98 protein-coding genes, 1 tRNA gene and 1 riboswitch (2 of these 100 cut by a window edge) are annotated in these 115007 nt (G+C 63.7%); of the genes, 77 read left to right on the top strand and 22 right to left on the bottom strand.

Going from position 1 to position 115007, the window contains the following annotated elements; translation table 11 throughout:
• From ruvB to HMPREF1155_RS02205, 3 genes are all read left to right on the top strand, one after another.
• Positions 1-267 carry the 3' portion of a Holliday junction branch migration DNA helicase RuvB gene (gene ruvB, locus HMPREF1155_RS02195; protein ID WP_009076899.1) on the top strand. The gene continues 834 nt to the left of window position 1, outside the view, so 267 of the gene's 1101 nt are visible here — the last part of the coding sequence; its start codon lies beyond the left edge, outside the window; it ends in the stop codon at positions 265-267.
• On the top strand, positions 267-707 hold the full coding sequence (locus HMPREF1155_RS02200) for a hypothetical protein (protein ID WP_006362066.1): 441 nt from the start codon (positions 267-269) through the stop codon (positions 705-707). Before ruvB ends, HMPREF1155_RS02200 begins: the two co-directional genes overlap by 1 nt.
• 324 nt (positions 708-1031) lie before the next feature.
• The gene (locus tag HMPREF1155_RS02205) at positions 1032-1235 is read left to right on the top strand and encodes a cold-shock protein (RefSeq protein ID WP_009077005.1); all 204 of its coding nucleotides are present in this window, start codon (positions 1032-1034) and stop codon (positions 1233-1235) included.
• A gap of 198 nt (positions 1236-1433) precedes the next feature.
• On the opposite strand, the gene HMPREF1155_RS02210 is transcribed toward HMPREF1155_RS02205, so the two are convergent.
• Positions 1434-2804 carry an ATP-binding protein gene (locus tag HMPREF1155_RS02210; protein WP_009076828.1) on the bottom strand — a complete coding sequence of 457 codons (1371 nt, stop codon included), beginning with the start codon at positions 2802-2804 and terminating at the stop codon, positions 1434-1436.
• 194 nt (positions 2805-2998) lie between these two features.
• Positions 2999-4333 carry an HAD family hydrolase gene (locus HMPREF1155_RS02215; RefSeq protein WP_369791714.1) on the bottom strand — a complete coding sequence of 445 codons (1335 nt, stop codon included), beginning with the start codon at positions 4331-4333 and terminating at the stop codon, positions 2999-3001.
• Here HMPREF1155_RS02215 and HMPREF1155_RS02220 point away from each other — a divergent pair.
• The 5 genes from HMPREF1155_RS02220 to HMPREF1155_RS02240 all read left to right on the top strand — a co-directional run bounded on the left by HMPREF1155_RS02220 (position 4227) and on the right by HMPREF1155_RS02240 (position 10430).
• Positions 4227-4952 carry an epoxyqueuosine reductase QueH gene (locus HMPREF1155_RS02220; RefSeq protein WP_009076991.1) on the top strand — a complete coding sequence of 242 codons (726 nt, stop codon included), beginning with the start codon at positions 4227-4229 and terminating at the stop codon, positions 4950-4952. The two genes, HMPREF1155_RS02215 and HMPREF1155_RS02220, sit on opposite strands and share 107 nt — an antisense overlap.
• Positions 4939-6018: a tRNA preQ1(34) S-adenosylmethionine ribosyltransferase-isomerase QueA gene (queA, locus tag HMPREF1155_RS02225; protein ID WP_009076983.1), complete on the top strand. Its 1080-nt coding sequence runs from the start codon at positions 4939-4941 to the stop codon at positions 6016-6018. The genes HMPREF1155_RS02220 and queA overlap by 14 nt, the downstream gene beginning before the upstream one ends.
• A gap of 99 nt (positions 6019-6117) precedes the next feature.
• A complete protein-coding gene (tgt, locus tag HMPREF1155_RS02230) occupies positions 6118-7266 on the top strand; it encodes a tRNA guanosine(34) transglycosylase Tgt (RefSeq protein WP_039993194.1) in 1149 nt (382 codons plus the stop codon).
• 181 nt (positions 7267-7447) lie between these two features.
• Positions 7448-10096 (top strand): protein translocase subunit SecDF, encoded by a 2649-nt coding sequence (locus tag HMPREF1155_RS02235; RefSeq protein WP_009076796.1) that lies wholly within the window; start codon positions 7448-7450, stop codon positions 10094-10096.
• Positions 10097-10100: 4 nt separating this feature from the next.
• Positions 10101-10430 (top strand): DUF1292 domain-containing protein, encoded by a 330-nt coding sequence (locus HMPREF1155_RS02240; RefSeq protein WP_009076878.1) that lies wholly within the window; start codon positions 10101-10103, stop codon positions 10428-10430.
• Between the two features lie 321 nt (positions 10431-10751).
• Here HMPREF1155_RS02240 and HMPREF1155_RS02245 read toward each other — a convergent pair whose 3' ends face one another.
• The 4 genes from HMPREF1155_RS02245 to HMPREF1155_RS02260 are packed head-to-tail and all read right to left on the bottom strand — an operon-like array spanning position 10752 to position 14581.
• Positions 10752-11183 (bottom strand): pyridoxamine 5'-phosphate oxidase family protein, encoded by a 432-nt coding sequence (locus HMPREF1155_RS02245; RefSeq protein ID WP_009076926.1) that lies wholly within the window; start codon positions 11181-11183, stop codon positions 10752-10754.
• 11 nt (positions 11184-11194) lie between these two features.
• A complete protein-coding gene (locus tag HMPREF1155_RS02250; RefSeq protein ID WP_009077040.1) occupies positions 11195-11995 on the bottom strand; it encodes an energy-coupling factor transporter transmembrane protein EcfT in 801 nt (266 codons plus the stop codon).
• The gene (locus tag HMPREF1155_RS02255; protein WP_009076930.1) at positions 11992-13938 is read right to left on the bottom strand and encodes an energy-coupling factor transporter ATPase; all 1947 of its coding nucleotides are present in this window, start codon (positions 13936-13938) and stop codon (positions 11992-11994) included. The genes HMPREF1155_RS02250 and HMPREF1155_RS02255 overlap by 4 nt, the downstream gene beginning before the upstream one ends.
• A 52-nt stretch (positions 13939-13990) precedes the next feature.
• Positions 13991-14581 (bottom strand): ECF transporter S component, encoded by a 591-nt coding sequence (locus tag HMPREF1155_RS02260; protein WP_009076833.1) that lies wholly within the window; start codon positions 14579-14581, stop codon positions 13991-13993.
• Between the two features lie 8 nt (positions 14582-14589).
• Positions 14590-14756, bottom strand: a riboswitch (FMN riboswitch).
• 448 nt (positions 14757-15204) lie between these two features.
• Here HMPREF1155_RS02260 and HMPREF1155_RS02265 point away from each other — a divergent pair.
• The 4 genes from HMPREF1155_RS02265 (at position 15205) to HMPREF1155_RS08965 (ending at position 22843) form a co-directional block, all read left to right on the top strand.
• Entirely contained in the window at positions 15205-16632 is a 1428-nt protein-coding gene (locus HMPREF1155_RS02265) for a sodium:alanine symporter family protein (protein WP_009076789.1), read from the top strand.
• A gap of 126 nt (positions 16633-16758) precedes the next feature.
• Positions 16759-17376: a TetR/AcrR family transcriptional regulator gene (locus HMPREF1155_RS02270; RefSeq protein WP_009076993.1), complete on the top strand. Its 618-nt coding sequence runs from the start codon at positions 16759-16761 to the stop codon at positions 17374-17376.
• 25 nt (positions 17377-17401) lie between these two features.
• A complete protein-coding gene (locus HMPREF1155_RS02275) occupies positions 17402-22366 on the top strand; it encodes a 2-hydroxyacyl-CoA dehydratase (protein ID WP_009077035.1) in 4965 nt (1654 codons plus the stop codon).
• 303 nt (positions 22367-22669) lie between these two features.
• A complete protein-coding gene (locus HMPREF1155_RS08965) occupies positions 22670-22843 on the top strand; it encodes a hypothetical protein (RefSeq protein WP_155999108.1) in 174 nt (57 codons plus the stop codon).
• 666 nt (positions 22844-23509) lie between these two features.
• On the opposite strand, the gene HMPREF1155_RS02280 is transcribed toward HMPREF1155_RS08965, so the two are convergent.
• On the bottom strand, positions 23510-24598 hold the full coding sequence (locus HMPREF1155_RS02280; protein WP_009076987.1) for an MBL fold metallo-hydrolase: 1089 nt from the start codon (positions 24596-24598) through the stop codon (positions 23510-23512).
• A gap of 131 nt (positions 24599-24729) precedes the next feature.
• Here HMPREF1155_RS02280 and rsmI point away from each other — a divergent pair, with 131 nt between their 5' ends.
• From rsmI to HMPREF1155_RS02320, 8 genes are all read left to right on the top strand, one after another.
• Entirely contained in the window at positions 24730-25581 is an 852-nt protein-coding gene (gene rsmI, locus HMPREF1155_RS02285) for a 16S rRNA (cytidine(1402)-2'-O)-methyltransferase (RefSeq protein WP_009076906.1), read from the top strand.
• Between the two features lie 609 nt (positions 25582-26190).
• Positions 26191-26502 carry a glutaredoxin gene (locus HMPREF1155_RS02290; RefSeq protein WP_050999253.1) on the top strand — a complete coding sequence of 104 codons (312 nt, stop codon included), beginning with the start codon at positions 26191-26193 and terminating at the stop codon, positions 26500-26502.
• A gap of 14 nt (positions 26503-26516) precedes the next feature.
• Positions 26517-27743, top strand: coding sequence for an iron-containing alcohol dehydrogenase (locus HMPREF1155_RS02295; protein ID WP_009077060.1), 1227 nt, complete (start codon positions 26517-26519; stop codon positions 27741-27743).
• A 290-nt stretch (positions 27744-28033) separates the two neighbouring features.
• Entirely contained in the window at positions 28034-29614 is a 1581-nt protein-coding gene (gene metG, locus HMPREF1155_RS02300) for a methionine--tRNA ligase (RefSeq protein WP_009076965.1), read from the top strand.
• A gap of 3 nt (positions 29615-29617) precedes the next feature.
• Complete coding sequence (locus HMPREF1155_RS08780) at positions 29618-30967, top strand: TatD family hydrolase (RefSeq protein WP_050999254.1); 1350 nt, start codon at positions 29618-29620, stop codon at positions 30965-30967.
• Entirely contained in the window at positions 30960-31577 is a 618-nt protein-coding gene (locus tag HMPREF1155_RS02310; RefSeq protein ID WP_009077008.1) for a flavodoxin family protein, read from the top strand. The genes HMPREF1155_RS08780 and HMPREF1155_RS02310 overlap by 8 nt, the downstream gene beginning before the upstream one ends.
• Positions 31574-32452 (top strand): 16S rRNA (adenine(1518)-N(6)/adenine(1519)-N(6))-dimethyltransferase RsmA, encoded by an 879-nt coding sequence (gene rsmA, locus HMPREF1155_RS02315; protein WP_009076830.1) that lies wholly within the window; start codon positions 31574-31576, stop codon positions 32450-32452. The genes HMPREF1155_RS02310 and rsmA overlap by 4 nt, the downstream gene beginning before the upstream one ends.
• Before the next feature lie 100 nt (positions 32453-32552).
• On the top strand, positions 32553-32888 hold the full coding sequence (locus HMPREF1155_RS02320) for a Veg family protein (protein ID WP_006362035.1): 336 nt from the start codon (positions 32553-32555) through the stop codon (positions 32886-32888).
• Between the two features lie 153 nt (positions 32889-33041).
• On the opposite strand, the gene HMPREF1155_RS02325 is transcribed toward HMPREF1155_RS02320, so the two are convergent.
• The 3 genes from HMPREF1155_RS02325 to HMPREF1155_RS02335 all read right to left on the bottom strand — a co-directional run bounded on the left by HMPREF1155_RS02325 (position 33042) and on the right by HMPREF1155_RS02335 (position 34185).
• Positions 33042-33335 carry a hypothetical protein gene (locus tag HMPREF1155_RS02325; RefSeq protein WP_006362034.1) on the bottom strand — a complete coding sequence of 98 codons (294 nt, stop codon included), beginning with the start codon at positions 33333-33335 and terminating at the stop codon, positions 33042-33044.
• Between the two features lie 125 nt (positions 33336-33460).
• Positions 33461-33922 (bottom strand): hypothetical protein, encoded by a 462-nt coding sequence (locus tag HMPREF1155_RS02330; protein WP_006362033.1) that lies wholly within the window; start codon positions 33920-33922, stop codon positions 33461-33463.
• A gap of 187 nt (positions 33923-34109) precedes the next feature.
• Positions 34110-34185 (bottom strand) — tRNA-Ala (locus HMPREF1155_RS02335).
• 579 nt (positions 34186-34764) lie between these two features.
• Between HMPREF1155_RS02335 and HMPREF1155_RS02340 the strand changes: the two genes are divergently transcribed.
• From HMPREF1155_RS02340 to efp, 27 genes are all read left to right on the top strand, one after another.
• Complete coding sequence (locus HMPREF1155_RS02340) at positions 34765-35499, top strand: cytochrome c3 family protein (RefSeq protein WP_039993197.1); 735 nt, start codon at positions 34765-34767, stop codon at positions 35497-35499.
• A 269-nt stretch (positions 35500-35768) separates the two neighbouring features.
• On the top strand, positions 35769-36449 hold the full coding sequence (locus HMPREF1155_RS02345; RefSeq protein WP_238319060.1) for a cytochrome c maturation protein CcmE: 681 nt from the start codon (positions 35769-35771) through the stop codon (positions 36447-36449).
• 6 nt (positions 36450-36455) lie between these two features.
• The gene (locus HMPREF1155_RS02350; protein ID WP_009076818.1) at positions 36456-38756 is read left to right on the top strand and encodes a heme lyase CcmF/NrfE family subunit; all 2301 of its coding nucleotides are present in this window, start codon (positions 36456-36458) and stop codon (positions 38754-38756) included.
• A 9-nt stretch (positions 38757-38765) separates the two neighbouring features.
• The gene (locus tag HMPREF1155_RS02355; protein WP_006362029.1) at positions 38766-39479 is read left to right on the top strand and encodes an ABC transporter ATP-binding protein; all 714 of its coding nucleotides are present in this window, start codon (positions 38766-38768) and stop codon (positions 39477-39479) included.
• Positions 39479-40201 (top strand): heme exporter protein CcmB, encoded by a 723-nt coding sequence (locus tag HMPREF1155_RS02360; RefSeq protein WP_006362028.1) that lies wholly within the window; start codon positions 39479-39481, stop codon positions 40199-40201. The genes HMPREF1155_RS02355 and HMPREF1155_RS02360 overlap by 1 nt, the downstream gene beginning before the upstream one ends.
• A 37-nt stretch (positions 40202-40238) precedes the next feature.
• The gene (ccsA, locus tag HMPREF1155_RS02365; protein ID WP_006362027.1) at positions 40239-41003 is read left to right on the top strand and encodes a cytochrome c biogenesis protein; all 765 of its coding nucleotides are present in this window, start codon (positions 40239-40241) and stop codon (positions 41001-41003) included.
• Between the two features lies 1 nt (position 41004).
• A complete protein-coding gene (gene ccmD, locus HMPREF1155_RS02370; protein ID WP_006362026.1) occupies positions 41005-41199 on the top strand; it encodes a heme exporter protein CcmD in 195 nt (64 codons plus the stop codon).
• A gap of 97 nt (positions 41200-41296) precedes the next feature.
• The gene (locus tag HMPREF1155_RS02375) at positions 41297-42115 is read left to right on the top strand and encodes a UTP--glucose-1-phosphate uridylyltransferase (RefSeq protein WP_009076814.1); all 819 of its coding nucleotides are present in this window, start codon (positions 41297-41299) and stop codon (positions 42113-42115) included.
• A 67-nt stretch (positions 42116-42182) separates the two neighbouring features.
• A complete protein-coding gene (gene alr / locus HMPREF1155_RS02380) occupies positions 42183-43490 on the top strand; it encodes an alanine racemase (RefSeq protein WP_081501515.1) in 1308 nt (435 codons plus the stop codon).
• Complete coding sequence (locus HMPREF1155_RS02385) at positions 43487-44122, top strand: uracil-DNA glycosylase (RefSeq protein ID WP_006362023.1); 636 nt, start codon at positions 43487-43489, stop codon at positions 44120-44122. Before alr ends, HMPREF1155_RS02385 begins: the two co-directional genes overlap by 4 nt.
• A gap of 1 nt (position 44123) precedes the next feature.
• The gene (locus HMPREF1155_RS02390) at positions 44124-45452 is read left to right on the top strand and encodes a folylpolyglutamate synthase/dihydrofolate synthase family protein (RefSeq protein ID WP_009077016.1); all 1329 of its coding nucleotides are present in this window, start codon (positions 44124-44126) and stop codon (positions 45450-45452) included.
• Positions 45453-45508: 56 nt separating this feature from the next.
• Positions 45509-46210 (top strand): response regulator transcription factor, encoded by a 702-nt coding sequence (locus HMPREF1155_RS02395; RefSeq protein WP_009076938.1) that lies wholly within the window; start codon positions 45509-45511, stop codon positions 46208-46210.
• Positions 46207-47181, top strand: coding sequence for a sensor histidine kinase (locus HMPREF1155_RS02400; protein ID WP_009077044.1), 975 nt, complete (start codon positions 46207-46209; stop codon positions 47179-47181). The genes HMPREF1155_RS02395 and HMPREF1155_RS02400 overlap by 4 nt, the downstream gene beginning before the upstream one ends.
• 125 nt (positions 47182-47306) lie before the next feature.
• Positions 47307-48050 (top strand): ABC transporter ATP-binding protein, encoded by a 744-nt coding sequence (locus HMPREF1155_RS02405; RefSeq protein ID WP_006362019.1) that lies wholly within the window; start codon positions 47307-47309, stop codon positions 48048-48050.
• 1 nt (position 48051) lies between these two features.
• Positions 48052-49956, top strand: coding sequence for an ABC transporter permease (locus HMPREF1155_RS02410; RefSeq protein WP_009077042.1), 1905 nt, complete (start codon positions 48052-48054; stop codon positions 49954-49956).
• A 417-nt stretch (positions 49957-50373) separates the two neighbouring features.
• Positions 50374-52092 (top strand): AarF/ABC1/UbiB kinase family protein, encoded by a 1719-nt coding sequence (locus tag HMPREF1155_RS02415; RefSeq protein WP_009077049.1) that lies wholly within the window; start codon positions 50374-50376, stop codon positions 52090-52092.
• A gap of 8 nt (positions 52093-52100) precedes the next feature.
• On the top strand, positions 52101-53432 hold the full coding sequence (locus tag HMPREF1155_RS02420) for a replication-associated recombination protein A (protein ID WP_009076811.1): 1332 nt from the start codon (positions 52101-52103) through the stop codon (positions 53430-53432).
• 33 nt (positions 53433-53465) lie between these two features.
• On the top strand, positions 53466-54032 hold the full coding sequence (locus HMPREF1155_RS02425) for a hypothetical protein (RefSeq protein WP_009076952.1): 567 nt from the start codon (positions 53466-53468) through the stop codon (positions 54030-54032).
• Between the two features lie 6 nt (positions 54033-54038).
• The gene (locus HMPREF1155_RS02430) at positions 54039-55505 is read left to right on the top strand and encodes an AI-2E family transporter (protein ID WP_009076824.1); all 1467 of its coding nucleotides are present in this window, start codon (positions 54039-54041) and stop codon (positions 55503-55505) included.
• Between the two features lie 259 nt (positions 55506-55764).
• Positions 55765-58416, top strand: coding sequence for an alanine--tRNA ligase (gene alaS, locus HMPREF1155_RS02435; RefSeq protein WP_009077024.1), 2652 nt, complete (start codon positions 55765-55767; stop codon positions 58414-58416).
• A gap of 13 nt (positions 58417-58429) precedes the next feature.
• Complete coding sequence (ruvX, locus tag HMPREF1155_RS02440) at positions 58430-58891, top strand: Holliday junction resolvase RuvX (protein WP_009076901.1); 462 nt, start codon at positions 58430-58432, stop codon at positions 58889-58891.
• Positions 58892-58899: 8 nt separating this feature from the next.
• Positions 58900-60087, top strand: a complete 1188-nt coding sequence (mltG, locus tag HMPREF1155_RS02445) for an endolytic transglycosylase MltG (RefSeq protein ID WP_009077053.1) — start codon at positions 58900-58902, stop codon at positions 60085-60087.
• 21 nt (positions 60088-60108) lie between these two features.
• Positions 60109-60606 (top strand): YqeG family HAD IIIA-type phosphatase, encoded by a 498-nt coding sequence (locus HMPREF1155_RS02450; RefSeq protein WP_009076955.1) that lies wholly within the window; start codon positions 60109-60111, stop codon positions 60604-60606.
• 107 nt (positions 60607-60713) lie between these two features.
• Positions 60714-61853 (top strand): chorismate synthase, encoded by a 1140-nt coding sequence (locus HMPREF1155_RS02455; protein ID WP_238319062.1) that lies wholly within the window; start codon positions 60714-60716, stop codon positions 61851-61853.
• A 5-nt stretch (positions 61854-61858) separates the two neighbouring features.
• Positions 61859-62386 carry a shikimate kinase gene (locus HMPREF1155_RS02460; RefSeq protein WP_009076882.1) on the top strand — a complete coding sequence of 176 codons (528 nt, stop codon included), beginning with the start codon at positions 61859-61861 and terminating at the stop codon, positions 62384-62386.
• A 184-nt stretch (positions 62387-62570) separates the two neighbouring features.
• Positions 62571-63695, top strand: a complete 1125-nt coding sequence (locus HMPREF1155_RS02465) for an aminopeptidase P family protein (RefSeq protein ID WP_009077002.1) — start codon at positions 62571-62573, stop codon at positions 63693-63695.
• Positions 63696-63779: 84 nt separating this feature from the next.
• A complete protein-coding gene (gene efp / locus HMPREF1155_RS02470; protein ID WP_009076919.1) occupies positions 63780-64343 on the top strand; it encodes an elongation factor P in 564 nt (187 codons plus the stop codon).
• An 857-nt stretch (positions 64344-65200) separates the two neighbouring features.
• Here efp and HMPREF1155_RS02480 read toward each other — a convergent pair.
• Complete coding sequence (locus HMPREF1155_RS02480) at positions 65201-65716, bottom strand: hypothetical protein (protein ID WP_009076995.1); 516 nt, start codon at positions 65714-65716, stop codon at positions 65201-65203.
• Positions 65713-65994, bottom strand: coding sequence for a hypothetical protein (locus HMPREF1155_RS02485; RefSeq protein WP_081501514.1), 282 nt, complete (start codon positions 65992-65994; stop codon positions 65713-65715). The genes HMPREF1155_RS02480 and HMPREF1155_RS02485 overlap by 4 nt, the downstream gene beginning before the upstream one ends.
• A gap of 268 nt (positions 65995-66262) precedes the next feature.
• Between HMPREF1155_RS02485 and HMPREF1155_RS02490 the strand changes: the two genes are divergently transcribed.
• The 8 genes from HMPREF1155_RS02490 (at position 66263) to HMPREF1155_RS02525 (ending at position 74067) form a co-directional block, all read left to right on the top strand.
• Positions 66263-66421, top strand: a complete 159-nt coding sequence (locus HMPREF1155_RS02490) for a DUF6290 family protein (RefSeq protein WP_238319063.1) — start codon at positions 66263-66265, stop codon at positions 66419-66421.
• Positions 66422-66615: 194 nt separating this feature from the next.
• Positions 66616-68505 carry an acetyl-CoA carboxylase biotin carboxyl carrier protein gene (accB, locus tag HMPREF1155_RS02495; protein ID WP_009077038.1) on the top strand — a complete coding sequence of 630 codons (1890 nt, stop codon included), beginning with the start codon at positions 66616-66618 and terminating at the stop codon, positions 68503-68505.
• Between the two features lie 5 nt (positions 68506-68510).
• Positions 68511-69851, top strand: coding sequence for an acetyl-CoA carboxylase biotin carboxylase subunit (gene accC / locus HMPREF1155_RS02500; RefSeq protein WP_006361997.1), 1341 nt, complete (start codon positions 68511-68513; stop codon positions 69849-69851).
• A gap of 200 nt (positions 69852-70051) precedes the next feature.
• Positions 70052-70408, top strand: a complete 357-nt coding sequence (locus HMPREF1155_RS02505; protein ID WP_006361996.1) for an Asp23/Gls24 family envelope stress response protein — start codon at positions 70052-70054, stop codon at positions 70406-70408.
• A 12-nt stretch (positions 70409-70420) separates the two neighbouring features.
• Complete coding sequence (gene nusB / locus HMPREF1155_RS02510; protein ID WP_009076803.1) at positions 70421-71077, top strand: transcription antitermination factor NusB; 657 nt, start codon at positions 70421-70423, stop codon at positions 71075-71077.
• An 11-nt stretch (positions 71078-71088) separates the two neighbouring features.
• Complete coding sequence (locus HMPREF1155_RS02515) at positions 71089-71361, top strand: exodeoxyribonuclease VII small subunit (RefSeq protein WP_006361994.1); 273 nt, start codon at positions 71089-71091, stop codon at positions 71359-71361.
• Positions 71362-71381: 20 nt separating this feature from the next.
• On the top strand, positions 71382-73283 hold the full coding sequence (gene dxs, locus HMPREF1155_RS02520) for a 1-deoxy-D-xylulose-5-phosphate synthase (RefSeq protein ID WP_009076889.1): 1902 nt from the start codon (positions 71382-71384) through the stop codon (positions 73281-73283).
• 10 nt (positions 73284-73293) lie between these two features.
• Positions 73294-74067 carry a TlyA family RNA methyltransferase gene (locus HMPREF1155_RS02525; RefSeq protein ID WP_009076978.1) on the top strand — a complete coding sequence of 258 codons (774 nt, stop codon included), beginning with the start codon at positions 73294-73296 and terminating at the stop codon, positions 74065-74067.
• Between the two features lie 199 nt (positions 74068-74266).
• Here HMPREF1155_RS02525 and epsC read toward each other — a convergent pair whose 3' ends face one another.
• Both epsC and HMPREF1155_RS02535 read right to left on the bottom strand, forming a co-directional pair.
• Positions 74267-75187 (bottom strand): serine O-acetyltransferase EpsC, encoded by a 921-nt coding sequence (gene epsC / locus HMPREF1155_RS02530; RefSeq protein WP_006361991.1) that lies wholly within the window; start codon positions 75185-75187, stop codon positions 74267-74269.
• Positions 75188-75302: 115 nt separating this feature from the next.
• Positions 75303-76046 (bottom strand): dioxygenase, encoded by a 744-nt coding sequence (locus tag HMPREF1155_RS02535; protein WP_009077067.1) that lies wholly within the window; start codon positions 76044-76046, stop codon positions 75303-75305.
• A gap of 392 nt (positions 76047-76438) precedes the next feature.
• Here HMPREF1155_RS02535 and cbiM point away from each other — a divergent pair, with 392 nt between their 5' ends.
• From cbiM to murB, 14 genes are all read left to right on the top strand, one after another.
• Positions 76439-77443: a cobalt transporter CbiM gene (cbiM, locus tag HMPREF1155_RS02540; protein ID WP_006361988.1), complete on the top strand. Its 1005-nt coding sequence runs from the start codon at positions 76439-76441 to the stop codon at positions 77441-77443.
• 126 nt (positions 77444-77569) lie between these two features.
• Positions 77570-78427, top strand: a complete 858-nt coding sequence (locus tag HMPREF1155_RS02545) for an energy-coupling factor transporter transmembrane protein EcfT (protein WP_009076916.1) — start codon at positions 77570-77572, stop codon at positions 78425-78427.
• Positions 78424-79263, top strand: coding sequence for an energy-coupling factor ABC transporter ATP-binding protein (locus HMPREF1155_RS02550; RefSeq protein ID WP_155999114.1), 840 nt, complete (start codon positions 78424-78426; stop codon positions 79261-79263). Before HMPREF1155_RS02545 ends, HMPREF1155_RS02550 begins: the two co-directional genes overlap by 4 nt.
• A 234-nt stretch (positions 79264-79497) precedes the next feature.
• Entirely contained in the window at positions 79498-81417 is a 1920-nt protein-coding gene (locus tag HMPREF1155_RS02555; RefSeq protein WP_009077069.1) for an MDR family MFS transporter, read from the top strand.
• Between the two features lie 295 nt (positions 81418-81712).
• A complete protein-coding gene (gene rpsB / locus HMPREF1155_RS02560) occupies positions 81713-82507 on the top strand; it encodes a 30S ribosomal protein S2 (protein WP_009076922.1) in 795 nt (264 codons plus the stop codon).
• Between the two features lie 79 nt (positions 82508-82586).
• The gene (gene tsf, locus HMPREF1155_RS02565) at positions 82587-83453 is read left to right on the top strand and encodes a translation elongation factor Ts (protein ID WP_039993200.1); all 867 of its coding nucleotides are present in this window, start codon (positions 82587-82589) and stop codon (positions 83451-83453) included.
• Positions 83454-83651: 198 nt separating this feature from the next.
• A complete protein-coding gene (gene murA, locus HMPREF1155_RS02570) occupies positions 83652-84935 on the top strand; it encodes a UDP-N-acetylglucosamine 1-carboxyvinyltransferase (RefSeq protein ID WP_009077032.1) in 1284 nt (427 codons plus the stop codon).
• An 18-nt stretch (positions 84936-84953) separates the two neighbouring features.
• On the top strand, positions 84954-86480 hold the full coding sequence (locus tag HMPREF1155_RS02575) for an LCP family protein (protein ID WP_009076888.1): 1527 nt from the start codon (positions 84954-84956) through the stop codon (positions 86478-86480).
• Positions 86481-86487: 7 nt separating this feature from the next.
• Positions 86488-87336 carry a prolipoprotein diacylglyceryl transferase gene (gene lgt / locus HMPREF1155_RS02580; protein ID WP_009077065.1) on the top strand — a complete coding sequence of 283 codons (849 nt, stop codon included), beginning with the start codon at positions 86488-86490 and terminating at the stop codon, positions 87334-87336.
• Between the two features lie 164 nt (positions 87337-87500).
• Entirely contained in the window at positions 87501-87731 is a 231-nt protein-coding gene (locus HMPREF1155_RS02585; protein WP_006361976.1) for a NifU family protein, read from the top strand.
• Positions 87732-87954: 223 nt separating this feature from the next.
• Positions 87955-88260 (top strand): hypothetical protein, encoded by a 306-nt coding sequence (locus tag HMPREF1155_RS02590; protein WP_238319064.1) that lies wholly within the window; start codon positions 87955-87957, stop codon positions 88258-88260.
• Positions 88261-88321: 61 nt separating this feature from the next.
• On the top strand, positions 88322-89560 hold the full coding sequence (locus HMPREF1155_RS02595) for an aminoacetone oxidase family FAD-binding enzyme (protein ID WP_009076876.1): 1239 nt from the start codon (positions 88322-88324) through the stop codon (positions 89558-89560).
• Positions 89561-89572: 12 nt separating this feature from the next.
• Positions 89573-91315, top strand: coding sequence for an NAD(P)/FAD-dependent oxidoreductase (locus tag HMPREF1155_RS02600; RefSeq protein ID WP_009076820.1), 1743 nt, complete (start codon positions 89573-89575; stop codon positions 91313-91315).
• 84 nt (positions 91316-91399) lie between these two features.
• Positions 91400-92329: a UDP-N-acetylmuramate dehydrogenase gene (gene murB, locus HMPREF1155_RS02605; protein WP_009076949.1), complete on the top strand. Its 930-nt coding sequence runs from the start codon at positions 91400-91402 to the stop codon at positions 92327-92329.
• Between the two features lie 135 nt (positions 92330-92464).
• Here the strand turns inward: murB and HMPREF1155_RS02610 are convergent, their stop codons facing one another.
• Positions 92465-93646, bottom strand: coding sequence for an ATP-binding protein (locus tag HMPREF1155_RS02610; protein WP_009076780.1), 1182 nt, complete (start codon positions 93644-93646; stop codon positions 92465-92467).
• Positions 93647-93846: 200 nt separating this feature from the next.
• On the opposite strand from HMPREF1155_RS02610, the gene HMPREF1155_RS02615 reads away from it, so the two are divergent.
• Positions 93847-94941 (top strand): ATP-binding protein, encoded by a 1095-nt coding sequence (locus HMPREF1155_RS02615; RefSeq protein ID WP_009076891.1) that lies wholly within the window; start codon positions 93847-93849, stop codon positions 94939-94941.
• A 74-nt stretch (positions 94942-95015) separates the two neighbouring features.
• Here HMPREF1155_RS02615 and HMPREF1155_RS02620 read toward each other — a convergent pair whose 3' ends face one another.
• A complete protein-coding gene (locus HMPREF1155_RS02620; protein ID WP_009077026.1) occupies positions 95016-95612 on the bottom strand; it encodes a phosphatase PAP2 family protein in 597 nt (198 codons plus the stop codon).
• An 8-nt stretch (positions 95613-95620) separates the two neighbouring features.
• Positions 95621-96901, bottom strand: a complete 1281-nt coding sequence (locus tag HMPREF1155_RS02625) for an O-acetylhomoserine aminocarboxypropyltransferase/cysteine synthase family protein (protein WP_006361962.1) — start codon at positions 96899-96901, stop codon at positions 95621-95623.
• A gap of 226 nt (positions 96902-97127) precedes the next feature.
• On the opposite strand from HMPREF1155_RS02625, the gene metA reads away from it, so the two are divergent.
• The 3 genes from metA (at position 97128) to HMPREF1155_RS02640 (ending at position 101306) form a co-directional block, all read left to right on the top strand.
• Positions 97128-98042, top strand: a complete 915-nt coding sequence (gene metA / locus HMPREF1155_RS02630; RefSeq protein ID WP_006361961.1) for a homoserine O-succinyltransferase — start codon at positions 97128-97130, stop codon at positions 98040-98042.
• Positions 98043-98060: 18 nt separating this feature from the next.
• On the top strand, positions 98061-100055 hold the full coding sequence (locus tag HMPREF1155_RS02635; protein ID WP_081501517.1) for an ABC-F family ATP-binding cassette domain-containing protein: 1995 nt from the start codon (positions 98061-98063) through the stop codon (positions 100053-100055).
• Positions 100056-100313: 258 nt separating this feature from the next.
• The gene (locus tag HMPREF1155_RS02640) at positions 100314-101306 is read left to right on the top strand and encodes a helix-turn-helix transcriptional regulator (RefSeq protein ID WP_009076869.1); all 993 of its coding nucleotides are present in this window, start codon (positions 100314-100316) and stop codon (positions 101304-101306) included.
• Between the two features lie 1080 nt (positions 101307-102386).
• On the opposite strand, the gene HMPREF1155_RS02645 is transcribed toward HMPREF1155_RS02640, so the two are convergent.
• Positions 102387-103019 (bottom strand): YigZ family protein, encoded by a 633-nt coding sequence (locus HMPREF1155_RS02645; protein ID WP_009076985.1) that lies wholly within the window; start codon positions 103017-103019, stop codon positions 102387-102389.
• Positions 103020-103230: 211 nt separating this feature from the next.
• Between HMPREF1155_RS02645 and trpS the strand changes: the two genes are divergently transcribed.
• Complete coding sequence (gene trpS / locus HMPREF1155_RS02650; protein WP_009077020.1) at positions 103231-104280, top strand: tryptophan--tRNA ligase; 1050 nt, start codon at positions 103231-103233, stop codon at positions 104278-104280.
• A gap of 13 nt (positions 104281-104293) precedes the next feature.
• Here the strand turns inward: trpS and HMPREF1155_RS02655 are convergent, their stop codons facing one another.
• A complete protein-coding gene (locus HMPREF1155_RS02655) occupies positions 104294-107530 on the bottom strand; it encodes a DEAD/DEAH box helicase (RefSeq protein WP_009076813.1) in 3237 nt (1078 codons plus the stop codon).
• Positions 107527-107988 (bottom strand): D-aminoacyl-tRNA deacylase, encoded by a 462-nt coding sequence (gene dtd / locus HMPREF1155_RS02660; protein ID WP_009076844.1) that lies wholly within the window; start codon positions 107986-107988, stop codon positions 107527-107529. Before dtd ends, HMPREF1155_RS02655 begins: the two co-directional genes overlap by 4 nt.
• Before the next feature lie 96 nt (positions 107989-108084).
• Here dtd and HMPREF1155_RS02665 point away from each other — a divergent pair, with 96 nt between their 5' ends.
• Both HMPREF1155_RS02665 and dltA read left to right on the top strand, forming a co-directional pair.
• Positions 108085-108765 carry an HAD family hydrolase gene (locus HMPREF1155_RS02665; RefSeq protein ID WP_009076840.1) on the top strand — a complete coding sequence of 227 codons (681 nt, stop codon included), beginning with the start codon at positions 108085-108087 and terminating at the stop codon, positions 108763-108765.
• 2 nt (positions 108766-108767) lie between these two features.
• Entirely contained in the window at positions 108768-110303 is a 1536-nt protein-coding gene (dltA, locus tag HMPREF1155_RS02670; RefSeq protein ID WP_039993203.1) for a D-alanine--poly(phosphoribitol) ligase subunit DltA, read from the top strand.
• Positions 110304-110456: 153 nt separating this feature from the next.
• On the opposite strand, the gene HMPREF1155_RS02675 is transcribed toward dltA, so the two are convergent.
• Positions 110457-112127, bottom strand: a complete 1671-nt coding sequence (locus HMPREF1155_RS02675; RefSeq protein ID WP_009076861.1) for a DNA-deoxyinosine glycosylase — start codon at positions 112125-112127, stop codon at positions 110457-110459.
• A 239-nt stretch (positions 112128-112366) separates the two neighbouring features.
• Here HMPREF1155_RS02675 and HMPREF1155_RS02680 point away from each other — a divergent pair, with 239 nt between their 5' ends.
• Positions 112367-114001, top strand: a complete 1635-nt coding sequence (locus HMPREF1155_RS02680; RefSeq protein ID WP_009076980.1) for a DNA repair protein RecN — start codon at positions 112367-112369, stop codon at positions 113999-114001.
• Positions 114002-114875: 874 nt separating this feature from the next.
• Here the strand turns inward: HMPREF1155_RS02680 and HMPREF1155_RS08970 are convergent.
• Positions 114876-115007: the 3' portion of an IS3 family transposase gene (locus HMPREF1155_RS08970; RefSeq protein WP_009076805.1), read on the bottom strand. Its footprint extends 42 nt past the window's final position; 132 of the gene's 174 nt are visible here — the last part of the coding sequence; its start codon lies beyond the right edge, outside the window; its stop codon occupies positions 114876-114878.

The following is a 115007-nucleotide window of genomic DNA, read 5'->3' on the forward strand; positions in this document are numbered from 1 at the left end:
GTGGCGGCGCAGGCCTTAAGCTTCTTCGAGGTCGACTCCCTCGGGCTCGATGCTCTGGACAACCGCATCCTCGAACTGCTCTGCGTTTCGTTCGGAGGCCGCGCCGTGGGGCTTTCCACGTTGGCGTCCGCCCTGTCCGAGGATCAGGATACGGTGGAAGACGTCTACGAGCCGTTCCTTATCCAGCAAGGTCTGATCATTCGTACGCCCAAAGGCCGTCTGGCCACCGATCGCGCGTACGAGCACATGGGAATCAAGAGGTCCTGATGCTTCAGCAAGACTACCTGATGCGCATGCTCATCCAGTTCTTCCAGGCCGTCACGCGCGCCATGGAAGAGGGCAACAAGCGCCGCCCCGACGAAGCCGCCGAGGCGCTCGAGAATGCGATGTCCGAAGCCATCGACATGGATGCCAACGTGATGCTGGGGCTTGAGCCGACGAGCTTCGCCTCGATCGCATCGGTATCCGGCACCGATCCGCGCGTCGTGGAATACCTTGTGCGGTCACTGTCTCTTGAAGCGACGTATCTGGACGAGGCCGGGAAGGGTTCAATCGCCGACCTTCGTCGCCGGCAATCCGACGCCTTGGCCGACGCCTTCGATATCGACCGCATCGATCACGAGGCCCTGCCCGTGGAAGATCTCGAATCTCAGATGCGCGACATGCTCCGCGCCGACGGCATCGAGGAAGCCGATCTCGAAAGATAGGCGCGTCTCGTTTCCGTAGGCCGCATCGTCCCGTATGCCCCATTCGATCGTCCGGAACGAAAAACTTTCCTGCAGACTCGATATCGCCCGTGTGCGCGGCGAAAACTGGGGTATAGTTCATAGTGCCGCTTACGAGCGCGGATGAGCCTTTCGTCATCCGCATCGCTGGATTGCGCGAGGTCTTCAAGGATAATCGAATCCGTATAGACGTCCGTTGCAGCATGTGGTCGCTTTGAGGCATCTCTTGTGTGGCGGCGTAGAGGTAAGAATGGCGTCAAGCCACATTGAATGCTTCTCGGAGACGGGAAGAGAAAGAGGCCGAAGATGGCAGAAGGTACCGTCAAATGGTTCAGCCCCGAGAAGGGCTACGGGTTCATCTCTCAGGCGGATGGCGAAGATCTCTTCGTTCATTTCTCTGAGATCAAGATGGACGGTTACAAGACCCTCGAAGAGGGCGCTCGCGTTCAGTTCGAGGTCACGACCGGCTCTAACGGCAAGCTCCAGGCGAGCAACGTCTCTCCTCTGTAAGTCTTCTTACGCGACCATCATAGATGTTGATCGACGGCACACGCCGCCGATCAGGAATGTCGTCCCGGACGTCTTGGGGCGGCATTCCCGTTTTTCGGGACTGAAATAGGGGCTGAAACGATCACGCAGCCATCGCTTGCGCCAGCATCGGAGCATGCATCAAGCATCAAGCAAGCGGTCCACTTCGGAAGCTGCACGCTATCGGGCGCCTTGCAACGCCCATTTCCAAGCGGGGACTACGTGAACGGTTCCTGCCTCCCTTGCGAAATCGCCCTCTTCATCCATGGTTATCACCCAGCCGCAGTCAAGCCCGAAACGCTGCATTGCCTCTTCGAGCGCGGCGAACTCACGTTTCCGCGTGGCGTCATCCCGCATCGAGTAGCACACCTGGTATAGCTCATACGCTTGGCCGAAGGCCTCGTCTCCGACGACGAAGTCGACTTCCCTGCCGCTTGCGAGCTTCAACATGGAAATCGATGAAAGCCGCCTGACGGCAAAGCGCCGTCTGAGCTCCAGGTACACTGCCGTTTCCAATGCACGCGTAAGGCCATCGGTCGTTGCCGGAGCCATCGCGATCATGGCTCCGGGATCCACTGCATACAGCTTGTACCCGCCTTTTCGAAGACGATGGACCGAATGGGTGAACTGGAAGACGCCGAATACCAGATGGGCATCCTCTAGGGCATCCACCATTTCCGCTATGGCGGCGCGACCAGGGGAGTATCCGAGCGATTTGCCCCATCCATCTATGCGCGAGATGGAGAAATCCCTGCCGCTCGAGGACACGGCTATACGAGCAAGGTTCGCCACGAACGATGGATTGGAGAATCGATGACGCTCTATGGCATCGCGGGCAACGGTCATCTGAACATAGGATTGAAGAAGGGATACTCTTTCGTCATCGGATCTTCCCATTGAGGCGGGAAAGCCGCCCTGCACAAGATAGGATCGCCATGCGGATTTAGCTTTCGACACCTCGACCTTGCCCAAGGGCGATTCGCCGCGGATCCCGATGTCGTCGCATCGCACCCGCTCTCGAAAACTGAACGGCAGCAGCTCATACGTCACGGAGCGCCCCCTGAACTCCGTCGCTACATCCGAAGAGAGCAGACGGGAAGACGACCCGGTTACGAACATCGTTGCTTTTTCCGTATCGACGATTCTTCGAGCGGTTATGTCCCAGCCAGGAACATCCTGCACCTCATCGAAAAAAAGATACGCGCCTTGCTCGCGCGCGATCGGATTGAGTTCGAAGAATATTTCGAGCACGCGATCGATCGCATCGGATGGATAAGGGCGCAAACGATCATCGTCGAAGTTGAAGTAGCAGATACGGTTTTCGGAAATCCCTTCTTCCTCAAGTCGAAGAATTTCCTGGAATAGACGGTAGGTCTTTCCCGAGCGCCGCATGCCCACGATTACTTTCACAAGATTTCCTGCTTCCGGAGCATCGATGGCCCCCAACGACAAGTCGCGGTTTACGAGTCTTGAAGCATGCGCAGGCAGAACGGTCGTATGGAAGTCCTCGAGAAGCATACGGATGGTAACGTCGATATCGAATCCCGACATTTTGCCCTCGTCTCATATTAATGATAGAATCTCTTACATTATAGGACATATATTGTAACAATCGCTACCAATATATGCATCATAGCATGCGAGCAGGAGGGTTTTCCCCGATGAGCATCCTGCCGATGCGGGAGACTTTCAGACGTGATGAGCGACATGCCGGCAGACGATGCTATAGCAACGGCAAGATGCGCCTACGACCGCTTCGCTTCGCCCAAGCGCTCGCAGAAGGCCAGGAAGTCGGCGGACGACCCGTGCTTCACGTCGTCGAGGCGCACGCCGCCCTCGCGTTCGATCAGGAAATCCTCGATGAGGAACAGATCGCATCCAAGCTTCGTCGCAATGCCGTCTTCAAGCGTGTTATTGCCGACCATGAGCACCTCGCGCGCTTGGGCGCCGGCGCGTTCGAGCGCCTCGGCGTAGAACGCGAGCTGCGGCTTCACGGCGTGCGCCGTGTCGTAGGTCGTCATGAACTCGAAGTCGTCGGGATCAAGCCCCGCCCACCTCACGCGGGCTTCGACGGCCGGCAGCGGGAAGAGCGGCATCGTGGTGACGGCCAGGCGATAGCCCTTGTCTTTCAAGGTTTTCACGGCGGCGACGATGCGCGGGTTCAGTGCGACGTTCGCACCCAGGGCGTCGAATCCATGCAGGTAGTATTCCTCGAGCAGCGGTTCGAAATCCACGCGTGCGTGTCCGCGGGCCTCGAACGCCTTCCAGAACGCATCGGTGTTCAGCACGTCCGTCCCCGAACGCCCCATATCGCCCGTCGACGCGAATATATCTTCGACCAGCGATTTCGCATCAAGTCCCTTGCGCCCGAAAAACGCGCCCAAGGCTTGGGCGTATCCGCCGAGGAATTCGTCGAGCTCCATCGGGAGCAGCGTTCCGTCCAGATCGAAGAAAACCGTCGAATAGGTCGAGGTCGACCGGGTCGGACTCGTGCAGTCCGCGCTCGCAGAGGCGGAGGGTGCATGCACAGGATTCGAGTGGACAGAAGCTGCAGGGGTAGCATTCGAAGCCGCAGAAGCCGCAGGTGCCGTAGATGTCGCAGAAGCCGCAGAAGCCGCAGGATCCGTAGGTGCCGCGGAAACCGTGGCTTGTTCTCTCGCGATGTCGTTCATATGCATCCAATCTCGTGCCCATCGTTTCCTCGAGCATAGGACTCCTCGCCGGATGCCGCACCCGCCATGCATCCATGTGCGGCAATTCTCTAGATGTGTGCGCGAAGGTGTCGGCCGTCCCGTATCGCGTGATACCATATCTAGGTTGAGCGGACGAAGACGACCTGCGAAAAGCCGAATCGAGGCATGGCGCCGGCCGTCTCTCGGACAGGCGGGGCGCGCCCGTGCGATCGCGGGGAAGAAACGCACAACCGCCCATTGCGGCATCCACAGATTCGAATCAGGAAGGCGAGGCCAGGTCATGAAGCTTCTTCTGCACGCATGCTGCGGCCCCTGCACCCTCGAGCCCCTGCGTCTGCTCCTCGAAGAGGGGCATAAGATCTCCATCGCGTACATGAATTCCAACATCCAGCCGAAAACCGAATACGACCATCGGTTGGAGACGTTGCTCGCATTCGCGCGGGATCAGGGAATCGAAGTCCTCGAAGGCTTCTATGACGCGCATGCGTGGGCGACGCGCGTCGGATCGTACGGCCCGAGCTCCGAAACGCGTCCCGACCGCTGCCGCGCCTGCTATCGGCTGCGCCTGGAAGAAGCCGCCGCCTATGCGGCCGCGCACGGATTCGACGGGCTCGCCACCACGCTGACCGTGAGCCCGTACCAATACACGGCCGTCATCGGCGAAGAGCTCGCCGACGTGTGCGCTGCGCACGGACTCGCGCCGGTGTTCCACGACTATCGCGAGAACTACGCGGAGGCCACGCGCCGCAGCCGCGAGATGGGCATGTATCGCCAGGACTACTGCGGCTGCGGCTTTTCCAAGGTGGAGGCCGACGACGAACGCGCCATGCGCGCGGCGGAGCGTGCCCGCGCGAAGGCCGAGCGCGAGATACGCCTCGCGCCGATCAAGGCGCAGAAGGAACGGGAACTGGCGGCCAGGCGGGCGGAGAAGCAGGAATACGCCTCGCGCCGCGCGCGCCAGAGGGCCGCGCTGAAGGAGTACAAGAAGACGCATGCGAACCGATGATTTCGATTACGACCTGCCTGAACGCTGCATCGCGCAGGAACCCGCGCCCGTGCGCGACGCCTGCAGGCTGCTGGTCATGGACCGCGAGACCGGCGCGCTCGCCGACCGCATCTTCCGCGATATCGAAGGCTATCTGAACCCCGGCGACCTGCTGGTCGCCAATAGCACGCGCGTCATGCCGGCGCGCCTTCTGGGACGCAAGCGCACGACGGGCGGCGAAGCCGAGGTCTTCCTTCTGCGCGAGCGCTTCGACGTGGAGCCCAAGGCCGACGCATCGGCCGTATGGGACGTGCTCGTGCGTCCCGGCAAACGCCTGAAGCCGGGCGCCATCGTGGATTTCGTCGACGGCGAAGGGGCCGTGGCGCTTTCCGCCGAGATCATCGACTGGGGCTTGGAAGGCGGTAAGGGGGAGCGCATCGCGCGCCTCTCCACCGAACGCTCCTCGCTCGACGAGGCGCTGCATGCCGTCGGGCGCACGCCGTTGCCGCCCTACATCAAGCACTACGCCGGCGACGAGGAGATGTACCAGACCGTCTATTCCCACGACGAGAAGAGCGCCGCCGCCCCGACGGCCGGGCTCCACTTCACGCCCGAGCTCATCGAACGCCTGCGCGCCAAGGGCGTCGCATGGAAGACCGTCGAGCTCGAGGTCGGGCTCGACACCTTCCGCATCGTGGACGAGGACGATCCGACGCAGCACACGATGCACACCGAGCATTACACGGTATCGCAGGAGGTCGTGGATGCGTGCGATGCCTGCCATGCGCGCGGCGGGCGCGTCTTCGCCGTGGGCACGACGAGCGTCCGGTCGCTCGAAAGCGCATTTGACCGCGAGGCGGGCCGCCTGCGCGCGCGTGACCATGAGGCGACGTCCCTCTATATTCTTCCTGGCTTCGAATTCGGCGTCGTGGACGGTCTCATCACGAACTTCCACGTGCCGCGCTCCACGCTCATGATGCTGGTCAGCGCCTTTTCCACGTGCGAAAACGTGCGTGCGGCCTATCGGCACGCCATCGAATCCGGCTACCGCATGCTGTCGTTCGGCGATGCCATGCTGTTCATCTAGGGCGCGCGTCGGCACGCCTTTCCGGTCGGTCACCGCATCGCATTTCGCATGGTCCGAGCAGGACGATCGGGGTGCATCAAGAAGATCAGAGGAGGATCGATGTCGCTTTTCGACGTCACGGTGGAAGCGTCCTGCGGCGCCGCCCGTGCGCTTTCGTTCGAAACGGCGCACGGCACGGTGCGCACGCCGATGTTCATGCCGGTGGGCACGCATGCTACGGTCAAGGGCATCACGCCCGACCAGCTGCATGCCCTGAACAGCCAGGTCGTGCTCGCGAACACGTACCACCTCTACATGCGTCCCGGCGTCGACGTCGTGGAAGAGGCCGGCGGGATCCAGCGGTTCATGAACTACGACGGGCCGATGCTCACCGATTCGGGCGGCTTCCAGCTGTTCAGCCTCGACCACATGATGAAGACCGACGCGGACGGCGTCACGTTCCACGCGCGCGACTACGACGGCAGCGCGCATCGCTGGACGCCCGAATCCAACATGGACATCCAGCAGCGCATCGGCGCCGATATCTGCATGCAGCTCGACCAGTGCATCGGCTACCCGTGCGAGAAAGAGGACGTCGCGGCGTCGACTGCGCTCTCGTGGGAATGGGCGAAGCGCTGCTGCGACGCTCATTCGCGCATCGACCAGGCGCTCTTTGCCATCGTGCAAGGGGGCATGCACCTCGACCTGCGTCTTGAAAGCGTGCGTCGCCTGCTCGAGATCGATGCGGAAAGCCGTTCGTCGGGCGGCCGGGGCTTCCAGGGTTTCGGCATCGGCGGATATTCCGTCGGCGAGCCCCACGACGTGATGTTCGAAACGCTCGGCCAGGTCACGCGCGCGCTGCCCGATGACCGCCCGCGCTACCTGATGGGCGTCGGCAACCCGACGACCCTCGTGCGCGCCGTGCGCGAGGGCGTGGATATGTTCGACTGCGTGCTGCCGACGCGCACGGGACGCATGGGCACGGCGTTTTCCAGCCAAGGCCGTATGAACATGCGCAACGCCAAATACAAGCGCGACTTCACGTCGCTCGATCATGCCTGCGACTGTCCGGTCTGCCGGCAGTACACGCGCGCCTACCTGCGGCATCTCGTCATGCAGAAAGAGATGCTCGGCGGAATCCTGTTGTCCGTCCACAACCTGCATTTCCTGATCAGCTTGATGGGTCGCGCACGCGAAGCGATCCTTGACGGAATCTACGAGGAGTTCTATCGCGCTTGGATGGCCTCTCCGGCCGCGAACGACTACTGATCCGATCGCGCAACAGTCGGCGGGCGGCCGCGAACGGCTATCGGTTCAGCGGAGAATGGCTGCCGAGGGTCGGGCGGCACGTCGTTTTTTACTGGTATACTCGTAAAGTTCGCCGCGGTTTTTCGATCGCGGCGTGCAGGGAAACCGTCTTACAGCTCATAGCGAGGAGTTAGAAGCAGATATGAGCGATATCTCATCGTCTAAGAACCGCAGCGCCCAAAGCGCTCCCGCCCGTCGCAACCTATGGCTGCTCATCGCCACGATCGTTCTGGTCCTCGGCTCCATCTTCCTGTTCATGCCGCCCCAAGACCGCATCAACCAAGGCCTCGACATCCAGGGCGGCCTGTCGGTCGTCTTGAGCGCGAACAGCACCGATGGTTCCGATGTCTCGTCGGACGATATGGAGAAGTCGCGTTCCATCATCGAAAGCCGTGTGAACGCCCTCGGCGCGTCCGAGGCGGTCGTCCAGCTTCAGGGCGATAACCAGATCCTCGTGCAGATCCCGGGCATCTCCGACACCCAGGAGGCCCTCAACACGATCGGCAAGACCGGCAAGCTCGAGTTCGCGCGCCTCGACTCCTTCACCGACGCCGATGTGGCCAAGAAGATCGATGCCGGCGAATACATGACGCAGAAGACCGCGACCGACGCGTACGGCACCACGCTGCCGACCGGCGAAAGCGAGCTTGCGGGCATGACCGTCGAGCCGGGCACCTACACGCCCATCGTCACGGGCGACGACATCGAGCGCATCACGGTCGACCGCGCAAGCGAAACGTCTGCGGACTATGCGGTCAACCTCGCTTTGAACAGCGAAGGCGGCAAGGCCTTCGCCGAGGCGTCCACCGACCTCGCGCCTACCAAGGGCAAGATCGTCATCATCCTCGACGGCGTGGTGCAGAGCGCGCCGGCCGTCCAGTCGGCGATTCCCGACGGCAGGGTGTCCATCACCGGCAACTACACGCTCGACGAGGCGAAGTCGCTGCAGACCGTGCTCGAGTCCGGATCGCTGCCCATCGATTTCGAATTCGAGCAGGCGCAGACCGTCGGCCCGACCCTCGGTCAGGACGCCCTGCATTCCGGCGTGCTCGTCGCTGCCGTCGGCCTGCTGCTCGTCATGCTGTACCTCCTTGTGTTCTATCGCGGGCTCGGCTTCATCACCGCTGCCGCCATGCTCGTGTTCGCAGCGCTCTACCTGGGTATTCTCGCGGGGCTTTCGCGCCTCGGCCTGTTCTCGCTGTCGCTGGCCGGCATCGCAGGCATCGTGCTCACCATCGGCATGGCCGCCGACTCGTCGATCCTCACGCTGGAGCGGTTCCGCGAAGAGATCCGCATGGGCAGAAGCGTGCGCGCCGCATCCATCACCGGCGTGCGTCATGGCATTCTGACCTCGATCGACGCCGACCTCGTCACGCTCGTGTCCGCGCTCACGCTGTTCTTCCTGGCTTCCGCGTCGGTCAAGGGCTTCGGGTTGACGCTCGCGCTCGGCATCTTCTGCGACATCGTCATGATGCTGCTGTTCAAGGCGCCTATCATCCGTCTGCTCGCGCCGCGCCTCATCGCGCGCCATCCGGGCTTCTGGGGCGTGAAGGACTGCGAGAACGCGGCTCCGTATTTCGAAGGGTCCTCCGTTGCGCCCGAGGGGTATAAGATTCCCGGCCGCTTCATCAAGCGCGACTTCGCGATCCTCAAGTACCGCAAGGTCACGCTCGCGCTTGCGGCCGTCGCCATCGTGGCGGTCGTGGGCCTCATCGGCATCCGCGGCATCGAATTCGGCATCGAATTCGTGGGCGGCACCTCGGTTTCGTTCCATGACACGGGCGACGTGACCACCGAGCAGCTGCGCGATGCGTTCGCCGATGCGGGCGAGGGCGATGCCGTCATCCAGACGACATCCGCCGATGGCGCCGAAGGCTTCCTCGTGCGCACCACCACCACGTCGGCCGAGGATGCCACGGCCGTCGCCAACCAGGTCGCCGGCTCGTTCGGCTGGTCGACCGACAGCTTCGAGGTCACGACCATCGGTCCCGACTGGGGCACGTCGGTCATCAAGGCCTCGGTGCTCGCCTTCCTGGTTTCGCTCGTGCTCATCATCATCTACATCTCGCTGCGCTTCCGCGACTACAAGATGGGCGTCACCGCCGTCGTGGCGCTGCTGCACGACCTGATCCTCGTGTTCGGCATCTACGCCCTGCTCGGGCGCGAGGTCACGCCGAATACCATTGCGGCCATCCTGACGATCCTGGGCTATTCGCTCTACGACACGGTGGTCGTGTTCCACCGCATCAACGAGAACATGAAGGACGAATCCATCAAGTGCACCTTCATGTCCATGGCGAACCATTCGATCAACGAGGTCCTGATGCGTTCGATGAACACATCGATCACCTCGCTCATCCCCGTCGTCGCGATGCTCCTCTTCGGCGGCGAGACGCTGAAAGACTTCGCGCTCGCCATGACGATCGGCCTGGTCGCCGGCGCGTATTCGTCCTATGCGATCGCCACGCCGCTGTATGCCGTCTGGAAGACGACCGAAGAGCGCTTCGCACGCCTGCGCAAGAAGCATGGCGACGAGGTCCAGCGTTTCGTGCTCAACCGTCTTCCCGAAGAGGCGGCGAAGATCGCGGCGGCCGTGAACGCCGCGGCGTCTGCCGCTGCGACCGAAGGCGCGCCTGCGTCCGTCGCTGTCGCGACCGAGGCGGCCGGAACAGCCGGATCCGACGCGCCCTCGAAGCGCGCAGGGTCGAAGAAGGCCTCGTCCGGCAAGACGTCCCCCTCCAAGGGCGCCTCGCGCACCTCGAATCATCATTACCGCAGGAAAGGCAGGTAATCCTATGGCAGAGGCACGCAAAGGGAGCGCTCCGAACTTCGCGCCGCCCGTCGAGGAGGGCCAGGTCTTCTCGTTCGAGGACGAGCATGGCGATCCGATGGATCTCGAATTCCTGGGCCTGCTCATCCACGAAGGGCGCAGCTACGGGTTCTTCTTCCCTGTGGACGAGGGCCATCCCGCCAAGTCGTCCGGCGAGGTCATGATCCTCGAGGCCGTCGCCTTCGACGAAGACGGCCAACCGTCCGAGTTCGAACTCGTGTGCGACGAAGGCATTCTCGCCGAGGTCTATGCGGATTTCGTCGAAGCCACGAAGGATATCTACCGTTTCGAATAAACGGATGCGCGGAAGGGATCGAGGGCATGCCTCGGTCCCTTCCTTCTTCATAAGGGGAAAGGGATGTCGCATGGCGTACGACTTCAAGAAGGAATGCAAGGAGCTCTATCTGCCTTCCAAGAAGCCGGGCATCATCACGAAATCTATCTCGGCGATGTCCGCAAAGTCGTACCCGAAAAGCTGAGAACCGTTGTCTGACATCCCATACGACGCGTCTGAGGCGGTTGCTGAATTACGTCCGGAGAAACAGCGGGAAGGCTTGCTCGGGAAGTGCTTGGTGCGAGGGACGATCGTCTGGCGCGATGCGCTCGCGCATTCGGTTTATTCCCACGCGATTTCGCGCGACGAGCCGTCGATGTCGTCGATGCGGGCGCGTGCGCTCTTCACGCTGAAGTAGGTCAGGCGGCCGTCGTCGGGGGAGTCGTGGCCTTCGCCGAGGGCGACCATGTGCTCGAAGCCCGCCGTGCGCACCTCGTCGCTCACGGCATCCGTCATGTCCGCCACCCCTGACATGACGAGCCATCCATGCCCGACCCACCAGGAACACAGTTCGAACTTCGGATTGGCCAGAAGCTCGCGGTAGACGTCTTTGTCCTTGGACGTGCTGAACCAGAGCCTGCCGTTCTCGATGGCGGCGAAGCTGAACGGCCGGACGCGCGGCTGGCCGCCGTCATGCTCGTCGGTCGTTGCCAGATACCATGCCGGGACGTGCGTCAGATAGTCGAGCACGGTCTGCATGCCTTGATCGTCCATGAGGACTCCTTTCACCGCAGCACGTTCATGGCGCCGATGGCGATACCGAGCGCGATCAGACATGCAAGCGCCAGGGCGTCGCGGCGCGAATAGGAGAGCGGATGCATCTCGGTGCGCCCGTCGGCTCCGTGGTAGCAGCGTGCATCCATGGCGGCCGAGAGCGTCTCGGCATGGCGGAACACGCTCGTGAACATGGGAATGAGCAGCGAAGAGACCATGCGCACGCCCTTGACCGGGCTTCCTGCGAGGTCTGCCCCGCGGCTGATCTGCGCCTGGCGGATCAGCACGAATTCGGTTGCGAATTGAGGCAGGAATCGCAGCGCGATGCCGAAGATCATGCCGATCTCGTGCGCCGGCATGCCGAAGCGCTTGAAGTGCCCGAGGATCTTCTCGATTCCTTCGGTCAGATCGAGCGTCATCGTGGTCATCGTGACAAGGCTCATTCCCAGCATCATGAGCGTGATGCGGCAGGCGATGAAGGCGCACGACCGCGCCCCGCCGGTCGTGATGTGGATGAATCCGACGTCGACCAACGGACTTCCCGTCTGCACGGTGAAGAGGTTCAGCACGGCGGCGAGCAGCGCGATGACCAGCAGCGGCGCCAGCGATTTCAAGGCGTTGCCGACGGGTATCCGCGAGACCGCATACATGAGCACGCCGAATGCCGCGATGACGCCGAGCTGCGCGAAGTCCTGCGCTGCCAGGATGATTCCCATGTAGATGCAGCCGAACAGAAGCTTCGCGCGCGGGTCGAGCCTATGGATGAAGCTCGTTCCCGGATAGGGGCTTCCGAAGGAGAATGCGGTCTTCATCGGGTGCCCGCCTTCGCGCGCGCACGCACGTCCGCGATGGCGCGCACGAGCGTCGGTTCGTCATAGAGCACGTCCGCATCGAGCGGCAGGCCTTGAGCTTGCAGGGTTTCCGCAAGACGTTGGGCTGCAGGGCGGCCCAGGCCTATGGATTTGAGTTCGGGGCCGCGCAGGAATATTTCGGCAGGCGTGCCGACGGCGAACAGGCGCCCTTCGTTCATCACGGCGATGCGGTCGCAGAGCCGCGCCAGATCGTCCATGCTGTGCGAGACCATGACGACGGACATCCCGTCCTGGTCGTGGAAGGCGCGGATGAGCTCGAGGAACTCCGCACGCGCCTTCGGGTCGAGCCCGGCGGCGGGCTCATCCAGCACGAGCATATGCGGTCGCATGGCCAGCACGCCGGCGAAGGCGACGCGGCGCTGCTGTCCTCCGGAAAGCTCGAACGGGCTCGCCGTGCCGATTTCCGCCGCATCGAGTCCGACGCGCGCAAGCGCATCGACGATGCGGCGCTCGACTTCGTCCGCGTCCAGTCCCAGGTTGCGCGGGCCGAAGGCCACGTCGTCATGCACGGTGGCCGCGAAGAGCTGGTGCTCGGGATATTGGAACACGACACCGATCTCGCCGCGCACGGTGCGTGCATTCCTCTTGTCGGCGATGTCGAGCCCGTGCACGAGCACGCGTCCGATCGTCGGGTGAACGATGCCGTTCAAGTGCTGGATAAGCGTTGATTTTCCCGACCCGGTATGTCCCGCGATGCCGAAGAATTCCCCGGGCGCGACGGTCAGATCGATATCGCGCAGCGCCCAGGTCTCGGACGGGTCGTTGCCCCATTTCGCAGGTTTGGAGGAATGGCGCATCTCCCGTTCGATCTGCGCGCGTGCGCGTTTCGAGGCGATATAGGTGAACGACACGTTTTCGATGCGGACGAGGGCGTCCGTCTCGGCCGCGGCAGTCGAAGCCTCGCCAGCCGCATCCGGTGCGCCCGCGTCGGCTTCGCGGGCCGCGTTTTCGCGCGCAGCGGTGGATGAAGGGAGGTCGGCTGCGGCGACGCCGGCGGCGATCGGGGCGCCCTCCGCATCGGAAGATGCAGGCTGGCTTATGCGGGCGGCTTTCTCGCACCATCCTTCGGCGTGCGCCCTATCTATAAGGGCGCACTCGAGCTCAGGCGCATGCACGTGCATGCCGACATCGATGCCGCGGCGCGCGAGGTCGAGCGAAAGCGTGCTCGCGAACGGCATCTCCAGGTTCAGTTCGGCCAGCATATCCGCTTGGGTCAGAATATCTTCGGGCGCGCCCTGCGCGACGATGCGCCCTCGGTTCATGACGACGATGCGGTCGGCCTCGGCGGCCTCGTCCATGAAATGGGTGATCATGACGATGGTCATGCCGCGCGCGTTGAGGTCTTTGCAGACGCGCATGAGCCCTGCGCGGCCGCGCGGATCGAGCATCGCGGTCGCCTCGTCCAGGATCAGGATCTTCGGATCCATGGCAAGCACGCCGGCGATGGCGACACGCTGCTTCTGTCCTCCGGAAAGCGCGGTGGTCTCGCGGTCTTCGAAACCGATGAGCCCGACCTCGGCCAGGGCGTCTCCCACGCGTCGTCTGATTTCAGCAGGCGCGACCCCGAGGTTCTCGGGGCCGAACGCGATGTCGTTCTCCACGAGCGACGCCACGATCTGGTCGTCGGGATTCTGGAACACCATGCCCGCGGTCGAACGGATGAGGAAGGTGGCGTCCGTATCGGACGTGTCGTGCCCGTCGATGCGCACCGTGCCTTCATCGGGGACGAGCAGCGCGTTCAGGTGCTTCGCGAGCGTGGATTTGCCCGATCCATTCCCGCCGAGCACGCAGACGAATTCGCCGGCATCCACATGCAGGCTGACGCCGTCGAGCGCATGCTCCGTTCCGTCGTAGGTGAATGTGACGTCTGTGCAGTCGATCATGATCGCTTCCTTGCAAGGGCGAGGCTTCGGGCCGAGGGTTCGGGCATGATCCTCATTCGCGTCCCTTCACCTGGTCTTTCTTAGGTGTGATCAGGTTCGATACCGTCTTGTACACCGCGAGCGCCAAGAGGGAGTTGAGACCTGCCTTCATGATGTTGAACGGGATGACGGCCGGCAGCATGAGCGGCAGGATGGCGTCGGCCGATCCGTAGAAGAACCACACGCCGAGCGTCAGGTTGGAGGCGCAGTTGCCGACCACCACCACGACGATCGAGACGAGCAGGCCTCCGATCGCGCCTTTGAACGTATGGAAGCGCTTGTAGATGAGGGATGCGGGAAGAATGAAGCAGAGAGCCGCGACGTAGTTCATGAGCGCACCGACCCAGTTGCCCATGATCAGGCCTTGGATCGTGGCTGCAAGCAGCGCGACGACCATGCCGGGACCGGCACCGTACGCGAATCCGACGACCATCGATGCCGCGAGCGACGGGTCGTATTTGAGGAAGTCCGCGCCGGGGAAGATCGGGAACTGGACGAACGAGAGGAGCGCCGCGAGCGCGGTCATGAGCCCCATCGTCACCAATTGTCGGGTGTCCCACCTGTTGGTGTTCTTGATGGACGCGATACGAGACTGTTCGGACATGATTGCATCACCTGCCTCTTCCATCCGGACTTTAACCGTTGGTCCCGGATTCGCACCGGGTCAACCTCGGGACTCGAACCAACGAGCCGAGGGTCGCGGACTTCGGAGGCGGGTCGTCTGCCCGATCTTCCCCGTTACCGCCAGTGAGGAATTTCACCTCGCCCTGAAACAGCGCCCCGATACTAGCACCGTACGGTCGGCTTGCCTAGCCGTCATTTTTCCGAGATGCGCACGGGTAGTCGCGGCGGATGTCGCCGCGTCGAGCTCGACGAGCGATTCTCCTGAGCTATGCGCGGGCGGTCGGCCGCATCGCGGGCATGCGTTGAGCGGCGCCTCCGCACGCAGGGAGAGGATGCGTTTCGACTCGATGGCTGCGACGGGTGCCGCCGCGCATGCCTCAGCCGCCTTCGAACGCCGCTCACGGAATAGTTCGCCTTCTTTTTCCGAGAACGAAACCTTGCCGAAATGCAGGCTCCCTATACTTCCCGAGACATCGTCGTAAGACGTATGCGCAGTTCAATAACGATGCAACGCGATTTGAGCCGACACGAAACGTGGTTCGGGCTTTGCACGCGCGTACGCGCGGCGTGGATTCGATGCGGCCATGCGAAGAAGGGAAGCACATGGATATCGTCGGAATCATCGATGCGGTTGACGGGTTCGTCTGGGGCGTTCCCATGATCGTGCTTCTCCTGGGAAGCCATCTGTTCCTGACGGCGCGCACGGGATTCATCCAGCGCAAGCTGCCGCTCGCCATCAAGCTCTCCATCACGAAGGATCCCGATGCCGAAGGGGACATCAGCCAATTCGGTGCGCTGACCACGGCGCTTTCGGCCACCATCGGCACGGGCAACATCGTCGGCGTGGCGACGGCCATCCTCGCGGGCGGCCCCGGGGCCGTGCTCTGGATGTGGCTGACCGGCGTCTTCGGCATCGCGACGAAGTATTCCGAAACCTATGCGGCGGTCAAGTACCGCGTGAAGGACCACGAGGGCAAGATGCTCGGCGGCGCCATGTACGCATGGGAGCGCGCGTTCACGCGTCCCGACGGTTCCGTTCCGGCATGGGCGAAGGCGGGTGCGGTGCTTTTCGCGCTGTTCGCCGCCATCGCGTCGTTCGGCATCGGCTCGGCCGTGCAGTCGAATTCCATGACGACGGTCATCCTCGCCAATGCGCCGGGCATTCCCGTCTGGGGCATCGGGCTCGGCATCGTGATCATGGTCTCCATCGTCATCTTCGGCGGCGTGACCGTGATTTCGAAGGTGTGCGAGAAGCTCGTGCCGTTCATGGCAATCGCCTATGCATGGGGCTGCATCATGATCATCGGTATGAACTGGGATTTCGTATGGCCCGCCATCAAGCTCATCTTCACGGCGGCCTTGGATCCGCGCTCGGCGTTCGGCGGTCTGCTCGGCTCCGGCGTCATGGCGGCCATCCAGTTCGGCTGCGCCCGCGGTCTGTTCTCCAACGAATCGGGCCTGGGCTCGGCGCCCATCGTGGCGTCGGCCGCTTCCACGCGCAATCCTGCGCGTCAAGCGCTCGTGTCCATGACCGGCACCTTCTGGGACACCGTCGTTATCTGCGCGCTCACGGGCATCGTGCTCGTGTCCACGATGCTCGCGCATTCCGAGGTCGTCGACCAGATCGCCTCCGGCTCGATCACCGCGGGCGCGCAGCTGACGAGCGCGGCCTTCGCGTCCATCCCGTACGTGGGAACCCCCATCCTGGTCGTCGGCATGATCCTGTTCTCGTATTCGACGATTCTCGGCTGGAGCTATTACGGCAACCGCTGCGCGGCCTACCTCTTCGGCAAGCATGCCGTGCGACCGTATCAGGTGCTGTACGTGCTCGCGGCCTTCGTGGGATCGCTTGGCGTCGCCAATGTCGTCTGGAACGCGTCCGATGTGGCGAACGCGCTGATGGCAGTGCCCAACATCATCGTCGTGCTGTTGCTGTCGGGCCTGATCGCCCGCGAGACGCGCCACTATGTCTACAGCGGCAACCTGGACGAGGCCTCCACCGACGAGATTCCCCAGCACGCGGATAAATAAGGATTCGCCGCGCAGGCGCTTGCCTTCCTGCGCGCCGCTTTCTACAATCTTACGTTATTAGACACGGTGTTCAAAATTAGTCACCTTGTCTAACAGATTGGACGGAATGCGGAAGGCGGTGGGGGAATGTCGTCGAGCACGTCGAACGCCGAGGATCGGCGCATCGCACGCACCAAGGCGGCGTTGCGCGATGCCTTGATCGCGCTTATGAACGAACGTGGGCTCGACGGGTTCACCATCAACGACCTCTGCGCGAAGGCCGACCTCAATCGCGGCACGTTCTACAACCACTACAAGGACAAAGACGACCTGCTCCGCTCCCTCGAAGACGAGGTTCTTGAGGGCTTGAGCTGCTTGCAGCCCCACCTCAAGAGCCTGTCGGTCATATCGGTCGGGCGCTATGCGCTTACGCGCCGCCCGCTGCCCGTGCTCGTCGAGCTCTTCGACTACCTGCGCGGCCAGGCGGAGTTCCTCCAGGCTGTCATGGGCGAGGGCGGCGACCCGTCGTTCGGCGGCCGCCTGCGCACCTACGTGTGCGACAACTTCATCCTCGCGCTGCTGCATGCGCGCTACCGCGCCGACCGCACCGCCTTCGTGGACTACTACGTCGCGTTCTACGCCAATGCGTACCTGGGCGTCATCTGCCGCTGGATAGAAACCGGCATGGAGGAATCCTCCGAGGAGATGGCGCGCATCGCGGTGCGCCTGCTCTTCATCAAGCCCGGCGAATCCATCAAGCTGTAAGCATCGCTGCCACCAAGGAGCTTTCATGAGCGATACGGAAGAGAACATGTCGGATACGACCGAACCGCGGATCGCAGGTCGAGCAACGGTCGAACCGCAGGCCGCGGATCTGCCTGCGACAGGCGCGGCTGCGGCGGACGTGCAGGCCGCAAGCCCCTCGTCGGACGGATCGCAGGTTATTGAACCGTCGGCCGCCGCGGATGCTGCAGGCTCCTCTGCCGCCTCGTCCGTGCGCCACATCGGCATCGACGTCGGCTCCACCACGGTGAAGGTGGCCGTGCTCGACGATGCGTTCGCCATCGAGCATTCGTGCTACCGCCGCCACCATGCCGACATCCGCGCGACCATCGTCGAAGTGCTCGAGGAAGCCGCCGAGAAGTATCCCGATACGCCCATGACCATGGCGATCACCGGCTCGGGCGGCCTTCTGCTCGCGCAGTGGCTCGGCATCGAGTTCGTCCAGGAAGTCATCGCCTCCAAAACCGCTGTGTCCACCTACATCCCGCAGACCGACGTCGTCATCGAGCTCGGCGGCGAGGACGCCAAGATCATCTATTTCGACGAGGGCATCGAGCAGCGCATGAACGGCACGTGCGCCGGCGGCACGGGCGCTTTCATCGATCAGATGGCGACCCTGCTCAACACCGATGCGACCGGCCTGAACGAGCTCGCGAAGGGCTGCAGGACAATCTATCCGATCGCAAGCCGCTGCGGCGTGTTCGCCAAGACCGACGTGCAGCCGCTCATCAACGAGGGCGCCCATCGCGAAGACATCGCGGCATCCATCTTCCAGGCCGTCGTGACGCAGACCATCTCCGGCCTGGCATGCGGTCGTCCGATCCGCGGCACCGTCGCCTTCCTCGGCGGTCCTCTCCAGTATCTCTCCGAGCTCGACAAGCGCTTCTGCGAAACGCTCGATCTGGACGACGAACACGCGCTGCGTCCGAAGAACGCCCATCTCTTCGTCGCGTCGGGCGCCGCCATCTGCGGCACGCCGAACGCTCCCGAGCGCATCGCCTGCGTGCTCGACCGTCTGCGCAACCTGGGCGATATCCAGGGCAGCGAAGTCGTGCGTCTGCCTCCGCTGTTCGCGAGCGAAGACGAGTACCGAGAGTTCAAAGACCGTCACGACCGGGAACGCGTCAAGCGCGGCGCGCTCATGCGCTATTCGGGCACGGCGTATCTGGGCATCGATGCCGGATCGACCACGTTCAAGGCGGCGCTCATCGGCCGCGACGGCGAGCTTCTGTGGAGCCACTACACGAACAACCGCGGCGACGTGCTCGGAACCGCCAAGCAGACCGTCGCGATGCTCTACGGCGACATGCCGGTCGATGCCGAGACGGGCGAGCCGCTCGTGCGGATCGGCCACGTCACGGTCACGGGATACGGCGAAGGCCTTCTGCTCGAGGCGTTGAACCTCGACTCCGGGGAAATCGAGACGGTCGCGCACCTGCGCGGTTCGCAGGAGATGCTGCCGGGCGTCGAATTCATCCTCGACATCGGCGGCCAGGACATGAAGTGCCTGCGCGTCAAGGACGGCGTCATCGAGCACATCATGCTCAACGAGGCATGCTCGTCGGGTTGCGGAAGCTTCATCGAAAGCTTCGCGACCAGCCTGAACCTCGACATCATGTCGTTCGCGCAGACGGCGAACGCGGCCAAGCATCCGGTCGATCTGGGCAGCCGCTGCACCGTCTTCATGAACAGCCGCGTCAAGCAGGCGCAGAAGGAAGGCGCCACCGTCGGCGACATCGCGGCGGGCCTGGCCATCTCGGTCGTGAAGAACGCCCTGTTCAAAGTCATCAAGATCCGCGACCCCCACGAGGTCGGCACGAAGGTCATCGTGCAGGGCGGCACGTTCTTGAACGACGCCGTGCTGCGCGCGTTCGAGCAGCTCGCCGAGGTCAGGGCCGTGCGCCCCGACATCGCAGGTCTCATGGGAGCCTACGGCGCCGCGCTTCTGGCCCGGGATCGCGCCGCGGGCGAAGACGCACGCACGAAGATGCTGTCGCTTTCCGAAATCGAATCGCTGCGCCCCGCGCAGAAGTCGGCGCGTTGCAAGGGCTGCTCCAACAACTGCCTGCTCACGATCAACGACTTCGGCCGCGATGCCGCCACCGGCAGGCATCGCCGCTTCATCACGGGCAACCGCTGCGAAAAGGGCATCGGCCTTGCCACGAAGCGTTCGAGCGTGCCGAACCTCTACGAATACAAGAACCATCGCCTCTTCGACTACGAACCGCTTCCTGCCGACGCCGCTCCGCGCGGCACCGTGGGCATTCCGCGCGCGCTCAACATGTACGAGAACTATCCGTTCTGGTTCACGTTCTTCACGCAGCTGGGCTATCGCGTCGTGATCTCGGACGACACGACGCCGGCCACCTACGAGGAAGGCATCGAGTCCATGCCTTCCGAAAGCGTGTGCTATCCGGCGAAGCTTTCGCACGGCCATGTGATGAACCTGCTCGCGAAGGGCCTCGACTTCATCTGGATGCCCTGCGCCAAGTGGGAGCGCCAGGAAGACGCCGGCGCGGGCAATCATTACAACTGCCCGATCGTCGCATCGTATTCCGAGGCTCTGCGCCTGAATGTCGATGAGCTCAACGAAAGCGAGACGGCATTCCTGAATCCGTGGCTTCCCTACGATCAGAAGGAGAAGCTCAAAGATCGTCTGTTCGTTGAGCTGTACGAGAATTTCCCCGATGCGACCTGCCGCCATGCGTCCGCACCCTCGCGCGCCGACGTGGCCGCCGCCGTCGAGGCCGCATGGGCCGAGGACGAGGCGTTCAAGGAAGACATGCATGTCAAGGGCGTCGAGACCCTCGCGTGGATGGAAGAGACCGGGACGCACGGCATCGTGCTTGCCGGCCGCCCGTACCACAACGACCCCGAGATCAACCATGCCATCCCCGAGCTTCTGACGGGTTTCGGCCTGGCGGTCCTGACCGAGGATTCGGTTGCCCATCTTGGCGAGCTCGAGCGTCCGATCCGCGTCGTCGACCAGTGGATGTACCATACGCGTCTCTATGCCGCCGCCAAGGTGTGCACGCAGCGCAACGACCTGGATCTGGTGCAGCTCGTGAGCTTCGGATGCGGCCTCGATGCGCTCACGACCGACGAGGTGCAGGAGATTCTCGAGGAATCCGGCAAGATCGCCACCGTGCTCAAGATCGATCAGGTGTCGAACCTGGGCGCGATCCGCATCCGCATCCGCTCGCTGCTCGCGGCCCTGAAGGACCAGGCCGATCGCCGCGCCGAAGAAGCCGCCGCGCGTCCGGGCGCGCTGGGCTGCCCGACGGTGGGCGAGCACGGCGCGTACCCGACCGACATCGAGGTCTCGGATGCCGAGATGCGTCGGCATGCGGCGCATGCGAAGGAGCGCATGGCGGGCAAGACCGGCGCGACCGAGGCCGCCGCGGCGGCGGAGATCGCGCAGTCCCAAGGAGCCTTCGCCGACTTCCGTCTCAAGCAGCGCGAGGCCGAATCCACCGAGTTCGCCAAGGTCTCGTTCACCGAGGAGATGAAGGAGGCGGGCTATACGATTCTCGCGCCGCAGATGGCGCCGTATCACTTCGAGATCCTGCAGCCTATCTTCACGCGCTTCGGATACAACCTGGAGCTTCTGCCGAGCGTGGACACCGGTGCGGTGGACGCGGGCCTGAAGTACGTCAATAACGATATCTGCTATCCATCGATCCTGGTCACAGGCCAGATCATGGAAGCCGTCACGAGCGGCCGCTACGATACCGACAAGCTTGCCGTGCTCATTTCGCAGACCGGCGGCGGATGCCGCGCGACCAACTACATAGCGCTCATCCGCAAGGCGCTCAAGGCGGCGGGGCTCGGGCACGTGCCCGTCATCTCGCTCGCCTTCAAGAAGCTCGACGAGAGCAATCCGGGCTTCAAGGTCACGCCGAAGATGCTGCTCCAGGCCATCTACGCCATCGTCTACGGCGACCTGCTCATGCAGTGCCTCTACCGCACGCGCCCCTACGAGATCGAGAAGGGCTCGGCCCAGCATCTGTTCGACACCTGGATGGCCACGTGCAAGGCGCAGATGCTCGAGGGCGTGACGTACAAGACCTACAAGCGCACGATCCGGCGCATCGTGGAGGATTTCGACACGCTGCCGCTTGCGGGCGAGGGCACCAAGCCGCGCGTGGGCGTGGTGGGCGAGATCCTCGTGAAGTTTCATCCGACGGCGAACAACCAGGTCGTGGATGTGATCGAGGCCGAAGGATGCGAGGCCGTGGTGCCGGGGCTGACCGAGTTCTTCCTGTTCGGCATCGCGGGCGCCATCTTCCAGAAGGATCCGCTGGGGCGCTCGGCCAAGGGTGCCGTCGGAAGCCGCATCGCGTTGCGCGTCGTCGACCGCATCCGCAAGCCGCTTTTCGACGCGCTTGACGCATCGGCGCGTTTCGAACGTCCGACCGACATCTACACGCTTGCCGATTACGCGAGCGACATCCTGAGCCTGTGCAACTCCATGGGCGAGGGATGGCTGCTCACGGCCGAGATGGTGGAGCTCATCCGTAGCGGCGCGCCCAATATCGTGTGCGCGCAGCCGTTCGCGTGTCTGCCGAATCACGTGGTGGGCAAGGCCGTCATCAAGGAGCTGCGTCGCCGCTACAGCCAAAGCAACATCGTCGCGGTCGACTACGATCCGGGTGCGTCCGAGGTCAACCAGCTCAACCGCATCAAGCTCATGATCAGCGTCGCGAAGGCGAATCTGGCCGAAGAACGCGGCGAGGCCCCGGTCTATGCGCGGGCCGAGCGCGAAGCTGCGACCGTCGAGCTGCAGGAGTCGTTCGACGTGTCGACGACCCAGGGGTGCGGCGTCGTGCTCGACGTAGATGCCATCAGCCGGCGCGTGGCCGAGGAGCTTGCGCACGAGGACGCCGCTTGCGAAGCAGATGAGCTTGCGCTCGAGGGTGCTGCTCACGAAGCCTATGACGACAGGGAGGTTGGTGCGGGCAGGGTCGTTTGATTCTCAGCCTTAGGCGTTGCGGGTCGAGACGTTTCGGCAGACCGATGCGTTTCTGCAGGTCAAGGCGTTGCTGACCGAGGATTTGCTGTAGGTCAAGGCATTGTTGACCGGGGCTTCGCTGTGGGTCGAGGCGCTGTGGACCGATGGGCTGCGGATCGAGGTCCTGCATGTTGAAGCGCCGCAGACAGAGGTGCTGCGGGCCGAGGCGCTGCTGCGGGCCGAGGTATCTCTTCGGCCATAGACCATGTGGGCCGAGATGTCTCTTCGGTCGTAGGGTGCACGGATGCACAGATCGAGGGATATATGCGGCTGCAGGTCGAAGCATTGCTTCAGACCGAGGTGTTGCCGCAGGTTAAAACATTGCTTCAGACTGAAGTGTTTCCGCAGGTCGAAGCGGTGCTACAGACTGAGGTGTTTCCGCAGTTCAAGACGTTGCGGATCCGCTTCCGTTGGTCCGGTCTATTGGTCGGCTTATGATGGGCTGCATGTGGCTCATGACGAGACGTATGTGGCTCATGACGAGACGTATGTGGCTCATGACGGGTTGCATGTGACTCATGGCGGGACGTATGTGCTTTGTTATGACGAGCTGTATGCACTTTACCGCCCAACTGCCAAAATCGAGGAGCTTAGTGGGGTTTTTTCGAGTGGCATTCTCCTCTATCTGCTTCTCGCAAGTCGATATATTGTTATTAAAATACTTTTACAACAATATATTGTATATACAAAATGAGCTAGATCGGTGCTGTGATTCGAAATCCAGTCTTCGAACCCCCTAAGCTCCTCGATTTTGGCAGTTGGGCAGGAATCGCACGCGAATTTTCGTTCAACGACGATTTTTTGACAGGTAGGGACTCTCGATAGGCAAGGAGCTTTCGATAGACGAGGAGATTCTCGAGAGGCAAGGAGGTTCTCGATCTTCGACTTCGATTCCGAAGGCATCCGCCGCTACATGGTAGGAGGCTCTCGACAGGCAAGAGGCTCTCGACAGGCAAGGGGACTCTCAATAGGCAAAGGGCTCTCGATAGGCAAAGGGCTCTCGATAGGCAAAGGGCTCTCGATAGGCAAAGGGCTCTCAATAGGCAAGGGCGTTCCTGCGGGCGCAGCTCGTCAAAGGCGGCCGCTCGGCTGCATCAAGGCGCGCTACTCGACGGTGATCGCTCGTTCCTGGAATCCGACGTCGGCGCAGGCGTCGTGCCTCTCCTGAAAAAGCACCTCTTGAAAAGCGCGTTTCGGCAAATCGTAGGTATTGGTGTTCTGCGATACGTGCAGGGCGACGACTCGTTCGAGCCCATTGTGCAGAAGGCTCCTGAGTTCGCAGGCTCCCTGTTCGTTGGATAGATGCCCGCGATCCGAGCCGATACGGGCGATGACCGAATACGGGTACGGCCCTTTTTCGAGCATGCGGGGATCGTGGTTTCCTTCGATCGCAAGAATGCGACATCCTTGCAGATGGGCATGTGCTGCCGAGGTCACGATGCCAGTATCGGTCATGAATCCGAGCACGTCGTGCGTAGCGGCCGCGGCATCGACGCACGTAGCAGCCGCGGCATTGACGCACGTGGCGGTCGCGGCGCCGATGCGCGCAGAAGACGCATTATCCTGCGAGGCGAATCCGATGTTGTCGCATATATCTGGATTGCCGGCACCGAATGCGGTCAATCTATCGGCGCCACGCATGGGTATGGTGCATGCGGGCGAATCGTCCCGAGCGATCGTAGCGCGCGCATTCCTGCCGCATTCGTCGGCGATGCATTCGGACGCATCGAGCAGGCCTCTTTCCCTGCCGACTTCGCCCGAGCTCGTCTCGAAGCGGAACCCATAGGATGCGACGGCATCATGCGAGGTGAGGAACGGAAACACGTCGATGCCCGCCAATGTGAGCTCGCTCGAATCGTCGAACGGCTGCGCCCGAGCATCAAGGCTTGCGAGCGCGTCTGCGATGTCCCGGCTTGCGCGCACGACGGATGGATCGGCGAAGACCTGCGGATGCGTACCCATCTTCGCGAGCCCGCGCAACACCACGCCGAGTCCCTTCGTATGGTCGGTATGCTCGTGCGTGACCAGGACTCCCTCGATGCGGAGGGGGTCGAAACCCGCCTCTGAGCAACGCTGCAGGAACGCCTTCTTCGAGATGCCGCAATCTATGAGCAGCGCGCGTCCGGTTTCCGCATCCTCCACGACGGAAGCGTTGCCATGGCTGCCGCTCGCGAGCACATGAAGCCTCAGCATGCCGTCCTCCGCTCGTTGGTTGCGATTCTCTCGATCACAGGTCTCACTATGATCGCAGGACCTCACTATAAACGAAGGCGGAGTTCGGGAGACGAGCGAGCGTTCGTCGGCTCGATGCGTATAATGGCCGCATGCCCGGAACCATCTACATCTGTCCTACGCCCATCGGCAATCTCGGCGACATCACGCTGCGCACGCTCGATGCCCTGCGCGACGCCGACGTCGTCTGCGCCGAAGACACGCGCGTGACGGGCAGGCTGCTCGCCCATTTCGGCATCGAGAAGCGCGTCGAGCGTCTGGACGAGGCGGTCATCGCGCAAAGGGCCCCTCGTATCGTCGAACGCGTCGAGGCGGGCGAAACCATCGCGTTCTGCAGCGACGCCGGCATGCCGGGCGTGTCCGACCCGGGCGCGCGGCTCATCGCCGAAGCGCAGGCCCGAGGCGTTCCCTGCGTCGTGCTGCCCGGCGCTTCCGCGGCCGCGACCGCCTACGTGGCGAGCGGCATCGCCGCGCCCCGCTACTATTTCGGCGGGTTCTTCCCTCGTAAACAGGGAGAACGTCGCGACGCGCTCAAGGCGCTCGCCGCGCTCGATGCCGCGCTCGTCTTCTATGAAAGTCCGCATCGCGTGGTCGCCGCGCTCGATGCCGTCGCTCATGTCTTTCCCGAACGCGACGTCGCGGTCTGTCGCGAGCTCACGAAGCTGCACGAGGAAGTGTTCAAGGGTCCCGCGCAGGACGTGCTGCGCGAATTCTCCGAGCGCGAGGCGCATGGCGCCATCAGGGGGGAAATCGCTCTGGTCGTCGGCCCGCCGACTCCGGACGAGGCCGATCGGGACCAAGAAGAGCTCCGGCATGCCGCCGTCGACCGCGCCCGTGAGCTCCTGTCCGACCCTTCCGTCTCGAAGAAAGACATCGTGCGCATGCTGAAATCGGAGTTCGACATGGGGCGGAACGAAGCGTACGAGCTCGTGCACGCGCTCTGATCCCGCGCGTTCTGGTGCTTGGGATCCATTGCGCGCGTTGCCGTCACGTCGCAACAGGTGCGACGTCGTCATCTCGATGCATGTCGGGCCGGGCAACCGAAGTGCCGACGACGGCAGGCAACGTCCATCCCGCCGCGCGCAGTGCATCCGAGCAGCGCGCGGTCATGGGTAAGAAGCCATCGCTGACGTGGATCGTGACGCCTCGGAAGAGTTAACCGGGGCTTCGCCTCGTTCCTGCTACACTGAATCCAACGATACGGGGCTTCGCCTCGCGGCTATGCGGGCTTGCATCGTACGGTCATGCGACGACGCGCGAATCGCAACCGTTTCGCCTCGCGTGACCGCGTGACCGCGCGACGGCACGCGAATCGCGATCGTTTCGCGTCGTGCGACGCGAAGGTCTCGCGTGACGCGAAGCGCGGGGGCGCTCCGTCACGAAACGACGTCAAGGAGGTTTCCCATGGGTTCCCACAAATTCTGGGCCGTTGCGGCTCTCGTATGCATGGTGTGCGCGATGTATACAGGCGCAAAACGCACCGATTAGCAGAGGCGGGAACGTCCGCGCATCCCGCCGATGCACCCAATGAACCTCCATACGGCATCGATATAATGCCGCCTGAAACAGTCGTCGTTTCGGGCGGCGTATGTCGCTTCGAAGCATTCGAGATGGGAGCCGTCATGCCTGAGCTCGTCTTGTACAAGAAGGATTCCTGCCCGTATTGCCAGAGGGTCATGCGCTGGATCGATGCCGAATGGGCCGGGCGCGCGCCCATTGCGTATCGCGACATCGTCACCGAGCCCGCCGCGGCCGAGGAACTCGTGCGGGTCGGCGGCAAACGCCAGGTGCCGTGCCTGTTCGTCGACGGTACGCCGATGTACGAATCGGGCGACATCGTCGCGTACCTCGCGTCCCTCGGATAGTCCGGAGGGAATCCATGAACGATTTCACGTTCCAGTGTCCCACGCGGTTCGTCTTCGGCCGGCAGGCCCTCGACCGGGTGGGGGACGCTCTAGCTGAGCGCGGGTTCTCGCATGCGCTCGTCGTGTACGGCCGCGGTTCGGCCGAACGGTCCGGCATCCTCGACCGCATGCGCACGCAGCTCGCCTCGGCGGGCATCGCCGTGACCGAGCAGGGCGGAGCGCGCCCTAACCCCGAGGTCGCATTCGTGCGCGAGGGAATCCGCGTCGCGCGGGAAGCCAAGATCGACGTCGTGCTCGCCGTCGGAGGCGGCAGCGTCATCGATGCGGTGAAGGCCATTGCGTTCGGCGTTCCGTACGAAGGCGACGTCTGGGATTTCTTCTGCAAGAAGGCGCAGATCGGATCCGCCCTGCCCGTAGCCGCGGTGCTCACCATCCCGGCCGCCGGTTCGGAAGCCTCGGATTCGTGCGTCATCAGCAACGATGAGCTCGGTGCGAAGAACGGCGTGAACTGCGCCCTCTTCCGTCCTTTCGTCGCGTTCATGGATCCGCAGGTCACGTTCTCGCTCCCTCCGTATCAGACGGCTGCGGGCGTGACCGACATGATCGCGCACATCTGCGAGCGCTTCTTCAGCGGCGTGGGCGCCGTGCCTGTGACCGACAACATCGCGTGCGGGCTCATCCGCGCGCTGATGGACGAGACGCCGCGCGCGCTGGCGAACCCCGATGACTACGATGCGCGCGCCAACATCATGTGGGCGGGCATGCTCGCCCACAACGGTCTTGCAGGATGCGGTCGCGCCCTCGCATGCGGGCAGCGCGCGGGTGGATGGGAAAGCCATGCGCTCGAGCATGCGCTTTCCGCCTTCGATACGACCATCACGCATGGGGCGGGCCTCGCCGTCATGATGCCGGCGTGGATGCGCTATGTCTGGCGCGACGATCCGGACCGCTTCCTGCTCTTCGCGCGCGAAGTGTTCGATATCGAACCGGTTCAGGAAGGCGACGAGGGCTTCGTGAGCGAAACGCAGGCGGTCGAAGACGCCGTCGAGGCCTGCATCGACCTGCTGGCCTCGTTCTTCGCCAGCATGGGGATGCCCGTGCGCCTAGGCGGCTTCGGGCTTTCCGAGGAATGCGTGGACGATCTCACGGCGAAGGTCATCGCCGCGAAGGGCGAACCGTTCGGTGCCTTCAAGAGGCTCGATGCCGACGACGTCTGCGCCATCTACCACTCCGCATTCTGAGAACGTCGCGCATGCGAACGCATCGGCGCGCCGTCGGGGATCGCGCCGTCGGGAGATGTGCCATCGGGAAGGGGCGACGCCCGTTGACGCCGCTTCCTATCCTGTCGGGGATTGCATCGTCGGGAGATGCGCCATCGGGAGTCCGCCCTTCACGTGGACAGGTCCGATGGGCGCATCGCCTGCGGTACAATACCTAGGTTTCATTCGATCGCGCAGGCGGCGCCATCAGCCGTGATGCGCACGATACCGGAGGGGCGCCATCAGTCGCTCCGGTGGAAAGAGGCGCCTCTATGTCCAAGCCCACCTATTCCTTCACCACGCCGATCTACTACGTGAACGCCGCGCCTCATCTGGGCACGGCCTACACGACCGTCGCCGCGGACGCGGTTGCCCGCTACCAGCGCATGAACGGCCATGACGTCGCGTTCGTCACCGGTCTTGACGAGCACGGCCAGAAGGTCGCCGAAACCGCCGAGAAGCACGGCATGACCCCGCAGGAATGGTGCGATTCCATGGTGCCTGCCTTCATGGACGCCTGGAAGATGCTCGATATCGCCTTCACCGACTTCGTGCGCACGAGCTCCGATCGCCAGACGCGCACCGTGCAGACGTTCTGGAACGACCTCTACGAGAAAGGCTACCTCTACAAGGGCGCCTACGAGGGCTGGTACTGCGTCCATGAAGAGACCTACTATGCCGAAAGCGACCTGGAGACCGACGATGCGGGCGCGTTCATCTGCCCGGATTGCAAGCGTCCGGTGCGTCGCATGTCGTCGGGCGAGGAGAACTGGTTCTTCAAGCTTTCGGAATTCCAGGACCGCCTCCTCGAGTTCTACGAAGCCCATCCCGATTTCATCCGTCCCGAGACGCGTCGCAACGAAGTCGTCGCGTTCGTCAAGGGCGGCCTGCAGGATCTGTCCATCTCGCGTTCCACCTTCGACTGGGGCATTCCGCTGACTTTCGACGAGGGCCATGTCTGCTACGTCTGGGCGGATGCCCTGCTTGCGTACCTGACCGGCATCGGCTACGCCGACCCCGACCGCCCCGGTGAATTCGATGCGCGCTGGCCCATGCAGTATCACTTCGTCGGCAAAGACATCACGCGCTTCCATTGCGTCATCTGGCCTGCGATGCTCATGGCCGCCGGCCTGCCTGTCACGCATACGGTCTTCGGCCACGGCTTCCTCATGGTGGGCGGCGAGAAGATGAGCAAATCCAAGGGCAACGGCATCAGGCCCGCCGATCTCGTGTCCGTGTACGGATCCGACGCCTATCGCTACTATTTCCTCTCCGACGTGCGCTTCGGCGCCGACGGCAACGTCTCTGTCGAGCGCATGACCCAGGTCTACAACGCCGATTTGGCGAATACCTGGGGCAATCTCTGCAGCCGTGTCTTCAACATGGTGGGGAAGTACTTCGACGGCACGGTGCCGCAGGTTCCCTCGGGATTCGCCCATGTGGAAAACCCGCTGCGCGATATCGCGGACGGACTGTACGAGACGTTCGATTCCTGCATGGCCGACGTGAACTTCACCGATGCGTGCGCGGCCGTTCAGGAATTGGCGAGCCGCGTGAACCTCTATGTCGAACAGAGCGCGCCGTGGAATCTGGCGAAGTCCGAAGAAACGGCAGGCGAGCTGGCATTCGTGCTGTACAACGCGCTTGAGGCCTGCCGTATCCTGGCGCTCTACTTCGCGCCGTTCATGCCGCGCACGTCCACCGAGGTGTTCCGCCGCTTGGGGCTGGGCGACATCGCCGCCGTCGACGACATCGAGGCCGCGACCGCCTGGGGCCAGCTGCCTGCCGGCAACGAGGTCGAGAAGGGCGATCCGCTCTTCCCTCGTCTCAAAGTCGAAGACATCCAGCTCTAGCTCATGGCGAACGAACCTGTGCAGAACGCGTGCCCGGACGCGCCCGACGGCGCGGCGGGGATATGCGGCTCGAATCCGGTCGGCGACGCATCGGCATCGCGCGGCTCGAACCTACCTTCCAGCGCGCCGGAATCGTGCGATGCGCGCTCCTCGGCCGGCGCATCGGCGTCGTGCGGTCCGGACGCGCCCGGCGGCGCGCCGCCGGCGCATATCGGTCCTATCGATCCCATCGATTCCGAAGGCGAGGCCGGGCATCTGGCTTATGGCGACGCGCTGTTCCGCAAGAAGCGCCGCCGGGGGCATCGCGTCGTGGCGCGGCCTGCGCTCGAAGGCCCCGTCGCCGATTCCCATACGCATCTCGATATGCTGTCCGACCCGGCGCTCGCGCTGGCGCGCTGCACGGTCGGGCGGGTGGATTTCATCTGCACGGTGTGCGATCCGTCCGAAGACGCCCGCCGCACCTACGAGAGTCTTCCACTGTGGCGCTCGGAAGCGCTCAGGCGCCTGCCGGATGTGTTCGCCGCCACGCGACGCTCCATCGAGCGCGCGAGGCAAGAGGCGGCATCCGACCCGCAGGCGCTTGGCGTCGAGGCGATTCCCGGCAGCGACGACCTTTCGGCCGACGAGGCCGCGTCCCAACGCTGCCCCTGCGACGTGGCCGTTCCTCGCGTGCGCGTGGCCTGCGGCGTGCATCCGCATAACGCGCATGCGTGGTCGGCTTCCCTTGAGGCGGAGCTCCTCCGCCTGCTTGCGCGCCCCGAGACCTCGGTGCTCGGGGAAGCAGGCCTCGACTATTATTACGACCTGTCGCCGCGCGACATGCAGCGCGAGGTGTTCCGCCGTCAGGTGGAAATCGCCCGCATCACGGGCCTGCCGCTCATGCTCCATCTGCGCGATGCGGCTCAGACGGGCCGGCACGAGCGCAGCGCCCACGAAGACGCGTTCAATATCCTCGAGTCGACGGGATGGCCTGCGGCAGGCGTGCTCATCCATTGCTGCAGCGTCGGTCCGGACGAATTGGGGCCATGGATCGAACGCGGCGCGTTCGCCGCGTTCGGCGGCGCGATCACGTTCAAGAACGCCGATGCGATCCGTGCGTCATGCGCGATCGTGCCCCGCGGACGCCTGCTGTTCGAGACCGACGCTCCCTACATGACCCCGGTGCCGTTCCGCGGCCAGGAGAACGGCCCCGACCATATCGTGTTCACGGCGCATCGGGCCGCCGCGGTCGTGGGCGCGGATTCCGGCGCGTCCCGCGCGCGCTTCCTGTCCGAGGTGCATGAGACGACGCTCGGCTTCGAGGATCGCGGCCCGACCTCCTGGCAGCTGTCGCAGGGGGCGAACCATGCATGAGCGGAAGCGCGTCCTCGTCATAGTCGGTTCGGCGCGGGCGCACGGCGTGAGCGCACGGTATGCGCGCGAAGCGGTCGTCCCTGAGGCGAAGAGCGTCGGATCGGATGTTCGCATGTGGAATGTCGCAGACCATCCGGTCGAAGGGTGCATCGCCTGCGAGCGGTGCCGAGGGCCGTTCCGCTGCTTCCGGCGCGATGCCATGGACGGCCTGTTCGAGGAGCTTGCATCCTGCGATGCGGTCGAGGTGATCGCCCCGGTGTTCTTCTCCGGTCCGACGGCCCAGTTCAAGGCCGTGCTCGATCGGTTCCAGCCGCTATGGGAGCGCCGTATCGGCCCTGCGGGCAGCGCAGACCCTGCCGAAGTGAAGCGGCCGGTGCGGCTGCACGTCATCGGAAGCGGCGGCGATCCCCATGGCTTCGATCCGCTCGCGACCATCGTGCGCTCGGCATTCGGATCGGCAGGATTCAGGCTCGTCGACGTCATCGACGCCGTCGGATGGGGACAGTCCCCCGCACGCGTTTCCGACATGGATCCCTGCGCAGAAGATGCGGCTCTCGGCGCGCCTTGCGCACGCGATCGTTCGTCCCGTATGAAAGGCATCGTCTCATGACCAGGTTCTCCCCGCTTGCGACTCCTTCCGCCACGCGCGCCGCGCTCGCGCGCCATGGCTTGGCGGCCAAGAAGGCCCTCGGGCAGAACTTCCTCATACACGATGCGATCGTCGGGAAGATCTGTGAGCTTGCGCAGGTGGATGCGGGAGATGACGTGCTCGAGGTCGGGCCGGGCATCGGCACGCTGACGGTCGCGCTGTGCGCACGCGCGCGGGCGGTGCATGCGATAGAGCGCGATCGGGATCTTGCCCCTGTGCTCGAGGAAAGCTGCTGGAACTTCGATAACTTCACGCTCCATATAGGCGATGCGTTGCAGGTCGGCAACGATGATCTGGGCGGCTTCGCGCCCACGAAGCTCGTGGCCAATCTTCCGTATGCCGTCGCGGCCACGCTCGTGCTCGATTTTCTCGATCGGTTCCCGTCGATGCGCAGCATGACGGTCATGGTGCAGAGCGAAGTGGCCGACCGCATGGCGGCGTCTCCCGGCACGAAGGATTACGCCGCGTATTCGGTGAAGCTCGCCCTGCGTGCGCAGGCGACTGGGCGTTTCGAGGTCGCACCCTCGAACTTCATGCCGGCGCCGCACGTATCATCTGCCGTCATCAGGCTCGATAGAGTGCAGGACCATGCGTCTGACGATGTCGCGCTCGCGTCCGTCGCGGCGGATGCGGCGTTCGCTGCGCGGCGCAAGACGATCGCGAATTCGATGAAGGCCTATTTCTCGCGTCCGGGATCGCGGCATCTCGAGGCGGCGGATATCGTGCATGCACTTGAAACGGCGGGCATAGACGCGCGCAGGCGGGGGGAGACGCTGTCGTTGGACGAGTTCATCGCCTTGGGACGCGCATGTGCGTCCTGCGGCGGCTGGGAATAAGGCCATATGTGGTTTAACCTTGTGAAACGCGGACAACGCCTGCTGAGCGTAGTAAAATTTCACCTCACATTGCCCTATTCGCTTGAAGGAAACCGTCTATATGGAGCTTGAAAAGCAGGTTCATGTCATCGATGACATTCGCGGCGAACTCGTTTCCCGCACTGAAACGCGCGTGAAGGTACGCGCGAATATGGGACGCTCGAAGATCGTCGAAAGCGAAGGCCTGCTCATTCAGGCGCATCCCTCGCTCTTCGTTCTCGAGGTCGATCGCAGGCGCGGCCGCACCGCACGCCAGTCGTACCAGTACGTCGACGTTCTGACCGGCATGGTCGAGCTGTTCGACACCGAGACGGGCATGCCGATCTTCACCCTCGGGCGCGAAGATGCGTCGCTCGAGGATGCGTCCGACGCCGCCGACGACGAAGACGACGAGTAGCGTTCGCGAACGACGCCGACCCGTACGCGTCCGCCGTTCGAGGCGATCGCGCACGTTCAAGATGCGGTCCTGAAATCAAACGAGCCGCCTTCCACCCTCATCGGAGGGGACGGAAGGCGGCTCGCATTCTTGCGGATGCCGGACGGGCATGCCCTAGGCCTGCATCGTTCCGGTGCTCATCGAGCCTGCGGCAAGGAGCGCGGCCATGCCGGTCAGGCCGAGGATTATCCCGAGCACGACCTCGATGGCGAAGACGAGCACGAAGGAACGCGCGAAGTTGCGGCGCGCGATGTTCGAGTCGTTGAATGCGAAGACGAACGCCATGATGATGCCGACCAAGGGCACGCATTGGAAAAGGAGCGTGTAGCCGAGGTACGCCCACATGCTCAGGGGTTGGTATTTGAGGGGAAGCTGAGCGATCTCGCGCTCTTCGTCAGGGTTTGCCATGCCGATGCCTTTCTTGCACGAGGACGCGGCCCTTCGCGTCCTTCCTTCAGGAACGCGACGATGATACCGAAACCATGCGGCGCACGCCAACGAGATTCCCGTCAAGCGGCTTGATGGAGCATGGTTTAGACGGCGGCCCCCACGGTCTTTTCGTCGGCGGGTTCGTGCGCATCGGCCGACTCGTAGCGCCCGTACCGGATGAAATTCTCCGCATAGCGCAGGCCGGCGAGGAAGAGCGCGCTGCCAAGCCCCACGTAGAAGAATGCGATGAAGAAGCGGGGAACGGCGTCGCAGGCGCGCAGGGACGCTCCCAAAGCCATCATGAACGCTATGATCGCGTAGGTTTTCGGCGTGAAGAAGGACAGCGGGTTGTTGTCGTCGGTTCCCATGCGCACGATGCGGCGACGGTTCTTCACGGTCATCTTCTGGAACATCATGCCGAAGGGCACGAACACGATAAGCGTGAGCGCAACGAGCAGCGCCGAGAGGTGCGACGGGTATTCCTGGACGCCGAAGCGCAGGACCATGAGCCCTGCGGCGAGCCAGACGACGGCGGATATGCCGACAAGCGTGCGACGAGAAGCCATGGGAAGCCTTCCTTCTTGCAGGCTGCGATGCGAACGCGGTCTGCATCCCCCTTATAGATCGAAGAGCTGTATACAGCATACCCCGATTGCGCATGGCGAGAGGCGGTCGTGCGCGGCGCACCCCATTCTCGACATATCGCATACGAAAAAGGCCCCGGGACGATCGTTCCGGGGCCTTGAGCATTTCTGGTGGAGATGATGGGATTCGAACCCACGACCCCCACGTTGCGAACGTGATGCTCTCCCAGCTGAGCTACATCCCCAGAAATCGGCAAGACAGTATTCTTGCGCTCGGCTGCGTCGTTGTCAACGGATACGTTGCGCGCAACCGTAAATCCATAACCCCGCAAGGCTGCGGAGCGACGGTTCGCGTCGACGGGCGCACGGGTCCGCCCGCGACACCACGCAACGCCGGCATGCCGCATCGGACGCGCCTGCCCCGTTCGGGACACGCGCGCCAGGCTCTGAAAACCATGCGCGCACGACCGTTTCCGCACCGGCATTCCGAAGATGCCGCAAGGGATCCGAGCATCGGCGGCACGGAATCCTCTCACGAAAAGCCTATGAGTTCGCTTCGGCTTCCTCGCAAGGTCGCTTGGTCGTGCCGTACGTATTCCATCTGGTGGTTTTAAAGAAACCTATCAGGTTTGCGGGGGCGTTTGCACGGGTGCCGGGCATGTTTTTCCGCGATGGGGAAATACCGCGTGGCATTCGTTCCGCGCAATGCTACAATGGCCACGATCCATCGCCGCGGTTCGCATGGCATGCCCGACATGTCCCCCTCTGAACCGCAGGGGCTGGAGCGCAAGGGGAGAAAAAGCTTCATAGAAAGGGGGTATCCGATGGCCGAAGAGAAGAAGGTCGAGCAGACCGATGCGGGCACGGAAACGGGTACCAAGAAGGCGAAGATGCCGAAGAAGAAGAAATTCATCATCGTCGGCGTCGTGGCTGTGGTTCTCGTCGCGGCCGGTGCCGGCTTCATGGTCTGGCACGAGCAGCCGACATTCTGCAACGCGATCTGCCATACGCCGATGGATGCGTACGTCGAAACCTACGTCGACGGCTCCACCGACGCGTACGGCAACGAGCTCGCCTCCGATCAGGAGAAGAACTCGATGATGGCGTACATGCACGGCAAGTACAAGCTCGCCAACTGCCTCGACTGCCACGTTCCGACGATCGGCGAGCAGGTCACCGAAGGCATGCACTGGATCACCGGCAACTACGAAGTCCTGGGCCAGAACAAGGTGGGCGACACCATCCTGGCCGAGCGCTCGACCGACGATCTGGTCAAGGCGCGCAACCTTGATTCCGGCAACGAGTTCTGCTCGAACTCCAAGTGCCACAGCGGCTCCGGCGATCATGGCACCATGACGCGCGACGAGCTCGTCGCGCTGACCGCCGGCCTGAGCGACACGCGCAACCCGCATCTCGCCCAGCACGGCGAAGTCGCCTGCAGCGAGTGCCACAACGCGCACAGCCAGTCCGTCAACGCGTGCAGCCAGTGCCACAGCGACGCGCCGATTCCGGATGGTTGGCTGTCCGTGTCCGACTACGCCGCGAAGACCAAGCTCTAAGAGCTTTCCGATAGCGTTTCGGTTCGCAAGGGAGGCCCGCTTCGGCGGGCTTTCCTTTTGTTGTGAATAGAATCTAAGAAAGAAGAAAGCTCCGCGTGCCAATGCGAGGGGCACCTGATACTATCGAGAACGCGGCAGGGGCGTCCGGTATCGTCGGAGCCGTCGCGAGCCGGAATCGTTCGCGACGCGCCGAGGATGCGCAGGGCTTCCCGTATCGCGCAGATGGCGCCGGGGCTTTCTCTTCCGGGCGCACGAGAAAAAGGGGGCATATGAACACCCAGGCCAAACGACGTCTTATCGTGGTGACGCTGGTCATCGTCGCCGTGCTCGCGGTCATTCTCGCCTATATCGGGAGCAGCTCCGCGGCCAAGACGGTCTCTGTCGCCGAAGCGGCGGACGGATCGCTCGTCGGCACGCGCGTGGAAGTCACCGGCTCCGTCGTCGACAACTCGTACAGCATCGACAACGGCGTGCTCGCCTTCGATATCTACGATGCCGACGCGAACGACGGCGCGACCGTGCATGTATCCTACGACGGCTCGGCCGCATCCACGTTCGGCAACGGCGTCCAGGCCATCTGCACCGGCGAGCTTACGGACGAAGGCGGCACCCCGACGGTCGTCTGCACCGAGCTCGTCACCAAATGCCCCTCGAAATACGAGAACGCATCCGAAGCCCTGACCGTCTCGCGTCTGGATTACTACCGGGACAGCATCCTCGACAAGCCCGTCAAGGTGGCCGGCGTCGTCAAGCCCGGCACGTTGAAGAAGGCGGGCGAATCCGATATCCGCTTCTCCCTGCTCGATGCCGACGATCAGACCTCCGAAGTCTCCGTCAAGTTCGACGGCGGCATTCCCGAGGGGATCGGCGAGGGCACGTCCGTCGTCCTGACCGGCTCGCTGTCGAAGGACGGCACGTTCGCCTGCACCGATATCGCACAGGAGGCTTAGGCACGCATGTCAACGTTCGGTCTTATCGGCCTGGTCGTGGCCTTGATGGCTGCGGCCATCTCCATCATCTGCCTCATCGCCGGCCGCGTGCTCGAGGTGCGCGGCAAGGCGGAAGCCGCCGAAACCGTCTCGTGGGCGGGCTGCGTCGCCGTCGTCCTGACGGCCATCGCCCTTACCGTCTGCTGCGGCATTCTCGTCTTCTGCTTCCTCACAGGGGACTACTCCATCAAGTACGTCTTGCTCGAACGCAGCAAGGCCTCCGGATCCATGAGGCTGCTCTACGACATCAGCGGCCTGTGGGCGGGCCGCGAGGGTTCGCTTCTATTCTGGACCTGGCTTATCTCGCTCTATAACGTGACGATCGCCGCACGTGCGCTGCGCCATCCCGACTCCATGGATCACATGGCCCTCATGACCTCGCAGGTCGTCCTGCTCGCGTTCGTATCCCTTTCGCTGTTCTCCGAAAGCAACATGCCCTTCACGGTGACGGCCGCCCCCTACGTGGACGAGGCGGGCAACCTGACGTCGGCGGCGAATGCGGCCGGCATGTCGCCTCTGCTCGAGCATTGGGCGCAGGCCATTCATCCGCCGACGCTCTTCGTGGGCTACGCGGGCCTCACCATTCCGTTCGCATACGCCATCGCGGCGCTCATCCTGGGCGATTCCGGCAAGAAATGGGTCGTGCGTTCCAACGGCTATGCGGTCTTCAGCTGGCTGTTCCTCGGCATCGGCATCGGGCTCGGCGCGATATGGGCCTACGTCGTGCTCGGTTGGGGCGGTTACTGGGCATGGGACCCGGTCGAGAATGCGAGCCTCCTGTCCTGGATGGTCGCCCTCGCCCTCGTCCATTGCTTCACCGTGTATCGCCGTCGCGGCGGCTTCAAGCGCTGGAGCGTCATGTGCGCGACGCTCGCGTTCTCGTTCGTCGTCGTCGGCACCTTCATCACGCGGTCCGGCGTGGTGCAATCCGTCCATTCCTTCGCGCAGGATCCGGTCTCGCTCGTCATCTTCGGCCTGATCATCGCCGTTTCGGTCGCCGTTTCGCTCGCAGGCGTCGGTCTGCGCTGGAAGCGCTTCGAATCCGACGACGACATCCAGTCCATGATGTCGAAGAACGCGGCGTACTATTTCAATAACGTGATCATGATCGTCTTCACGCTCATGCTGACCTACATGACCGTCTCAAGCGCGCTTCCGTCCTGGCTGCCTTTCGGCGGCCAGAGCCTTGCCGCCCAGACGTACAATGCGGTCGCGCGTCCGGTCGGCATCTTCTACTGCCTGATCATCGCCGTCTGCCCGTTGCTTGCCTGGGGCATCACCGACCGTGCGCGGTTCGCATCCCAGATCAAGATTCCCGCCATCGCCGCGACGGCCATATTCGTCGCGCTGCTCGCGTATTTCGTTGCGCGCCTGCATCCGGCCTATGTCGCCACGGTCGCCGGCGGCGGGTCGATCGGCAACAAGCTCGCGCAGGAAGGTCCCGCGTGGTATTACAACGGGCTCGCCGTCGTCGGCTTCGCGGTCGCGGCACTGCTGTTCTGCACGACGCTCATGATGGTCGTGCGCTCCGCTTCCGGCCGCGCCAAGGCGACGGGCACCCATCCGATCGCCGCGTTCTTCGGCCTCTTCCGAACCAACCCATCCAAATACGGCGGCTTCCTGTCGCATTTCGCGATGGCGCTCATTCTGGTCGGCCTCGTCGGCTCCAACATGTTCGTCACCGAAACTTCCCAGTACCTCGCGTTCGATCAGGATGCCGATACGGCCGAAGACGTGACGGTCTCGAACTACGGGCTCCATTACGTGACGAGCTCGGTCGAGCAGAACGAGGCGGGCGACACGGCCACCTACACCGTCGTCTTCGACGTGACCGACGAGAAGACCGGCAAGGACCTCGGCGAGGTGAGCCCGTCCATCGACATGAACCTCGCGACGATGGAAACCAAGCTCAACGCCTCGATCATCCATATGCCGACCGAAGACCTCTTCGTCGTCTACCGCGGCGTCAGCAATTCGGGCGAGCTGGCGATCGATGTCAAGATCAACCCGCTCATCGGGTTCGTGTGGGTCGGCTTCTTCCTGCTCATGCTGGGCACGGCCATCGCGCTGTTCGGGCATCGCAGGCGCGGGCGCAACGACGGATCGTCCACCGACGTGGATGAAGACACGCTCGTCCAGGTCGTCGGCGCATCGGCGAAGGCGCCCGTCACGAAAGAGGATGGGGCCGCCGCAGCGAAGGACTCGACCGGGAAGGGGCGGGATGCGGGCGCGAAGGGCCCGGACGCGAAAGGCCCTTCGGTAGGGTAGACTACGCGCATGACCGAAGCCATCGTCGCACATAAGCTCACCAAAGCGTACGGACGCCGTCGCGCGCTCGACGGCGTCTCGTTCGATGTGCCCGAAGGCGCGTTCGTGTCGATCTTCGGCCCGAACGGCGCCGGCAAGTCCACGCTTCTGCGCACGCTCGCCACGTTGACGAAGCCGACGGGCGGCACCGCGACGATCCACGGCTTCGATATCAAGGAAGACCCCGATCGCGTGCGCGGCTCCATCGGCATGATCTCGCACCGGCCGATGCTGTATCCGGACCTCACGGCGTTCGAGAACCTCATGTTCGTCGCGCGCCTCTACGGCATCGATGACGCCGAGGCTCAGGTGCGAACGATGCTTGCGGCCGTCGAGCTGGATCATCGCCGCTTCGATGCGGCGCGCACGTTCTCGCGCGGCATGACCCAGCGTCTGTCGATCGCTCGCGCCCTGCTCAACGATCCGTCGGTCGTCTTTTTGGACGAGCCGTACGCTGGCCTCGACCCGCATGCGGTCGAGATCTTCGACTCTCTGATCGCGCGGTTGCGCGAAGGCCGCACATTCGTCATGGTGAGCCACGACCTGCAGAAGGGCTTCGATGCATGCACGCACGCGCTCGTCATGGCCCGCGGCCGCATCGTTTCGTTCTCTCCGCGAGAAGACCTCGACCTCGGCGAGTTCTCGGAGCTCTATCGCTCGACCGTCGGGATGGGGGTGGCCTGATGGCATCTTCCGTTTCCGTCGCGCGTCCATCCGCCTGGCGCCAATACCGCACGCTTCTGGCCAAGGATCTGCGCCAGGAGATGCATACCAAGGAAATGCTCACGTCGATGGGGCTCTATGCGCTGCTCGTGCTCGTCGTGTACGGCGCGGCGCTCGCGCAGTCGACCAGCCGCCTTGACGTGCTCCAGCTTTCCGGGGGGCTTCTCTGGGCGGTTATCCTGTTCACGAGCCTGCTCGGCCTCAACCGTTCGTTCTCCTACGAGAAGGAGCAGGGCGCGCTCGAAGGCATGCTGCTCGTGCCGATGGACCGTTCGGTCATCTTCCTCGCGAAGGCGACGGCCAACCTGCTGTTCCTGCTCGCGATCGAGCTCATCTGCGTGCCGCTCTTCTTTTTCTTCTTCCTGAGCACGGTAACCGCGGCATCGAGCTGGCCTCTCATGGCCGTGCCGCTCATCGTGGGGACGATCGGCATCGCCGGCGTGGGCACGCTGCTGTCCACGGTGACCGTCAACACGCGAGGCAAGGACGTCATGCTCGCCGTCCTGTTCATCCCGCTGGCGTTTCCCCTGCTGTGGGCCTGCGTCGCCGCGACGACGTGCGTCATGGTCGGACAGGCGGGGTATATGCATACGTTCGCGACGTCCCTTGCGCTCGCGGGCGGATACGATGTCGTGATGACGCTGTTGTCCTGGGCGCTCTACGATTTCGTCGTAAGCGCGTAGGAACGATGGGGGAGCGCAGGCTCCAAGGAGGTGCTCTATGAGCGAAACGACAAGGCGCGCGCCGGGAATCGGCGGCGTGCGGGATGCGATCGCGCCGGCGGTGCTCGGCGTGGGCGCGCTTCTGGCCGCGGCGGGATTCGTGCTCGCCTTCACATCGGCCCCGCTGGTCAACGGTGCGGGAGTGAACGAACCTGCGGTCATCAACGGCGTGGTCGTGACCAACAAGCTCCTGCTGTCGCAGAAGATCTTCTATTGGCACGTGCCCGTCGCCGTGGCGAGCGCGCTCATGCTCGTGTTCATGGCGTACTGCTCCGTGCGCGTCCTCATGACGCACGCACGCGCCTTCGATGCGCGGGCGAAGGTCGCCATGGAGGTCGGCCTCGTCTTCGTGGTCTGCACGATGGTCTCGGGCATCTTCTGGACGCGTTTCGAATGGGGCGTCTGGTGGACGTGGGAGCCGCGCCTGACCACGTACTTCATTCTGATGATGCTCATCTTCGCGTACTTCATCCTGCGCAACGCCGTCGAAGATCCCGAACGCCGCGCGCGCTATGCGGCCGTCTTCGGGCTGCTCGCGTTCGCGGACGTGCCGGTCAGCTTCGCCATCACGCGCCTCGTGCCGTCGAGCCTGCATCCGGTGGTGTTCCGCACCGATTCCGGATTGTCTCCCGAGATGCTGCTGCCGTTTTTGCTTTCGGTGTTCGGCATGGCCATGGTCGCGTACGGGCTGTTCCGCTTCCGCCTGCGTGTGCAGGTCATGGAAGATTCGATCGAAGAAATCAACGAGAGGCTGGAGGACTAGCATGGACCCGGTATTGGAAGAGATCTATTCGACGGTTCTGCCCGCCGCGCCGTTCGTCATCGCTGCATACGGCCTGATGTTCCTAGTCATGTTGGGATATGTGGCCTATGTCCTGGCGAAGCTCAAGAACACGGAGAAGAAGCTTTCCGCCCTTGAGGAGCATCTGGGGATCGGCTCGTCCGACGACGACCGTTAGCATCCGACAGCCGCGTTTCACGCCCTGCGCCCCGTCGGACGCGTCCGGTAGGCTCGGGGCGTTCCGGCGTTTCCGTCACGTGCGAAAGGATGGACCGATGAAGGCCCTGATACCTGCGGCAGGCCTGGGAACCCGTTTCCTGCCGGCCACGAAGGCGCAGCCCAAAGAGATGCTGCCCGTGCTTGACAAGCCCGTCATCCAGTACGTGGTGGAAGAAGGCCTGGCCTCCGGCGCCGACGAGGTCGTGGTCATCAGCAATCGGAGCAAGACGTCCATCGAGCGGCATTTCTCGCCCGATGCGGCGCTCGAAGGCACGCTGCGCGCGGCGGGCAAGCATGCCTTGGCCGAGGCCGTCTCCCATGCGGGAGCGCTGAACGTGTCGTTCGCATACCAGGACGCTCCGCTCGGGCTCGGGCATGCGGTGCGCTGCGCGGCCGCGGCCTGCGGCGGCGAGCCCTTCTTCGTGATGCTCGGCGACGTCATCGTGCCGGGAAACGACATCTGCCCGCGCCTGCTCGATGTGTCGCGCGCGCATGGCGGTTCGGGCGTGATCGCCGTCGTCCCCGTTCCCGATGACGAGGTGAGCCGTTTCGGCATCATCGCGGGATCGGCCGTCGGCGATGGCGTATGGCGCGTCGATTCCCTGGTGGAAAAGCCGCATCGTGACGAGGCCCCTTCGAACCTCGCGGTCTTCGGCCGCTACCTGCTCAGTCCTCGGGTCATGGAGCTTCTGGCCGACGCGAAGCCGTCGGTGGGCGGCGAAATCCAGCTCACCGACGCGCTCGATGCCGTGCTCGCCGAAGAGGAGATGTATGCGGTGGTCATTTCGCCGGAGCAAGGCTACGATACGGGGACGGTGGAATCCTGGGTCGCCGCGAACGCCGCCATGCTCGCGCGTCGGGGCGACTGCGCATAACGATGGTTTTACGAGGTCGGAGCCTGTCCATGCAGCCAGGCGCCCGACGGAGGGGATGCATGCATCCATGAGCATCGATCTGGATAATTTCAACGCGTTCGGCACGCGTCCGCGCAAGGTCAGGACGTCCGCTCCGACCGACGGCCCCATGCGCGCGGACGGTGCGACCGACGGCGCCCTGCGCGCCGCCTTCGTCGAATCGTTCGGCGCCGATCGTCTGGCCGATATCGAATCCGACGAGCGTCGCTGGTCCTGGGTCGAGATCGATCTTGGTGCCATCAGGCATAACACGTATGCGAACAAGCGCTGCCTGAAGCCGGGCACGCGCCTGATGGCCGTCGTGAAGGCCGATGGCTACGGACACGGCGCCGTGCAGGTGGCGCGGACGGCGCTTTCCGCCGGCGCGAGCCAGCTGGCCGTCGCCACGGTGGACGAGGGCATCGAACTTCGTCGCGCGGGCATTGCGGCCCCGATCCTCATCCTGTCGGAGCCGCCCGCCTCCGCCGCGCCTCTCCTGCTTCAGCACGACATCATGCCGTCCGTCTACACGCCCGAATTCGCCATCGCCTATGCGGAGCTCGCCGATGCGCACGGGATGCGCGCGCCGTACCATCTGGCGCTCAATACCGGCATGAACCGCATCGGCGTGCGCCACGACGAGGCCGTCGAATTCGCCCGCCAGATCTCCTTCCACCGCGCGCTCGACCAGGTCGGCACGTTCACGCATTTCGCCACGGCCGACTGCGCCGAGACGCTCGACTTCAACCTGCAGTTCCGCCGCTTCGCAGATGCCATCGAGGGCATGCGGGTCGCAGGCATCGACCCCGGCATCGTGCATTGCGCGAATTCCGCCGCGCTCCTGCGGTATCCCGAAACGCACATGGACATGGTGCGCATGGGCATTTCCCTGTACGGCTTCCATCCGTGTCCCGAGACGCGCGGCGCGGCCGTGCTGAAGCCGGCGATGAGCGTGCACGCGCGCATCACCGCGGTCAACGCGCCGCAGCTTTCCGAAGGGGTGGGTTACGGCCTGCACTATCGCAGCACGGGCAGCGTGCGCATCTGCACGGTGCCGGTCGGGTACGCCGACGGCTTCGCCCGCGCGCTTTCGGGCCGCACCGATTTCATCTACGGCGGCCGCCGCTGCCATCAGGTGGGCAACATCTGCATGGACCAGAGCATGTTCGAGGTCGACATGCGCTCGCTCGGCACGCGTCCGCGCCTCGATCCCCAGGTGGGGGATGAGGTCGTCGTCATCGGCGAGAAGGATGGCCTTTCGGTCGGCGTCGAGGAGCTCTGCGATGTGCTGGGCACCATCCCGTACGAGGTCTGCTGCGCGCTTACGATGCGCATGCCGAAGGTGTACGTCCGATGAGCATCCATTACGACCATTTCAAGACCATCCGGCCCGTGGGAACCGAGGTTCCTCAGCAGCTGCTCGAGGAAATCTCCGATGCCGTGTGGGCCTGCCGTCGCTGCGAGCTCGCCGAAGGCCGCACGAACGCCGTGCCCGGCTTCGGCAATGCAAGCGCGCGCATCATGCTGGTGGGCGAGGCTCCCGGCCGCAACGAGGATCTGCAGGGCAAGCCCTTCGTCGGCGCGGCGGGGAAGTACCTGACCGAGCTTCTGGGCTATGCGGGGCTCACGCGCGAAGAGGTCTTCATCGCGAACGTGCTGAAGTGCCGGCCGCCTTCCAATCGCAATCCCCGTCCCGAGGAAATCGAGGTCTGCACGCCGTTTCTGCGCGACCAGGTACGCACCATCGAACCGGAATACCTCGTGACGATGGGCAACTTCTCCACGAAGTTCGTCCTGCGTACCGAGCGCGGCATCACGGGACTGCGCGGGTCGGTCCATGTCACGGGGCCGTTCAAAGTGTTTCCCGTCTTCCATCCGGCGGCGGCCATCTACGACCGCAGCAAGCGGGATGTCTTGGAAGCCGACTTCCGCGCACTCGGACGCCTGCTGGGCAACGAACCCATCGAGCCTCTTCGGGGCGCGGAGTAGCATGGCGAGGAAGGAACGCGCGGCGTCGCAGACGGAAGGCGCCGCGCCCGATGACGGATTCGACGCCAAGGCGTATCTGCAGCAGGGATCGTGGCGCGACATGGACCTCGGGCTCGACCGCACGCGCGCGTTGCTCGCCGCGCTCGGCAACCCGCAGGACGCCTATCCTATCGTGCATGTCGCCGGCACGAACGGCAAAGGTTCCACCAGCGCCTTCATAGCCGGCATCCTGCAGGCGGCCGGCTACGATACGGGGCTTTTCACCTCGCCGTTCATTCTGCGTTTCAACGAGCGCATCCAGGTGAACCGCGTCGACATCTCCGACGGGGAGCTTGATGAGGTCGCACGCGCCGTGCGCGATGCGGTCGCATCGATCGACGTGCATCCGACGGCCTTCGAGCTCATCACCGCGGTCGCGCTGGAACACTTCCGACGCCGCGGGTGCGACGCGGTCGTGCTGGAGGTGGGGCTCGGCGGCAGGCTCGACGCCACGAACGTCGTCGTGCCTGCGGCCTGCGCCATCACGTCCATCGCCTTCGACCATATGCGCATCCTGGGCGATACGCTCGCGCAGATCGCCGTCGAGAAGGCAGGCATTGTGAAGCCGGGCGTGCCGGTGGTTTCGTATCGTCAGGCGCCCGAAGCGCAGGCCGTCATCGAAGACGCCTGCCGCGCGGCGGGCTCCGTGCTCGTCTCCCCGCGCTTCGGACGCATCCATGCGCGTCAGGAGGGGTTTTCCCAGGTGTTCTCCTACGATGGCATCGCCGATGTGCGCCTTTCGCTTCTGGGGACCTACCAGCCTTGCAACGCCGTCATGGCGATCGAGGTCGCGCGCGTCCTGCGCACGCGGGGCCTCGCCATCTCCGACGACGCCATCAAGCGGGGCCTCGAAGCGACGCGCTGGCCCGGACGCTTCGAACTCGTGGCCGCTTCGCCGACGACCATCGTCGACGGCGGCCATAACGAGCAGGGCGCGGCCATGCTCGCATCTTCCCTCAGAGCGTATTTTCCGCACCGCACGGTCACGTTCGTGGCGGGCATGCTGAAGGACAAGCGGTATCGCGATATGGTCGCTCTCGTCGCGCCGCTCGCGGCGAAGGTCTACTGCGTGGAGCCGCCCGAGCCCGAGCGCGCGCTGCCGGCGGCCGACCTTGCTCAGGAGTTCGTCCGCGCTGGCGTCGCCGATGCCGTGGCCTGCGCATCCATTGCGGACGGCGTGCATCGCGCGCGCACCGAGGCATCGCCTGACGATGTCGTCTGCTGCTTCGGATCGCTCTATTCCATCTCCGAGGTCATGGAAGCTCTCGGGTCGAGCCGCCGCGACGCTTGATCGATGCGTGCGGAGCGGGGAGAATCGACAAGCCGGGACCGGACGAAAGGCATGCCATGCGACCCATCCTCATCGTCGAAGACGATGCCGCCCTTGCGAAGCAGATCGTCGATCTGTTCGAGCGCTATCGATACGCTTGCCGCGCGATCGATTCGTTCGACGATGTGGACGCTCAGGTCGCAACGCTGGATCCGGCCTTGGTTCTCCTCGATGTGAACCTGCCTCGATACGACGGGTTCTACTGGTGCCGGCGCATTCGCGAATCGTCGCACGTGCCCATCCTCATGGTTTCGGCGCGCGACGCCGTATCCGATCAGGTGCGCGGCATGGAGGCGGGTGCCGACGACTATATGACCAAGCCCTTCGATCTCGATGTCCTGCTTGCCAAGGTCCAGGCTCAGATGCGCAGGAACTACGGCGAGCTCGGGGTTTCCGCGCACGGGCTCGCATCGGTGAAGCGCGATGGCATCACGTTCTATCCGGGGCTCCAGCGCGTCGAATGGGATGGTCGCGTCGTCGAGCTTTCGGCGGTCGAGTCGAGCCTCTTCGCCTGTTTGATGAAGGCGTATCCGGAAACGGCGTCGCGCAGCGATCTCTACATGGCCGCCTGGGACGACGAGAGCTACGTCGAAGCCAACACCTTGAACGTCAACATCCGGCGCCTGCGCGACTGCTTCGCGCGTGCGGGCATTCCTGTCGAGATCAAGGTCGTGCGCACCGTAGGCTACCGTCTCTCCATCGATGGAGACGGGTCATGAGGCTTTTCCTGAAGGACCATCTGGATATCATCGCGCTGTTCCTCTTCGAATCCGTCGCCATCGCGCTCGCATTCCGCTTCGTCGACGGCTTCGCATCGGCCGCGGGCATCGCCTACTTCCTGTTCGTCTCGGTCTTCGTCCTGGCTGCGTTCCTGATCGTGCGTTTCATGCGCAAGCGCACGTTCTATGAAAGTCTGGAAGCGGGTGCTGATGCCATGGAAAAGCTGCTCGAGCGCCACGGGTCCGATCCCGTGACCGCGGCGTACGTCGCGCGCGGGCGCGATGCATATCGCAGCTATCAGCGCCGCCTGAACGAGCGGGACGAGGAGATGCTGCGGTGGCGGACGCACGTCATGCAGTGGGTTCACCAGATGAAGACGCCGGTCAGCGTCCTGCGCCTCATGGTGCAGAAGGATCCGGGACGCATCGATTCGTTCGACGCTCTGTGCGAGCTCGACCGCATGCAGGGACAGCTCGATCTGGTCTTGAGCTTCGTGCGCATGGAACGCATGCAGGCCGATCTCGTCATCGAAGACGTGCCTCTCAAACGGACGGTCGATGCCGTCATCGCCAAGGAGCGACGCCTCTTCGTCCAGAAAGAGGTCTTTCCCGTCGTGGATATCGATGTCGGTCTGCGTGTGCGCACCGATGGGAAATGGCTCGCCTTCGTCATCGAGCAAATGCTGCATAACGCGGTGAAGTATTCGGACGCCGCGTCGACGGTCGAGGTCGGCGCGACGGCGTCGGATGCCGGCGTGACGCTTTCCATCGTCGATCACGGCATCGGCATTCGGGAGCGCGACCTGCCGCGCATCTTCGATCTGTATTTCACGGGCAGCAACGGGCGCGACCACGACCAGTCGTCGGGCATCGGGCTGTACGTCGCGAAGCACGTGCTCGACGAGCTCGGCCATGGCATCGAGGTTGAATCCAAGCTCGGGGCGGGGACGTGCATGCGCATCACGTTCTGACGGCATTGCGATGCGACGCCTCGCTCGCATGTGACATGTCGCGTCACCTTTCGTCACGCCATTCGATGGCGGCTCGGCGCGCGGTTCCGTACGCTTCTTGCATCGGATCGGAAAGGAGTTCAGATATGGCGATCCTCACTATCGACCATGCAAGCAAGATATACGGCACCGACGTTCAGGTACGCGCCGTGAACGACCTGTCCATGAACATGGAGGAAGGCGAGTTCGTCGCCATCATGGGCGCCTCGGGGTCGGGCAAGTCCACGCTGCTCAACCTCATATCCGGCATCCTTCCTCTCAGCTCGGGCGAGATTCGCATCGACGGACGCGACATATCCTGTCTAGGAGAATCGCAGGCCGCCGAGTTCCGTCGCAACGAGCTCGGCTTCGTCTTCCAAGATTTCAATCTGGTCGATACGCTGACCGTTCGCGAGAACATCATGCTTCCGCTCATGATGCGCCGCGTGCCGCCGGCCCGCATGAAGGCGGAGGCGGTCGCCGTGGCCGAAAGCCTCGGCATCGCGGCGGTCCTCGACAAGCGGACGTTCGAAGTTTCGGGCGGTCAGGCCCAGCGCGCCGCCATCGCCCGCGCGATCATCCATCACCCCCGCCTGCTTCTGGCGGACGAGCCTACGGGAAATCTCGACTCGGCGGCGGCCGAGAGCGTCATGCGCATCTTCTCCGACCTCAATGCGAGGAGGAAGACCTCCACGATCGTCGTCACGCACGACGCGAAAACGGCGAGCTTCTGCACGCGCGCAGTCTTCATCAAGGACGGGCGCATTCTGGAGGAGCTGTACCGCGAAGGGGATAGGCTCGCGTTCTACGACGAGATCCTGAACGTGCTCAAGTTCATGGGGGCGAAATAAGATGGATTTCTTCACGTTCTCTCTCAACAACGTCCTGCGCGATAAGGAAAGCTACGTCGCATTCTGGCTGAGCAGCGTGTTCTCGATCGTGGTCTTCTTCGTGTTCTCGGCCAACATGAACCACCCCCAGCTTGCGCAGAGCGAAAGCATACAAGATATCATGCGGGTCGCGGCCGCCTTCATCGCCGTGTATTCGCTCGGGTTCCTCGGACTTTCGCTCAATGCCTTCTTGAAGCGCAAGCGCCGCCTGTACGGGGCGCTTCGCACGATGGGCATGACGAAGCGCCAGGTCGCGCTATCCATCATGCTCGAAAGCCTGCTGATCGGCGCGAGCGCCATCGCCGTCGGCCTGATCGTCGGCCTCGTCTTCGGGCATCTCATGGTCATGCTTATGGCGCGGATCATCCGCATAGAAGATGTCGCGTACCAGTTCCCGATCGTATCCATCGTGCAGACTGCGGCGACGTTCGTCGTCATCTTCCTGGTGGCGAGCGCGGTGCAGGCGCGTGGGATATGCAGGCGCCCTATCGTCGAGCTGCTTGCCTCCAAGGTCGACGAAAGCCGCGGCATGCGGTTCTCGAAGCCCCTTGCCGTCCTCGGTATCGCTTTGCTCGCGTGCGGCTGCGGCGCCTGCCTGTTCGGCGTCATCCCGCCTGTGCGCGCATTCCTGGAACCGCATGACGAGCTTGCCGGCATCATCCCCTGGTTCATCGTCGGATGCACGTTCGCCGGGATCTTCCTTGTCTATCGCCAGTTCTCGTTCCTCGTGCTTTCGTGGCTCGCGCGTTCGCGCTATTACCTCGAGGAAGGTAACGCCATCTGGATGTCCGGCCTGCGCGATCGGATCAAAGGATCGGTCATGACGATGTTCGTGTCCACCGTCATGCTCGCGATGTCGTTCAGCGCCATCATCGTGTCGCTGGCGTTCGTCACGACGGTTCGTGCGGACGTCTCGCAGGACATCCCCTTCGGCATCGGGTACTTCTCGTATGGCGACAACGTGCGCGAATCGTCGGATATCGACGAGATCGAAACGCAGCTCGATGCCAACGGCGTGGCGTATACGGAGGATTCATACGACATGCTGCAGACCGAGAAGACGATCTTCGGCACCAAATTCATCGCTCAGAGCGCCTACGAGAGGCAATCGGGCACGACGCTTGCGCTCGACGACGGCCAGGCGGTCGGCATCTCGGGCACGCCTGATTCCGAGGATTCGGTCGAGGCGCCGAACGGCGTTTCGTTCAAGGTCGTCGGCACGTCCGCGCCCGTGCTCGACGATGCGAAGCGTTTCGGCAGCTACGTGGTGACCGATGCCGACTGGCAGCGGCTGCATGAGGCGGGCGGGCTTGTGAACGTGCGGGCCTTCATATTCGATGTGGACGACGAGGGTCAGGCCCAAGAGGTGCGCACGGCCTGCGAAAGCGTGCGCGAGACCATCGGATTCGGCCTGAGCGGGGGGGAGGATTTCCTCTTCATCCCGCGTATCGAGACCATCGTCCTGCAGGAATACTCATACGAGATATACACGTACATCTCGTTCATGCTCTCCATCGTCTTCATCGTGGCGTCGATCAGCCTCATCTACTTCCGGCTTCTGTCCGACGTGCGCGAGAACCTGCCCGTCATGCGCAACCTGAACCGCATGGGGCTGTCCGTCGCACAGGTGCTGCGCATCCAGAAACGCCAGCTTCAGGTGCTCTTCTCGCTGCCGATCGGCTTCGCGGTCGTGCTGACGGGCTTCGCGATGGCGTTCCTCATGAGCGTCGAGGCGGCGAGCGCGCACATCTTCGTGCGCATGGCCGCGACCATAGGCCCGCTCATCGTGCTCGAGGCTATGCTCTTCATGGTGCTGAACGGCAGATTCGAAGCGCAGGTGAGGGCATTCGTTCGGCCTTGGGACTGAGGGATCGGCCGTCTCGGATCCGATTCCCAAGAAGGCGGCCTGCCCGATGGGGTCTCCCGATACCAACTTTCGGTACACGACCAGGGACTTCTTCGATTTCTCCCAGAACTTCGATATAGTGGCATCGAGGAAGGCGAGGGCTTGCGGCAAGAAAGCGAGCCCCGCCTCCGGCCTAGGATGAACCCACCTCGTAAGGTGGGTGCTCGCAGCGAGCTTCAAAGCTTTCGCGTCAACGGACGCGAATCCCTTGTTCACCCGCAATCTAGAGCTCCCTCTAAATTTGCATCGGTCCATCGCAAATGCGGCAATCGGAAGCAAGGCTCTGCAAAGAGCATAATCGAGTCTATGGGGAAAATAAACCCTTGAACTCTTTGGACTACAATGATTTTCGAACCGAAACGGCGGAAGGGGAAAGCGATGCCGAACGCAAAGGATGTGGCGCGTTTCGTGCGCGAAGGCATGCGCGACAAGACATCTGCCGCGCGCTTGGCCGAGATCGTCAAGACGTTCCGACGCAACGAGGTCGGCCGCGGCATGACGCCCGGCAAGCTCGTCGCCTTGCTCGAAGACCTGGGCCCCACCTTCATCAAGCTCGGCCAGATCCTTTCTGCGCGGTCGGACATGCTTCCCCAGGAATACTGCACGGCGCTCCAATCGCTTCGATCCTCCACCACGCCCGAGCCTTTCGAGGCCATCGCCGCCCGTCTGAACGACGCCTACGGCGGCGACTACCGCGAGGTGTTCGCATCCATCGACGAAGAACCGCTCGGGTCGGCTTCCATCGCCCAGGTCCATCGCGCCGTTCTGCGCAAGAACGGCCGCGAGGTGGCCGTCAAGGTGCGCCGTCATCACGTGCGCGAGGACATGCTGCGCGACATCCAGCTCATGCGCCGCGCCGCCGACCTGCTCAACCTGACCGGCGTGCCCATGATGGGCTCGGTCATGGACGGCATGGACATGGACGCGGTCATCGATGAGTTCGACCGCACGGTGCGCGAGGAAATCGACTTCGGCGCCGAGGCGCGCAACCTGCAGCGCTTCGGATCGTTCGTCGGCAAGGACGACGGCATCACCTGCCCGCGCGTCTACCGCGAGTATTCGGGCGACACCGTCCTTGTCATGGAATTCGTCCGCGGCGTGTCGGTCGAGGACGTGGGCTCGTTGCGCGCCTGCGGCTACGACCTCAAGGAACTCGGCGACCGCATCGCCGGCAGCTACATGCGCCAGATGGTGGAGGAAGGCTTCTACCACGCCGACCCGCATTCGGCGAACCTGATCGTGCGCCCGGCGCTGCGCGATCGCGCCAGCGGCGCCTGTGATCCCGATCGGCCCGATGCGAACGCGCATGATCCAGGCGAGGTCGTCTGGATCGACTGCGGCATGATGGGCGAGCTGTCCCCGCACGAACGCACGCTCTTCCTCGAGATGATGAAGGCGATGGTCTATCGCGACGAGCATCGCCTGACCGATCTGTTCATCGAGTGGGGAAGCGTGTCCGACGCGCCGGGCAAGCGCCTGAACTACGGGCAGCTGCTCCAAGACCTCACGCGCCTGGTCGACCGCTACAGCGCCGAAGACGTCAACAGCATGGATCTTGCGGCCCTGCTCAACGACATCATGAAGATCCTCGAATCCGCCCACGTCAGCATGCCTCAGAGCTTCGTCATGCTCGTGCGCGGCCTGGCGACGCTCCAAGGCATGCTCATCACGCTCACGCCCGAGATCAGCATCCTCGCCGTGGTGGATCGCTACGTGCGCTCCTACGCGTTCCGATCGTTCGATCCCTTCTCCGACGTCACGCGCCGCGTCCGCGAGGCGTCCAAGGCGGGCGAGCGCATCGTCGAGCTGCCCGTGCGCGTGTCCAACGTGCTCGATATGGTGGAGAAGGGCCGTTTGCGCATGAGCATGGACTTCTCCGACGCGTCCGAGCCGATGCGCCTGCTCAGCTACATCATCGATCGCATGAGCCTGTCCATGATCACGGCGGGGCTGTTCATCGGGTCGTCCATCATCTATGCGACGGGCCTCGAGCCGCAGCTGTTCGGCGTGCCCGTCATCGGATTCCTCGGCTTTCTCGGCGCCGCGTTCTTGAGCATCTACATCATCTGGAACATCCATCGCCGCCCGCGCGGATAGGAAGCCTCATGGACACGCTCTTCACCGATATCGACAACCGTGCGAAATACGCCGTCGCGCCGCTTGCGGTGCGCATGCGTCCGCGCTCGCTTTCCGAGCTGCGCGGGCAGAAGGACGCGGTCGGCCCGGGCAGCTGGCTCGCCCTCGCCATCACGGCCGACGCGCTTTCGTCCGTGATCCTGTTCGGGCCGGCGGGCACCGGCAAGACCAGCATCGCCCGCATCATCGCCGAGACGACGCGCTCCGCGTTCGTGGAAGTCTCCGCGATCGGCGGCACGGTCGCCGATCTGCGCAGGGAAATCTCCGCGGCGGAGCGCAGGCTCGCGTCTGCGGGGACGAAGACGATCCTCTTCGTGGACGAGATCCACCGTTTCAGCCGCAGCCAGCAGGACGCGCTCCTGCATGCGGTCGAGAACCGCGTCGTCATCCTCGTGGGCGCCACGACCGAGAACCCGTTCTTCGAAGTGAATTCGGCGCTCATCTCGCGTTCGCGCATCGTGGAGCTGCATGCCCTGTCGGATGCCGACATCGCGTCCATCCTGGATGCGGCCCTCGCCGACGAACGCGGGCTGCACGGCCGCTTCGCGTTCGCGGACGGCGCCGCCCGTGCCATCGTCGATCTTTCGGGAGGCGATGCGCGCGGGGCGCTCACCACGCTCGAGCTTGCGAGCCAGCTGGCGGAATCCGAGGGACGGAAGGCGGGCGCCGATGCGCCGTACCTGGTCACACCGGATATGGTCGCCGTCGTCACGCCGCGCCGCGCGCTTCCTTACGACAAGGGCAAGGACATGCACTACGACGTGGTCAGCGCATTCATCAAATCCATGCGCGGCGGCGATCCGGATGCGGCCCTCTATTGGATGGCGCGCATGCTGGAAGGCGGCGAAGACCCGAAGTTCATCGCGCGGCGCATCTATATCCTGGCGAGCGAAGACATCGGCAACGCGGATCCTCAGGCGCTGCTCGTGGCCGAGGCCGCCTTCCGCGCGGTCGAGGTCGTCGGCCTGCCCGAATGCCGCATCAATCTGGCGCAGGCGGCCATCTATATGGCGCTCGCGCCCAAGAGCAACGCCGCCGAGGCGGGCATCGACGCGGCCCTCGCCGAGGTGCGCCGCGGTCCGCGGCGCGACGTGCCCAGCCATCTGCGCGACCGCCATCGCCCCGGGTCCGAATCCTACGATGCCTACCGCTATCCGCACGACTATTCCGGGCATTGGGTCGACCAGCGCTATCTGCCCGAGGGCCTCGAGCGCGGCTGCTTCTTCGAACCCGGCGAATCGGGTTGGGAAGCATATCGCGTGGATGCCGTCAGGCGCGATAGATTCGCATCCGACGCGTGATACACTCGGTGGACACGAACTGAGGAGATTTCCATGGACTACCTGCTTCCCATCGTTTACGCCTTGGTGGGCGTCGCTCTCATCTGGGCCTTGATCGAGCTCGTCCGGCTTTTGCGCAGCATGCGCGGCATGGTGGAAGACACGAACGCGAACGTCGCCCCCCTCATGGGGCGCGTCAACGACATGGTGGCCGACGCGGCTCCTGCCGCCAAGCGCATCGATCCGATGCTCGAGCGCGTGAACCTCACGGTGGATGCCGCCAACCTCGAGCTCATGCGCGTCGACGGGATCCTTGAGAACGTGGATGCCATCACCGGGCATGTCGCCAACGCCGCTTCCGCGGTGGACGATGTCGCCACGACGCCTTCCCGCATGGTCAACAACGTGGTTGAGGCGGTGCGCGGCGCGGTCGGCGCGAAGAAGGCGTCGGACGAATCGGTCGGGTTCGCCGCCGAGGCGGCCGCGGCTTCCGAGGCGTGCGCGCCAACGGCCGATTGCGAAGGGTCCAAGGCCGCCAAGGATCAGGCGTCCAAGTACGTCCAGGTCCCCCTGGCGCCCTCTGCGGGCCGTGCCTCCGACGTCGAAAGCGAGCGTGCATAAGATCCTATGGACCGCCAGCTGCCCTCGTCTATCAGGACGGATACCGCCAAGCGTCATTTCTATCAGGTCTGGTCCATTATCGGCATCGTGCTCATCATCGCTGCCGCAGGGTATGTGTCGGGCGTGCTGTCGACGCCGATCGCCATCGTCGTGTGGGCGGCGATCTTCGTGCTCATCCTGCGCAAGCCCGTCGCATTCTTCGAAGCGCACGGCATCCCGCGCGTTCTGGGCACGGCCCTGTCGTACCTGCTCTTCGCGCTTGTGTTGGGGCTTCTGGGCATCGTCATGTTCTCGCCGGCCTTCGGTCTGGGCGATCAGCTGAGCAGCCTCATCGCATCCGTGCCGTCGTATGTGCAGGAAGCGACCCGCATGTGGAACGATTTCTCGGCCCGCTACGCCGACATCATGCAGAACACGCGCGTGTCCGAATGGGTCGATTCCGTGTCGTCGTCGCTCATCTCCTGGGCGAACGATTTCGCGGCATCTTCGGCCACCGGCATCGTCGAGTTCGGCGCCGGCCTCGCGAATTCGCTCATGATCATCGGCTTCGCGCTTGTCGTGGCGTTCTGGCTGCTCATGGAGCTGCCGGCCCTCAGCCGCGAGGTGTCGCGCCTCGTGCCCGAATCGCGCAGGGAAGGCTTCGACATGCTGAGCCGCACCACGACGCGCATCATCGACGGCTATCTGCTCGCCACGCTCGCGGTCTGCACGATCGTCGGCATCGCGTGCGGCATCCTCTACATCGTCGCAGGCGTTCCGAACGCGGGCATTCTCGCCATCATCGTGGGCGTCTTCAACGTCATCCCCGTCATCGGGCATTGGATCGGCCTCATCCTGGTCGTGGTCATCGCCGCGTTCACGAATCCCGTGCTTGCGCTCGTCGTGTTCATCGGCACGATCGTCATCCAAGAAGCGGTCTATACCTTCGTGCAGCCCAAGCTTATGGCCAACTCGGTCGACGTGCATCCGGTGCTCGTCATCTTGGCCCTGTTCATCGGCAGCGCGGCCGGATCGGCCGTCCAAGGTCTGTTCGGAAGCGTCGTGGGCATGCTCATCTCCATCCCCGTTGCGGCGCTTGCGAAGGCCCTGTTCGTCTACTACTACGAGCGCGGCATGGGTCTGCAGGTCGTGGCCGAGGACGGCGTCTTCTTCAAAGGCTCGCCCTCGTCGCAGGAGGTTCCCGGCACGAAGCCGGACGCCGTGGCCGACGCCATCGCCCCCGCCCCCAAGCCTAAGAAGCCGACGGGCGCCGCGGCATGGCTGACGACGTCCATCTCGCCCGCCCTCACGGGCAAGCTCGGCGGCGACGGCAAAGGCTCCGCGCGCAAGGCCGGCCGTTCGAGCGCATCCTACCGCCATGAGCGCGGCGACGCCGATGCCGGCGCCGACGCTTCGGCGCAGGGACGTGCCGAAGCGAATCCCGACCGCACCGACGTCGGGCTCGATGTCTCGGTGTCGCGCCGCCAGAAGTAGGGCGTCGTCCCTTCCCGCATGACGCAGGCGGCAGGGCGGACGTTCCCGCTCGCATGAAGCCGGAAGCGGCGCTCCTTTCCGCATGAAACCGGAGGGAGGGCCGTCTTTTCTCTTTGCATAAAGAATCTATGGATGCTCGTGTCCGCTCCGTGCAAACGCGCACGTCTAGGCGCAGGCGCGCAAGGCGCTGCGATACAATGCCCGAATGACCAGACGGCAGTACGCCTTCGGGCGCGTAGGGGAGAGTGAGATTACCCGCATGAAATACATGACCACCGCGGAAATTCGCGAGAAGTATCTGCGATTCTTCGAGGAAAAGGGCTGCAAGCGCCTGCCTTCCTCGTCGCTGATCCCCGACGACCCGAGCCTTCTGCTCACGAGCGCCGGCATGGTCCAGTTCAAGCCCTACTTCCTGCACGTCAAGGAATTCGACCCGAACTACATCGGCGCCACCACCGTCCAGAAGTGCGTGCGCACCAACGATATCGACATCATCGGCACGACGGGCCGCCATCTGAGCTTCTTCGAGATGCTCGGCAACTTCAGCTTCGGCGTCTACTTCAAGCACGAGATGTGCACCTGGGCCTATGAGTTCTCGACCGAGGTGCTCGAGCTTCCCAAGGACCGCCTCTACTTCACCGTGTTCGAAGACGACGACGAGACCATCGAGATCTGGAAATCCCTCGGCGTTCCCGAAAGCCATATCACCCGTCTGGGCGAGGACGACAATTTCTGGCGCGCCGGCCCCACCGGCCCGTGCGGCCCCTGCTCCGAGATCTATTTCGATCAGGGTCCCGATTTCGAGGGAGATGCCCCCGGCGACGACGGCGACCGCTTCCTCGAGTTCTGGAACTGCGTCTTCACCCAGTTCGACGGTCAGGAGGACGGCACGCTCGCGCCGCTTCCCACGAAGAACATCGATACGGGCATGGGCCTTGAACGCATGGCCGCCATCATGCAGGGCGTCCAGTCCAACTACGAGACCGACGTGCTGCGCGACCTGGTCGCCGTCGGAGAGCGCCTCTCCGGCGCGTCCTATCGGGGCGGCACGAACGCGACCGCCGGCGACGGCGCGCAGGCCAAGGTGGATCTTTCGCTGCGCATCTGCGCCGATCACAGCCGCAGCGTCGCCTTCATGATCGCCGACGGCATCCTGCCGTCCAACGAAGGCCGCGGCTACGTGCTGCGCCGCCTGCTGCGCCGCGCCGTCATGCACGGCCATAAGCTCGGCATCGAAGGCCCGTTCCTCGGCGAATACCTTGCGAAGATCATCGAGCTCATGGGCGACGTCTATCCCGAAATCGTCGACAACCGCGAGCTCGTCGAGCGCATCATCCTCTCCGAGGAGGAGCGCTTCGGCCGCACGCTGCGCACGGGCCAGGCCTACCTGGTCGACGAGCTTTCTGCGCTGGACGGCTCCGTCCTTCCCGGCCAGACGGCCTTCACGCTTCATGACACCTACGGGTTCCCGATCGAGCTGACCGAGGAGATCTGCTCCGAAAGCGGCGTCACGGTCGATCATGCGGGCTTCGACGCCTGCATGGAAGAGCAGCGTTCCCGCGCCCGCGCTGCCACCAAGGGCGACGCCGAGGCCGCGTGGAGCACCTACGGCGGCGTGCACGCCGAGACCCTGAAGGAGGTCGGCGCCAGCATCTTCGTGGGCTACGAGCATACCGAAGCCGCCTCTTCCATCGTCGCCCTCATCAAGGACGGCGCGCGCGTCGCCCGCATCGAGCAGGGCGAAGAGGCCGAACTCGTGCTCGCGAAGACTCCATTCTACGCTGAGATGGGCGGCGAGGTCGGCGACACGGGCACCATCGAGGGCGCCGGCGGCCGCGCGCAGGTCGAAGACACCAAGGCTCCCGAAGCGGGCCTCGTCTGCCATCGCGTGAAGGTCGTCAAGGGGTCCCTGTCGGTGGGAGAGGACGTCGCCGCCGCCGTGGACGCCGGTCGTCGCGCGCGCATCACGCGCAACCATACCGCGACGCACATCCTGCATGCCGCGTTGCGCCAGGTCTTGGGCGATCACGTCAACCAAGCCGGCAGCTATGTCGGTCCCGACCGCCTGCGATTCGACTTCGCGCATTTCGCGCCGATGACGGCAGACGAGATCAAGCAGGTCGAAGACCTCGCGAATGCGGTCATCATGTCCGCCACCGATATGAATATCTACGAGACCTCGCTCGATGAGGCGCGCGCATCCGGCGTGACGGCGCTGTTCGGCGAGAAGTACGGCGACACGGTACGCGTCGTCGAGGCCGGCGGCTTCTCCCGCGAGCTCTGCGGCGGCTGCCATGTGCGCAATACGGCCGAAATCGGCCTGCTGAAGGTCGTCGCCGAAACGAGCGTCGCCGCCAACACGCGCCGAATCGAGGCGGTGACCAGCTATGCCGCGCTCGACTATCTGAACGCCCGCGCCGCCGAGCTGGATGCCGCGGCGTCCGCGCTCAAGTCCGCTCCGCTCGACGTCGCCGCGCGCGTCGCCGCGAACCTGGCGACTATCAAGGAATTCGAAGCCGAGGCGCGCCGTGCCAAGCAGGCGGCCGCCGAATCCGATGCGTCGGCGTATCTGGATGCGATGGTCGATGTAGGGTATCCGCTGATCGTGATCCGTGTGGACGGGCTTGACGGCGGCGCCATGCGCAACGTTTGGGACGTCGTCCGCGCACGCATGCCGAAGCCCGGCGCGCTCGTGCTCGGCGCCGTGACCGACGGCAAGCCGATCGTCATGGCCGCCGCCTCCGACGAGGCCGTGGCTGCGGGCTTCAATGCCAAGGACGTCATCAAGCAGGCGTCCTCCCACATCAAGGGAGGCGGCGGCGGCAAGCCGACGATGGCTCAGGCCGGCGGCAAGGACGCATCCGGCATGGATGCCGCGCTCGAGGCGGCCCGCGCGTTCCTCGGCGCCTAGGAAAGCCGCGCACGTGAGGTACATGGCCCTCGATATCGGCGACGCGCGCATCGGCATCGCGATCAGCGATCCCGCCGGTCGCGTTGCGTCGCCGCTCAAGGTCCTTCCCGCGGCCGAGGTCCTCGGGCACGCGGCATCCTTCCGCATGCTCGTCGAAGATTGGATGCCCGATGCTCTGGTCTGCGGGCTTCCCTTCACCCTCGCCGGAGAGCAGGGGCCCCAGGCCGCTTCCCTCAAAGAGCGTGCTCAGCGCATCGCGAAAGCCTGCGACCTGCCCCTTTATTTTTCCGACGAACGCTTGAGCTCGTCTGAGGCCAAGAGATTTTTGCGTGAAGGGGGCTATGACGAGCGGGCGATGCGCGGTAAAGTGGACATGATCGCAGCGAGTATATTTCTCCAGTCGTGGCTTGATTCGAACCCGGCTTCGAAGGGCGCAGCTCCTGCGCAGGGTCACGACGCTTCCGAGCAACGTTAGGATCTGGCATGCCCCGTAGGCAGATTACGTACAGCAACCATCCGAACCATCGTGCCCGTGCGGTGCATGCCCAAGGCGAGCGCCAATTCAAAACCTACGACACGTCTCACATCCGGCCGCGCAAGAGCAAGGTCCCCTACGCGGTAGGCGCCATCATCGCCATCGTCGTCCTGGCCATCGCCGCGTTCGCCGCCACGTCGCTTCTGCGCGGATGCTCTGCGGAAGCCGAGGACATCGACGGCTCGCAGGTCGCCGTCGCCGCCGACGTCAAGGTCACCATTCCCGACGGGTCGACGGCCTCCAATACCGCGAAGCTTCTGGAGTCGTCCGGAGTGGTTCCCGACGCCGACGAGTTTCTGGCCTATGCGAAGGGTGCCGGGCTGGATTCCCGATTCAAGTCGGGCGTGTACACGTTCACCGCGGGCATGACGCTCGAGCAGGTCGCCAAGACCATCGTGTCGGGCGCCTCGAGCGCCGACACGCTCACCATCCCGGAAGGCTATACGGTCGCGCAGATCGCGTCCGCCGTCGAGAAGTCGACTTCCGGCTCGATCTCGGCGGACGACTTCACGAAGCAGGCTGTCGCATCCAACTACGTGTCCGATTACCCGTTTCTTTCCGACGCCTATGACGATTCCCTCGAAGGATTCCTCTTTCCGAAGACCTACGATCTTTCAGGGGCGAAGACGGCCGACGACGTCATCCGCATGATGCTCGATCAGTACGCGACCGAGGTCGCCTCGCTCGACTATTCGTATCCCACTTCGAAGGGCTTAAGCGCCTACCAGGTGCTCGTGATGGCGTCCGTCATCGAGAAGGAGGCGGCGCCCGATGCCAACCATCCCGATGAACGCGCGCAGGTCTCTTCCGTCTTCTACAACCGCCTTGCGGCCGATATGGCGCTGCAGTCCGACGCCACGATGGGCTATGTGACGGGCGGGGAGGTCACGCCCGAGGATCTTCAGACCGAAAGCCCGTACAACACATATCTCAACAAGGGTCTTCCGGCAGGGCCCATCTGCAATCCGAGCATCGAATCGCTCAAGGCCGCCTGCAATCCCGCGACGACCGATTACCTGTACTTCTTCATCGTGAACGAGAAGGGGTATTCCGACCACGCGTTCTCGAAGACGCTCGACGAGCATAACGCCGCCATCGCCAAGTACCAGGAGTACACGGCCTCGAAGACGTCGTAATTCCGCCGTCTCCCGTTTCGCATGCTTCTCTTCCGTCCCGACAGGCATTTCACGCGTGTGACCGCCATCGATCCGGCGCGCGACCTGAGGGATGCCGGCATCTCCTGCGTGCTGCTCGACATGGATAACACGCTCGTCGCGCGCGATACCCATGCGGCGCCTGACGACGTGAGGGCGTGGCTCGAAGGGCTCGGCGCCTACGGCGTGCGTGCCTGCATCCTTTCGAACAACTGCCATGCGAGCGCGTACGACCATGCGCGCGATCTCGGACTTCCTATCGTGGCGAAGGCATGCAAGCCGCTGCCGTTTTCCTACGGGCGCGCGTTGCGCCTGATGGGAACCCACAAGGAAGCGACCGTCGGTATAGGCGACCAGCTTGCGACCGACGTGCTGGGCGCGCATCTGCACGGCATGCGCGCGTTCTACGTCGATCCTCTCTGCACGGCCGACCTCGCCTATATGCACGTGCTGCGCGCCGTCGACCGCCGTATCCTTGCCGGCATGGACGCCGAGTCGTAGCCGCCGTCCGAGCGCTCTGTGTCGATGCTGTTCCAGCCTATGCTGCGTCTTAGATGCACGTTTTCCCCGTGCTACAATCGCTCGCGAACGTGGGAGTGGGAGAGGGCATGCGCATCGACGTCACGCGACATTCGGCGGACCGCTACATAGCCGTTATCGAGGGAATGCCTGCGGGCATCGCCCTGCAGCGCTCCGATGCGCAGACCGATCTCGATCGCGTGGCCGAAGCTCTGCTTTTCTGCTCCGCACCCGATGCGCCCCAGATCCTTCCGCGCGCAACCGTGCTGTCGGGGCTTTCCCGCGATCGGTCTTCCGCCGCGCCGCTTCTGCTCGAAGTCGATTTCGCCGGCACCGCCTTTTCCGAGGCCCTCGATGCCCACGGCTCGCAGACGCCGCGCTTCGGCACGGCCGACCTGGCATTCTTCCTGCGCATGAACGAAGACGACTGCGCGTCCGCCCTGCAGGCCGTCACGCTGCGCCATGCGATCGCACGCGCGGCCGCCGCGTTCGCCGCCCGGGCGTTTCTGGCCGAGCTGGGCGTCGATGTGCGCTCGTTCTCTTCGCGCATAGGTTCGGTCGAGCTTCGCGACCTGGACGCGCAGAAGGCGGCGCTGTTCGCGCCGCTCGATATCGAGACGTCCGCCGTGCGCTGCCCCGATCCGCAGGCTTCGCGCCTCATGGTCGAGGCGCTCGACGCTGCACGCGCGGCAGGCGAGCCTCTTCCCGGTGCGTTCTGCATCGTGGCGACAGGCTGCGTGCCCGGCCTGGGATCCGCGACCGATCCCGTCCGTGGCCTTGCGGCGCTCATCGCCGCGGCCGTCATGGGCGCGCCTTCGGTGTCGTCGGTCGCGTTCGGCGATGCATCCGCGCATGCATCGGACGGCGCATTTCCCGATTGCGTGCAGGCCGATCGCACGCGCGGCTTCACCTATGCGCGTAACGTGCAGGGAGGCGTGGCGGGCGGCATGTCCACCGGCGCCCCGATCGTCTGCATCTCTACCGTTTTGCCTTGCTATCAGGGAGAGCATATTCTTTCGAGCATCGATCTGACCACGCTCGAGCAAGCGGCGTCGCCCGATGCCCTCGGCATCGCGTGCCTTGCGCCGTTCTCTTCCGTATGCGCGGAATCCTCGGTCGCCTGCGTGTTGGCCGAAGCCTACGTGCGCACGTTCGGCGAAGGGCCCCTTTCCGATATCGCGCGCGCGTTGGATGCCTATCGTGCGCGCATCAAGACGGCGTCGAGGTGAGCGGCATGCCAACGCTCAAGACCAATGTCTTTCTCGTCGGCATCATGGGGGTCGGCAAGACCACGATCGCACGGCGATTGGCCCGCATGCTGGGCGTGGCCGCCGTCGACGTCGATTCCTATATGCGCAACATGTATCATCGGGATTCGTCGCGCCTGTTCAAAGACATGGGTGAAGAAAAGTTTCGCGCATGCGAGGTGCATGCGCTTGCGGCGTGCGCCGATCTGGGACCGGCCATCGTGTCATGCAGCGAAGGCGCCGTCGCCATGCCCGAAGGCAGGCGCATCCTGACGGAGCGCGGCTTCGCCATCTTCCTCGATTCTTCGTGCGACGGCGCGATGAAGCGCATCAGGAGCCTGCGCACGCGTCCGCTGCTCGCGCAAGGATGCGACGCGCATTCGATCATGGACGCGCGTCGTCCGATGCTCGAGGAGGTGGCCTGCGCCTGCGTCGACGTCGAAGGGTTGTCGACGACCGAGGCCTGCGCCCGTGTGACGGCGGTTCTGAAAGGACGGGGCATCTACGTGAAGTAGCCGAAGAGAGGCGGTTGTTGTCCCGACGGGTAGACTCGCTGCGGAGAGCGTGCGGACGCGGCGTCAGCCCAGGCGGCCGCGCCTCGCGACGACCATGCGCGGTCGTTCGTGGATTCGCGCCTGTTTCTGTATATGCAAGACGGAGCGCCGCACGGCGCTGCCGACGATTCGAAGGAGCTTGCCGATGACCAGATTGGAACGCATGCGCGCGATGATGGCGGCCGAAGGGGTCGCCGACTTCTACTGCCGCGATCTGTCGAACGTGAAGTGGCTGACCGGGTGGGAGGACGTCTTCGACGACGAGCCGGCGCACCTGGCCTTCGTCACGCCGAAGACGGCGGTTCTGCATACCGACTCGCGCTATGCGGATGCCTGCCGCGTGGCGGCCGATGCGGGGGAGTGGACCGTCGACGAGGAACGCATGACGCATGCGCGCTGGGCGGCCGCGTCGTTCGAGGCCTTCCATGAGGCGCGGGGCGCGCAACGCGGGCGCGATCTGTGCGGCTTCGGCATCGAAGACAGCATGGAACTGGGTGAATTCCGCCGTCTTGAAGAAGCGTTCGCCGCCGCGGACTGGTCGCCGACGCTTGTGGAGACGACCGATGCCGTCAAACGGCTGCGCGCCGTGAAGGATGGATCCGAGATCGAGCGTCTGCGTGCGGCCCAGGCCATCACCGATGCGGCGTTCGAGCACATCGTCGGCTTCATGCGCGTGGGCATGACCGAGCGCGAGGTGGCTTTCGAGCTTGAGCAGACGATGCGCAAGATGGGCGCGGAAGACCTCGCATTCGCATCCATCGTCGCATCGGGCGCCAACGGAGCGTCGCCGCACAGCATCCCGGGCGACAGGCGCCTGGAGGACGGCGATCTCGTGGTCATGGACTTCGGCGCGCGGGCGCGCGGCTACTGCTCCGATATGACGCGCACCGTCGCCGTGGGCCATGCGACCGAGCGGACGCGGGCGATCTTCGATGCCGTGCGGGCGGCGAACGAGACGGTCGAGGCCATGCTGCGCCCCGGCGTGACCGGCCGCGCTGCGCATGAGCGTGCGGAATACGTGCTGGCAGAGCACGGATTCGCCGGCAAGATGGGACATGGGCTCGGGCATGGGGTCGGCATCGACATCCACGAGCTCCCGGTGCTCTCTCCGCGAAACGAGGCGCCGCTCGAGGCCGGCAACGTCGTGACCGTGGAGCCGGGCGTGTACCTGAGCGGGGAAGCGGGATGCCGGCTCGAGGACTTCGGCGTGGTAACTGCTGATGGTTTTGAGGTTTTCACCGCATCGACCCACGAACTGGTTATAATTTAGCGCCGTGAATCCAGCCGGGTAGGACGACTTGGCGGAATGCAGGTCTTCCAGGCGCGCGCCTGGCGTATAGGAAGGGAACAGCCCATGGCAACCATCTCCACCGCCGATTTCAAGAACGGCATGTGCATCGTCTACAACGGCAAGAAGTGCAAGATCGTTGAATTCCAGCACGTCAAGCCGGGCAAGGGCAGCGCGTTCGTGCGCATGAAGATGCGCGATATCCGCAACGGCCGCGTGCTTTCCGATACGGTGAACGCCGGCTTCAAGTTCGAGACCGTCCGTCTCGAGCAGTCCACGATGCAATACCTCTACAACGACGGCGTGGATTTCTACTTCATGGATCCGCAGAGCTACGAGCAGATTTCCCTGCCGGCCGACCAGGTGGGCGCAAACGCTCAGTGGCTGAAGGAAAATGACGAGGTCACGCTCGAATATGCCGACGGCGAGCTGCTCGGCGTCGAGCCTCAGATGTTCGTCGAGCTCACGGTCGCCGACACCGAACCGGGCTTCAAGGGCGACACCGTCCAGGGTTCCACCAAGCCCGCCACGCTCGAGACCGGCGCCGAAGTGAAGGTCCCGATGTATGTGAATGTCGGCGACGTCCTCCAGATCGACACGCGCGACGGCCGCTTCGTCAAGCGCATGTAGGACCGCTGCGCACGCCGTTGTAAGGTTGTCGCGCAACCTGCTGCGCAACCGTCGCATACATCGCCGCGTTCCAGCACGACGGTGATACCACGCCGCCCGGCTCCACGCGAGCTGCACCCCGATATTCAGATTTAGGAAACTGAGACGGAATTTCAAAGGTGCGTCTCAAAGCGAGTCGGGCGGTTTTCTTCGCACGTGGTAAGACTTCTACGCGCGTATCCTGTGCATGCCGCCTGATTGCGGATTCGCGTCCGTTTCCCTTTTTTATAGTGGGTTGATATGGGAGCATAGCGGGTTGGGGCAGGAGCAAGGCTTCATTCTATCGGTTCCATTCCATCAATCTACCTGCCAACGGCGTTCTGCTTGCATCAAAGAGAGAGCAAAATAGGGGAGGGGGTATAGCCCCTTTTTCGACGAGAAATCCGATGCCGGTGTCAAAATATGGCTGTTTAGAGAATCTCGAACCTTATTTTTGTCGTAACTACAACGAAACTGCCTTATGCGATGCACTATTTAGTTGTAATTACAACTTATGTATCGAAAATATACCCCTATAGGGTATACAAAACTCTGATTTTTTGGCATTGAGGGAGGGTTTGACTTGCAGCCTTCGGCACACGACCCGCGCGACCCGGGAGCAGGTTAGATAGGGATTAGGTTAGACATGAAAGACGAACCTACATGATGACGATCGATGCAACGATGGAAATTCGCGCACGGCATGACGACAAGGAAGACGCTCCTTCTATTCATTCTTCAATCAGAACGGACATCGGATACGGAGTCGCGTTCGCATTCATGGACGTCGGCGACATTTCTCGATCGGCCTCTGAGAGGAGGCCGGGCCTGGCTGGCGGTCATGCAGCCGGTCCGTGACGCCTGTCCATCTCCTCCCGGATGCGCCGCGCAGGGACGCTGAGAACCGTGTGCGCCGCCACGAGGATCACGAAGGCAGCGCCGAGAACCGGATGCGCACTGTGCAGGCAGCCTGCGAACGGGAATCCCGACAGGATCATGACGACGAGCGCCAAAGGCAAAACGACCCACGAAATAACGCTGTGGGCAGCGTAGATGGCGGCGTCGCGTTTGAATCCCGAATCAGCGAGCGCGTGATAGCGGTATCCGAACGGAGGGTTGGACCTGCCTGCGCTCCTCGCCTTCACGATGACGGCCTCCGCCATGCCCGCGACGAACAGGAGGAGCAGCGCCGCGCTGGAGATGCGGTGCACCATGTGCGCGGTGTTGTCCAGACTCGGGTTCGTCATGAGCATGATGCCGGAGATGATGGAAGCCAAGAATGCGACGATTCCCGCCATATGGACGACGAAGAAGGGGAAGGGATGCAGCCGATAGTGGTCTTCGAGGCGGGTCATCTGGTCTTCTCGAGTCCAGGAATGGCGTCGATCTCTTCATCGGAAACGGGTTCGTAGGCGCGTTTGCCCACTGCCCGAGCGTATGAGGAGCACCAGGGGCACAGCTTGTCGTCGCTCGCGCGTACCGCCTGATACCAGAACCCATGCTGCTTCTTGCGGGCCGCCCTGCACCCTGGGCATAGGTTCAAGCAGAAATTCGCGCGTTTGACATCCTTGTCGTGCAATTCGGCTTCTTGTTCGGGAGTCAGAGTGCTTCCCCACATTTGCGCATCATCCATGGCAAGGCTCCGTCTTTCGGAACTGCGTTTTCCAGAGTGTATGTGCGGGCTAACTCTTTGTCAACGACACGAGGAGAACGGAGTATGGGTCTTCGTTTTGCTTATACTGTCTCCATCCGAAGACAGTATGAAGACGTGGCTCAAAGTAAAGCCTCCAACAGATGCTGATCGGACGGGATGGATTCCATGCTAGGATGCTGAAGCGTGGAGGGAGGTCCGTATGGCTATGCGCTTTGAAAAAGAGAAGGTTTCCGCCGAGGGTTCCAAGATGGCTATCGGTTCCCCGGGCATTGATTCCGCGGGTAATGCAACTCTCGAGCGCATCGAAGACGAGCTCGACCTTCAGGCGTGGGAAGTCGCTAAGGCCGCGTTCGATGCCGATTCCGAAACCATCTCCGCTGCCGACATCGCATTGAAGTATCTCTAGCGCACGGGCGGTTCGCGTCGTTTGATCGCCGAGCCTTGCAGTCGCGCGATCCCCTCAGTCGCCCGCTCACACCAGCTCTGCCTTTTACCTGATGTTCACCAAGCTGACGCGGGGCGTTTCCGACGCGCTGCGTATAATGATCAGCTATCGACTGCGCGGGGAAGCGCGGCGAATCGACTCCGAAGAGGTGAAGCATGCCAGGTTTGCAGCTCATGGATACCACCATCCGTGACGGCCAGCAGAGCCTTTGGGCGACGCGTATGCAGTTGGGCGATATGCTGCCCATCCTGCCGAAGATGGACAAGGTCGGCTACTGGGCCATCGAGGCCTGGGGCGGCGCCACGTTCGACACCTGCCTGAGGTTTCTGGACGAAAACCCCTGGGAACGCCTGCGTTCCATCAAGCGCCTGACCCCCAACACCGATCTCTCCATGCTGACGCGCGGTCAGAACCTGGTTGGCTACAAGCACTATTCCAAAGACATCATCAACCGCTTCACGGCGTGCGCCAAGAAGAACGGCGTGCAGGTCTTCCGCGTCTTCGACGCCCTGAACGACATCCGCAACGTCATCGACAGCGCCGAGGCGGTCAAGGCCTGCGGCGGCTGGTTCGAACCGGCCATCTCCTACACCGTCTCGCCGGTGCACACGCTGGATGCCTATATCGAATACGCCCAGCAGCTCAAAGATCTTGGCGCCGACTCCATCGCCATCAAGGACATGGCGGGCATGCTCACGCCATATCGAACGGAACGCCTGGTCAGCGTCCTGAATGCCGAAGTCGGCCTGCCGGTCCACCTGCATTGCCACTACGTCGGCGGCATGGCGCCCACCAACATCCTCAAGGCCGCCGAGGCCGGCGTCGCCGTGGCCGACACCGCGTCCGCCCCGCTCGCCTTCGGCAACAGCCATCCCGCGGTCGAAACCGTCGTCGCCGCGCTGCGCGAAAGCAAGTACGACACAGGCTACGACATCGATCTCCTGTTCGAAATCGCCGATTACTGGGAAGAGGTCCGCAAGCGCGGCCACTATAACCGCGGCGTGACGTCGCTCGCGCACATGAAGGTCTTCAGCCATCAGGTGCCCGGCGGCATGATGTCGAACCTCGTGGCCCAGCTGGAAATCCAGAAGGCGACCGATCGCCTGGACGAGGTGCTGGTCGAAATCCCGAAGGTGCGCGCCGAGGTCGGCTATCCGCCGCTCGTCACGCCTATGAGCCAGATCGTCGGCACGCAGGCCGTCCTCAACGTGCTCACCGGCTCCCGTTGGAGCATCGTCTCCAAGGAAATGAAGGACTACCTGTGCGGCTACTACGGCAAGGCGCCCGGTCCGATCGACCCCGACGTCTTCAAGAAGGTCGTCGGCGCATCCGACAGCGTGCTGCCTCCCGACGCGTCTCCCGCCTCGCTCGTCACCACCACCTACGATGAAGTCGCGGAAGAGATCGGCGACCTCGCCCAATCCGAGGAAGACGTGCTCATGTACGCCCTCTTCCCGAACGAGGCGCGCAACTACCTGTCCAAGCATCGCGCCACCGAGAAGGTGGAGTTCCTGCTCGAAAACGAGTCCAACCAGACCAAGGAGGACGATTACGTGGATATCAGCCAGATTCGCGAGCTCGCGAAGGTCGTTGAGGATTCCGGCGTAGGCGAAATCACCGTCGAAGAGGACGGCATGCGCATCAGCATCAGGATGCCCGGCGCGGCTCCTGCGGCTTCCGCTGCCGCAGCTCCCGTCGCAGCAGCGGCTCCTGCCGCCCAGCCTGCCGCAGCCCCTGCGGCCGCGCCTGCTGCCGAGGAAGATTCCCGTCCTGCCAACTGGGTGAAGGTCTCCGCTCCGATGGTCGGCACCTTCTACGCCGCCCCCGCTCCCGGCGAGCCTGCCTTCGTCAAGGTGGGCGACGAGGTCGCTGCCGGCGAGACGCTCTGCATCGTCGAAGCCATGAAGCTCATGAACGAGATCGGCGCGCCCCAGATGGGCATCGTGCGCGAGATCTGCGTCGAAGACGCCTCGCCGGTCGAATACGGCACGGCGCTCTTCTATATCGAGCCGTATCGCGAGGCCGACGCGGGCGAGGGAGCGTAGATCCCATGTTCAAGAAGATCCTCATCGCCAATCGCGGCGAAGTGGCCCTGCGCATCATGCGCGCGGCCCGCGAGCTGGGCGTGAAGACGGTCGCGGTGTATTCCGAGGCCGACCGCGACACGCTGCCCGTTCGCTACGCCGACGAGGCGGTCTGCATCGGACCTGCGCCTGCCGGCAAGTCGTACCTGGTCATGTCGAATATCATTGCGGCGGCGAACACCACCGGTTGCGAAGCCGTGCACCCCGGCTACGGCTTCCTCGCCGAAAACGCCGACTTCGCCCGCGCCTGCGCCGACAACGATCTCGTCTTCATCGGCCCGTCGCCCGACTGCATCGAACGCATGGGCAACAAGGCGGCCGCCCGCGAGACGATGACCGCCTGCGGCGTTCCTACCGTTCCCGGCTCCGACGGCGTGATCGAAGACGTCGAGGATGCCCGTGCCTTCGCCGATCGCGTCGGTTACCCGGTGCTCATCAAGGCATCGGCCGGCGGCGGCGGCAAGGGCATGCGCGAGGTGCACGACCCGAAGGATCTGGACGGCGCGTTCTCGGCTGCCAAGGCCGAGGCCCAGGCGGCATTCGGCAACGGAGACGTCTACCTGGAAAAGCTCGTGCTGCGCCCGCGCCACGTGGAAATCCAGGTTCTGGCCGACGACTTCGGCAACCATATCTCGCTCTGCGAACGCGACTGCTCTATCCAGCGTCGCCATCAGAAGCTGCTCGAGGAAGCGCCGTCGCCGGCGCTCACGCCCGAGCTGCGTCGCGCGATGGGCGTCGCCGCCATCAAGGCCGTGCGCGCGGTCGACTACCGCAATGCCGGCACGATCGAGTTCCTGCTCGACGAGTCCGGCAAATTCTACTTCATGGAGATGAACACGCGCGTGCAGGTGGAACATCCCGTCACCGAGCAGATCACCGGCGTGGACATCATCAAGGAGCAGCTGCGTATCGCTGCGGGCGAACCGATGCGGTGCGCGTCGCGCGCGCCGTTCTCGCCGAACGGACATGCCATCGAGTTCCGCATCAACGCCGAGGATCCGGACAACGATTTCCGTCCGAGCCCCGGCACCATCACGCGTTTCGAGGTACCGACCGGTCCTGGCGTGCGCATCGAGACATACCTCACCCAAGGCGCGAAGATCTCGCCCTACTACGATTCCATGGTCGCCAAGCTCATCGTCTGGGGATCCGATCGCGAAGAGGCGCTCCAGCGCGCCCGCCGCGCGCTCGACGAATTCGCCATCGAGGGCATCCCGACCACGATCCCGTTCCACAAGCGCGTGCTCGATACGGCCATCTTCCAGGCCGGGGAAGCGCGCACCGACTTCATCGACATCGCGTTCTAGCGCGCATGCGCGTCGAAGCGGCATCTTCGGACGGATAGTCCGTTTCCAGGTCGCCCCGCATCCTTCGAAAAGAAGAGGATGCGGGGCGATCCGGCTCCTCATGGTCTTTCTTCATCGAACAGGCGCGCCTTCGATTGCGAGCGGCCGCGTGCGGTACAATGGGCAACTGCGTATATACGGGCTCCATGAAAGGACCAGCCATGAGCGAAGAACTGTATATCGACGGCCTCGGCCTCGCGCCGGGCGTCATGGAAACCATCGTTTCCCTCGCGGCGAAAGACATTGAAGGCGTGGCCAGCGTCGGCGCGTCGTCCCTTTCCGGGCTTCGTTCGCGCTTCGCGCCCAAGAGCGCCCAGCCTGCTCCTGCGGTCGACGTCACGATGGATGACGCGCAGCAGATCAACGTGGCCGTCCATATCGACGTCGAATACGGCAAGGTCATCCCCGAGGTGGCCGAAAAGGTCCGCACGGCGGTCGTGGATGCGGTCGCAACGCAGATCGGCTTCGCCGTCGCGTCGGTCGACGTCTTCGTCGACGGCATCGTCTTCGGAGAATAGGGTCAGCGCCACATGGGAAAAGCCAAGCGTCAAGAGCACACCTTCGGCCGCCGTTCGGCCGCCTCGGTGCTGTATCAGAGCGAAATCATCGGTAAGCCGGTGGACCGGATCCTCGAAGAGGGCGATATCCCCGAGGAAGCCGGTCTCAATGAATACGGCCGTCTTCTGCTGCTGGGCTTTTCCGCCCATCGTGCGGAAATCGACCGCATCATCAGCGAACGCTCTGCGAATTGGGCCGTCAACCGCATGCCCATGGTCGATCGCGAGCTTCTGCGCATCACCGTGTACGAGATGAAGTACGTCGACGCGGTGCCGATCCCCGTATCCATCAACGAAGCCGTCGAAATCGCCAAGGAATTCGGCGGAGACGATTCCTACCGCTTCATCAACGGCCTGCTCGGTCGCGTCGCGCGCGATCTGGACGAGCAGGCATCCGGTTCCGGCTCCGATTCCGATGCGGCGTCCGCGCCCGATGATGCCGCGTCCGCCGAGCCGGCGGAATCCCCTGCGGCCGACGGGTCTGAAGATGCGGTCGAATCCGAACCCATCGAAACGGTCGAAGGAACCGCTGCAACCGCCGAACCCGAGGTATCGGCGGCTTTCGCCGCCGACGGTGCGGCTCCGGCTGCTCCCGAGGTCGCCGCCGTTGCGCTTTCGGTCGAGGACTAAGGACGTTTCCCATGGAAGATCAGCGTGGGTTCACGGAGATACGCGATCGCCTGACGGCGATCGACGGCCAGGTCAGGGAAGAGGGCGTGACTCTTGACGAAGCGCTTGCGCTCTATGACGAGGCCGTGAAGCTCGGCATGCAGGCAACTGATCTTCTTGAACAGCTGACCAGCACCGATGATGATGCTGTCGCTGGGAATCCTTCCCCCGCGTCGTCCGAAGCCATCGGCGACGATACGGCGTCCGGTCAATCCGAGAGGAGGGACGGCGACGCGGGCCTGTAGACCTGCCGAACCTTCCGCCTATGGTTATTCGCTTGCTTGACTCGATCGAGTCTCCGGCCGATCTTAAGACGCTCACGGACGATCAGCTCGCACGTCTCGCCCATGAGATTCGCGAGCAGATCATCTACACCACGTCGAACAACGGTGGCCACATCGGCCCGAGCCTCGGCGTGGTCGAGCTCATCCTCGCGTGCCACGCCGTCATGGATTGCCCGACCGACAAGCTCGTCTTCGACGTGGGGCATCAGGCTTATGCGCATAAGCTCGTCACCGGTCGCGCGAAGGACTTCGATACGCTCAGGACCTTCGGAGGCATCTCGGGCTTTCCGAAGCCGTCCGAAAGCCCCTACGACGTGCATCCCTCGGGTCACGCATCCGATTCGCTTTCGGTCGCGCTCGGCTGCGCGATGGCCCGCGACCTGCGCGGAAGCCATGAGAAGGTAGCGGCTATCATCGGCGATGCCGCACTGTCGGGCGGCATGGCCTTCGAAGCCTTGAACCACATCGGCCAGACGCAGACCCAGATGGCCGTCATTCTGAATGACAACGAGATGTCCATTTCACGCAGTGTCGGCGCCATGGCCAACTACCTCGGCCGCATGCGCGCCTCGCGCGCCTACACCACGCGCAAGGACCAGCTGCAGGAGCGCCTGGAATCGGGCGGGAAGGCGTCGCGCGGCTTCCTGAACATCAGCCGCGGCCTGAAAGACTCCATCAAGCAGTTCATCATTCCCGACGAGATGCTGTTCGAGCAGCTCGGACTCGTATGCACCGCTCCTATCGACGGCCATGACATCCCGGCGCTCAAGAGCATCCTTTCCGCCGTGCTGGATTCGGACGTCCCCGTGCTCATCCACGTGGTCACGAAGAAGGGCCGCGGCTACGGCCCGGCCGAGAAGAACCCCAGCATATTCCATGGCATCAGCCCCTTCGACATACGCACCGGCAAGCCCCTCGCATCCAATAATGCCGCCCCGAAGTACACGAACGTGTTTTCCGACGCGCTCGTGCGCGAGGCGAAGGACAACGAAGACGTCGTGGCCATCACGGCCGCGATGAAGGACGGCACCGGCCTGGCGAAGTTCTCGTCCGAATTCCCCGATCGGTTCATCGACGTGGGCATCGCCGAGGAGCATGCCGTCGGTCTTGCGAGCGGTCTTGCCGCGAACGGCAAGCTTCCGGTCGTCGCGCTCTATTCCACGTTCTTACAGCGCGCCATCGACCAGATGATCATCGACAACGCCCTGCCCGACCTGCACGTGGTCTTCGCCATCGATCGCGGCGGCCTCGTCGGCGACGACGGCCCCACGCATCATGGCGTCTTCGACCTGGTCTATACGCGCATGGTTCCCCATATGCGCGTGCTCGCGCCTTCAGACGAGGCGGAACTCGTATCCGCTCTGCATACAGCTCTGGCGTTGGACGGCCCCGTCGCTCTGCGCTATCCGCGCGGGGCCGGTCGCGGCGTCGCGCTTCCTTCCGAACCCGAAACCTTCGAGCCGGGCGTGTCGCGCCTGGTGCGGGAAGGCTCCGATGTCGCGCTGCTCGCGTTCGGACGCATGGTGCAGGAGGCCGAGGGCGCGGCCGACGCGCTCGAGGCCGCAGGGCTTTCGGTGCGCGTCGTGGATATGCGTTGGGTGAAGCCGCTCGATATGGAGGCCGTCATGTCCGCCGCGCGCGACTGCAGGCTTATCGTGACCCTCGAGGAAGGCGTCATCCAGGGCGGCGTCGGCGAGGCGGTCATCCACGAGGTCGTCGATCACGCACGCGACCTGGCGCGCATTCCCGACATGATGACCATCGGCATTCCTGACGAGTTCGTTCAGCAGGGCAAGGTGCCGCTGCTGCATCATGCGATAGGCATCGATGCCGAAGGCATCGCGCGATCGGTCGCCGAACGCCTGTCGGTCACGCTCGCATAAGGCTCCTGCGATGTCGCCGCATGCATCGGGCGCGCAGAGCGCTGCGCGCAAGGCGAAGAAGCGCCGGCTGGATGACGAGCTCGTCGATCGCGGCATGTTTCCCGACAGGGAAGCCGTCCTGCGCGCGGTGCTCGCCCGCGAGGTCAAGGTGAACGATGCGTTCGCCGCGAGCGCCGCGGTTCCGGTCGCTCCCGATGCCGACCTATCGGTCAAGGGCCGGCGCAAGTACGTATCGCGCGGAGGCTATAAGCTCGAAGGGGCGCTCGATGCTTTCGAGCAGGCGGTCGAAGGATGCTCCTGCATCGATATCGGCAGCTCGACCGGCGGATTCAGCGACTGCCTCCTGCAGCGCGGCGCGAAGGGCGTCGCCTGCGTGGACGTGAACTACGGCATGCTTGCCTGGCAGGTGCGCACCGACCCGCGCACGCGCGTCTTCGAGCGCACCAATATCCGCACGGCCGACCCTGCCGATCTCGGCGCTCCGTTCGATGTGCTCGTGGCCGACCTCTCGTTCATCGGGCTCGCGTCGCTCGCCGGGGTGTTCGCCCGGCTGTGCCATGCGGGCAGCGTCCTTATCGCGCTCGTCAAGCCCCAGTTCGAAAGCGCGCACGGCGAGACCGACCATGGCATCGTCACCGACGAGGCGGTGCGCCTGCGTACGGTCGAAGAGGTGAAAGCGGCGCTCGCGGAGGCGGGCTTCACCGTCTCGGGCGTCGTCGAAAGCCCCATCACCGGCACGAAGGGAAATATCGAATACCTGGTGCGCGCGACGTTCGCCGTGTAGCGCGGCAGGTTCGAACGGGTAGTCTGTGCGGGTTATCGAAGGAAGCGAGACCGATGGCCATGACAGCGGCATCGAGGGCGCTGCATAGAGAACGGCGCGGCTGAAACAGGCGCCGCCATCGCCATCGATGCCGCCTTCCCTCGATCCTGAAGCCGACTGAAGGCCGCCGAAGCCGTGCAGGCGGCCGTGCCGACCGATCTTAGATGACGTAGAACCAGGGGTCTTCCTGCTCGCCGGGCTGGCGCACGCGCACTTCCTGGTTCTTGAGCGCCACGCGCGAATTCTTCGGCACCGACGAGGTGACGAAGGCGTTGCCCGCAATGACCGATCCCTCGCCGATCACCGTTTCTCCGCCGAGGATGCTCGCGCCTGAATAGATGGTCACATGGTCTTCGATGGTGGGATGGCGCTTGATGCCCTTGAGCTTCTGCCCTGCGCGCGTCGAAAGCGCGCCGAGCGTGACGCCCTGGTAGATCTTCACATGATCGCCTACCACGGTGGTCTCGCCGATGACGACGCCGGTCGCATGGTCGATGAAGAAGTATTCGCCGATCGTAGCGCCCGCGTTGATGTCCACGCCGGTGCCGCTGTGCGCGTACTCGCTCATGATGCGCGGAATCAAAGGCACGTTCTGCAGATACAGCTCATGCGCGAGGCGGTAGACGTAGATGGCGAAGAATCCCGGATACGAGAAGATGATCTCTTCCTTGCTCTGCGCCGCCGGATCGCCGTCGAAGGCCGCCTGCACGTCCTTCAGAAGCAGGTCCTGCAACGCGGGCAGGCGGTAGAAGAACGTCGAGCAGATCTCGCTCGCGCGCGTGTCGGCGTCGTGATAGCCGATCGCATCGCCGTCGCGGAAGAGCAGCGCCTCCCGCACCTGTTCGTGCAGCGCGCATTCCACCTTCGACAGCGTGTCGCCGATGAAGTACTTGGGACCCGAGCCGCACGGGACCTCGTCCCCGAAATAGCGGGGGAACATGACGCGCCGGACGTTCTTCACGATGTCGATGATGGCGGTGCGGCTGGGGAAGTGACGCTGGGGATCGGTGAAGGAGATCTCCTGCACGTCGTATTTCCGGGCGATCTGGTCGACGATCCCGTCGAGCTTCTCATTGAACATCGTATGCTCGTTTCTTCTGGTAGGGAATACGGACGGTCGATGGTGCGAACGAATGCGGCGAAGGCCGGCGCGTCCGAGGCTCTTCGATCGGGCCGGCGCCTCGTCGCACGGGGTGCTACATGGAACGATAGCGCTCCATGACGATGTGCTGGATCTCCTGGATGTTCGGCGGGGTCCAGGAGATGGCGTCGGCGCCGGCTTCGATGGTCGTCAGGATGCTTTCGTCGGTCTTGCCGCCCGATGCGATGATAGGCACATCGGGCAATACGGCGCGCAGCTCGCGCACCACATCGGCCGTGCGCACGCCGGCGGCGACGTTGATGATGCGGGCCCCGGCCTCGATTTTCTCGAGGACGATGTCGTCGAAGTCGGTGACCGTCGCGATGACGGGGATGTCGATCAGCCGCGAGATGCTGCTGATGACCGCAACGGGGGTGGGGGAGTTCACGACGACGCCCGCCGCCCCCTGCATGTCGGATTCGAGCGCGAGCTCGACCGAGCGCGTGCCCGTGGTCTTTCCGCCGGACACGCCGGTGAAGACCGGGCGCTCCGATGTCGCGATCAATGCTTTGGTGATGATGGGCTGACAGGTGAACGGGTAGACGGACAGCACGGCATCGGCGTCGCAGTTGCGGATGACGGCGATGTCGGTTGAGAAGATCCAGGACTTGAGCGTGCGGCCGAAGATGGATATGCCTGCGCAGCGGTCGATGACCTCGGGCACCGGCAGCTCGGCCCTGCGATAGATGCCGCTGATCTGCTTCGGGGCCAGCGGGCGCAGGGTCGAGGCCTCGATGTCTTCGATCGTCTTGAGGTCACGGCGCACGGAATCGTATTCAGGGGCGATGAAATCAGACATGGGTCATCTTCTTTCGTTCGTGCAAAGGGTGCGTCGCCTGCGGCGGACGATCCCCGATCGGCGGGTTCATCAGGGGTCATCGAAGGCATGGCGTTGATGAGCACGTCTATCGGAAGGTGCCGTGCGCGCAGCGGCGCGTGGTTTGGAGGAGCATTATATAATGCGCGTTCGCCTGCGCAGGGCGTCCGTTGCGATTCTTCTCATTTCGTTACGCATCGTTTTCATGCGAAAAAGTGCTACGATTTTAAATAACGTAATACTTGAGGCCAAGCGGAGAAAGGGATGGTCCGAGGGATGCATAGGCGCTCGGTCGGGGAAGGGCCGCGTGCGTGCGCATCTCCGACGGCGCTCCCTCATCGCGCGAGGCCTTCCCGACCGGAAAGGGATGCGCCATGCATATTCCAGAGAACTACCTGAGTCCGTCCACCTGCGGCGTTTTCGGCGCCGTAATGGTCCCCATTTGGGGATTCGCCATCAAGAAGGTGCGCGAGACGGTGCCGCGCGAAAAGATGCCCCTGCTCGGCATCGCGGCGGCGTTCTGCTTCCTCTCCATGATGTTCAATATTCCCATTCCGGGCGGATCGACGGGCCATGCCGTCTGCGCGACGTTGGTCGCCGTGCTGTTCGGCCCCTGGGCCGCCACGATCGCGGTATCCATCGCGCTCATCATCCAAGCCGTGCTTTTCGGCGACGGCGGCATTCTGGCCCTGGGCGCCAACTGCTTCAACATGGCCGTCGTCATGCCGTTCGTGGGCTACGGCGTCTACTCGCTCGTTCGCGGCGGTTCCTCCGACCTGAAGCGCGAGCTCGTCGCCGCAGGCATCGGCGCATACGTCGGCATCAATTGCGCCGCTTTGTGCGCCGCGCTGGAGTTCGGCATCCAGCCCATTCTTTTCACCGATGCCGCCGGCGCGGCCCTGTACTGCCCGTACCCCCTTTCGGTTTCGGTTCCGGCCATGCTCATCGGGCACCTCGCCGTCTGGGGTCCGGTCGAAGTCATCTTCACGGCGGGCATTCTCGCGTTTCTGCGCCGCACGGTTCCCGGATTCGGCCTCGAAGATGCCGCCACGCCGTCCGGGCGCGCGCTCGCGCCGGCGTTCGCGCTGATCGCCGCCCTCGTGGTGCTGACCCCGCTCGGGCTTATCGCCACGGGCGATGCCTGGGGGGAATGGGGTGCGGAAGACCTCGCGGATCTTGTCGGCTACACGCCCGCCGGCTTCGAGGGTTGGGAATGGGCGGCCGCCATGCCCGATTATTCCATCGGCGCCATGCCCGAAGCCGTCGGATACATATTGAGCGCCATCATCGGCGTTGCGCTGCTTGTGATCGCATTCCGCCTGTTCGCGTTCGCGTCGAAGCCCACGGTCGATTTCGACGGCCCTTCGAGCCGCGCATAGCGGCTCGCGGGTTTTTCGCGTATGGACGCGCCGTGCCCGCGCGGCGTAGGTACAATCCGAGAGTGAGACGCGGCATAGTCCGGCCTCACGCTCGGATACGGATGCGCAGGGGGAATCGTGAAAGATATGAGGGAAGGCGGGGCCGAGGCCGTCTGCGGCGCGCCGCGTATGCGTAACGCCCTGCCGCCATGGCTTCTTGCGTCCGAGGACTTCGTGCCTCCGCATGACCGCGATCGCTACATCTCGGGAAGCATGTCGTCCATCGCGACGGTGCTTTCCCAGTTCAGGCTTGATGACGGCGCATCGGCTCCGTTTTCTCCGACGGCGCCCGTGAAGCTCTTCGTCGCTTTCGCCTGCATCCTCATGACATCGCTTTCGACGAACTTCGTGTTCACGCTCATCGTGCTTGCGGGCGTGCTCGCGCGTCTCTGCCTGCTGCCGGCGGCGCATCTCAAGCGCGTCGTGGGCGTCGCGCTCGTTTCGTCGGCACTCACCTTCGCGCTCATGGCCCCCGCCGCCTTCTTCGGGCAGCCCCATTCGGCCGTTCTGCTGTCCGTCAAGGTGCTCGTATCGGTCTCCATCGCGTTGACGATGGCCGTGACCACGCCCTATAACCAGCTCACATCCGCTTTGCGCACGTTTCGCGTGCCGAGCCTCTTCATCCTGACCATGGATCTGGCGCTCAAGAACATCGTGCGCCTCGGGGAAGTCGCGCTCGAAGTCCTCACCGCGCTGAAGCTGCGCAGCGTGGGCCGTAACGCGCGCAAGGGCGATGCGGTGGGCGGCGTCTCAGGGGTCGTGTTCCTGAAATCGAAGGAATCCGCCGAAGTCACCTTCGATGCCATGCGCTGCCGAGGATTCGACGGGGAATACGAGACGCACGCCAAGGGCCCTGCGCGGCCTGCGGTCGATGCATGCTGGATCTGTCTGATCGCGTGCCTTGCGGCCGCGTTCATGTACCTTCAAGGACTGATGCCCCGATGATTTCCGGAACCTATCCCGACGCGGACGCGGAGCCGCCGATCGCGTGGAAGGAATCGGCGCCGGTGCGCTCGACCCGTTCCGATGCGGACAGAGAGTCGCCCGCCCACGACCACGATGCGCCCCATGCGTCGCGCACGCCGCTCATGGAATTCCGCGATTTCTGCTTCGCCTACGATGACGAGCCCGTCCTCTCGCACATCGACCTGTCGATCGCCATCGGCGACAGCGCGGTGCTGATGGGGGACAACGGCAGCGGGAAGTCCACGCTTCTGCGCGCGATGAACGGGCTCGTGTTCGCGCAACGCGGAAGCTATCGGTTCGACGGCGTCGAGGTGGATGCGCGCGCGATGAAAGACGCGTCCTTCGCCAAGCGGCTCCACCAGCGCGTAGGGTTCGTTTTCCAGGATTCCGACGCTCAGCTCTTCTGTTCGAGCGTCGAGGACGAGATCGCGTTCGGTCCTCGTCAGATGGGGCTTTCCGAGGCGGAGACCGCGCGCAGGGTCGACGATGCCTGCTCGATGATGGGCCTCGACCGCCTGCGTTCGCGCGCGCCGTACCACCTGTCCGGCGGCGAGAAGAAGAAGGTCGCGATCGCCTGCATCATGAGCATGAATCCCGACGCATACTGCTTCGATGAGCCTCTCAACGGGCTCGATCGGAAAACGCGCCGGTGGCTGCTCGGGTTCTTCAAGGAGCTGAAGGCGGCCGGCAAGACGCTCGTCATCGCGACGCACGATCAAAGCCTCGCGGACGAGGTCGCGGATTACTTCGTCTATATGGGCGCCATGCATGGGTATGTCGACGCGCCTCACGTGCATATCAACACGCGCGCCTGAGCGGGGCGAAGCGACCGCAGGGCAACGTTCCGCGCGCGACGGACGGCGTTTCGCGAAACGGCGGGAACCGGCCTGCGCATCCGTTCGATCCTGGGAGACGATTCCTTCATAATCCCAGATGAATGATGGATGAAAGACGTTCATTCGATGTATGGCCGCCGCGTTCCCGTTCTTTCGGCCGGAATGTTCCTACTATGGTCGGGCCAACCACTCCTAACAGAAGAGGTAATTCGCATGGGTCTTTCTCGCAACGAGAAGGTCATGGTCATCGTGCTGCTTGCCGGCACGCTGCTCGTGGTCCTCAATCAGACGTTCCTGTCGCCGGCGCTGCCGACGATCATGGCCGACTTGGCTGTCGATGCGACGACGGTTCAGTGGCTGACATCGGGATATGCTCTGGTTGAGGCCGTCGTCATTCCCCTGAACGCATTTCTCGTCGGTCGGTTCAGCACACGCAGGCTGTTCATGGGAGGGCTGTCGATGTTCGCCCTCGGCTCCCTCGTCGCGGCTGCCGCCCCGGCGTTTCCCGTGCTGCTGCTCGGGCGCGTGATGCAGGCGTGCGGAACCGGCGTGGTCATGCCGATGGTCTTCACGCTCATCATCCTGCTCTTCCCGCGCGAGCGCCGCGGTTCGGCCATGGGCATCGTCGGCCTGGTCATCAGCTTCGCTCCTGCCGTCGGCCCCTCGATCTCGGGCATTCTCATCGATTCGGTCGGCTGGCGTGCGCTCTTCGTGATCGTGGTCGTGCTCGCCGTCGCCGTCGTCATCGTCGCCGGGTTCTTCCTCGAAAACCGGAAAGGCTTCGAACGCGCATCGTTCGACGTTCCTTCCGTCATCCTGCTCGCCTGCGGCATGGTGGGGCTGCTCTACGGGCTTTCCACGTTCGCCTCGGGCAACCCTGTCGTGTCCGCGCTGCTCATGATCGTAGGCTTGGCGCTTCTCGGCGTGTTCGCGCGTCGTCAGCTCGCGCTCGAGTCGCCGATGCTGCGCGTGGGCGTGCTGAAGATCCGCGAATACCGTATCGGCGTCATCGCGGTCGCGCTGCTCCAGGCCGCCGTGTTCGGAGGCTGCTCGGTCGTCGTGCCGCTCTACATCCAAGGCGTGCTTGGTGAATCAGCCACCGTGTCGGGCCTGGTCATGCTTCCGGGTGCTGCCATCGGCGCTGGTATGAGCGTCGTCGCCGGCCGTCTGTTCGACAATTACGGCGCGCGCGCCATCGCGCTTTCGGGAGGCGCCGTCGCCGCGCTTGCGGCCTGCGGTCTTGCCGCGTGCGGCATCGACACCTCGATCATCATCGTCGCCGTGCCCTACACGCTCATGGTCATCGGCGTGCAGTGCGTCATGATGCCGATCAACACCTGGGGCATCAATGCGCTGCCCAACGACATGGTCCCGCACGGCAACGCGATCTCCTCCACGATCAATCAGGTGGGCATCTCGTTCGGAACGGCGTTCATCGTGAGCTTGACGGCCTTGGGCGCGACGGTCATGTCCGCATCCGACGCGACCATGCAGACGTTCGCGGGCGACCGCATGGCGTTCATCGGCGTATCCGCGCTCATGGTCGCCGTCTTCCTCATCATCCTGCTTCTCGTGAAGGATGCGAAGGGCGAAGCTCCTTCCGCCGCCTTCTCGGACGAGGCGCCCGTCGCCGATCTCCGCTCCAAGCCGGCGCTCGAATGGGTCGTTTCCGACGTCATGGACCGCGCCTGCGCGAACGTCCCTGAGGATGGCACGGTGGGCGATGCCCTGGCGATCTTCGCCCAGAGCGGCACGAGCGGCCTGCCCGTCACGGACGGCGCCGGCGCGGTCGTCGGCTTCATCTCCGACGGCGATGTGATGAAGTATCTGGGCAGCGAGGACTTCACGTTCTCCGACGGCTCGACGGTCTTCCGCGTCGGCGAGGATCGCACGTTCCAGGATCGTCTGGATGCGATGCGCAGCCTGAACGTCATGGAAATCGCCACCAAGCGCGTGATCGCGGTCGATGCGGGCATGGCGCTGGAAGACGCCTGCAAGATCCTGGCCGAGCGCCGCATCAAGAAGCTCCCCGTCATCTCGGCCGGGCGCTTCGTCGGATCCATCAGCCGTCGCAACGTCGTGCGCGCGCTGGCCGCCGTGGATGCGGGCCGGCTTCCCGAATGGGTGAGCTAGAAGCCGCTTGAAGCAGGGCGGGCTCGAAGCGGAAACGGCATCGCGCCCGCATGCGCCCTGCGACCGCGCAGCCGCATCCCGGCCGCTTCGCGTAGGCGCCGCGCCTGCATGCGCGTCCTGTGGAACAACCGTGCCCGAACGGCGGGGCGCGGTTGTCTTTCCTTCCGGGAAGGGTATACTGCTTGAGTTTCTATATTTCACATGTCCGAGCGACCCGCCATCCGCGAGTGGCCACCCGAAAAAGGCTGCGGAGCGGGGAAGACCTTGGGCAGAGGCTTAACGAATGGAGAGAGCTATGACGAAAGTCGGCATCAAGACCCTGCTCGACGCAGGCGCGCACTTCGGGCATCAGACCCGTCGCTGGAACCCCAAGATGAAGCCGTACATCTTCGGCCATCGCGGCGATATCTACATCATCGATCTCAAGCAGACCCTCGTCGGCCTGGACAACGCGTACACGTTCGTGTCCAAGACCGCATCCAAGGGCGGCACCATCCTCTTCGTCGGCACCAAGAAGCAGGCCCAGGAATCCATCGCCACGCAGGCCGACCGCTGCGGCATGCCCTACGTCAACTCCCGCTGGCTCGGCGGCATGCTCACGAACTTCGTGACCATCCGCTCCCGCGTCAAGCGCATGGAAGAGCTCGAAGCCAAGGAAGCCGACGGCACCATGGCGCTTCTGCCCAAGAAGGAGCAGACCCTGCTGCGCAAGGAGCTCGCCAAGCTGCAGACCAACCTCAACGGCATCCGCAACATGGCCAAGCTTCCCGACGCCATCTTCGTCGTGGATACCAACCGCGAGCAGCTCGCCATCCATGAGGCCAAGCGCCTCGGCATCCCCGTGGTCGGCACGCTCGACACCAACTGCGATCCCGACGACGTCGAATATGGCATCCCCGCGAACGACGACGCCATCCGCTCGGTCAACCTGCTGTCCACCTTCGTGGCCGACGCCATCGTCGACGCCACGGGCATCACGGGCATCGAAGAGCAGATGACCGCCGCAGCCGAGCCCGAGGCTCCCGTTGCCGCGGAAGCCGCCCCCGTCGCGGAAGCCGCCCCTGCGGCCGACGCCCCTGCCGCCGAATAATCCTGCGGCGCCCTGCACGTCCGTACGTTCGAAATCGCGCCTCGAGCCTCGGGGCGCGTCTCCCTCTGAAAGGATGAAAATGGCAACTATTACCGCCGCTATGGTCAAAGAGCTCCGCGAAATGACCGACGCCGCCATGATGGAGTGCAAGAAGGCCCTGGTCGAAGCTGAAGGCGACATGGAAAAGGCCGTCGACGTCCTGCGTACCCGCGGCCTGGCCGCCGTGGCCAAGAAGGCCGGGCGCGCCACTAACGAGGGCACCGTCATGGCGCTCGTGTCCGATGACGCAAAGGTCGGCGCCCTGGTCGAGCTCAACTGCGAGACCGACTTCGTCGGCATGAACGACAAGTTCAAGGCGTTCGCCGAGAAGATCGCCCGCGCTGCCATCGCCGCCAAGCCCGCCGACCTCGAAGCCCTCAAGGCCGCCGAGCTCGAAGGCGAGACCGTTGAAGCCATCGTCACCGAATGCATCCACATCATGGGCGAGAACACGCAGCTCACCCGCTTCGCCGTCCTCGAAGGCGGCGTGGTCGCCTCCTATATCCACATGGGCGGCAAGATGGGCGTTCTTGTCTCCTTCGACGTGGACGGCATCGACGCTTCCTCCGCCGAGTTCGTCCAGTACGGCCGCGACGTTGCGATGCAGGTCGCTGCCGTCAACCCGATTTCCGTCTCCCGCGAAGACGTCCCCGCCGATGTCGTCGAGCATGAGATGGGCATCTACAAGGCCCAGGCGGCCGAATCCGGCAAGCCCGAGGCCATCCAGGAGAAGATCGCCACCGGTCGCATGGAGAAGTTCTACAAGGAGCAGTGCCTGACCGAGCAGGAGTTCGTGAAGGATTCCGATCAGACGATCGCGTCCTACACCGCCGCCGTCGCCAAGCAGCTCGGCGGTTCCATCAAGGTCACCGGCTTCAAGCGCTTCACGCTCGGGGAAACCGCCTAGGTTTCTTCGCCGGCGCATCGTCGCTGTTGTTTTTGGCGAGGGCCGACCATCTGGGTCGGCCCTCGTTTCTTTTCTCGTACAATCATCCTATCCGTGCGCAGAAGGCCATGCGGCCTCATCGGGGCGATGCGGCGATGGGCCGACCATCTCGCAAGCTCGTTGCGTGCGAAAAGGGAATACCTAGAAGATAGGAAGGTCATGTCGAAAGAGATGATCGTCGTCGAGGGCGGCACCCCGCTTTCCGGCGAAGTCGAGATTTCCGGCGCGAAGAACTCCGCGCTCAAGCTCGTGGCCGCCTCCATTCTCGGCCAGGGCGAATCCATCATCCATAACGTTCCGCTCATATCCGATATCTCCGTCATGTCGAAGGTGCTCGAGCACCTGGGCGCGTCGGTGACGCGCGAAGGCCACACCCTGGTCATCGACACCGAGGACGTCGACACGTGGAAGACCCCGTATGAGCTGGTCTCCAAGATGCGTGCATCCATCGCGGTCCTCGGTCCGCTGCTCGCGCGTTTCGGACGGGCGCGCGTCGCCATGCCAGGCGGCTGCAACCTGGGCGCCCGCAAGATCGACATGCACATGGCCGGCCTCGAGGCGCTCGGCGTCCATTTCGAGACCGTTCATGGCGATATCGAAGCCACGACGCCGAACGGGCTGCATGGCGCCTACATCGCGCTCGACTTCCCGAGCGTCGGAGCGACTGAGAACACGATGATGGCCGCCGTCACCGCAGAAGGCGAGACGGTCATAGAAAACGCCGCCCGCGAACCTGAGATCGTCGATTTGGCCGACATGCTCAACGCCATGGGCGCGCGCGTCTTCGGTGCCGGATCGTCCACGATCACGGTGGAAGGTGTGACGCTTTCGTCCCTGCATCCCTGCGAGCACACGACGGTGGGCGACCGTATCGAAGCAGGAACCTTCCTCATGGGAGGAGCGCTCATGGGCGGCCCCGTCGTCGCGCGCGGCATCGATCCGAGCTTCCTGCGCATGGCGCTCATGAAGTTCGGTGCAATGGGTTGCGCGGTGGATATCGGCGACGACTGGATCAGCGTCGGGCGCACCCGTCCGCTGCGGGCGGTCGAAATCCAGACGCTGCCGCATCCGGGTTTCCCGACCGACCTCCAGGCGCAGTTCATGCTGCTCGCCGCCGTTGCCGAAGGCAGCTCCGTCATCACCGAGAACGTGTTCGAGAACCGTTTCATGTTCGCTGCGGAGATCGTCCGCATGGGCGCCAACGTCACGATCGAGGACCATCATGCGGTGGTGGAAGGCGTGAGCAGGCTCCAAGGCACAGGTGTGAAAGCGACCGACCTGCGGTGCGGCGCGGCGCTCGTGCTGGCCGGCGTCTTCGCCGAAGGCGCGACGCAGGTGCATAACATCCACCATATCGATCGCGGATACGAAGACTACGTGGGCAAGCTCGCAGCGCTCGGCGCCCGTCTGCGCCGCGAACCCGACGACGAGTTCGAAGAATAGGCCGGGCCGGGTCCTCCGATGAAACGTCCCTCGAGCTCAGATTTCAAGCGCACGTCGCGCCTGGTTCAGAATGCGACGGTCGACAATACCAAGATTCCGCGCGCACGCAGCCGTTCGTCGATGCTGCCGGGCGATCGCGTCTTTCGCAACGAGCGGCGCGCCCGCGTGGCCCAGCGTGGGGAAATCAATCAGATGCTGCCGAACGTCACATCGCGCGAGTCGTCGCGCGACTACGCCGAACGCATGTCTCGTCGCGAATACTACGAGCGCGAAAGCGCCGGACGTACGCGCCGCCGGGTGCTGGGAGCCGCGGCTGCGGTGATCGCGGCCCTGATCGTCGCGTCCGTCGTCGGATCCTTCACCTACCTGCGCTCCGTCGATGCCGATTTGAAGGCCCAGGACGCCGAGTCGCTTTCCGCGGCGCTTTCCGCGGACGGTGCGGCCGCCGAGGACGGCGCTCCGTTCTACACGTTGATCGCCGCCGACTTCGCTTCGGGCGAATCCGAGGATGCGACGCGCGCCCTCGTGCTTGCGCGCATCGACCGGGCATCCTCCACGATCACGCTTGTCAACATCCCGACGAATGTCCAGGCGACCTTGGCCGACGGATCCACGCCGACCATGAGCGCGGTGCGCGCCGCCGAGGGCGATGCGGGCCTGGTGGATGCCGTCGAGAACCTGACGGGCGTGGAGATCGCGCACTACATGCATACCGACGATGCCGGGCTTGCATCCCTGATCGATGAGATGGGCGGCATCGATGCCGATCTGCCGGTCATGGAAGACGCCGGTGCGAAGGCTGCGGCCGACGGAGCCGGCATGGCGGTCGCGCGCACCGAGACCAAGCATCTGAGCGGCCAAGAGGCCGTTTCCGCCTGTCGGGCCCTCGATGTCGGTCGCGACCAGGCGGCGCAGGCGGGCAGCATCGATGCCGTGGCCATGGGGCTCTTCCGCGCGTTCGCCGATGAATCGTCGTTCGGATTCGTCATGAAGCTCGACACGGTCGGGCACAGCCTGACGTCGGACATGAACAGCAAGGATCTGCGCGCCCTCCATGCCGACCTGCGCGGCCTGCGCGATGCGACCGTCTACGAGGCGACGCTTCCTGTCTCCGCATCCGCCGCAGGGGGTGCCTCCACGTTGAAATCGTCCTCATGGGACGATATGCGCTCGCGCATCGATCGGGGACAGAAGCCCGTGCTCGATGCCAAGGACGTGATCGCCTCGGTCGACGTCTCGTCGTTCACCGTCACGGTGAACAACGGCAGCGGCATCGAAGGCGCGGCCGCCGAGGCGCGCTCCGTTCTCGAATCCAACGGGTTCAAGGTGGAATCCGTCGGCAACGCGTCGCAGGCGGTGTATGACGAGACGCTCGTCGTGTACCAGAACAAGGACAATGCCGAAGAAGCCGCGGCCGTGGTCGCGGCGCTGGGCGTGGGGCGCGCCGTCTACGACCCCGTATACTATTCCTTCTCGACCGATATCCTTGCCGTCATCGGCAAGGATTGGAATCCCGGTGCCGACGAGGCTGCGGCATCCGCATAGGAGTCTTATGCTGAACGATATCTACCAGGCGCTCGATCCCGTCGCCTTCGCGATCGGCCCCCTGCAGGTCAGGTGGTACGGCATCGCGTACATCCTTGGGTTCCTCTTCGCCGCGGTCGTCGTCTCGCGCATCTCCAAGCGCTGGCGCGTCGCTATCGGCGAAGAATCCCTGTATACGATTATCCTCTGCGTGTTCGTGGGCCTCTACGTCGGCGCGCGCCTCGGATACTGCCTCTTCTACGGCGACGGCGAATACCTGCGCAACCCGATCAAGATCCTCGCGGTCAACGAGGGCGGCATGAGCTTCCACGGCGGCATGATCGGCGTGCTTCTCGGCGGCGCGGTGGCGGCGCGTCTGACGCATATCCCGTTCATGACCCTTGCCGACCTTGGAGCCATCGCCGCGCCGATCGGCCTGTTCTTCGGGCGTTGCGCCAATTTCGTCAACGGCGAGCTTTGGGGATCGGTGACCGATCTGCCCTGGGGCGTCGTCTTCGGCGGCGCGGCGGGCAGCATGCCGCGCCATCCGTCCCAGCTCTACGAAGCGTTGCTCGAAGGCGTCGTCATCTTCATCGTGCTCATGATCCTCGCGCGCAGGAACCCGCCGCTGTTCCGCGGCACGTATCTGGGCGCATTCATGGTGCTCTACGGCTCCTTCCGCTTCTCGATCGAATTCATCCGCCAGCCTGACGTGCAGATCGGCTATCTGCTGGGCGATTGGTTCACGATGGGGCAGCTGCTCTCTCTGCCGGTGCTGGTCGCGGGCGTGGCGCTGCTCGTGTGGTCTGCGCGCATGCGCCTTCCGCAGCAAGGGGCGCCGCAGCCGGCGGAAGACGCGGGCATGACGGAGGCGTAAGGGCTGAGAGGCCTCCTTTTCCGCGCCGTTTCGCTATCGATGGTTTGTGTGCGGCATGCGGGGATGGGGGCGCACGTTCGCAAGTGTGATACAGTTGCCCACGAAATAATGCGGCGCCCCGCGAAGGCTTCGCGCACGGCGCATGAATCAGACTGGAGACGATCATGGAAATCGATAAGAAGCGCGTGTCTCGCGTGCTGGACATGGTGCGCCCGAGCCTTCAGGCCGACGGCGGCGACCTCGAACTCGTCGACATCACCGATGACGGCATCGTGCGCGTTCGCCTGCAAGGCGCGTGCAACGGCTGCGCGCTCAGCTCGCTGACTATCGCCAACGGTGTCGAACGCATCCTGAAAGAGCACGTTCCCGAGGTTGCGAAGGTCATCTCCATTTAATTTCGACTGCGTTTTGATACAGTTTGCGGGCCGGCGCCATGCGTTCGGCCCGTTTTTCGTTGCGGAGCCCTTTTCGGGTTTCGTGCGAATCGAACGGGCCGTCAAGGCAGCGCGTGCGGCGTATCCGATCGGCATTCCTGCGCCATGGACGCCCGAGGGCGCGCATGCATGCGTATGATTGACGTTCTTAATGGGGAAACACGATGTTCGCGAGGTGATTCGCATGGCATGTTGGGATGAGCGCGGATGCGACGCGGACATGCAGAGCTACTGCCCCCATTGCCTGGGACACGATTATTGCCCGGCCGACTGCAAATATGCCGCATGCAAGCTTCCGCAGCATCGCGTGGCCGTCGGTTTCGAGATACTCGACAACCCCGACGTCGATCGCAGCATTCCCGTGAAGGAGCAGTGCCGTTCGTGCATGTTCTTCATCAATCACGGTCCCAAGGTGGGAAGCGGGGCGGTATCCGCGCGCGGCGAAGGCATGCCCGAGCTCGAGGGCGTCTGGGCCCCTATCCGCCATTGATGTCGGCATAGTCCGCAACGAGGGCCGCCAGGCCCTCGTTTTCATGCAAGGAGTGACGTTCATGGATCAAGTCGCAGTCATCGGCGGAGGTGCATCGGGCATCATGGCCGCGATCTGCGCCGGCAGGCAGGGCGCCCAGGTCACCGTCTTCGAGGCGGCCGACCGCATCGGCAAGACCATCCTCGCGACGGGCAACGGGCGCTGCAACCTGAGCAATGCCGACATCATGAGTTCGGACTACAATCGTCCGGACTTCGTGCAGGCCGCCATGGACGCGCTCCCGCCCGAAGAGGTGCAGCTTTTCTTCTCGGATGCGGGGCTTCTGGCCATCCAAGAGGACGAAGGGCGCATCTATCCTTATACGCACAAAGCGGCGAGCGTGCTTGACGTGCTGCGCCTCTGCCTCGACGAGGCGGGCGTGCGCATCAGGTGCGGGCTGCCCGTGCGTTGCGCCGTGCCGCGCGAGGACGGCCGCTGGGATGTGGTTTCGGCCGATGGCGGCAGGGAATCCTTCGATTCCGCCATCGTCGCCGTAGGAGGCGGCCCTGCAGCCGGGCTCGTGCCGGACGATATCCGCGTCAAGAAATGCCAGCCGGTCCTTGCCGCCCTCAAGACCGACACGACCAATATCAAGGGGCTGTCGGGCATCCGCGTCCGGGCTCGCCTGTATATCGACGATGATCCGACGGATTTGCGCGACGCTTGGATGGATGTCGTCGATCCGGATTTCAAGAGCGATTATCACGGTCCTGAAACCTACGGCGAAGTGCTTTTCCGCGACTACGGCATCTCGGGTATCGCGGCCTTCGACATGTCGCGCTACGTCCGCCCCGGCCAGATGGTCTTCATCGATTTCCTTCCCGATATGGAACCGCAGGACAAGGTCGATTTCATCTTCGGACAGGCGCAGGCGCATCCGACGCGCACGGCCGTCCAGATCGTGGGCGGGCTTTTGCCGTCGCATGTCGCGCGGGCCGTGGTCTCGGCGGCAGGGCTTAACCCCGACGAGCCGATCATCGCCGAGCAGGAGGCCGTGGTGCTCGCCATGGTGTCCGAATCGTTCGGCTTGAAGGTCAAAGGCATCGCCGATCCTAAGAAATCGCAAGTCACACGTGGCGGATACAACGTCAAGGACTTCAATCCGCTGACGATGGAATGCGCGCTGCATCCCGGTCTCTACGTGACGGGCGAAGCTCTTGACGTGGACGGGCGCTGCGGCGGGTACAACCTGCATTGGGCCTGGACGAGCGGCATGCTGGCAGGCAGTGCCGCCGCCGGTGCGCAGCTTCTCTTCGAATAGCGCGGAACCGCCATGTTGGAGATACGCAATCTTGCGCTGCCTCTCGATTTCGGTCTTGAAGGCGGGGAAGGAATCGCGCGTGCGGCTATCGCACGGGTGCTGGGCGTGAAGCCTTCGGCTCTCGGAAGCGTGAGGCTTATGCGTCGCAGCGTGGATGCGCGGAAGAAGGCGCATGTGCGCTTCGTGGGCACGTTCGCGGTCGATGTTCCGGACGCGGTCGAGCGTCGGGTGCTCGCCCGTCCACCGAAGGGTCCGGCGCGCATATCCGCGTACGAGGAACCGACGCCGTATCGCGTGGCCGACGTTTCGGGCGCGGATATCCCTCGTCCGATCGTGGTCGGCTTCGGGCCTGCAGGGATGTTCGCCGCGCTCGTGCTTGCCCAGGCGGGGATGCGTCCGATCGTGCTCGAACGGGGCGACGACGCCCATGCGCGCACGAAGGCGGTGCGCGCGTTCGAGGAGGGCGGCGCGCTGGATGCCGAGTCGAACGTTCAGTTCGGAGAAGGCGGGGCGGGCACGTTTTCGGACGGCAAGCTCACGACCAATATAAAGGACCCGCGGTGTCGCACCGTACTGGAGGCGTTCGCCGCGGCGGGCGCGCCCGAAGAGATTCTATGGAAGGCGAAGCCCCATATCGGCACCGACCTGCTGCCCGATATCGTGGCGAACCTGCGGTTCCGCATCGAGTCGCTGGGCGGAGAGGTGCGCTTCCGCGCGCGCATGACGAAGCTGCCGATGCGCGATGGCGCGGTCTGCGGCGTGGGCGCGCGTGACGGACGGACGGGAGAGGAATGCACGATTCCCGCGCGCGACGTGATCGTGGCATGCGGGCATTCCGCGCGCGATACCTTCCGGATGATTCACGGCCGGGGATTCGTCTTCGAGCGCAAGCCGTTCGCTATGGGCGTGCGCATCGAGCATCCGCAGAAGCTCGTGGATTCGATCCAATACGGATCTGCGGCCGGGCATCCGGCGCTCGGTGCGGCCGACTACAAGCTTGCGGTGCACCTGCCGAGCGGCCGCGGCGTGTACACGTTCTGCATGTGCCCGGGCGGCCAGGTGGTATGCGCGGCATCCGAGAAGGGCGGCGTGTGCGTGAACGGCATGAGCCGCTTCGCGCGCGACGGCGCCAACGCGAATGCGGCCTTGCTCGTGGAGGTGAAGCCGGGCGATCTGCCGGGCGATGACGTGTTCGCGGGCATCGAGCTGCAGCGGCGCGTCGAGGCGGCGGCGTACCGTGCCGGCGGCGGAGACTATCGCGCGCCTGCGCAGACCCTGAGCGATTTCCTGGAAGGAAAAGGGGCGGCGGGTCCGTCGCGGACGGTCGTGCCGACGTACGCGCGCGGCGTTGCGTGGTGCGACCTGCATGACGTGCTGCCTGGATTCATCGTTGACGCCATCAGGGAGGCCATGCCTCTGCTCGATGCGAAGATGCGCGGATTCGGCGATCCGGACGCCGTTCTGACGGCCGTCGAGGCGCGCAGCTCGAGCCCCGTGCGCATCGTGCGCGATCGCGCTACGCTCCAGGCGCGCTTGCGCGATACGCAAGGTGCAAGCGGCTGTGCGGTTGGCGTTGCCGCCGACCGCGCCGAGTCAGAGGCAGCAGGTGCATCTTCCGTAGGACATATAGAGGTAGGACGCACAGGACTTTTCCCTGCGGGAGAGGGAGCCGGCTACGCAGGCGGTATCATGTCTGCGGCGGTCGACGGCATGCGCGCGGCGGAAGCCGTGATCGCGCAGTATGCGGAAGGATAGATGCGGGCGCATCTGGCGTCAGGCATGGACGCCGGGCGACGACGACCAAAGACGACCAAAGACGACGCGAAGGGATTGGCACCCATGGATGAGCTGGTCAAGAGCCTGAAGGCCCTCGTCGGGGACGACAACGTCCTGATAGACGAGCCTATGAACGCGCATACGACGTTCGGAATCGGCGGTCCGGCGCGCTGCATGGTCGTCCCGCATGAGATCAACGAGGTCGCCAATGTCGTGCGCGCATGCCGTGATGCGGGCGTCGAGCTGCGCGTCATCGGGCGGGGAAGCGATCTGCTCGTGGCGGATGAGGGGCTCGACTGCGTTGTCATGCGCATCGCGGAGAACCTTTCGGACATCCTGGTGACGAAGAACCGTATCTTCGCCAAGGCGGGCGCCACGAACGAAGAGGTCGCTCGGGCCGCGCTTGAGGCAGGCCTTGCCGGCTATGAATTCGCATGCGGGATTCCGGGAACCGTCGGAGGCGCGGCCATCATGAACGCCGGCGCGTACGACGGCGAGTTCATGGACGTGTGCGAGCAGGTCATCTGTGTGACGCCGGAAGGCGAGGTCGTGCCGGTCCCGCGCGGGGAAAGCCAATGGGGGTACCGCCACAGCATGATGGACGATCGCGGCTACGTGGTGGTGTCCGCGATGCTTGCGCTCAAGGAAGGCGATGCGGATGCGATTCGTGCGCGCATGAACGATCTGCAGCGGAGGCGCGCGGACAAGCAGCCGCTCGACATGCCGAGCGCAGGATCGACGTTCAAGCGCCCCAAAGGATATTTCGCAGGCAAACTCATCCAGGATGCGGGCCTCAAGGGATATGCGCATGGCGGGGCGCAGGTGTCCGAGAAGCACTCGGGATTCGTCGTGAATGCAGGCGGCGCGACGGCGTCCGACGTGCGGGCGCTTATCGGCGAGGTGCAGGACGCGGTGGAAGCCGATTCCGGCGTGCGCTTGGAACCCGAAGTCCGCATGTGGGGCTTCGAGGGCGATTCGGTGGCGAGAGGCTGATTCCGCAACGACTGCCGCTTTCCGCGCAGCAAGGAAGATGGTTGAGCTATTTACGATCAATTCGCCCATCGTGCTTTGCTGGCCATTCGAAAGGCAAGGAAATAAGGCTTCACAAGAAGCGTGCCGAAAACCGTTTTAGAACAACGACACATCTCCCGAGAGGAAGTCCTCAAGATTCGTTGCTGCAGAACCGACCACCATGGCGCGCGCATGCGGAAAGCGATTCATGAACTCGACGATTCCGCCCGTCTTTTTAACGCGTCCGCTCTTCACCTCTATCGCCAGCGTTTCTCCACCGAAGGACACCACGAAATCGACCTCATGATTCCCTTCGCGCCACCAGTTGACGTCGAAGCCCTCCGACTTCGATCGGTTGAGGAGATAGGCACCGACGGCGCTTTCGATAAGATGGCCCCGAGCGCTGGGATCGGTGAGAAGAGTTTTCCTCTTATGACCGTACGTTGCCGTCATAAGACCGGTGTCATAGACGGCAAGACGCGGTGAACTCGCCTTTTGACGAACAAGCTTAGGGTCGTATTTCTGGAGGCCGCACAGCAGGCCCGCATCGGAAAGAAGGTCGAGATAGTGCGCAATCGTCGATGTGTTTCCCTTGTCATCAAGCTGTCCCAGTATCTTGCGATAGGCGACCTCCTGCGCAGAATACGGAGCGCCGAGGTAAAAAAGCCGGCGCATCAGCGCTGGGTTGCGAACATCGGCTAAACCGATGACGTCATTCGCGATGGCAGGATCGATGATCGATCCATTCATATAGGAATACCATCGGGGCTCATCTCCGATGAACGATGACGTTCCCGGATAGCCGCCGAAATACAGGAATTCGTCAAGAGAGTAGCCGAAGGCTTCCCGGCATTCTCGATAGGTCCAGTGCGGACAGTGGATGAGTTCGAAGCGGCCTGCAAGGGATTCGCTGAGGCCATTCTGTATGAGCGTTGCCGATGAACCCGACAGCACCACGCGAAGGTCTATGCCTGCACGGGCGTCTTCATCCCACAGCTCCTTTACGACCGAGGACCAATTCGAAACATACTGAATTTCATCCAGCACGAGTACGGCGCGCTTCTGGCCTCCTTGAATGAGGTTGCGCGCCCGCTGCCAGTGTGCGCGCACCCAATCAGGTGATTCGCCTCGAAACGTCACCTCTTCGACGATGCGGGGAATATCCGCATGCGCAAGAGCTTGCCAAATCGCCGTGCTTTTGCCCGTTTGACGAGGCCCCATGACGATCTGCATGAAACGGCGGGGTTCGTTCATGCGTGAGGCTATGGTCGATACTATTTCGCGTTCGTAATGCGGCATGGCGTACCCCCTGCCTTCTGGGTTCATGCCTGCATTGTACTCCTAGCTCGCAAATTTGCGAGATAAGCTCTCAAATTTGCGAGCTAGATTCCCTATTTGCGCCGATCGAGGGACCTCCGTATACTTGCTCATACAGACTTAGAACTGCTTAGTTCTCTGTTCTTTGCATAAAGACACACGCAGGAAAGAGCGGAGCTCTCATGACATATCTCGAGAACCCATTCACGCCCAGCTTCGGCGAAGTTCCCGATCATCTGGCAGGACGGCACGATATCGTGCGGCGTTTCGATCGCGCGTTCTCGGCCCGCCTCCGTCGTCCCGAGCTCACGACCATCCTTACGGGAGCTCGCGGCACGGGCAAGACCACGCTGCTTTCCTGCATCGCCCGTAGGGCGGAGTCGTCGGGTTGGGTATGCGCGGAAGTGACGTGCGGGGAAGGGATGCTCGACGACATCGAGATTCGTTCAAGGCGTGCGGCGGCGCATCTCGTGCCTTCGCTCGACCGCGTTCGCATAACGAGCTTCGGCGTATCCGATGTCGCGTCCGTGGGTTTCGAGTTCGTTCCCGACAAGGACAACTGGCGCCGTCGCATGGAATTGATCCTCGACGATCTGGACAAGACGGAAACGGGCCTTCTCATCACGGTCGACGAAGTCAACGGCAGCCTGGACGAGATGATTCGCCTCGCGACGGTCTATCAGCACTTCGTGAGGGAGGGACGCAAGGTCTCGCTCGTGATGGCGGGGTTGCCGCACAACGTATCGTCCCTGATCAAAGACAAGACCGTTTCATTTCTCCGTCGCGCTCAACGAGAAACGCTCGGCAGGATCGACGATTTCGAGGTCAGAGACGCTCTCAAGAAGACCATTGAAGAGAACGGCAGGACGATCGGAGGTTCCGGCCTCGAACGTGCGGTTGAAGCGGTGGACGGATTTCCCTTCATGCTTCAGCTCGTCGGATATCGGATTTGGGATGAGAGCATCGAAAGCCAGGCCATTTCGGATGATGACGTCGAGCGGGGCATTGCGGCCGCGCGCAGCGAGATGGAATCGAGGATTCTCGGCGCCACATACAACGAGCTTTCGGACGGGGATATCGCATACGTGAATGCCATGCTGGAGGATGAGGGAGACAGCAAAACGGGCGATGTGGCCGCCCGCCTCGGCGTCTCGACCTCTCTTGCCGCGCAGTATCGTCGCAGGCTCATCGATGCGGGGGTCATCGGGGGTCGGAGGCGCGGCGTGGTCGGGTTCGACCTCCCGTATTTCCGCGAATTCCTCGAAAGGCGGAGGTGAGTCCGATGGCTGCTCTCGCAGTCTGCAACGTTTGCCTCTTCCGCGAATCCGAAAAAAATATATTCGAAGGGCTTTTAACTCGCTTCCCGCCTTTCCAGAACCGTGCGCGTCGCGAATCCGCCGGCAAGGCCGACCGCGACGCCGAGCACGATGCCTGCCGCGACGTCGGTGGGGAAGTGGACGGTGAAATAAAGCCTTGAAAACGCGATGACGGCGGCAAGCACGAACGGCGCGACGCGCAGCGCGGCACGCACAGACGCGCGCACCTTCGCGTCGTTCGGCGCGTCGAGGCCGATCGGCACGAAGGTCAGGAACGCGGCTCCCGCGAACGACGATCCCGCATGCATGGACGGAAACGACGGCGATGCGGGGATCCTCACCACGCTTGTGGCGAGCGCGGGGTCGAATAGCGGCGGCCGCGGTCTCATGATGAGGTGCTTCAAGGCGATCTCTCCGAGAACGCCTACGGCCGCAAGCGTCACGAGCATGCCGATTCCCCAGATCCTCGTGCTCTTCCGTGCGGCGAGTACGAGCGCGATCGCGGCCCAGACGGCACCGGCGCTTCCGATGTGCGTGAAGAATGCCATGATCGCATCGAGCGTCGGGTTCGCGAACGCATCATGGATGGCGTGCAGGACGATCGCGTCCCAGGGCGTTATGGATTCAAGCACCGCGCCCCCTACATCGCCTCGAGCGCCTGGGCGACGTCGGCCACCAAATCGTCGGTTCCTTCGATACCGCAGCTCAGACGTACCATCGAAGGCGAGATGCCGGCGCGCACGAGTTCGCCGTCGGTCATCTGGCGATGCGTCGAGCTGGCAGGATGCAAGCAGCAGCTGCGCGCATCGGCCACGTGCGTCTCGATCGCGCACAGCTTGAGCGCGGCCATGAACCGCTCCGCATCGGCGCGTCCGCCCGCGACATCGAAGCTCACGACGCCGCACGTTCCGTTGGGAAGGTACTTCTGCACGAGCGCGTAGTCCGGGTCGCTCTCAAGCCCGGGGTAGCGCACGACGGACACCTTGTCGGATGCCTCGAGGAACCGTGCGACGGCCAGGCCGTTTCTGCAGTGTTGCGGCATGCGTACGTGCAGGCTTTCCAGCCCGAGGTTCAGATAGAATGCGTTCTGAGGGCTCTGAATGGATCCGAAATCGCGCATGAGCTGCGATGTCGCCTTCGTGATGAAGGCGCCGGCCAAACCGAACTTCTCCGCATACACGATGCCGTGGTACGACTCGTCCGGCTGCGTGAGGCCGGGGAACCTGTCGCCCTGCGCCATCCAGTCGAATCGTCCGGCGTCCACGATGGCACCGCCCACGCCGCAGCCGTGCCCGTCCATGTACTTGGTGGTGGAGTGCGTCACGATATCGGCGCCCCATTCGATCGGGCGGCAGTTCACGGGCGTGGGGAAGGTGTTGTCGACGATGAGCGGCACGCCGTGGTCATGCGCGGCCTGCGCGAACGTCTCGATGTCGAGCACGGCGAGCGCAGGGTTCGCGATCGTTTCGCCGAAGACGGCCTTGGTGTTGGGCCGGAAGGCCGCGTCCAGCTCTTCGAGCGATGCATTCGGCGCGACGAAGGTGCATTCGATGCCCATCTTGCGCATCGTATGGGCGATCAGGTTGAACGTGCCGCCGTAGATGGTGGAGCTTGCCACCACGTGGTCGCCGGCTTCAGCGATATTGAACAGCGCGAAGAAATTCGCCGCCTGTCCCGAGCTTGTGAGCATCGCCGCGCTGCCGCCCTCGAGCGCGCAGATCTTGGCCGCCACGGCATCGTTCGTGGGATTCTGCAGGCGGGTGTAGAAGTAGCCGGCTTCTTCAAGATCGAACAAGCGTCCCATCTGGTCGGACGTATCGTACTTGAAGGTGGTCGACTGAACGATGGGAATCTGGCGCGGTTCCCCGTTGCCGGGTGTGTAGCCGCCCTGGACGCAGGTCGTCTGGATTGATGCGGTCATACGGTCTCCTATCGATTCGAGCGGGTTGCGACGCGATGGGCGCGTGCCGCCTGCAGGTCCGGTTCATGAATACGCGCATTATACGCGCGCTGCCGGGCATGTGCGCGCCATCGCCTACGGTTGGACTACAATGTGCCGCAATGGCTCGGCCGCGCGTCCGAGCCGTGCCCGCCGCGCCTCGATGTGCGGTGCAGCAGGTGCGATGCATCATTCGAAAGGACATGCCATGCCCATCCGCATTCCCGACGCCCTTCCGGCGACGTCCATCCTCGAGAGCGAGAACATCTTCGTCATGACCGAGCATCGGGCCATGCATCAGGACATCCGCCCATTGCGCGTTCTTCTGCTCAATCTCATGCCCACCAAGGTCACTACCGAAACGCAGATCATGCGCAAGCTTTCCAACACGCCGCTTCAGGTCCATATCGACCTCATGCGCATGAAGAGCCACGCGTCCAAGAACGTGTCCGCCGAACATCTGGAGACTTTCTACCGCACCTTCGACGAAGTACGCGACGAACGTTACGACGGCCTGATCATCACCGGCGCTCCCATCGAAACGTACGATTTCGAGCAGGTCGATTACTGGGACGAGCTCTGCGAGGTGTTCGACTGGTCGGTCGACCACGTGCACTGCTGTCTTTTCATCTGCTGGGGCGCCCAGGCCGCCATGAAGCATTTCTACGGCGTGCCGAAGTACATGCTCGATGGGAAATGCTTCGGCGTGTTCGAAAACCGCCTGCTCAAGCCTTCGTCTCCGCTTGTGCGCGGGTTCAACGATATCTCCCGCATGCCTCATTCGCGCCATACCGAGGTGCACTACGAGGACATCGTCGCCAACCAGGACCTCGAGGTCGTCGCGTTCTCGGACGCATGCGGCGTGTCCATCGCGAAGAGCACGAACAGCAAGCACATCTTCGTGTTCGGCCATCCCGAGTACGACCGCGACACGCTGAAGCTCGAATACGATCGCGACGTGGCGGCCGGCAAAGACATCGCGGTACCCGTCAACTATTACCCCGATGACGATCCGACCAAGCGCCCCGTCGTATCGTGGCGTGCAGAAGGCCAGCTGCTGTATTCCAACTGGCTGAACTACTATGTCTACCAGACCACGCCCTACGACCTGGCCGAAATGTAAGAGGCGCGCGTGGAGTTCATGTTCGGATGCGAAGGCGTCCATCTGGAATATCCGACGAAGAAGGTCCTCGACGGCGTGACGCTCGGCGTGCACGAAGGCGATAGGATCGGCGTCGTCGGTCAGAACGGCGAAGGGAAGTCGTCCCTGCTGAAACTGCTCGCGCGCTCGATCGAGCCTGACGAAGGCACGGCGACGCGCACGCGTGGGCTGCGCATGGGCGTGCTCGGCCAGACCGATGCGCTCGACGATGCGTCCACCGTGAGGGAATCGATCGTCGGCGGCGCGCCCGAATACGTCTGGGCTTCCGACGCGCGCATTCGCGAGGTCGTGTCGAGCCTTGTCGCCGATATTCCGTGGAATGCCCAGGTGAGCACGCTTTCAGGCGGACAGCGCCGCCGCGTCGATCTGGCGCGGCTGCTCGTGGGCGACGACGACGCCCTGCTTCTGGACGAGCCGACGAATCATCTTGACATGCGGGCCATATCCTGGCTCGCCGCCCATCTGGCGCGCCGTTGGCCGCGCGGCGCCGGCGCCCTGCTCGTGGTGACGCACGACCGCTGGTTCCTCGACGAGGTCTGCACGCGTATGTGGGAAGTGCACGCGGGGCGCGTCATCCCCTTCGAAGGCGGGTATTCCGCCTACATGCTGCAGCGCGTCGAGCGCGACCGCGTGGAGCGCGTGACCGAGCAGCGTCGCCAGAACCTTGCGCGCAAGGAGCTCGCTTGGCTCTCTCGCGGCGCCCGCGCCCGCTCGACCAAGCCCAAATTCCATGTCGAAGCCGCCGAGGCCCTGATCAACGACGTGCCGCCGATGCGCGATCCTCTCGAGCTCAAGACGCTTGCGATGCAGCGTCTGGGCAAGCAGGTCATCGACCTGACGGGCGTGAGCGTGTCGTTCGGGGGACGCGCGGTCCTGAACGGCGTCGACTGGTCGGTCGGCCCCGGCGACCGCGTCGGCATCCTCGGCGAGAACGGCGCGGGCAAGACGACGCTCCTGCGCGTCGTGCAGCGTTTGCAGCGTCCCGACGCTGGCTTCGTGAAGATCGGCAAGACGGTGAAGTTCGCCGTGCTCTCGCAGCGCCTGGACGAGCTTGCCGAACAGGATGCGTATCGCGTGACCGAGGTGCTTTCGCGCTATCCGGCGCGCGTCGTGGTGGACGGCAAGGAGACCACGCCCGCCAAGCTGCTGGAGAGGCTCGGGTTCTCGTCGAAGGCCCTGTTCTCGCGCGTGGGCGATCTTTCGGGCGGTCAGAAGCGGCGCCTGCAGCTCATGCTCACGCTCATTCAGGAACCCAACGTGCTCATCTTAGACGAGCCGGGCAACGACCTTGATACCGACATGCTCGCGATGCTCGAAGACGTGCTGGATACCTGGGCGGGCACGCTTATCATGGTGACGCATGACCGGCATCTGATGGAGCGCGTGACCGATGACCAGTATGCGCTCATCGGCGGAAAGGTCGTGCATTGCCCGCGCGGCGTGGACGAATACCTGCAGATGCTCGAAGAGCGCGATTCGTCGCGCGGCGTCTCGTTCGCAGACGTGATCGGATCGGGATCCGCCTCTCCGGGTGCGGCGTGCGCGAGTTCGGATGAGGCTGCATCTTCGGGTGCACGCCCGTTCCCAGGGGCCTTCGCATCGTCTGACGCATCCGTGTCCTCGAGTACGTCAGGGGTGCGCGCATTCTCGGATATGCCTGCGTCTTCGGGTGCGCGTGCGTCCTTGGATGCATTCGCGTCTTCGGGCATGACCGCATCATCGGGTGCGCCTGCGTCTCCGCGTCTCTCGAACGCCGAGATGCGCGAGCTTAAGAAACGGCTTTCAAGCCTGCAGCGCCGCATCAATACCGCGTCGAGCAAGGTGGATGCCAAACGCGCGGAGATGAGTGCCGCCGACCCGACCGATTTCGTTCTTCTGGGCAAACTGCAGGCCGAGCTCGACGCGCGTGCTGTCGAGAAAGAGGCCCTGGAAGATGAATGGCTGGAAGTTGCCGATGCGCTCGGCGAGGTTTAGGGTTCGAGCATGGCGATCGTTCACGAGATTCAAGCCTGATGCAGAACATGCATCATACCAGGTAAAAAGCTTCCGCAACCACTGGGTGCGAAATTGAACGGTCGGATTGGTAGTCTGCAACCGCACGTTTTCCTACATTCAGGCCATCGAAGGCGCCGAAGGATCTGCATCGTACGAAGCGATGCTGCGGGCAGGTGCGAAGCAACGCTTCGGGAGAAACGGCGCTATGGGAAGATGAAATGAAAGGGAACGATTGCCATGATCCTCGCGGATAAGATCATCATGTTGCGCAAGAAGGCCGGCATGTCTCAGGAGCAGCTGGCCGAGCGTCTCGGCGTTTCTCGCCAGTCGGTTTCTAAATGGGAAGGATCCCAGTCGATGCCCGACATGGACAAGGCCGTCAAGCTGGCCGACCTCTTCGGGTTGAGTCTTGATTCCCTCATCCGCGACGATCTCGATGTGGAGGATGGAGTCGAAGCGCCTTCCGTTTCCACAGATGCCGCCACCTCCGATGCGGATGATGCACCTATTTCCGTTTCGTTCGACGAAGCGAATGCGTTTATCGACGCGACGGCTCGTGCGGCGTCCCGCGTGGCCTTCGGCGTCTGCCTGTGCATCCTCGCCTTCGTCCCCATGTTCCTCCTTGTGGGCGCGAGCGCGAACGGCAGCATCGCCCTGACCGAAGACCAGGCTGGTTTCATCGGCATCGCCGTCCTTCTGCCTGTCGTTGCGGTTGCTGTGGGATTGTTCATCGTATCGGGGCATGCGTTGAAGCGGTTCGAGCGCATCAAGAAGAATCCTATCGACACGGCATACGGCGTCGAGGGTATGGTTCGCGAGCGCAAGAACGCCTTTTCCGGAACGCATCTGCGCGAGATGGTGACGGGCGTCGCCCTATGCATCGCGGCGGCCGTTCCCGTGATTGCCGTGAACGCTCTTGAGGAATCCGAAGCGAACGGCCTGTTTTCCATGGTCGTTCTTTTGCTCATCGTTTCTTTGGGCGTCGCTCTCATAGTCCATGCGTCGATCATCTGGGGCGGTTTCGACGCCCTGCTCGAAGAGGAGGACTACCGTCGCTCCGTGAAAAGGTTCAACAGAAGCGTGGCGGGACCGTACTGGTCGGTCGTCCTGGTGCTCTATCTGCTTTCGAGCTTCGTCACGATGCATTGGGAGATCACGTGGATCATCTGGCCCGTCGCCGGCGTCGCGTATTGGATGATGTTCCAGTTCCGCCACGCGTTCAATCGCTGAATGCCCCGGGCGTTTTCGCATACGGGGTCGGGCGGGTTGCGCAGGGCGTTTCCGCATGCGGAAGTGGCAGGCTGCGCGACGCGTTTTCGTATGCGTTCAATCGTTGAATAACCAGGCATTTTCGCGTGCGGGGTCGGGCGAGTTGTGCGGGGGCGTTTCCGCATGCGTTCAACCGTTGAATATCCGAGGCGTTTCCGCATGATTCCTGCCGCCGCCTCGCGGTATGTTGTTCAGTTTTCTATCTATGGGCAGGGGGTCTAGTCCGTCGGACACGCTCTTATTCCACGCTGAAGCGCGTTTCATCCATGGGTAGGGATTCGTCTATGGGCGGGGGTATAGCCTCGACACCGAGCGCGCCTGTTGAGCCTGATGTCCGCCGGACGGTTCCATCTATGGATGGGGTATAAGATTTTGAGACGGGCAGAGTGGAGAGGGCTTGCAGTTCCATCCATGGATGGGGCAGGGCGTAAGACGCAAGCGTAGCTGATCGGCAACCCTGAATGTGCCATCCATGGATAAAAAGGGTATAGCGAGGAAGCACAGGATGACTGTGATGACTGTGCAGTACCATCCATGGATAGGGGGGTATAGCCCCTTTCCGACCATAAAATTCGACGCCGATGACAAAAAATCGCTGCTTAGAGAATCCCGCGCACTATTTCTGTTGTATTCACAACGAAACTGTCCTTAATTAAGCGTCATTTCGTTGTAATAACAACTTATGCACAGAAAATATACCCCTATAGGGTATACTAAGCTTTAATATTTTGGCATCGAGGAAGGGTTTGACTTACGGCCTTCGGCGCATGACCGCACACGACTCGTATGACCTGCGCGATCGGCACACGACCCACGTACGGCTCGCACGACCGCAAAGCGCAAGGCTTGCATCTGCCTGGAAGCACGTCTGCCTCACCCGACCCACCGGTGCGGAAACGCAGAAATCTCCGCAGACTCCCGAACCCCCACGGCTGCTCTTCGACTCACCCGTGGGAGCGCAAAGCTTCCCCCATAGCGCAACGCCGCTCGCGGTCCCGCCCGTGCGAATGCCGCTCGCAGTGGCCGACCGCGGTGCCTCCGCTAGAATGCGGCGTCGAACGGCTCGCCGACCTCGGGTATCACGGTTCCGCGGGAAAGCTCGGACACGGCGACGGAGAACGCGTCCTGCGCTCCGTCGAGCATGCGCACGCGGCAGGTGACGGCATCCGTCCAGGCGGCGTCCTGCATCTTCGCGCCGGATTCTTCCACGAGCTTCGCGAACTGGTCGTAAAGGGCATAGGGAACGCGGCAGGTCGCGTCCACGCAGCGCGAGATCGTCATGATCTCGGCCCGCGCGACGGCTTCCTGGGCCGCTTGGGAATAGGCGCGCACGAGCCCGCCCGTGCCGAGCAGCACCCCGCCGAAGTAACGCGTGGTCACGCAGACCACGTCCTGGAGCCCGGCACCCTGCAGGACCGAAAGCGTGGGAAGCCCTGCGGTCTTCTGAGGCTCCCCGTCGTCGGAATAGCGCGTCCGTCCAGGCCCTCCGTTCGCATCGCGCATCACGTAGGCGTAGACGTTGTGGCGCGCCATGCGGTTCGCGGCACGCACCTCCTCGATGAACGCGAGGGCTTCCTCTTCGGCCGCGACGTGCGCGAGGCTCGCGATGAAGCGGCTCTTCTTGATCTCGACCTCGGCCGTGGAACGACCGGATATGGTGGCGTAGGCGTGCATATGCGGTACTATAGCGCACCGGCGGCAGCTCGACGCAACCTGCAGGCGCAGACATGCGGCGCGCCGTTCTTCAGCATCCCCGCGAACGAGGCCGCATCGATTCTCGTGCAGAACGTGATACGTGGTACCATAGCGTGCGGCGCACGTCCTTCACGCCCGCCATCTTCCCAGACCATCGCGCCTTCGAGCGCACAGTAGATTGGATACGCGCATGCCCAACGAAGGCAGCTTCGACGCGAGCCTCAAACGCAGCAACGAGATTCGCGCAGACATCAAGGTCAATCCCGGCAACTATCGCATGCTCACGGGCGACCGCCCGACGGGCCGTCTGCACCTGGGGCACTACTTCGGCAGCATCCAGAACCGCGTCGCCATGCAGGATGCCGGCGTGAATTGCATGATCCTCATCGCCGACTACCAGGTCATCACCGACCGCGACTCGACCGAGCACATCCAGGACAACGTCTACAACATGGTGATGGACTACGTGGCCGCCGGCATCGACCCTGCGCGCACGCCCATCTTCACGCATTCCGCCGTGCCCGCCGAAAACCAGCTCATGCTGCCGTTCCTCTCGCTCGTGAGCGAGGCGGAGCTCCAGCGCAACCCCACGGTGAAATCCGAGATGGAAGCCTCGGGTCACGAGCTCACGGGGCTGCTGCTCACCTATCCCGTCCATCAGGCCTGCGACATCCTGTTCTGCAAGGCCAACATCGTGCCCGTCGGCAAAGACCAGCTGCCCCATATCGAGGTCACGCGCCAGATCGCCCGTCGATTCAACAAGCGCTACGGCAAGGTGTTTCCGGAACCCGAGGGCATCCTGTCCGACGCGATCGAGATTCCCGGGCTCGACGGCCGCAAGATGTCGAAGAGCTACGGCAACTCCATCATGCTCGGCGCCACGGCGGAGGAGACGGCGAAGCTCATCAAGAAGTCCAAGACCGATTCCGAGCGCATGATCACCTTCGACAAGGAAGGGCGTCCGGGCGTGTCCGCGCTTCTGACCACGGCGGCGCTCTGCACCGGCCGCACCGAGGCGGACATCGCCGAAGAGATCGGAGAAGGCGGATCGGGGCAGCTCAAGCGTTATGTCACCGAAAGCGTGAACGAATTCCTCGCTCCGCATCGTGAGCGCCGGCGCGCGCTCGAGGGCGACCTCGACTACATCAAGGACGTCATCCATGAAGGCAACAAGGCGGCCTGCGCTATCGCCGAGCAGACGCTTGCGGAGGTCCGCGAGGCTATGGGCATGGTGTATTAGAGGAACGCCTCTCCTAGCCCAGCAGGTCGAGCAGGTCTTCCTTCGTAAGGGATGCGAGCGACGTTCCGCCGCCGCTGCCGACGATGCGGTCGGCCAGGTCGGATTTCGCATCCTGAAGCTTCAGGATGCGTTCCTCGATCGTGTCCTTCGCGATCACCCGGTACACGTTGACGATGCGCGTCTGTCCCATGCGGTGCGCGCGGTCGGTCGCTTGGTTCTGCGCCGCGGCATTCCACCAGGGATCCGCGTGCAGCACCACCGAGGCGCCGGTCAGATTGAGCCCCGTTCCGCCCGCCTTGAGCGAGATGAGGAAGATCGGCGTGTCATCGGCGTTGAAGGCGTCGACGAGCGCGAGGCGCTTCTTCTTGGGCGTCGATCCCGTGATGACGTAATGCTTCACGCCTTGCTCGGAAAGCTTCGCTCCGATGATATCCAGATAACTGGTGAACTGCGAGAATACGAGCATCTTCTCGCCTGAGGCGATGCAGGACGCGATGGTGTCCATGATCGCCTGCTCCTTCGCACCGCCGCCGCGGTAGTCGGCATAGAGCAGGCTCGGGTCGAGCGCGATCTGGCGCAGGCGCGTGAGTTCGGCGAGTATCTCCACCTTGCTTCGGCTGTCGTCCCCCTCTTCGCCCTCGTGCGCGATCTTCATGCGAAGCATCTGCTCGTGCGCCTGATAGAGCGCGCGTTGCTCGCCTTCGAGCCGGGCATAGACGATCGATTCCCATTTTTCGGGCAAATCGGTCAGGACGTCCGCCTTCCGGCGCCGTAGGATGAACGGGCCTACGAGGGCGGACAGCCGTGCGGCCGCCTCTTCGTCGCCGTCCATGATGGGCGCTTCGAACCGGTCGCGGAAGCGCGTGTACGATCCGAGCAACCCCGGCATCAGGTAGTCGAAGATGCTCCAGACCTCGGAGACGCGGTTTTCGATCGGCGTTCCCGTCAGCGCGATGCGATGCGCGGCATCTATAGCCTTCACGGATGCGGCCGCCTGCGTCTCGTGGTTCTTGACGTACTGGGCCTCGTCGAGGGCCTCGCACCAGAAACGCATGCCCGCGTAGTCTTCGATATCGCGCTTGAGCAGATCGTATGATGTGATGAATACATCGGCGTCCGCGCCGCGGCGCGCTTCCGCCCGCACGTCGGCGTCCCCCGCCACGACCGCGACGCGCAGATCCGGGGCGAACCGTTCGAATTCCGCCGCCCAGTTGTACACGAGCGACGCGGGGCAGACGACGAGGCTCGGTCCTGTCGCCCGCGCCTCGTCGCGGCGCGCGAGCAGCAGGCAGATGAGCTGGAGCGTCTTGCCGAGGCCCATCTCGTCGGCGAGGATGCCGCCGAATCCGAGATCCATGAGGTGGGACATCCATCGGAATCCGGCCTCTTGGTAGGGGCGCAGCGTCGCGGCAAGCCCGACGGGCACGCGATAGGCGTCCTCGTCTATGGTCTTGAAGGCGTCCATCCACGCGATGAACGAGGCATCTTTCGCGCCGTCATCGGCAAGCGCGTCGAGCGCGAACGCATCGAAGGCCGGCGCCGTCGCGCGTCCGGCGTCGAGCTGCGCCTTCGAAGCGTTGATGAGGCTTGCGGTCTCGTCGATGCGTGCCAGGTCCACGCCGGCGATGCGGATGAGCGTGCCGTCCTTGAGGCGATGGTAGTCCTTGTGCCTGCGATAGCTCGCAAGCAGGGCGGAAAGTTCGTCGGCGGGCATGCCTTCGACCTCGAAGCTGACGTCGATGAGCGACGACTTCAGCGAGAGGCCGACCGATACGCTCGGGCGGGCGGACGAGGCCAGGCGGTTGAATTCGGGTGTGGCGAACACCTCGCCGATGCGTTGCAGCTCGGAGACGCCCTCGAAGGCCAGGCGGCCGAGCGCGTCCGTCTCGTCGTCGGGGATGGCGCAGACGCCGTCTTCCCCGATCTCGGGGAAGTAGCGGCGAACGATGTCGCGTGCGGGAGCCTCCGCCGTTTCATCGGCGTAATCCTGCCGTCCGAGCGTGGCGAAGAGCCCATGGGACTGCGATCCGTATGCTGCGACGGGACGGCATTCCACGCCGCCGGCTCCGCGATCGATATAGAACTCGAGCGTGCAAGGGCGCGGGCGGAGCTCTTCGAGTTGAGGCGGAAGGCGCACGTCGATGGCTCCGTCGAGCGAGGCGGCGACGAGGGGAACGAAGCGTTCGGCGTCGTCTTCGGTCAACAGAAGCTGGCGCACGGGGCTTGCGTACACGTCGAGCAGGAAGTCGGCGGCCGCACGCATGGCGGGCGAGCAGCGGTAGAACGCATCGCCCTTCCAGGCGTAGAGCGTTCGACCGCAGTCCACGAAACGCACCTGGCCGGAACGGACGAGCTCGAAACCGTTTTCGCCAAGGGGTTTGACGACGATGGAAAGGGGCGGATCGGCTTCGACGACGTGCATGGCCCGTCCGCGCGAGGTTTCCTTCGATCCGTCGCGCAGCCGGAAGCCCTCTTCTTCGAAGAGCCGCACGAGCTCGTCTATCTCAGGCGGGGAGATGTGCAGGTCGCGTTCGATGCGGCGCAGACCGAAACCCCATTGGGCGTGCGCATCCATCGTGCGGCGGGATGCAAGCGCACGGTCGAGGAACGCGAGCACGTCCCGTCCGTGCGCCGAGAACGCGTCGGGCGCATGGACGAATCCGAGCTTCTTGCCGTACGAGACGTACTCGCCCGCCTTCACGTTGTCGAGCACATCAGAGATGCTCGGCAGGATATAGGACCCGTGCGCGCCGCGGATCTTGAAGCGCGCGTTCCATGCGCCGAGGTCGTAGGCAAGTTCGAGAGAGAAGTCGATGCTGCCCCGATCGTTTCCGTCCGTGCCGGCGCGCACGCGCAGGGCGGGCGTCGCGCGGTCGAGATAGTCGGCGATGCACGACGACGTCTTGATGAAGCGGGTGGGGTCGTAGCCTTCGTACGATCTCATGTTGCGGTTGTAGTCGAGCGCGACGGCCATGCAGTGCTTGCAGGGGCCGGTCCTGTCGGCGCGGGCCGCCTCCGCGCATCCGCATGCGTATCCCGCGACCGATCCGTTCGATTCGTCCACGGTGATGGATGCGTCCACCGACCCCGTCGACGTCGTCGCGTCGTCGATCGAAGCATGCAGGACGGTGAGATGCTTGCGGTAGGAAAGGCGTCGGTTGAAGATGGGATAGCCGCGCGCGGCGATGGTGCGTGCGCGATTGAGCGCGAGCGATCCTCCCAGACGTTTAAGGATGTTCTCTGAAATCATCGGCGTCCGCTTGCGAGGTCGTCGGTGTCGAGCCAGATGGTGAAAGGTCCGTCGTTTTCCAGTTCGACCTGCATGTCCGCACCGAACTCGCCGGTTTCCACGTGGTCGACGTCGGCGCGGGCCGCGGCGACGAACGCCTCGTAGAGCGGGATGGCCGCATCCGGACGCGCAGCGTCGGAAAACGAGGGGCGCGTGCCGCGCCGGCAGTTCGCGTACAGGGTGAACTGGCTGACGATCAGGACGTCTCCTCCGATGTCGGCAAGGGAGAGGTTGGCTTTGCCGTTCCCGTCGTCGAAGATGCGCAGCCGCGCGATCTTGTTCCAGAGCGCGCCGACGCAGGCTGCGTCGTCTTCGTGCCCGATACCGAGCAGGATGACGTAGCCGCGCCCGATGGAGCGTTCGACATCGCGGTCGATCGTGATGCGTGCGTGCGAGACGCGCTGGATAAGAGCCCTCATGTGCCCCTCCTTACCGGCAAGCAACGGCGGCGTGCAGCCGTCTTCGTGATTTCTTGAACATGATACTCTGCTCGGTATGACCAAGGAGGTTCACGCATGCAACGACCAGAAGCCGTGCTGTTCGACAACGACGGCACCCTCGTCGATACCTACGATTTGATTCTCGCGAGCTTTCGCCACTGCACCCGCGAGGTGCTGGGCGTCGAGCTTTCGGAGAATGAGCTCATGAGCAACCAGGGCCAGCCGCTCGACGTGCAGATGATGCATCTGAGCGACGACCCTGAGACCCGACGCCTGCTCCTCGACTCGTACCGCGTGCATAACCATGCGCACCACGATGCCGCAATCTCCGCCTTTCCCGGCGTGCGCGAGGGGCTGGCGCGCCTTGCGGATGCGGGCATATCCTTAGGCGTCGTCACGTCCAAGACGCATTGGCTCGCGCAACGCGGTTTCGAGATCCTAGGCCTGGATGGCTTCTTCTCCGCGCTGGTGGGAAGGGAAGACACGGCGCGGCATAAGCCCGATTCCGAGCCGGTCGCGTACGGCGCGGCGCTTCTCGGCATCGATCCTCGTCGGTGCGTCTATGTGGGCGATAGCCCCTTCGACGTGCAGGCGGGGCGGGCCGCTCACGCCGCGACCATAGCCGTGAGCTGGGGGTCGTTCTCCCGCGAGAGGCTTGAGGCCGAGCATCCCGATGCGATCTGCGACACCTTCGACGAGCTTGCGGATATCGTCCTCGCTGGCTTCCCCCGCCATGGCGAGGAAGAAAGGGAGTGAAGATGGAACTGCTCGAACGCATGCGTCGCCATTCTCAGGACATCCCCGATGCGCTCGCGGTGAAGACGTCCGATGGGGAATTCGCCACGTATCGTGCGCATTGGAGCGCCTCCGAAGCCATTGCCGCCTTCCTGCGCACGGCCGATATCGCCGCCCATGAGCCCGTCGTGGTCTACGGGCATACATCGCCTCTTATGACCGAGTGCTTCCATGCCTGCATGAAGAGCGGCCATCCCTATGTTCCTCTCGACTGCCATACGGTTCCGAGCGATCGCGTCGCCAATATCGTCGGCCAGATCGGGAGCCCGACCGTGCTTGCGGTCGAGGATTTTCCCGTCGTCGCGACCCGGGGCCTTGTCATTCCTCGCGCGGAGCTTGAGCGCATCGTGGCCGACGGCGTGCGCGCAGGTGCCATATCCGATGAATCCGCCTGGATTTCCGGAGAGGATCTCTGCTACATCCTGTTCACGAGCGATGCGACCGGCACGCCCAAGGGCGTGCAGGTCACGGCCGATTGCGTGGATAGCTTCGCACGGTGGGCGCTGACCTTGGGCGGTATCGGCAAGGAGGGCCTGACCTTCTTGGACAAGGCATCCTTCTCGTTCGATCTCTCGATCTTCGGCCAGGTCATGTCGTTTCAGGCGGGCGGAACGCTCTATAGCCTGACGAAGGCCGCACAAGACGATTTCGTGAAGCAGTTCCGGGCGTTCATGGAATCGAAGATGGACGTGTGGGTGTCGACGCCCTCGTTCGTCGACGCATGCCTCGCCGAGAAGACGTTCGACGGCGCGCTGCTCAAGAACCTCAAGCTCTTCCTGTTCAGCGGCGAGACCTTGACGAATGCGACGGCCTGTCGTCTGCTGAAACGCTTCCCGAAGGCGGTCATCGTGAACACCTACGGACCCGCGGAATCGACGGTCGCCGTGACGAGCGTCACGGTGACGCCCGAGATGGCCGAGGCCGATGCGCCCCTTGCCGTCGGGCTGCCGAAGCCGGGCACGCGCATCCGCGTCGTGGACGCGCACGGATCGGATGTGCCTGCCGGCCGGCATGGCGAGATCGTCGTCGAGGGCGACACGGTGGCCAAGGGGTATTTCGGTCGCGAGGATCTGACGGCGAAGGCCTTCGGCGTTGCGGATCTCGAAGGAAGGCCCGTGCGCACGTACCGCACGGGCGACGAAGGCTGGCTGGACGCCGAGGGCATGCTGCATTATCGTGGGCGTCTTGACCTGCAGGTGAAGCTCGACGGCTTCCGCATCGAGCTGGGCGATATCGAAGAGAACTTTCGGAGGCTCGATGCCGTCGAGACGGCTGCGGTCGTGCCTGCGATGCGGGACGGGCGCGTCACGCACCTCGTCGCGCATGTGGTGTCCGCCGAGGCGCGCGTCGAATCCGACTTCCGCGAAGGATTGAAGCTCAAAGGGGCGCTCAAAACGAATCTCCCGCCCTACATGATTCCCCGCAAAATCGTGTTCCACGACGCGCTTCCCATGACGCCGGATGGCGAGGTCGATCGCGTGGCCCTTGCGGCCCTGTAGACGAAGGGGGGCGCATATTCACCGACAACGCGCCTATTGGTTTCGCACTTGCAGCCCTGTAGACGAGGGGCGCCGTTCGGACAAGGCCGGCTGCGGCGCAGAGGGCAGGGAATGGCTTCGCAGGCGATAGGCCGGCTTGCAGGCAGGAAGAGGCTAGGCCCAGGGGTCGCGCTGGAAGACAGGCTCGGGCATGGGCGGCCGGTCGGAGTAGGGATCGTAGCCGTCGTCGTCTTCCTGCTCTGCGCGCGCGAAGGGATCCTGCCGGAGGGCGCTGCAGACGGCGGAGGGATTTGCGGTCTGTTCCGTGCGCGTGCGGGATCGCCGGGGTTCTTCCGCGCCGATGTCCCGTCGCCTGGATTCCTTCGCACGATCCGCCTGGTCGTCAGCTGCGCCGGCCCTGTCTTCGTCCCCGGCTTTGGCATGCAGGAGTTTTCCAGGCGTTTTCTTGCCACGAGAACCAGCGGGGTCCGGTTTTCCGTCTTTGCCGGTCGCAGGTGCGTTGTCCTCGCAGGCCATCCGTTCGAGCAAGGGTTCGACGTAGGCGATCGCGCCGATGCGCACCGTACCGGCCCATGCGAAGGCAAAGGGCGTCGAAAGCCCCGGCTTCATCGCGAGCATGGTCACGGTCTCGTCGGCCTTGATGCAGGGACGCACCGCGCGTCCCGTCTGGGCGGAAAGGCCGCTCGGCACGTCGGCGGCGATGATGAAGGCGCCCGCGTTCCGCGCGCGCACGGCCGCTTCGATCCACGCGTCGAAAGGCGCGGCGACGGAGCCGCCCGAAAACCCGGTGCCGAGGATGGCATCGATGATGACGGCAGCGCTTTGCAGCTTGGATTCAAGCGCAGCGGGATCGGGGGAGACGAGGACGCGTGCGCCATGCTCCTCGAGCGCTGTCAGCGCTTCGATCGCGGCATTGCGTGCCGGCTGGGCGCGCAGGTCGTGCGGCTCTTTCGCGCAGATGACGCTTACAGGCAGGCCGGCATCGGCCAATATGCGCGCCGCGACCCATCCGTCTCCTCCGTTGTTGCCGTTGCCGCAGAGCACGACGACTTGGGATGCGTCGCACGCCCGACGGCGAGCACCGTCATGTCCGGCGCGGGGTTCGTCCGAAGGATGCGGACAGGAGCGATCGTTCGTTTCGCTCGTCTTGTTAGTCTCGGTCGGTTTCCCCGTGTCGCCGCGCAGCGCTTCGATCCTCGCGATGGCGCGATGCGCGATCCATGTCCCCGCCCGATCCATGAGGGTTGAAAGCGGCGTGCCTGCTTCGGCGATCGCCTGCTCGAGCCTCACGACATCGGGCACGTCGAGAAGAGGAGCCTCCGATGCGGCTGCGGCCGCAGCCAGCGGCTGGTATGCGTCCACGAGCACATCAAGCCCCATGGCGGCGTTCGCGGGGCTCGTGGAGGGAAGCTGCATGCAGGCGATTCCCGTTTTCGGTTCGCTGAAGCGACGATAGGCCTGCGCAGCGGCGGTGCCGGTGCAGAAGACGGCCGTGACGGGCGCCGCATCCATGATGCGCGCAAGGTCGTTCGGCACGGCGTCGCGAATGCTTGCGTCCTTCGCGCCTTCGATGCGGCATGAGGCGAGCACGTCCCACAACGCGATATGGTGGCGGAGCAGCTGGTCGATCCGTTCCTCGTTCGTGCGCGCCAGCGGTTCGTCGAAGAGCTGCGCGATCACGCGCCAGAACCGGTTGCGCGGATGCGCGTAGTAGAAGCCTTCCTCGCGCGACCGGGGCGAGGGCATCGTTCCCAGCACGAGCACCTGCGACCGTTCGTCGAACACGGGTTCGAACGGATGCGTGACGTCCTGCGCGGCGGGCATGCGGAGCTCCTTCTACGAGATTCTCTTCTCCATGATGTAGTCATCCATGATAAAGCCTGAGCAGGCGGACAGGCTATGGTCGGATTTTCGGAAGGTTCCGGCAGGTGTGCGGCTTTGGGACATGCAGGCGTCGCGGGGCATATAGAATGGTTACGTAAGAATGCTTTGCGAGCGCGAGAGGCGCGGTTCCGTTTTCCGCCGCCTTCTTCCGCATGATCGTGTTTCAAAGGTCGTGGCCCATGCTTGATGAACTGCATGTTCGAAACATAGCCCTCATCGAAGACGCCGACTTCCGTCCGAGCGAGGGGCTGACCGTCGTCACAGGCGAGACCGGCTCGGGCAAGTCCGCCCTCCTGTCCGCGCTGAAGCTGCTGGTAGGGGAGCGGGCCGATACCGCAACGGTTCGCGAAGGGGCACCGTCTGCCCAGGTGGAAGGTCGGTTCTTTTTGAAGGGCGAAGCCGCTGCTCCCGACGGGCATGTCGTCGCGCGGCGCCTCGGCGCCGACGGACGCAGCCGTGTATCCGTCGATGGCTCCATGGCGAGCGTGCGCGAACTGTCCGAGCGATTCGGCGTCACCGTCGATCTGTGCGGGCAGCACGAGCATCAGCATCTCATGCGCGCCGCGAACCATGCGGCCATGCTCGACGCCTGGGGCGCGTCGACGATCGCACCCGTTCTCTCCGAATACCGGAGTCGTTTCCGTGAAGCCGAAGCCGCCGTTGCGCGGCTCGAAGACCTGCGCGAACGCAGCAAGGCATCGTCTGTCCAGGTGGAAGAGGCCCGCTTCATCCTGAGGCGCATCGATGAGGTGGCGCCCCTGTCGGGAGAATACGAAGAGGTCATGGATCAGCTTCCGCGTGCGGAAAACGCCGAGGAGCTTGCGCGCGCATCCGCCGTGGCGTATGACCGCATCGCCTCGGAGGGCGGTGCGCTCGAACTCATCAACGAGGCTGCGGGCGCGCTCGAGGCCATGGCCGGCGCCGATCCCGCCTTGGCGGGAAGCGCCGAGGCGCTGCGCGAGGCGGCGTATCTCATCGAAGATGTCGAACGCGACGTGCGCGCATACCGCGATGCGATCGACAGGGACCCGCAACTGCTTATCGACCTGCAGGAACGAGCCTCGGCGCTCCAGGGGCTGATGCGGGCGTACGGCCCGCGCATGGAAGACGTCTTCGCCGCCCGAGCGCGAGCGGAGGAGATCGTGTCGTCCGTGGATCACGGTGCGGAGCTCGTCGCCCGCGCGCAGGCCGACGTCGACGAGGCCGAATCCGCGCTCGTCTCGGCGGCTCGTGCGCTCGATGAGGCTCGCGAGACGGCTGCGCCTCTTTTCGAAGCGCGCGTCAATGACCAGCTTTCCAGGCTCGAAATGTCGGGGGCGCAGCTCGTCTGCCGCGTCGTGCGGCTTGATCGTGCGCGCTGGACCGGCTCGGGTTCGACATCGATCGAATTCCTTTACCGTGCGTCCGAATCCATGACGCCCCGGCCTCTGTCCCGCATCGCGTCCGGCGGCGAGATCAGCCGCGTCATGCTTGCCTGCAAGGTGGTGCTTGGGGCGGTGGATGATCGGGAAACGCTCGTATTCGACGAAGTCGACGCTGGCGTCGGCGGGTCGGTGGCGAATGCGTTGGCCGATGTGCTTGCGGATCTCGCGAAAACGCACCAGGTCATCGTCGTCACGCATCTTGCGCAGGTTGCCGTGCGCGCTGACTCCCACTACGTGGTGCAGAAACAGGATGGAGAGGACGATCAGCCCGTGACCTGTCTTTCCTCTGTCGAAGGGGATGCACGCGCCTTCGAGATCGCCCGCATGCTTTCGGGAGGTGCGAGCGCGGCGTCTCTAGCCCATGCGCGCGAGCTGCTCGGGAGTGCGTAGGATGGCGCAGCGTAAGCACAATGCTGCTTCATTGACAAAATATCGCCGCTTAGGGGAATTTTCCGAGTGAATTTGCGCGGATTTCAGCTCGATCGGCATCGGCGGTTCTTTCGTGTGCCGCGTTTCTCCAGGTCGAGCATGTTTCACGGAATGCTTTATTGCGGGAGCTTCGGCGCGGTACCCCCTAACCTCTGATATTTTGGCAGTGAGGGCGGGATCGGCTTGCGAAATCCCCCTAAGCGGCGATTTTTTGACAGGTTCCAATCGCTCGATCGGATCTAGACCGCGAATCGCTCCCTAACCCGTTGCCTGGACTCAGACTACGAATCGCCTCGAACTCCCTCGTGCGGGGAACGATGTCCTTGGACAGCCGGTATCTGCAGTCGCAGAATGGCGAACTCCTCCGTGCGGGGAGCGATGCCGAAAAGCGACCTACCAAAGCATGACCGGATCCAGACTGCGAATCGCCCTCGAATCCGTCGTCCGATCGGGCCCGGACAACCAATCGTCCCTAAGCCCCGTTGCCCGGGCCCGGACAATCAATCGTCTCCGAGCCCCGTTGCCCGGATTCAGACAATCAATCGCCTCCGGCCCTATCGTTCGCTCGGCCGAGCCCGGTCTTGAATCGCCTCTGGATACCGCTTGAATTCGCCCGTTGGTGATGAATGGGGTTGTGGCCACATGACGAAATATGAGGCCATGGGTATGGGGTCATGGGACGAAGCGTATGGCGAAACATAGGGCCGTGGGACGAAGCGTGGGACGAAGCATATGGCGAAACATGGGGCCATGGACGAAACGTGGAACGAAGCGTGGGACGAAGCATAGGGCTATGGCTCTATGACGAAACGCAGGACTATAGGCTGAAAGGGGGTTAGGACGCTTTCCTGGAGACTTTCTCCAGCGCATCACGATGCTCGGCGATGGTCATCCCTTCCGGCTTTGATGTGATCCTCTTGTTGTTGTAGAACCCGACGCCCGCGCCGATCGCGGCTTCCAAGCCGCT

It is taken from the genome of Slackia sp. CM382, assembly GCF_000293015.1.
GTDB lineage: Bacteria > Actinomycetota > Coriobacteriia > Coriobacteriales > Eggerthellaceae > Slackia > Slackia exigua.

What these genes read in the sequence shown, in the direction of transcription:
- HMPREF1155_RS02200 (WP_006362066.1), top strand. Translation starts at nt 267, where the DNA reads ATGCTTCAGCAAGACTACCTGATGCGCATGCTCATCCAGTTCTTCCAG.
- HMPREF1155_RS02205 (WP_009077005.1), top strand. Translation starts at nt 1,032, where the DNA reads ATGGCAGAAGGTACCGTCAAATGGTTCAGCCCCGAGAAGGGCTACGGG.
- HMPREF1155_RS02210 (WP_009076828.1), bottom strand. Translation starts at nt 2,804, where the DNA reads ATGTCGGGATTCGATATCGACGTTACCATCCGTATGCTTCTCGAGGAC.
- HMPREF1155_RS02220 (WP_009076991.1), top strand. Translation starts at nt 4,227, where the DNA reads ATGAAGCTTCTTCTGCACGCATGCTGCGGCCCCTGCACCCTCGAGCCC.
- HMPREF1155_RS02215 (WP_369791714.1), bottom strand. Translation starts at nt 4,333, where the DNA reads ATGTTGGAATTCATGTACGCGATGGAGATCTTATGCCCCTCTTCGAGG.
- queA (WP_009076983.1), top strand. Translation starts at nt 4,939, where the DNA reads ATGCGAACCGATGATTTCGATTACGACCTGCCTGAACGCTGCATCGCG.
- tgt (WP_039993194.1), top strand. Translation starts at nt 6,118, where the DNA reads ATGTCGCTTTTCGACGTCACGGTGGAAGCGTCCTGCGGCGCCGCCCGT.
- HMPREF1155_RS02235 (WP_009076796.1), top strand. Translation starts at nt 7,448, where the DNA reads ATGAGCGATATCTCATCGTCTAAGAACCGCAGCGCCCAAAGCGCTCCC.
- HMPREF1155_RS02240 (WP_009076878.1), top strand. Translation starts at nt 10,101, where the DNA reads ATGGCAGAGGCACGCAAAGGGAGCGCTCCGAACTTCGCGCCGCCCGTC.
- HMPREF1155_RS02245 (WP_009076926.1), bottom strand. Translation starts at nt 11,183, where the DNA reads ATGGACGATCAAGGCATGCAGACCGTGCTCGACTATCTGACGCACGTC.
- HMPREF1155_RS02250 (WP_009077040.1), bottom strand. Translation starts at nt 11,995, where the DNA reads ATGAAGACCGCATTCTCCTTCGGAAGCCCCTATCCGGGAACGAGCTTC.
- HMPREF1155_RS02255 (WP_009076930.1), bottom strand. Translation starts at nt 13,938, where the DNA reads ATGATCGACTGCACAGACGTCACATTCACCTACGACGGAACGGAGCAT.
- HMPREF1155_RS02260 (WP_009076833.1), bottom strand. Translation starts at nt 14,581, where the DNA reads ATGTCCGAACAGTCTCGTATCGCGTCCATCAAGAACACCAACAGGTGG.
- HMPREF1155_RS02265 (WP_009076789.1), top strand. Translation starts at nt 15,205, where the DNA reads ATGGATATCGTCGGAATCATCGATGCGGTTGACGGGTTCGTCTGGGGC.
- HMPREF1155_RS02270 (WP_009076993.1), top strand. Translation starts at nt 16,759, where the DNA reads ATGTCGTCGAGCACGTCGAACGCCGAGGATCGGCGCATCGCACGCACC.
- HMPREF1155_RS02275 (WP_009077035.1), top strand. Translation starts at nt 17,402, where the DNA reads ATGAGCGATACGGAAGAGAACATGTCGGATACGACCGAACCGCGGATC.
- HMPREF1155_RS08965 (WP_155999108.1), top strand. Translation starts at nt 22,670, where the DNA reads ATGCGGCTGCAGGTCGAAGCATTGCTTCAGACCGAGGTGTTGCCGCAG.
- HMPREF1155_RS02280 (WP_009076987.1), bottom strand. Translation starts at nt 24,598, where the DNA reads ATGCTGAGGCTTCATGTGCTCGCGAGCGGCAGCCATGGCAACGCTTCC.
- rsmI (WP_009076906.1), top strand. Translation starts at nt 24,730, where the DNA reads ATGCCCGGAACCATCTACATCTGTCCTACGCCCATCGGCAATCTCGGC.
- HMPREF1155_RS02290 (WP_050999253.1), top strand. Translation starts at nt 26,191, where the DNA reads ATGCCGCCTGAAACAGTCGTCGTTTCGGGCGGCGTATGTCGCTTCGAA.
- HMPREF1155_RS02295 (WP_009077060.1), top strand. Translation starts at nt 26,517, where the DNA reads ATGAACGATTTCACGTTCCAGTGTCCCACGCGGTTCGTCTTCGGCCGG.
- metG (WP_009076965.1), top strand. Translation starts at nt 28,034, where the DNA reads ATGTCCAAGCCCACCTATTCCTTCACCACGCCGATCTACTACGTGAAC.
- HMPREF1155_RS08780 (WP_050999254.1), top strand. Translation starts at nt 29,618, where the DNA reads ATGGCGAACGAACCTGTGCAGAACGCGTGCCCGGACGCGCCCGACGGC.
- HMPREF1155_RS02310 (WP_009077008.1), top strand. Translation starts at nt 30,960, where the DNA reads ATGCATGAGCGGAAGCGCGTCCTCGTCATAGTCGGTTCGGCGCGGGCG.
- rsmA (WP_009076830.1), top strand. Translation starts at nt 31,574, where the DNA reads ATGACCAGGTTCTCCCCGCTTGCGACTCCTTCCGCCACGCGCGCCGCG.
- HMPREF1155_RS02320 (WP_006362035.1), top strand. Translation starts at nt 32,553, where the DNA reads ATGGAGCTTGAAAAGCAGGTTCATGTCATCGATGACATTCGCGGCGAA.
- HMPREF1155_RS02325 (WP_006362034.1), bottom strand. Translation starts at nt 33,335, where the DNA reads ATGGCAAACCCTGACGAAGAGCGCGAGATCGCTCAGCTTCCCCTCAAA.
- HMPREF1155_RS02330 (WP_006362033.1), bottom strand. Translation starts at nt 33,922, where the DNA reads ATGGCTTCTCGTCGCACGCTTGTCGGCATATCCGCCGTCGTCTGGCTC.
- HMPREF1155_RS02340 (WP_039993197.1), top strand. Translation starts at nt 34,765, where the DNA reads ATGGCCGAAGAGAAGAAGGTCGAGCAGACCGATGCGGGCACGGAAACG.
- HMPREF1155_RS02345 (WP_238319060.1), top strand. Translation starts at nt 35,769, where the DNA reads ATGAACACCCAGGCCAAACGACGTCTTATCGTGGTGACGCTGGTCATC.
- HMPREF1155_RS02350 (WP_009076818.1), top strand. Translation starts at nt 36,456, where the DNA reads ATGTCAACGTTCGGTCTTATCGGCCTGGTCGTGGCCTTGATGGCTGCG.
- HMPREF1155_RS02355 (WP_006362029.1), top strand. Translation starts at nt 38,766, where the DNA reads ATGACCGAAGCCATCGTCGCACATAAGCTCACCAAAGCGTACGGACGC.
- HMPREF1155_RS02360 (WP_006362028.1), top strand. Translation starts at nt 39,479, where the DNA reads ATGGCATCTTCCGTTTCCGTCGCGCGTCCATCCGCCTGGCGCCAATAC.
- ccsA (WP_006362027.1), top strand. Translation starts at nt 40,239, where the DNA reads ATGAGCGAAACGACAAGGCGCGCGCCGGGAATCGGCGGCGTGCGGGAT.
- ccmD (WP_006362026.1), top strand. Translation starts at nt 41,005, where the DNA reads ATGGACCCGGTATTGGAAGAGATCTATTCGACGGTTCTGCCCGCCGCG.
- HMPREF1155_RS02375 (WP_009076814.1), top strand. Translation starts at nt 41,297, where the DNA reads ATGAAGGCCCTGATACCTGCGGCAGGCCTGGGAACCCGTTTCCTGCCG.
- alr (WP_081501515.1), top strand. Translation starts at nt 42,183, where the DNA reads ATGAGCATCGATCTGGATAATTTCAACGCGTTCGGCACGCGTCCGCGC.
- HMPREF1155_RS02385 (WP_006362023.1), top strand. Translation starts at nt 43,487, where the DNA reads ATGAGCATCCATTACGACCATTTCAAGACCATCCGGCCCGTGGGAACC.
- HMPREF1155_RS02390 (WP_009077016.1), top strand. Translation starts at nt 44,124, where the DNA reads ATGGCGAGGAAGGAACGCGCGGCGTCGCAGACGGAAGGCGCCGCGCCC.
- HMPREF1155_RS02395 (WP_009076938.1), top strand. Translation starts at nt 45,509, where the DNA reads ATGCGACCCATCCTCATCGTCGAAGACGATGCCGCCCTTGCGAAGCAG.
- HMPREF1155_RS02400 (WP_009077044.1), top strand. Translation starts at nt 46,207, where the DNA reads ATGAGGCTTTTCCTGAAGGACCATCTGGATATCATCGCGCTGTTCCTC.
- HMPREF1155_RS02405 (WP_006362019.1), top strand. Translation starts at nt 47,307, where the DNA reads ATGGCGATCCTCACTATCGACCATGCAAGCAAGATATACGGCACCGAC.
- HMPREF1155_RS02410 (WP_009077042.1), top strand. Translation starts at nt 48,052, where the DNA reads ATGGATTTCTTCACGTTCTCTCTCAACAACGTCCTGCGCGATAAGGAA.
- HMPREF1155_RS02415 (WP_009077049.1), top strand. Translation starts at nt 50,374, where the DNA reads ATGCCGAACGCAAAGGATGTGGCGCGTTTCGTGCGCGAAGGCATGCGC.
- HMPREF1155_RS02420 (WP_009076811.1), top strand. Translation starts at nt 52,101, where the DNA reads ATGGACACGCTCTTCACCGATATCGACAACCGTGCGAAATACGCCGTC.
- HMPREF1155_RS02425 (WP_009076952.1), top strand. Translation starts at nt 53,466, where the DNA reads ATGGACTACCTGCTTCCCATCGTTTACGCCTTGGTGGGCGTCGCTCTC.
- HMPREF1155_RS02430 (WP_009076824.1), top strand. Translation starts at nt 54,039, where the DNA reads ATGGACCGCCAGCTGCCCTCGTCTATCAGGACGGATACCGCCAAGCGT.
- alaS (WP_009077024.1), top strand. Translation starts at nt 55,765, where the DNA reads ATGAAATACATGACCACCGCGGAAATTCGCGAGAAGTATCTGCGATTC.
- mltG (WP_009077053.1), top strand. Translation starts at nt 58,900, where the DNA reads ATGCCCCGTAGGCAGATTACGTACAGCAACCATCCGAACCATCGTGCC.
- HMPREF1155_RS02450 (WP_009076955.1), top strand. Translation starts at nt 60,109, where the DNA reads ATGCTTCTCTTCCGTCCCGACAGGCATTTCACGCGTGTGACCGCCATC.
- HMPREF1155_RS02455 (WP_238319062.1), top strand. Translation starts at nt 60,714, where the DNA reads ATGCGCATCGACGTCACGCGACATTCGGCGGACCGCTACATAGCCGTT.
- HMPREF1155_RS02460 (WP_009076882.1), top strand. Translation starts at nt 61,859, where the DNA reads ATGCCAACGCTCAAGACCAATGTCTTTCTCGTCGGCATCATGGGGGTC.
- HMPREF1155_RS02465 (WP_009077002.1), top strand. Translation starts at nt 62,571, where the DNA reads ATGACCAGATTGGAACGCATGCGCGCGATGATGGCGGCCGAAGGGGTC.
- efp (WP_009076919.1), top strand. Translation starts at nt 63,780, where the DNA reads ATGGCAACCATCTCCACCGCCGATTTCAAGAACGGCATGTGCATCGTC.
- HMPREF1155_RS02480 (WP_009076995.1), bottom strand. Translation starts at nt 65,716, where the DNA reads ATGACCCGCCTCGAAGACCACTATCGGCTGCATCCCTTCCCCTTCTTC.
- HMPREF1155_RS02485 (WP_081501514.1), bottom strand. Translation starts at nt 65,994, where the DNA reads ATGGATGATGCGCAAATGTGGGGAAGCACTCTGACTCCCGAACAAGAA.
- HMPREF1155_RS02490 (WP_238319063.1), top strand. Translation starts at nt 66,263, where the DNA reads ATGGCTATCGGTTCCCCGGGCATTGATTCCGCGGGTAATGCAACTCTC.
- accB (WP_009077038.1), top strand. Translation starts at nt 66,616, where the DNA reads ATGCCAGGTTTGCAGCTCATGGATACCACCATCCGTGACGGCCAGCAG.
- accC (WP_006361997.1), top strand. Translation starts at nt 68,511, where the DNA reads ATGTTCAAGAAGATCCTCATCGCCAATCGCGGCGAAGTGGCCCTGCGC.
- HMPREF1155_RS02505 (WP_006361996.1), top strand. Translation starts at nt 70,052, where the DNA reads ATGAGCGAAGAACTGTATATCGACGGCCTCGGCCTCGCGCCGGGCGTC.
- nusB (WP_009076803.1), top strand. Translation starts at nt 70,421, where the DNA reads ATGGGAAAAGCCAAGCGTCAAGAGCACACCTTCGGCCGCCGTTCGGCC.
- HMPREF1155_RS02515 (WP_006361994.1), top strand. Translation starts at nt 71,089, where the DNA reads ATGGAAGATCAGCGTGGGTTCACGGAGATACGCGATCGCCTGACGGCG.
- dxs (WP_009076889.1), top strand. Translation starts at nt 71,382, where the DNA reads ATGGTTATTCGCTTGCTTGACTCGATCGAGTCTCCGGCCGATCTTAAG.
- HMPREF1155_RS02525 (WP_009076978.1), top strand. Translation starts at nt 73,294, where the DNA reads ATGTCGCCGCATGCATCGGGCGCGCAGAGCGCTGCGCGCAAGGCGAAG.
- epsC (WP_006361991.1), bottom strand. Translation starts at nt 75,187, where the DNA reads ATGTTCAATGAGAAGCTCGACGGGATCGTCGACCAGATCGCCCGGAAA.
- HMPREF1155_RS02535 (WP_009077067.1), bottom strand. Translation starts at nt 76,046, where the DNA reads ATGTCTGATTTCATCGCCCCTGAATACGATTCCGTGCGCCGTGACCTC.
- cbiM (WP_006361988.1), top strand. Translation starts at nt 76,439, where the DNA reads ATGCATATTCCAGAGAACTACCTGAGTCCGTCCACCTGCGGCGTTTTC.
- HMPREF1155_RS02545 (WP_009076916.1), top strand. Translation starts at nt 77,570, where the DNA reads ATGAGGGAAGGCGGGGCCGAGGCCGTCTGCGGCGCGCCGCGTATGCGT.
- HMPREF1155_RS02550 (WP_155999114.1), top strand. Translation starts at nt 78,424, where the DNA reads ATGATTTCCGGAACCTATCCCGACGCGGACGCGGAGCCGCCGATCGCG.
- HMPREF1155_RS02555 (WP_009077069.1), top strand. Translation starts at nt 79,498, where the DNA reads ATGGGTCTTTCTCGCAACGAGAAGGTCATGGTCATCGTGCTGCTTGCC.
- rpsB (WP_009076922.1), top strand. Translation starts at nt 81,713, where the DNA reads ATGACGAAAGTCGGCATCAAGACCCTGCTCGACGCAGGCGCGCACTTC.
- tsf (WP_039993200.1), top strand. Translation starts at nt 82,587, where the DNA reads ATGGCAACTATTACCGCCGCTATGGTCAAAGAGCTCCGCGAAATGACC.
- murA (WP_009077032.1), top strand. Translation starts at nt 83,652, where the DNA reads ATGTCGAAAGAGATGATCGTCGTCGAGGGCGGCACCCCGCTTTCCGGC.
- HMPREF1155_RS02575 (WP_009076888.1), top strand. Translation starts at nt 84,954, where the DNA reads ATGAAACGTCCCTCGAGCTCAGATTTCAAGCGCACGTCGCGCCTGGTT.
- lgt (WP_009077065.1), top strand. Translation starts at nt 86,488, where the DNA reads ATGCTGAACGATATCTACCAGGCGCTCGATCCCGTCGCCTTCGCGATC.
- HMPREF1155_RS02585 (WP_006361976.1), top strand. Translation starts at nt 87,501, where the DNA reads ATGGAAATCGATAAGAAGCGCGTGTCTCGCGTGCTGGACATGGTGCGC.
- HMPREF1155_RS02590 (WP_238319064.1), top strand. Translation starts at nt 87,955, where the DNA reads ATGGCATGTTGGGATGAGCGCGGATGCGACGCGGACATGCAGAGCTAC.
- HMPREF1155_RS02595 (WP_009076876.1), top strand. Translation starts at nt 88,322, where the DNA reads ATGGATCAAGTCGCAGTCATCGGCGGAGGTGCATCGGGCATCATGGCC.
- HMPREF1155_RS02600 (WP_009076820.1), top strand. Translation starts at nt 89,573, where the DNA reads ATGTTGGAGATACGCAATCTTGCGCTGCCTCTCGATTTCGGTCTTGAA.
- murB (WP_009076949.1), top strand. Translation starts at nt 91,400, where the DNA reads ATGGATGAGCTGGTCAAGAGCCTGAAGGCCCTCGTCGGGGACGACAAC.
- HMPREF1155_RS02610 (WP_009076780.1), bottom strand. Translation starts at nt 93,646, where the DNA reads ATGCCGCATTACGAACGCGAAATAGTATCGACCATAGCCTCACGCATG.
- HMPREF1155_RS02615 (WP_009076891.1), top strand. Translation starts at nt 93,847, where the DNA reads ATGACATATCTCGAGAACCCATTCACGCCCAGCTTCGGCGAAGTTCCC.
- HMPREF1155_RS02625 (WP_006361962.1), bottom strand. Translation starts at nt 96,901, where the DNA reads ATGACCGCATCAATCCAGACGACCTGCGTCCAGGGCGGCTACACACCC.
- metA (WP_006361961.1), top strand. Translation starts at nt 97,128, where the DNA reads ATGCCCATCCGCATTCCCGACGCCCTTCCGGCGACGTCCATCCTCGAG.
- HMPREF1155_RS02635 (WP_081501517.1), top strand. Translation starts at nt 98,061, where the DNA reads ATGTTCGGATGCGAAGGCGTCCATCTGGAATATCCGACGAAGAAGGTC.
- HMPREF1155_RS02640 (WP_009076869.1), top strand. Translation starts at nt 100,314, where the DNA reads ATGATCCTCGCGGATAAGATCATCATGTTGCGCAAGAAGGCCGGCATG.
- HMPREF1155_RS02645 (WP_009076985.1), bottom strand. Translation starts at nt 103,019, where the DNA reads ATGCACGCCTACGCCACCATATCCGGTCGTTCCACGGCCGAGGTCGAG.
- trpS (WP_009077020.1), top strand. Translation starts at nt 103,231, where the DNA reads ATGCCCAACGAAGGCAGCTTCGACGCGAGCCTCAAACGCAGCAACGAG.
- HMPREF1155_RS02655 (WP_009076813.1), bottom strand. Translation starts at nt 107,530, where the DNA reads ATGATTTCAGAGAACATCCTTAAACGTCTGGGAGGATCGCTCGCGCTC.
- dtd (WP_009076844.1), bottom strand. Translation starts at nt 107,988, where the DNA reads ATGAGGGCTCTTATCCAGCGCGTCTCGCACGCACGCATCACGATCGAC.
- HMPREF1155_RS02665 (WP_009076840.1), top strand. Translation starts at nt 108,085, where the DNA reads ATGCAACGACCAGAAGCCGTGCTGTTCGACAACGACGGCACCCTCGTC.
- dltA (WP_039993203.1), top strand. Translation starts at nt 108,768, where the DNA reads ATGGAACTGCTCGAACGCATGCGTCGCCATTCTCAGGACATCCCCGAT.
- HMPREF1155_RS02675 (WP_009076861.1), bottom strand. Translation starts at nt 112,127, where the DNA reads ATGCCCGCCGCGCAGGACGTCACGCATCCGTTCGAACCCGTGTTCGAC.
- HMPREF1155_RS02680 (WP_009076980.1), top strand. Translation starts at nt 112,367, where the DNA reads ATGCTTGATGAACTGCATGTTCGAAACATAGCCCTCATCGAAGACGCC.